Source organism: Micromonospora sp. NPDC002389 (assembly GCF_040296095.1).
GTDB lineage: Bacteria > Actinomycetota > Actinomycetes > Mycobacteriales > Micromonosporaceae > Micromonospora.
In genome coordinates, this window is record NZ_JBEOWP010000006.1 from 56,776 (window position 1) to 172,118 (window position 115,343).

The 115,343-nt window shown below is 73.1% G+C and carries 103 protein-coding genes and 1 pseudogene (2 of these 104 only partly in view); 67 read left to right on the forward strand and 37 right to left on the reverse strand.

The window, feature by feature from the left end:
- The 4 genes from ABT008_RS13290 to ABT008_RS13305 all read right to left on the reverse strand — a co-directional run.
- Positions 1-228 carry the 5' portion of a nucleotidyltransferase family protein gene (locus ABT008_RS13290; RefSeq protein ID WP_350696774.1) on the reverse strand. The gene continues 603 nt to the left of window position 1, outside the view, so 228 of the gene's 831 nt are visible here — the first part of the coding sequence; its start codon is at positions 226-228; its stop codon lies off the left edge, out of view.
- 89 nt (positions 229-317) lie between these two features.
- A complete protein-coding gene (locus tag ABT008_RS13295) occupies positions 318-860 on the reverse strand; it encodes an NUDIX hydrolase (protein ID WP_350696260.1) in 543 nt (180 codons plus the stop codon).
- 53 nt (positions 861-913) lie between these two features.
- Complete coding sequence (locus tag ABT008_RS13300; protein ID WP_350696261.1) at positions 914-2,695, reverse strand: RelA/SpoT family protein; 1,782 nt, start codon at positions 2,693-2,695, stop codon at positions 914-916.
- Between the two features lie 130 nt (positions 2,696-2,825).
- Entirely contained in the window at positions 2,826-4,580 is a 1,755-nt protein-coding gene (locus ABT008_RS13305) for a DEDD exonuclease domain-containing protein (RefSeq protein ID WP_350696263.1), read from the reverse strand.
- Positions 4,581-4,716: 136 nt separating this feature from the next.
- Between ABT008_RS13305 and ABT008_RS13310 the strand changes: the two genes are divergently transcribed.
- From ABT008_RS13310 to ABT008_RS13320, 3 genes are all read left to right on the forward strand, one after another.
- Positions 4,717-6,141 (forward strand): NYN domain-containing protein, encoded by a 1,425-nt coding sequence (locus ABT008_RS13310; protein WP_350696265.1) that lies wholly within the window; start codon positions 4,717-4,719, stop codon positions 6,139-6,141.
- 185 nt (positions 6,142-6,326) lie between these two features.
- Positions 6,327-7,586 carry a M48 family metallopeptidase gene (locus tag ABT008_RS13315; protein ID WP_350696267.1) on the forward strand — a complete coding sequence of 420 codons (1,260 nt, stop codon included), beginning with the start codon at positions 6,327-6,329 and terminating at the stop codon, positions 7,584-7,586.
- On the forward strand, positions 7,583-8,713 hold the full coding sequence (locus ABT008_RS13320; RefSeq protein WP_350696269.1) for a glycosyltransferase family 4 protein: 1,131 nt from the start codon (positions 7,583-7,585) through the stop codon (positions 8,711-8,713). Before ABT008_RS13315 ends, ABT008_RS13320 begins: the two co-directional genes overlap by 4 nt.
- A 78-nt stretch (positions 8,714-8,791) precedes the next feature.
- Here the strand turns inward: ABT008_RS13320 and ABT008_RS13325 are convergent, their stop codons facing one another.
- From ABT008_RS13325 to ABT008_RS13345, 5 genes are all read right to left on the reverse strand, one after another.
- The gene (locus ABT008_RS13325) at positions 8,792-10,447 is read right to left on the reverse strand and encodes a putative bifunctional diguanylate cyclase/phosphodiesterase (protein WP_350696776.1); all 1,656 of its coding nucleotides are present in this window, start codon (positions 10,445-10,447) and stop codon (positions 8,792-8,794) included.
- 79 nt (positions 10,448-10,526) lie between these two features.
- On the reverse strand, positions 10,527-11,336 hold the full coding sequence (locus ABT008_RS13330) for an SAM-dependent methyltransferase (RefSeq protein WP_350696271.1): 810 nt from the start codon (positions 11,334-11,336) through the stop codon (positions 10,527-10,529).
- Positions 11,337-11,525: 189 nt separating this feature from the next.
- Complete coding sequence (locus ABT008_RS13335) at positions 11,526-12,194, reverse strand: response regulator transcription factor (RefSeq protein ID WP_088972416.1); 669 nt, start codon at positions 12,192-12,194, stop codon at positions 11,526-11,528.
- A 7-nt stretch (positions 12,195-12,201) separates the two neighbouring features.
- On the reverse strand, positions 12,202-13,899 hold the full coding sequence (locus ABT008_RS13340; protein ID WP_350696273.1) for a histidine kinase: 1,698 nt from the start codon (positions 13,897-13,899) through the stop codon (positions 12,202-12,204).
- A 14-nt stretch (positions 13,900-13,913) separates the two neighbouring features.
- Complete coding sequence (locus ABT008_RS13345) at positions 13,914-15,713, reverse strand: AMP-dependent synthetase/ligase (RefSeq protein WP_350696275.1); 1,800 nt, start codon at positions 15,711-15,713, stop codon at positions 13,914-13,916.
- A 138-nt stretch (positions 15,714-15,851) separates the two neighbouring features.
- Between ABT008_RS13345 and ABT008_RS13350 the strand changes: the two genes are divergently transcribed.
- From ABT008_RS13350 to ABT008_RS13375, 6 genes are all read left to right on the forward strand, one after another.
- Positions 15,852-16,307, forward strand: a complete 456-nt coding sequence (locus tag ABT008_RS13350) for an SRPBCC family protein (protein WP_350696277.1) — start codon at positions 15,852-15,854, stop codon at positions 16,305-16,307.
- A gap of 40 nt (positions 16,308-16,347) precedes the next feature.
- Positions 16,348-17,121: a hypothetical protein gene (locus tag ABT008_RS13355; RefSeq protein ID WP_350696278.1), complete on the forward strand. Its 774-nt coding sequence runs from the start codon at positions 16,348-16,350 to the stop codon at positions 17,119-17,121.
- 68 nt (positions 17,122-17,189) lie between these two features.
- Entirely contained in the window at positions 17,190-18,137 is a 948-nt protein-coding gene (locus tag ABT008_RS13360; protein ID WP_350696778.1) for an ROK family glucokinase, read from the forward strand.
- A gap of 1 nt (position 18,138) precedes the next feature.
- Complete coding sequence (locus ABT008_RS13365; RefSeq protein ID WP_350696280.1) at positions 18,139-18,843, forward strand: endonuclease/exonuclease/phosphatase family protein; 705 nt, start codon at positions 18,139-18,141, stop codon at positions 18,841-18,843.
- 91 nt (positions 18,844-18,934) lie between these two features.
- Positions 18,935-20,344 (forward strand): flavin-containing monooxygenase, encoded by a 1,410-nt coding sequence (locus ABT008_RS13370; protein WP_350696281.1) that lies wholly within the window; start codon positions 18,935-18,937, stop codon positions 20,342-20,344.
- A gap of 43 nt (positions 20,345-20,387) precedes the next feature.
- Positions 20,388-21,191 (forward strand): alpha/beta hydrolase, encoded by an 804-nt coding sequence (locus ABT008_RS13375; protein ID WP_502890431.1) that lies wholly within the window; start codon positions 20,388-20,390, stop codon positions 21,189-21,191.
- A gap of 78 nt (positions 21,192-21,269) precedes the next feature.
- Here the strand turns inward: ABT008_RS13375 and ABT008_RS13380 are convergent, their stop codons facing one another.
- Together ABT008_RS13380 and ABT008_RS13385 are read right to left on the reverse strand one after the other, a co-directional pair.
- Positions 21,270-22,685, reverse strand: coding sequence for an alpha,alpha-trehalose-phosphate synthase (UDP-forming) (locus ABT008_RS13380; RefSeq protein WP_350696285.1), 1,416 nt, complete (start codon positions 22,683-22,685; stop codon positions 21,270-21,272).
- Positions 22,686-22,880: 195 nt separating this feature from the next.
- Positions 22,881-23,729, reverse strand: coding sequence for a DUF308 domain-containing protein (locus tag ABT008_RS13385; protein WP_350696287.1), 849 nt, complete (start codon positions 23,727-23,729; stop codon positions 22,881-22,883).
- Positions 23,730-24,062: 333 nt separating this feature from the next.
- Here ABT008_RS13385 and ABT008_RS13390 point away from each other — a divergent pair, with 333 nt between their 5' ends.
- The gene (locus ABT008_RS13390; protein WP_350696288.1) at positions 24,063-24,764 is read left to right on the forward strand and encodes a lysophospholipid acyltransferase family protein; all 702 of its coding nucleotides are present in this window, start codon (positions 24,063-24,065) and stop codon (positions 24,762-24,764) included.
- Positions 24,765-24,782: 18 nt separating this feature from the next.
- Here the strand turns inward: ABT008_RS13390 and ABT008_RS13395 are convergent, their stop codons facing one another.
- Positions 24,783-28,352 (reverse strand): ATP-binding protein, encoded by a 3,570-nt coding sequence (locus ABT008_RS13395; protein ID WP_350696290.1) that lies wholly within the window; start codon positions 28,350-28,352, stop codon positions 24,783-24,785.
- 181 nt (positions 28,353-28,533) lie between these two features.
- Between ABT008_RS13395 and ABT008_RS13400 the strand changes: the two genes are divergently transcribed.
- Positions 28,534-28,731 carry a hypothetical protein gene (locus ABT008_RS13400; RefSeq protein ID WP_236146062.1) on the forward strand — a complete coding sequence of 66 codons (198 nt, stop codon included), beginning with the start codon at positions 28,534-28,536 and terminating at the stop codon, positions 28,729-28,731.
- 81 nt (positions 28,732-28,812) lie between these two features.
- Here ABT008_RS13400 and ABT008_RS13405 read toward each other — a convergent pair whose 3' ends face one another.
- Positions 28,813-29,505, reverse strand: coding sequence for a Crp/Fnr family transcriptional regulator (locus ABT008_RS13405; protein WP_013735136.1), 693 nt, complete (start codon positions 29,503-29,505; stop codon positions 28,813-28,815).
- Positions 29,506-29,767: 262 nt separating this feature from the next.
- Here ABT008_RS13405 and ABT008_RS13410 point away from each other — a divergent pair, with 262 nt between their 5' ends.
- From ABT008_RS13410 to ABT008_RS13435, 6 genes are all read left to right on the forward strand, one after another.
- Positions 29,768-30,265, forward strand: a complete 498-nt coding sequence (locus tag ABT008_RS13410; RefSeq protein WP_350696292.1) for a polyadenylate-specific 3'-exoribonuclease AS — start codon at positions 29,768-29,770, stop codon at positions 30,263-30,265.
- A gap of 34 nt (positions 30,266-30,299) precedes the next feature.
- Complete coding sequence (locus ABT008_RS13415; protein WP_350696294.1) at positions 30,300-30,845, forward strand: pyridoxamine 5'-phosphate oxidase family protein; 546 nt, start codon at positions 30,300-30,302, stop codon at positions 30,843-30,845.
- Positions 30,846-31,003: 158 nt separating this feature from the next.
- Positions 31,004-32,032 carry a 6-phosphofructokinase gene (locus ABT008_RS13420; RefSeq protein ID WP_117228420.1) on the forward strand — a complete coding sequence of 343 codons (1,029 nt, stop codon included), beginning with the start codon at positions 31,004-31,006 and terminating at the stop codon, positions 32,030-32,032.
- Positions 32,033-32,101: 69 nt separating this feature from the next.
- Entirely contained in the window at positions 32,102-32,920 is an 819-nt protein-coding gene (gene proC / locus ABT008_RS13425; RefSeq protein WP_350696296.1) for a pyrroline-5-carboxylate reductase, read from the forward strand.
- An 89-nt stretch (positions 32,921-33,009) separates the two neighbouring features.
- The gene (locus tag ABT008_RS13430; RefSeq protein ID WP_350696298.1) at positions 33,010-33,360 is read left to right on the forward strand and encodes a DUF2203 domain-containing protein; all 351 of its coding nucleotides are present in this window, start codon (positions 33,010-33,012) and stop codon (positions 33,358-33,360) included.
- A 42-nt stretch (positions 33,361-33,402) separates the two neighbouring features.
- Positions 33,403-33,975, forward strand: coding sequence for a GNAT family N-acetyltransferase (locus tag ABT008_RS13435; protein WP_350696299.1), 573 nt, complete (start codon positions 33,403-33,405; stop codon positions 33,973-33,975).
- A 51-nt stretch (positions 33,976-34,026) separates the two neighbouring features.
- Here the strand turns inward: ABT008_RS13435 and ABT008_RS13440 are convergent, their stop codons facing one another.
- The 5 genes from ABT008_RS13440 to ABT008_RS13460 all read right to left on the reverse strand — a co-directional run bounded on the left by ABT008_RS13440 (position 34,027) and on the right by ABT008_RS13460 (position 39,220).
- On the reverse strand, positions 34,027-34,698 hold the full coding sequence (locus ABT008_RS13440) for an NADPH-dependent F420 reductase (protein ID WP_350696301.1): 672 nt from the start codon (positions 34,696-34,698) through the stop codon (positions 34,027-34,029).
- A gap of 593 nt (positions 34,699-35,291) precedes the next feature.
- Positions 35,292-35,783 (reverse strand): glutathione peroxidase, encoded by a 492-nt coding sequence (locus ABT008_RS13445; RefSeq protein WP_350696302.1) that lies wholly within the window; start codon positions 35,781-35,783, stop codon positions 35,292-35,294.
- Between the two features lie 180 nt (positions 35,784-35,963).
- Positions 35,964-36,872 carry a glycine betaine ABC transporter substrate-binding protein gene (locus ABT008_RS13450; protein WP_350696304.1) on the reverse strand — a complete coding sequence of 303 codons (909 nt, stop codon included), beginning with the start codon at positions 36,870-36,872 and terminating at the stop codon, positions 35,964-35,966.
- A gap of 99 nt (positions 36,873-36,971) precedes the next feature.
- Entirely contained in the window at positions 36,972-37,859 is an 888-nt protein-coding gene (locus tag ABT008_RS13455) for an ABC transporter permease (RefSeq protein WP_350696305.1), read from the reverse strand.
- Positions 37,856-39,220, reverse strand: coding sequence for a quaternary amine ABC transporter ATP-binding protein (locus tag ABT008_RS13460; protein ID WP_350696307.1), 1,365 nt, complete (start codon positions 39,218-39,220; stop codon positions 37,856-37,858). Before ABT008_RS13460 ends, ABT008_RS13455 begins: the two co-directional genes overlap by 4 nt.
- An 899-nt stretch (positions 39,221-40,119) precedes the next feature.
- Between ABT008_RS13460 and ABT008_RS13465 the strand changes: the two genes are divergently transcribed.
- From ABT008_RS13465 to ABT008_RS13480, 4 genes are all read left to right on the forward strand, one after another.
- Entirely contained in the window at positions 40,120-41,739 is a 1,620-nt protein-coding gene (locus ABT008_RS13465) for a glycosyl hydrolase family 18 protein (protein ID WP_350696309.1), read from the forward strand.
- Positions 41,740-41,971: 232 nt separating this feature from the next.
- A complete protein-coding gene (locus ABT008_RS13470; protein WP_350696311.1) occupies positions 41,972-42,478 on the forward strand; it encodes a hypothetical protein in 507 nt (168 codons plus the stop codon).
- Positions 42,479-42,564: 86 nt separating this feature from the next.
- A complete protein-coding gene (locus ABT008_RS13475) occupies positions 42,565-43,971 on the forward strand; it encodes a class II 3-deoxy-7-phosphoheptulonate synthase (RefSeq protein ID WP_350696313.1) in 1,407 nt (468 codons plus the stop codon).
- Between the two features lie 164 nt (positions 43,972-44,135).
- A complete protein-coding gene (locus ABT008_RS13480) occupies positions 44,136-45,164 on the forward strand; it encodes a threonine aldolase family protein (protein ID WP_350696314.1) in 1,029 nt (342 codons plus the stop codon).
- A gap of 99 nt (positions 45,165-45,263) precedes the next feature.
- On the opposite strand, the gene ABT008_RS13485 is transcribed toward ABT008_RS13480, so the two are convergent.
- Both ABT008_RS13485 and pknB read right to left on the reverse strand, forming a co-directional pair.
- Positions 45,264-46,154, reverse strand: coding sequence for a deoxyribonuclease IV (locus tag ABT008_RS13485; RefSeq protein ID WP_350696316.1), 891 nt, complete (start codon positions 46,152-46,154; stop codon positions 45,264-45,266).
- Positions 46,154-48,151 carry a Stk1 family PASTA domain-containing Ser/Thr kinase gene (pknB, locus tag ABT008_RS13490; protein ID WP_350696318.1) on the reverse strand — a complete coding sequence of 666 codons (1,998 nt, stop codon included), beginning with the start codon at positions 48,149-48,151 and terminating at the stop codon, positions 46,154-46,156. Before pknB ends, ABT008_RS13485 begins: the two co-directional genes overlap by 1 nt.
- Before the next feature lie 196 nt (positions 48,152-48,347).
- Between pknB and ABT008_RS13495 the strand changes: the two genes are divergently transcribed.
- Positions 48,348-48,722: an Rv2175c family DNA-binding protein gene (locus ABT008_RS13495; RefSeq protein WP_350696320.1), complete on the forward strand. Its 375-nt coding sequence runs from the start codon at positions 48,348-48,350 to the stop codon at positions 48,720-48,722.
- Positions 48,723-48,778: 56 nt separating this feature from the next.
- Here ABT008_RS13495 and ABT008_RS13500 read toward each other — a convergent pair whose 3' ends face one another.
- A complete protein-coding gene (locus ABT008_RS13500; RefSeq protein ID WP_350696321.1) occupies positions 48,779-49,861 on the reverse strand; it encodes a polyprenyl synthetase family protein in 1,083 nt (360 codons plus the stop codon).
- 159 nt (positions 49,862-50,020) lie between these two features.
- Between ABT008_RS13500 and metF the strand changes: the two genes are divergently transcribed.
- Positions 50,021-50,938, forward strand: a complete 918-nt coding sequence (metF, locus tag ABT008_RS13505; RefSeq protein WP_350696323.1) for a methylenetetrahydrofolate reductase [NAD(P)H] — start codon at positions 50,021-50,023, stop codon at positions 50,936-50,938.
- Positions 50,939-50,981: 43 nt separating this feature from the next.
- Complete coding sequence (locus tag ABT008_RS13510; protein WP_350696325.1) at positions 50,982-51,671, forward strand: CDP-alcohol phosphatidyltransferase family protein; 690 nt, start codon at positions 50,982-50,984, stop codon at positions 51,669-51,671.
- A gap of 147 nt (positions 51,672-51,818) precedes the next feature.
- On the opposite strand, the gene ABT008_RS13515 is transcribed toward ABT008_RS13510, so the two are convergent.
- From ABT008_RS13515 to ABT008_RS13540, 6 genes are all read right to left on the reverse strand, one after another.
- Positions 51,819-53,306, reverse strand: coding sequence for a phytoene desaturase family protein (locus ABT008_RS13515; RefSeq protein ID WP_350696327.1), 1,488 nt, complete (start codon positions 53,304-53,306; stop codon positions 51,819-51,821).
- Positions 53,307-53,338: 32 nt separating this feature from the next.
- The gene (locus ABT008_RS13520; protein WP_350696328.1) at positions 53,339-54,469 is read right to left on the reverse strand and encodes a glycosyltransferase family 2 protein; all 1,131 of its coding nucleotides are present in this window, start codon (positions 54,467-54,469) and stop codon (positions 53,339-53,341) included.
- A 135-nt stretch (positions 54,470-54,604) separates the two neighbouring features.
- Positions 54,605-55,453 (reverse strand): carotenoid biosynthesis protein, encoded by an 849-nt coding sequence (locus ABT008_RS13525; RefSeq protein WP_350696329.1) that lies wholly within the window; start codon positions 55,451-55,453, stop codon positions 54,605-54,607.
- A complete protein-coding gene (locus tag ABT008_RS13530; RefSeq protein WP_350696330.1) occupies positions 55,450-56,022 on the reverse strand; it encodes a GNAT family N-acetyltransferase in 573 nt (190 codons plus the stop codon). Before ABT008_RS13530 ends, ABT008_RS13525 begins: the two co-directional genes overlap by 4 nt.
- The gene (locus tag ABT008_RS13535) at positions 56,019-56,762 is read right to left on the reverse strand and encodes a monooxygenase (protein WP_350696332.1); all 744 of its coding nucleotides are present in this window, start codon (positions 56,760-56,762) and stop codon (positions 56,019-56,021) included. Before ABT008_RS13535 ends, ABT008_RS13530 begins: the two co-directional genes overlap by 4 nt.
- Complete coding sequence (locus ABT008_RS13540; protein ID WP_350696334.1) at positions 56,759-57,247, reverse strand: YbaK/EbsC family protein; 489 nt, start codon at positions 57,245-57,247, stop codon at positions 56,759-56,761. The genes ABT008_RS13535 and ABT008_RS13540 overlap by 4 nt, the downstream gene beginning before the upstream one ends.
- 509 nt (positions 57,248-57,756) lie before the next feature.
- Between ABT008_RS13540 and ABT008_RS13545 the strand changes: the two genes are divergently transcribed.
- From ABT008_RS13545 to ABT008_RS13580, 8 genes are all read left to right on the forward strand, one after another.
- Positions 57,757-58,206: an SAV_6107 family HEPN domain-containing protein gene (locus ABT008_RS13545; RefSeq protein WP_117228470.1), complete on the forward strand. Its 450-nt coding sequence runs from the start codon at positions 57,757-57,759 to the stop codon at positions 58,204-58,206.
- A gap of 53 nt (positions 58,207-58,259) precedes the next feature.
- Positions 58,260-59,003 carry a DnaE2-dependent mutagenesis accessory factor ImuA' gene (gene imuA' / locus ABT008_RS13550; protein WP_350696335.1) on the forward strand — a complete coding sequence of 248 codons (744 nt, stop codon included), beginning with the start codon at positions 58,260-58,262 and terminating at the stop codon, positions 59,001-59,003.
- Between the two features lie 115 nt (positions 59,004-59,118).
- Complete coding sequence (locus tag ABT008_RS13555; RefSeq protein WP_350696336.1) at positions 59,119-61,128, forward strand: DNA polymerase Y family protein; 2,010 nt, start codon at positions 59,119-59,121, stop codon at positions 61,126-61,128.
- A gap of 78 nt (positions 61,129-61,206) precedes the next feature.
- Positions 61,207-64,581, forward strand: a complete 3,375-nt coding sequence (locus ABT008_RS13560) for an error-prone DNA polymerase (protein ID WP_350696338.1) — start codon at positions 61,207-61,209, stop codon at positions 64,579-64,581.
- A gap of 156 nt (positions 64,582-64,737) precedes the next feature.
- Positions 64,738-65,517 carry a methyltransferase domain-containing protein gene (locus ABT008_RS13565; RefSeq protein ID WP_350696340.1) on the forward strand — a complete coding sequence of 260 codons (780 nt, stop codon included), beginning with the start codon at positions 64,738-64,740 and terminating at the stop codon, positions 65,515-65,517.
- A gap of 5 nt (positions 65,518-65,522) precedes the next feature.
- Positions 65,523-66,749 carry an alkaline phosphatase family protein gene (locus ABT008_RS13570; RefSeq protein ID WP_350696342.1) on the forward strand — a complete coding sequence of 409 codons (1,227 nt, stop codon included), beginning with the start codon at positions 65,523-65,525 and terminating at the stop codon, positions 66,747-66,749.
- 38 nt (positions 66,750-66,787) lie between these two features.
- Positions 66,788-68,047 carry a DNA polymerase IV gene (locus tag ABT008_RS13575; protein ID WP_350696344.1) on the forward strand — a complete coding sequence of 420 codons (1,260 nt, stop codon included), beginning with the start codon at positions 66,788-66,790 and terminating at the stop codon, positions 68,045-68,047.
- A gap of 115 nt (positions 68,048-68,162) precedes the next feature.
- Positions 68,163-68,561, forward strand: a complete 399-nt coding sequence (locus ABT008_RS13580; protein ID WP_131056765.1) for an SCO2097 family morphological protein — start codon at positions 68,163-68,165, stop codon at positions 68,559-68,561.
- Positions 68,562-68,867: 306 nt separating this feature from the next.
- Here ABT008_RS13580 and ABT008_RS13585 read toward each other — a convergent pair whose 3' ends face one another.
- Genes ABT008_RS13585 through ABT008_RS13595 form a run of 3 tightly spaced genes read right to left on the reverse strand, consistent with a single transcriptional unit; the run spans position 68,868 to position 73,723 of the window.
- Entirely contained in the window at positions 68,868-71,342 is a 2,475-nt protein-coding gene (locus tag ABT008_RS13585) for a transglutaminase TgpA family protein (protein WP_350696346.1), read from the reverse strand.
- 16 nt (positions 71,343-71,358) lie between these two features.
- Positions 71,359-72,657, reverse strand: coding sequence for a DUF58 domain-containing protein (locus tag ABT008_RS13590; protein WP_350696347.1), 1,299 nt, complete (start codon positions 72,655-72,657; stop codon positions 71,359-71,361).
- Position 72,658: 1 nt separating this feature from the next.
- The gene (locus tag ABT008_RS13595; RefSeq protein ID WP_350696348.1) at positions 72,659-73,723 is read right to left on the reverse strand and encodes an AAA family ATPase; all 1,065 of its coding nucleotides are present in this window, start codon (positions 73,721-73,723) and stop codon (positions 72,659-72,661) included.
- Positions 73,724-74,208: 485 nt separating this feature from the next.
- On the opposite strand from ABT008_RS13595, the gene leuS reads away from it, so the two are divergent.
- Positions 74,209-77,043, forward strand: a complete 2,835-nt coding sequence (gene leuS / locus ABT008_RS13600) for a leucine--tRNA ligase (RefSeq protein ID WP_350696350.1) — start codon at positions 74,209-74,211, stop codon at positions 77,041-77,043.
- A 98-nt stretch (positions 77,044-77,141) separates the two neighbouring features.
- Complete coding sequence (locus ABT008_RS13605) at positions 77,142-77,285, forward strand: hypothetical protein (protein ID WP_350696352.1); 144 nt, start codon at positions 77,142-77,144, stop codon at positions 77,283-77,285.
- 149 nt (positions 77,286-77,434) lie between these two features.
- Here ABT008_RS13605 and ABT008_RS13610 read toward each other — a convergent pair whose 3' ends face one another.
- From ABT008_RS13610 to ABT008_RS13625, 4 genes are all read right to left on the reverse strand, one after another.
- Positions 77,435-77,899 carry an NUDIX domain-containing protein gene (locus ABT008_RS13610; protein ID WP_502890432.1) on the reverse strand — a complete coding sequence of 155 codons (465 nt, stop codon included), beginning with the start codon at positions 77,897-77,899 and terminating at the stop codon, positions 77,435-77,437.
- A gap of 341 nt (positions 77,900-78,240) precedes the next feature.
- Positions 78,241-79,008: a TVP38/TMEM64 family protein gene (locus ABT008_RS13615; RefSeq protein ID WP_502890433.1), complete on the reverse strand. Its 768-nt coding sequence runs from the start codon at positions 79,006-79,008 to the stop codon at positions 78,241-78,243.
- Positions 78,951-79,670 carry a type 1 glutamine amidotransferase gene (locus ABT008_RS13620; RefSeq protein ID WP_350696358.1) on the reverse strand — a complete coding sequence of 240 codons (720 nt, stop codon included), beginning with the start codon at positions 79,668-79,670 and terminating at the stop codon, positions 78,951-78,953. The genes ABT008_RS13615 and ABT008_RS13620 overlap by 58 nt, the downstream gene beginning before the upstream one ends.
- Complete coding sequence (locus ABT008_RS13625; protein WP_350696780.1) at positions 79,660-80,907, reverse strand: MurT ligase domain-containing protein; 1,248 nt, start codon at positions 80,905-80,907, stop codon at positions 79,660-79,662. Before ABT008_RS13625 ends, ABT008_RS13620 begins: the two co-directional genes overlap by 11 nt.
- Positions 80,908-81,260: 353 nt before the next feature.
- Between ABT008_RS13625 and mraZ the strand changes: the two genes are divergently transcribed.
- The 24 genes and pseudogenes from mraZ to ABT008_RS13745 all read left to right on the forward strand — a co-directional run.
- On the forward strand, positions 81,261-81,692 hold the full coding sequence (gene mraZ / locus ABT008_RS13630; RefSeq protein WP_131053914.1) for a division/cell wall cluster transcriptional repressor MraZ: 432 nt from the start codon (positions 81,261-81,263) through the stop codon (positions 81,690-81,692).
- Between the two features lie 209 nt (positions 81,693-81,901).
- Positions 81,902-83,005, forward strand: coding sequence for a 16S rRNA (cytosine(1402)-N(4))-methyltransferase RsmH (rsmH, locus tag ABT008_RS13635; protein ID WP_350696359.1), 1,104 nt, complete (start codon positions 81,902-81,904; stop codon positions 83,003-83,005).
- Positions 83,002-83,610, forward strand: a complete 609-nt coding sequence (gene ftsL / locus ABT008_RS13640) for a cell division protein FtsL (RefSeq protein ID WP_350696360.1) — start codon at positions 83,002-83,004, stop codon at positions 83,608-83,610. Before rsmH ends, ftsL begins: the two co-directional genes overlap by 4 nt.
- Positions 83,611-83,613: 3 nt before the next feature.
- The gene (locus ABT008_RS13645; protein WP_350696362.1) at positions 83,614-85,809 is read left to right on the forward strand and encodes a penicillin-binding transpeptidase domain-containing protein; all 2,196 of its coding nucleotides are present in this window, start codon (positions 83,614-83,616) and stop codon (positions 85,807-85,809) included.
- Between the two features lie 316 nt (positions 85,810-86,125).
- Positions 86,126-87,685 (forward strand): UDP-N-acetylmuramoyl-L-alanyl-D-glutamate--2,6-diaminopimelate ligase, encoded by a 1,560-nt coding sequence (locus tag ABT008_RS13650; RefSeq protein WP_350696363.1) that lies wholly within the window; start codon positions 86,126-86,128, stop codon positions 87,683-87,685.
- The gene (locus ABT008_RS13655) at positions 87,682-89,088 is read left to right on the forward strand and encodes a UDP-N-acetylmuramoyl-tripeptide--D-alanyl-D-alanine ligase (RefSeq protein WP_350696365.1); all 1,407 of its coding nucleotides are present in this window, start codon (positions 87,682-87,684) and stop codon (positions 89,086-89,088) included. The genes ABT008_RS13650 and ABT008_RS13655 overlap by 4 nt, the downstream gene beginning before the upstream one ends.
- On the forward strand, positions 89,085-90,218 hold the full coding sequence (gene mraY / locus ABT008_RS13660) for a phospho-N-acetylmuramoyl-pentapeptide-transferase (protein ID WP_350696367.1): 1,134 nt from the start codon (positions 89,085-89,087) through the stop codon (positions 90,216-90,218). The genes ABT008_RS13655 and mraY overlap by 4 nt, the downstream gene beginning before the upstream one ends.
- A 570-nt stretch (positions 90,219-90,788) precedes the next feature.
- The gene (locus ABT008_RS13665) at positions 90,789-92,198 is read left to right on the forward strand and encodes an FtsW/RodA/SpoVE family cell cycle protein (protein ID WP_350696782.1); all 1,410 of its coding nucleotides are present in this window, start codon (positions 90,789-90,791) and stop codon (positions 92,196-92,198) included.
- Positions 92,198-93,304: an undecaprenyldiphospho-muramoylpentapeptide beta-N-acetylglucosaminyltransferase gene (gene murG, locus ABT008_RS13670; RefSeq protein ID WP_350696369.1), complete on the forward strand. Its 1,107-nt coding sequence runs from the start codon at positions 92,198-92,200 to the stop codon at positions 93,302-93,304. The genes ABT008_RS13665 and murG overlap by 1 nt, the downstream gene beginning before the upstream one ends.
- 158 nt (positions 93,305-93,462) lie before the next feature.
- Complete coding sequence (gene murC / locus ABT008_RS13675) at positions 93,463-94,938, forward strand: UDP-N-acetylmuramate--L-alanine ligase (protein WP_350696371.1); 1,476 nt, start codon at positions 93,463-93,465, stop codon at positions 94,936-94,938.
- Between the two features lie 32 nt (positions 94,939-94,970).
- Complete coding sequence (locus ABT008_RS13680) at positions 94,971-95,750, forward strand: cell division protein FtsQ/DivIB (RefSeq protein ID WP_350696784.1); 780 nt, start codon at positions 94,971-94,973, stop codon at positions 95,748-95,750.
- A 242-nt stretch (positions 95,751-95,992) separates the two neighbouring features.
- Positions 95,993-97,108, forward strand: coding sequence for a cell division protein FtsZ (gene ftsZ / locus ABT008_RS13685; protein WP_350696373.1), 1,116 nt, complete (start codon positions 95,993-95,995; stop codon positions 97,106-97,108).
- Between the two features lie 9 nt (positions 97,109-97,117).
- Complete coding sequence (locus tag ABT008_RS13690; protein WP_350696374.1) at positions 97,118-97,861, forward strand: YggS family pyridoxal phosphate-dependent enzyme; 744 nt, start codon at positions 97,118-97,120, stop codon at positions 97,859-97,861.
- Positions 97,862-98,054: 193 nt separating this feature from the next.
- Positions 98,055-98,750, forward strand: coding sequence for a cell division protein SepF (locus tag ABT008_RS13695; RefSeq protein WP_350696376.1), 696 nt, complete (start codon positions 98,055-98,057; stop codon positions 98,748-98,750).
- Between the two features lie 29 nt (positions 98,751-98,779).
- Positions 98,780-99,085: a YggT family protein gene (locus ABT008_RS13700; RefSeq protein ID WP_111212523.1), complete on the forward strand. Its 306-nt coding sequence runs from the start codon at positions 98,780-98,782 to the stop codon at positions 99,083-99,085.
- Positions 99,086-99,129: 44 nt separating this feature from the next.
- The gene (locus ABT008_RS13705) at positions 99,130-99,927 is read left to right on the forward strand and encodes a DivIVA domain-containing protein (RefSeq protein ID WP_117227072.1); all 798 of its coding nucleotides are present in this window, start codon (positions 99,130-99,132) and stop codon (positions 99,925-99,927) included.
- Positions 99,928-100,001: 74 nt separating this feature from the next.
- Positions 100,002-100,589: a hypothetical protein gene (locus ABT008_RS13710; RefSeq protein ID WP_350696378.1), complete on the forward strand. Its 588-nt coding sequence runs from the start codon at positions 100,002-100,004 to the stop codon at positions 100,587-100,589.
- A gap of 3 nt (positions 100,590-100,592) precedes the next feature.
- The gene (locus ABT008_RS13715; RefSeq protein ID WP_350696380.1) at positions 100,593-100,898 is read left to right on the forward strand and encodes a DUF167 domain-containing protein; all 306 of its coding nucleotides are present in this window, start codon (positions 100,593-100,595) and stop codon (positions 100,896-100,898) included.
- 332 nt (positions 100,899-101,230) lie between these two features.
- The gene (locus ABT008_RS13720; protein WP_117227075.1) at positions 101,231-101,650 is read left to right on the forward strand and encodes a TraR/DksA family transcriptional regulator; all 420 of its coding nucleotides are present in this window, start codon (positions 101,231-101,233) and stop codon (positions 101,648-101,650) included.
- Between the two features lie 67 nt (positions 101,651-101,717).
- Positions 101,718-102,395 (forward strand): signal peptidase II, encoded by a 678-nt coding sequence (locus tag ABT008_RS13725; protein ID WP_350696382.1) that lies wholly within the window; start codon positions 101,718-101,720, stop codon positions 102,393-102,395.
- The gene (locus ABT008_RS13730; RefSeq protein WP_350696384.1) at positions 102,392-103,336 is read left to right on the forward strand and encodes an RluA family pseudouridine synthase; all 945 of its coding nucleotides are present in this window, start codon (positions 102,392-102,394) and stop codon (positions 103,334-103,336) included. Before ABT008_RS13725 ends, ABT008_RS13730 begins: the two co-directional genes overlap by 4 nt.
- Positions 103,337-103,378: 42 nt before the next feature.
- Entirely contained in the window at positions 103,379-104,392 is a 1,014-nt protein-coding gene (locus ABT008_RS13735) for a hypothetical protein (RefSeq protein ID WP_350696385.1), read from the forward strand.
- A 96-nt stretch (positions 104,393-104,488) separates the two neighbouring features.
- On the forward strand, positions 104,489-106,036 hold the full coding sequence (locus ABT008_RS13740) for a MinD/ParA family ATP-binding protein (protein ID WP_350696387.1): 1,548 nt from the start codon (positions 104,489-104,491) through the stop codon (positions 106,034-106,036).
- An 86-nt stretch (positions 106,037-106,122) separates the two neighbouring features.
- Positions 106,123-106,758: pseudogene (locus ABT008_RS13745) on the forward strand (DUF2567 domain-containing protein); the annotation flags it as partial.
- A gap of 181 nt (positions 106,759-106,939) precedes the next feature.
- Here the strand turns inward: ABT008_RS13745 and ABT008_RS13750 are convergent.
- Complete coding sequence (locus ABT008_RS13750) at positions 106,940-107,641, reverse strand: LON peptidase substrate-binding domain-containing protein (RefSeq protein ID WP_350696390.1); 702 nt, start codon at positions 107,639-107,641, stop codon at positions 106,940-106,942.
- A gap of 107 nt (positions 107,642-107,748) precedes the next feature.
- Between ABT008_RS13750 and hisD the strand changes: the two genes are divergently transcribed.
- From hisD to hisF, 8 genes are all read left to right on the forward strand, one after another.
- Positions 107,749-109,071: a histidinol dehydrogenase gene (gene hisD / locus ABT008_RS13755; RefSeq protein WP_350696392.1), complete on the forward strand. Its 1,323-nt coding sequence runs from the start codon at positions 107,749-107,751 to the stop codon at positions 109,069-109,071.
- The gene (locus ABT008_RS13760; RefSeq protein WP_350696394.1) at positions 109,068-110,186 is read left to right on the forward strand and encodes a histidinol-phosphate transaminase; all 1,119 of its coding nucleotides are present in this window, start codon (positions 109,068-109,070) and stop codon (positions 110,184-110,186) included. The genes hisD and ABT008_RS13760 overlap by 4 nt, the downstream gene beginning before the upstream one ends.
- The gene (gene hisB / locus ABT008_RS13765) at positions 110,183-110,794 is read left to right on the forward strand and encodes an imidazoleglycerol-phosphate dehydratase HisB (RefSeq protein ID WP_350696396.1); all 612 of its coding nucleotides are present in this window, start codon (positions 110,183-110,185) and stop codon (positions 110,792-110,794) included. The genes ABT008_RS13760 and hisB overlap by 4 nt, the downstream gene beginning before the upstream one ends.
- Positions 110,795-110,828: 34 nt before the next feature.
- Positions 110,829-110,999 carry a CG2302 family histidine operon protein gene (locus tag ABT008_RS13770; RefSeq protein WP_350696398.1) on the forward strand — a complete coding sequence of 57 codons (171 nt, stop codon included), beginning with the start codon at positions 110,829-110,831 and terminating at the stop codon, positions 110,997-110,999.
- A gap of 14 nt (positions 111,000-111,013) precedes the next feature.
- On the forward strand, positions 111,014-111,673 hold the full coding sequence (gene hisH / locus ABT008_RS13775; protein ID WP_350696786.1) for an imidazole glycerol phosphate synthase subunit HisH: 660 nt from the start codon (positions 111,014-111,016) through the stop codon (positions 111,671-111,673).
- 51 nt (positions 111,674-111,724) lie between these two features.
- Positions 111,725-112,048, forward strand: a complete 324-nt coding sequence (locus ABT008_RS13780) for a hypothetical protein (protein WP_131052746.1) — start codon at positions 111,725-111,727, stop codon at positions 112,046-112,048.
- Positions 112,049-112,067: 19 nt separating this feature from the next.
- The gene (priA, locus tag ABT008_RS13785) at positions 112,068-112,793 is read left to right on the forward strand and encodes a bifunctional 1-(5-phosphoribosyl)-5-((5-phosphoribosylamino)methylideneamino)imidazole-4-carboxamide isomerase/phosphoribosylanthranilate isomerase PriA (protein WP_350696399.1); all 726 of its coding nucleotides are present in this window, start codon (positions 112,068-112,070) and stop codon (positions 112,791-112,793) included.
- 280 nt (positions 112,794-113,073) lie between these two features.
- A complete protein-coding gene (hisF, locus tag ABT008_RS13790) occupies positions 113,074-113,841 on the forward strand; it encodes an imidazole glycerol phosphate synthase subunit HisF (protein ID WP_350696400.1) in 768 nt (255 codons plus the stop codon).
- 59 nt (positions 113,842-113,900) lie between these two features.
- Here the strand turns inward: hisF and ABT008_RS13795 are convergent, their stop codons facing one another.
- Positions 113,901-114,362 (reverse strand): hypothetical protein, encoded by a 462-nt coding sequence (locus ABT008_RS13795; RefSeq protein WP_350696402.1) that lies wholly within the window; start codon positions 114,360-114,362, stop codon positions 113,901-113,903.
- A 141-nt stretch (positions 114,363-114,503) separates the two neighbouring features.
- Positions 114,504-115,148 carry a membrane protein YczE gene (gene yczE, locus ABT008_RS13800; protein WP_350696404.1) on the reverse strand — a complete coding sequence of 215 codons (645 nt, stop codon included), beginning with the start codon at positions 115,146-115,148 and terminating at the stop codon, positions 114,504-114,506.
- A 58-nt stretch (positions 115,149-115,206) separates the two neighbouring features.
- On the opposite strand from yczE, the gene yczR reads away from it, so the two are divergent.
- Positions 115,207-115,343: the 5' end (the start) of a MocR-like transcription factor YczR gene (gene yczR / locus ABT008_RS13805; RefSeq protein WP_350696405.1), read on the forward strand. It continues 1,321 nt past the right edge of the window; 137 of the gene's 1,458 nt are visible here — the first part of the coding sequence; it begins with the start codon at positions 115,207-115,209; the stop codon falls past the right edge of the window.

The window sequence follows — 115,343 nt, forward strand, 5'->3', positions numbered from 1 at the left end:
TTCGACGGAGAGGTGTGCCCGCGTACCGACCCGCTCGACGACCTGCTCGCCGAGGTAGCTGGCGTTGACGGCGACCGTCTCCGGCCCGGTCAGGCCGAGCCCGGCGAGTCGGGCCAGGGCCCGGTCCAGCAGCGGCACGTTGCCCACCGGGCAGAGCGCCTTGGGCACCTGCTCGGTCAGCGGGCGCAGCCGGGTGCCCTCCCCGGCGGCGAGCACCACCGCGCAGATCCCGCCGGCCGGCGCGTCGGTGCGACCAGCGTCCGGGCCGGCACTCAGGCCGGCGCCCGAGCCGGTGTCTGGGCCGGCGTTCGGGCCGCTCACGGTGCCGTGTCGGGCAGCGGCGGCGGGAACCGGTCGGTCAGCGGACCGATGCCGTAGTAGGCGAGTAGCCGGGCGGTGGGCCAGGTCAGCTTCGGCAGGTCGCCCAGCGGGTGCCAGGCGGCCTCGAAGACCTCCGCCCCGTCCACCGTCAACTCGGTGGTCGACGCCGGCACCTCGGCGGTGAAGACCATGTCGACCCAGCCCTTGGCGTGCACGATCGCGTTCGGGGTGGCCGGGGTCAGCCGGGCCGGGGCGAGCCGGACGCCGGTCTCCTCGTGCAGTTCGCGGGCTGCGCCGACCGCCGGGTTCTCGCCGCGTTGCAGCAGCCCGGCGGGAAGCGTCCACCCGCGACCCGGCGGCTGGCGCAGCAGCAGCAGCCGACCGGCACCCTCGGCCTCGCTGTCGCGCAGCAGTGTGACGGCGCCGACGATGTACTTGGGTACCGCCATCCGGACCAGTTGACGACGTACCGGCAGTGGCAGCCGGTAGAAGACCTGGTACGCGACGGCGCGTGCGGCGCGGCGCGAGCGGGGGATCATGGTTCCAGGCTAGTGGCCGTACGCCGGGCGCGCGCCGCGGGACGGCGGGCCGGTCACTGCCGGTGGTCGACCAGGTCGATGAGCTGGCGCACCACGGTGTCCGGCTCGATCACCCGATCGAAGACCGCGACCAGCAGGGTCTCCAGGTCCGGGTAGCCGAGTTCCTCGGAGAGCCGCAGCAGCGGCAGGTCGCTGGCCAGGCCCCGGTTGTGCTGGCGCAGGGCCAGCCCGATGGTGGCCCGGCCGAGGCGCACCTTGTCGCTGATCGAGATGCCGGGCTCGCTGTGGTCGGCGAACCACCGGTTGATCTGCATCTGCGCGTGCGGCGACTTGACGAAGCCGAGCCACTCCCGGCGGGGGCCACGCGGGGCGACCTCGGCGTCCAGGCCGCTCTCCGAATCGGTCTCGGTGAAGATCTCGACCACGTCGCCCTCCTCCAACTCGGAGGAGAGTGGCACCAGCCGGCCGTTGATCCGGGCGGCCAGGCACCGGTCACCCCGGTCGGTGCCGAGCTCGTACGCCAGGTCGACCGGGGTGGCCCCGGCGGGCAGCACGATCTGCCGGCCGTCGGCGACCACCTGGATCTGCGCCTCGGACAGGTCGCAGCGCAGCGACTGGAGGAACTGCGCCGGGTCGGCGGCGTCCTGCTCCCAGTCGAGCACCCGGCGCAGCCAGTCGAGCTGCTCGGCGCGGGCGGTGCCCGAGCGCGGGAAGCGGAAGTCGGCGACCACGCCGTACTCGGCGGAGCGGTGCATCTCCTCGGTGCGGATCAGCACCTCGACCGTGCGGTTCTTGGGGCCGCAGACGGTGGTGTGCAGCGAGCGGTAGAGGTTGTTCTTCGGCGAGGCGATGAAGTCCTTGAACCGGCCCGGCACCGGCCGCCACAGCCCGTGGATCGCGCCGAGGGCGGCGTAACAGTCGGTGGGCGGGCCTTCCACCACGACGGTGATCCGGGGCAGGTCGTACGGGACGGTGTGCCCGCCGGCGACGGTGTCCTTCCAGATCGAGTAGAGGTGGCGGGGTCGAGGGGCCACCGTGGCGTCCACCCGGCCCCGGCGCAACGCCACCCGGGACTGGGTCACCACCTCGGCGAGGTAGCCGTCCCATCCGGGGCGGTCGTGCACGTGCCGGGCGATGCGGGAGTGCTCGTCCGGCTCCAGGTGCAGCAGCACCACGTCGTCCAGCTCCCGCTTCAGGGTCTGGATGCCGAGCCGGTCGCAGAGGGGCACCAGCACCTCCTGCGTCTTGCGGGCGATCCGCTCCCGTGAGGCCGCCGAGCGCACGCCCAGCGTACGCATGTTGTGCAGGCGGTCGGCGAGCTTGATGACCAGCACCCGGACGTCCTTGCCGGCCGCGATGATCATTTTGCGGATGGTCTCCGCCTCGGCGGCCTTGCCGTAGAACGCCTTGTCGAACTTGGTCACGCCGTCGACCAGGTGCGCCACCTCGTGGCCGAAGTCCTCGGCCAGCGCCTGCAACGTGTAGCGGGTGTCCTCCACCGTGTCGTGCAGCAGCGCCGCGACCAGGGTGGTGGTGTCCATGCCGAGGTCGGCACAGATCTCGGCGACCGCGAGCGGGTGCGTGATGAACGGCTCACCGCTCTTGCGGAACTGCCCCCGGTGCATGTTCTCGGCGATGGTGTACGCCCGGCGTAACACCGCCGGGTCGGTGCCGGTGTGGATGGCCCGGTGGGTGCGGACCAGATGGCCGACCGGTTCGGTCTCGGCGGTGGGCCAGGTCAGCAGGGAGCGGAGCCTGCGGGCCAGGGGCAGCTCGCCCGGCTGTGTCGGGAGCGCACCGCCCAGGGCGCCGCCATGTCCGGCGTCGACGTCCACCTGGGACACCCCCTCACGCCCACCCCGCGGGCGCCGGGAGACCGGCAACCGGGAGCAGACCCTCGAAACGGGCAGGACTGCACTTCCTTAACAGAGTAAGTGAGCCGACGTAGTCCGATCGGACAGTTGCTCATGAGCGTTCGGACCAGAGTTGGTGAGACGCGCCGCTCTCGGCCTTGTCCAGCAGGTCGCGGAACCGGCCCGCGCCGGCCACCGGGGAGGCCCAACCGTCCGACATCTCGACCAGCCGGGTCTCCGGCCGTTCCAACCAGGACAGGATCCGTTCCGACTCCTCCGGGCTGGCCGCCGGGACCGGACCGTGACCGGGCGACACCGTCTCGGCGGTGGCCCGGATCGCGCTCAGGGTCGGTCGAGGGTGGACCCCGGCCGGGGAGACCCCGGCACCGGCCAGCCGGCCGTGCCGCACCAGCGCCAGCTCCCAGCCGCCCCCGCCGGCCGGGTGCGCGGCGGCCAGCTCGGCGATCCCGCTCAGCGCGGCGAGCCGCTGCATGCGGACGGTGGCCCGCAGCACCGCGGCCAGCCGGGACCGCAGCGTCGCGGCCTCCTCGTAGCGCTGGGCGGCGGCGAGCGTCTCGATCCGGGCGAGCAGGGCGTCCACCACCGGTTGCGGGTCACCGGTGGTGGCGGTGGCGAACGGCTGCACCGCGCGGTCGTCGTACTCCTCGGGGGTGATCCGGTGCTCGCAGGGCGCCGGGCAGCGACCCAGCTCGGCCAGCGCGCAGGCGGGGGTGATCGTGCGCAGTGACAGTCGGTGGGTGCACTGGCGCAGCGGCACCGCGTCGTGGAAGCCGGCGGCGGCCAGCTCCGCAGTGCGCCGCGAGGTGAACGGGCCGAGGTAGGCGCGGTCGCCGGGGGAGATCTCCCGGACCACCGACAACCGGGGGTACGGTCCGTCGGTCAGCTTCAGCCAGACCATCCGCTCCGGGAACTTCGACCGTCGGTTGTACGGCGGCGCGTGCGCCCCGATCAGCCGCAGCTCGCGGACCTCGGCCTCCAGCGAGTGCGCGCACTCGACCGCCTCGACGCGTTCGGCGGCGGCCAGCATCTCCGACATCCGGGCGCGTTTCTCTGCTGCGGTGAAGTAGCTGCGGACCCGGGTGGCGATGTCCCGGGACGTCCCCACATAGAGCGGTCGGTCGTCGGCGGCCCGGAAGATGTAGACACCGGGGGACCGGGGCAGGCCCTCGGCGAGGTGCCGCTTGCGGCGCTGGGTCGGGGTGACCGCGCGGGAGAACTCGATGGCGTCGCCGATGGTGTCGACCCGGTGACCGCCGAGCCGGCCGATGAGCCCGTGCAGGACGTCCACGGTGGCCCGGGCGTCGTCCAGCGCGCGGTGGGTCGGCTGGGTGCCGGCCCGGAAGTACGCGGCCAGCGTGGCGAGCTTGCGGTTGGGTACCTCGTCGCGCAGCAGCACCCGACGCGCCAGCGCGGCGGTGTCCAGCACCCGGGGGTTCGGCCAGCGGTAGCCGTGCCGGGCGCAGGCGGCCTTGAGGAAACCGACGTCGTACGGCGCGTTGTGCGCCACCAGCACGGCGTCCGAGACGAACTCCAGGAAGCTGGGCAGCACCTGCTCGATCGGTGGCGCCGGCAGCAGCATCGCCTGGGTGATGCCGGTCAGCACGGTGATGAACGGCGGGATCGGCACCCCGGGATTGACCAGGGTGCCCAGCACGCCCAGCTCCTCGCCACCGCGCACCTTCACCGCGCCGATCTCGGTGATCCCGCCGCCGTCCGGGGCGCCGCCGGTGGTCTCCAGGTCGACCACCACGAACGTCGTCGCGTGCAGGGGCAGCGCCGGGTCGATGCCGTCGACAGTCGGGTCGAGCCCGGCCAGCGCCGGCTGGAGGTACTCCTGTTGTGCCATCGCGGGCACGCTAACCGGCCGGTGCGACACTCCGGTCCCCGCCGTCCCACCGGCCCCGCGCGTCACCACCGGTCTAGGATGAGAGATCGGCTCACTCACCAGGCGGTGGGCCCGGTCGCGGTGGGAGACTTGCCACATGCCCCTCACCGAGCCGTCCGACGACAACCTCCCGCAGGAGGAGCAGGTCGTCGCGGTGCCGGCTGCCGGTGAGGCGGGTTCTGCCGACGGGGCGGCGACCGCTGGAGAGCCGGCGGAGCCGGAGCCGAGCCTGCCGGAGCCGGTCCGCCAACGGATCGTCTCGCTCACCGCTGCCGTGCTGCCCTCCCTGCCCTCCGACGAGGTGCCCGTGCCGCTGCGCCGGGTCGCCAAGTTCGCCCCCAACCGCCGGGCCCGACTCGGCGCGCCCGTGATCGCCGCTCAACTCGCGGCCGATCCGCTGTTCCGGCAGCGGGTCACCGCCCGGGTCCTGGCCGACGCCGGTGACCTCGGCACCGCCGTGGTGGAGGGGACCGCACCCGCCGCCGCCGACCCGGTCGAGGTGGCGGCCCTGGCCTACCTGGCCCGGCCCAGGGGCTGGCGTGAGTTGATCGACGCCAGCGGCGCGGCGGTCCGGGCCGAGGCGGACAGCGCGGTGGTCGCCGAACTGGTCCGCCTGGCCGAGCAACGGGCCACCCGCGCCGAGCACGACCGGGCGGTGGCCCGGGTCGAGGCCGACAAGCTGCGCGACGAGGTGGCCCGGGTCCGCGAGGAGATGGGCCAGCTCCGGGAGGAGGCCCGCCAACTGGCCCGTACGCTCCGGGAGACCCAGGCCCGCGAGCGCCGGGCGGCCGAACTGCTCGCCACCGAGCGGGGTCGGGCCGCCCGCGCGGCGGCCGACGCCGACGCCGAGCTGCGCCGGGCCCGGGCCCGCCTGGCCGAGGCCGAGGCGGCGGCCGGGGTGGCCCGGTCCAGCGCCAAGGAGGCCCGCTCGGTCGACGACGCGCGGCTGTGGCTGTTGCTGGAGACCATCGGGCAGGCCGCCCTCGGGTTGCGCCGCGAGCTGGCCCTGGACCCGGTCGACAAGCTGCCGGCCGACTTCGTCGCGGACGCCTACGCCGACTCGTCGGCGGCCACCCCGGCCGGTGCCGCCGCCCGCGCCCAGGACACCGACGACCCGGGCCGGTTGGACCAACTGCTCGCGCTGCCCCGGGCCCACCTGGTGGTCGACGGTTACAACGTGACCAAGCGCGGCTTCGGCGAGATGTCCCTGGAACAGCAGCGCAAGCGCCTGATCACCGGGCTCGGCGGCATCGCCGCGCAGACCGGTGACGAGGTCACCGTCGTCTTCGACGGGGCCGAACGCATGCACGGCCTGCCGCCCACCCCGCGCGGGGTCCGGGTGCTGTTCTCCCGCAAGGGGGAGACCGCCGACGAACTGATCCGCAGGCTGGTACGCGCCGAGCCGCCCGGCCGGGCGGTGGTAGTGGTCTCCTCGGACCGGGAGGTCGCCGACGGGGTACGCCGCCACGGCGCGTACCCGTTGGGGGCCGACTCGCTGCTGCGGCGGCTGTCCCGCTCCTGACCGGCCGGGGCAATCGCCGCCGGCCCGGCCCGGCGCGGGCCCGGCGGCCTCGGTGTGGTCGGCGGGGGCGCGGCACCGGTCGCGGCGGGCAATAGGATGAGCGCCCATGGCGACAGGAGCGGCGAGATGAGGCGCACGGCGGGCGTCGGACCCGGTGCCGGCCGTGGCGACGGCGGGGTGACGCGGTGAGTCCGCGCGGCTGGGCGCTGCTCACCCTGGTCTTCCTCGGCGTCGCCGTGGTGCTGGCCGCGCTGGTGCTGATCCCGTGGCAGCGCCCGCCGGCACCCCGGGCCGACCAGCTCGCGGCGCTGCGGGACCTGCCCGCCGAACAGGTCGAGCGGGCCCGGGAGTTCCGGTCGGCACTGCGCCCGGGCGGCTGGGCCGCGCTGGGCATCGGCCTGCTGGTGGCGCTGGCGCTCGGGCTGACCCCGCTGGGCAGCCGCCTGGTCGAGCTGGGCGGGCGCCCGTTCGGCGGGCACTGGATCGCCCAGGCGATCGTCGGCGGGCTGGCCGTGGTGCTCGTCGCCGACCTGCTGACGCTGCCCTTCTCCGCCTGGCGGCACAGCGTGCTCACCCGCTACGGGCTGGCCACCAACGGGTGGGGCGGCTGGACCGTGGACCTGCTCAAGTCGTACGCGGTCAGCGCGGTGATCGGCGCGGTGGCCCTGCTCGGCTTCTACACCGTGATCCGGCTGGCGCCCCGCTGGTGGTGGGCGTTCGGCGCGGCCGGTGCGGCGACCCTGGTGGTGCTGCTCTCCTTCGTGCTGCCGGTGCTCGTCGAGCCGGTGTTCAACCGGTTCAGCCCGATGGAACCGGGTCCGTTGCGGACCGAGCTGATGGACATGGCCGCCCGCGACGGCGTACCCGTGCGCGACGTGCTGGTGGCCGACGCGTCCCGGCGCACCCGCGCGGTCAACGCGTACGTCTCGGGGCTCGGCCCGACCCGGCGGGTGGTGGTCTACGACACCCTGCTGCGCGAGGCGACCCCGGCCGAGGTGAAGGCCGTCGTAGCGCACGAGCTGGGCCACGCCCGCGACCGGGACGTACCGATCTTCACGCTCACCGGCGCGTTGGGCGCGGCGGCGGCCGTGGTGGCGCTCTATCTGATCGGCTCCTGGCCGCCGCTGCTGCGCATGGCCGGGGTCGACTCGGTCGCCCAGCCCCGCGCCTTCCCGCTGCTGCTCGCCCTGGTGACGGTGGCCGGGCTGGTGTTCACACCGGTGCAGGCGCTGATGTCACGGCGACTGGAGGCGCGCGCCGACGCGCACGCGCTGGCGCTGACCGGCGACCCGGCCGCGTTCGAGGCGATGCAACGCCGCATCTCCTCGGTCAACCTCGGCGACCCGGACCCGCCCCGCTGGGAGTACCTCTACTCCGCCACGCACCCGTCCACCGTGGAGCGGATCGCCGCCGCCCGCGCCTACGCCCGAGAGGCCGGCCGATGAGCCGCACGTTGTTGATCACGAACGACTTCCCGCCCCGGCCGGGTGGGATCCAGTCCTTCGTGCACAACCTCGCGGTGCACCAGCCCGCCGGCTCGGTGGTGGTCTACGCGTCGAGCTGGCCCGACGCCGAGAAGTTCGACGCCGACCAGCCGTACGAGGTGGTGCGCGAACGCACCAAGGTGCTGCTGCCCACCCCGCTGATCGCCCGACGGGCGGCCCGGCTGGCCCGCACGTACGACTGCGACACGATCTGGTTCGGCGCGGCGGCACCGCTCGGCCTGCTCGCCAACGGGCTGCGCAGGCGGGCCGGGGTACGGCGGGTGGTCGCTCTCACCCACGGGCACGAGGTGGGGTGGGCGGCGCTGCCGGTGGCCCGGACCGCGCTGCGGCGCATCGGCCGGGGTACCGACGTGGTGACGTACCTCGGTGAGTACACCCGTACCCGCTTGGCGCGGGCGCTGGACGGGCTGACCGACCTGCGTCGGCTCGCTCCCGGGGTGGACGTGGACTTCTATCACCCGGCGGTCGACGGCAGCGGGGTGCGGCACCGGTTGGGGCTCTCCGACCGGCCGGTGGTGGTCTGCGTGTCCCGGCTGGTGCCGCGCAAGGGGCAGGACATGCTGATCCGGGCGCTGCCGCTGATCCGCCGTCGGGTGCCCGACGCCGCGCTGCTGGTGGTCGGAGGCGGCCCCTACCGGGCGACGCTGGCCCGGCTGGCCCGGCAGGCCGGGGTGGAGCGGGACGTGGTCTTCACCGGTTCGATCCCCGAGGCCGAGCTGCCGGCGCACTACGCGGCCGGTGACGTCTACGCGATGCCCTGTCGCACCCGCAACCGGGGACTGGACGTCGAGGGGCTCGGCATCGTCTATCTGGAGGCGTCGGCGGCCGGCCTGCCGGTGGTGGCCGGCGACTCCGGCGGCGCGCCCGACGCGGTTCGCGAGGGGGAGACCGGGTACGTGGTGAACGGTCGCGATGTCGCCGAGCTGACCGACCGGCTGGTCACCCTGCTCACCGACCGGGACCTGGCCCGCCAGTTCGGGGCGGCCGGTCGTGCCTGGGTGGAACAGGAGTGGCGTTGGGAGACCCAGGCCCACCGCCTGACCGACCTGCTCACCGGCCCGATGTAAGGAAGGGTCCCCTGCTAACGCCTGGTGTATAGCAGGGGACCCTTCCTAACGTCTCGGCGCCTGCGGCGCGACGACGCCTCAGCGGAGGCGGGCGAGGATGTTCTCGGCGGGGGCGGGACGGCCGAAGTGCCAGCCCTGCCCGGCGTCGCAGCCGATCGCGCGCAGCCGCTCGGCCTGCCCGACGGTCTCCACCCCCTCGGCGGTCACCGTCAGGTCCAGGGCGTGCGCCAACGAGACCAGTGAGGCGAGGATGCGTTCGTTGGCCCGGTCGTCCGGGGAGCGCAGCCCCCGGACGAACTCACCGGCCACCTTCAACTCCGTCACCGGCAGGTCACGCAGGTACGCCAGGTTGCTGTAGCCGGTGCCGAAGTCGTCGATGGCGATGCGTACGCCCAGGTCGGCCAGGGCACGCAGGGCGCGTACCGGCTCCTCGGCGCTGCTCATCATGGTGCTCTCGGTGATCTCCAGTTGCAGCCGGTGCGGCGGCAGGCCGGTCCGCCGCAGCAGGGCGCGTACCTCCTCCAACAGGCCGGGCCGGCGAACCTGGCGGACCGCGAGGTTGACGCTGACGTACGGCGGTTCGCCGGTGGCGGCCGTCCAGCCGACCGCCTCCCGGCACGCCTCGGCGAGGACCCAGGCGCCCAGCGGCACGATCAGCCCGGTCTCCTCGGCCAGCCCGATGAAGCTGTCCGGCCGCAGCACCCCCAGGTCCGGGTGGCGCCAGCGCACCAGCGCCTCCACGCCGAGCACCGAGCCGTCGTGCAGCGACGTCAGCGGCTGGTAGTCGAGGTAGAACTCGCCGCGCTCCAGGCCGGCGGGGATCGCCGCGCTCAACGCCTGACGGGCCTGCTCGCGGCTGTCGCGTTCGGCGTCGTACAGCGCCCAGCCACCACCACCGGCCATCTTGGCCCAGTGCAACGTGCTGCCGGCGGCGCGCAGCAGGTCGTCGGGGGAGGTGTCGGCGGCCCGCCGTTCCACGATCCCGACGCTGGCGGTGACCGTCACGTCGTGCCCGCCGACCACCACCGGCTCGGAGAGCGCGGCGAGGGCCGCCTCGGCCACCGCGACCACGTCACCGGTGCCGGTGGAGCGCTCCACCAGCACCACGAACGCGTCCCCGCCGAGCCGGGCCACCAGGTGCGGCTCCACCGCCCGGGACAGCCGCCGGGCCGCCGCCACCAGCGCCCGGTCGCCGATCGACTGGCCGTACGAGTCGTTGACCCGCTTGAAGCGGTCCAGGTCGAGGAAGCACAGCCCGACCCGTCGTCCGGCGCCGCCCGTACCGTCCAGCGCGGCGACCAGCCGTTCGGCGAACAGCGTGCGGTTGGGCAGACCGGTGAGCGGATCGTGGGTGGCCTGGTGGCGGAACCGGGCCTCGCTGGCCCGCAGCGCCCGTTCCGCGTCGACCCGGGCGGTCAGCGCGGCCCGGCGGATCGACTCCTGCTCGTCCAGCGTCCGGTCGTGCAGGGCGCGGGCGTAGCCGGTGGCGATCGCGGCCAGCAGCCGGGCCATCCGGTCCTCGATGTCGTCGGCGACCAGGTCGAGGTCGCGGACCAGCCGGAGCTGGATCACCTCCACGGTCCGGCCGAGCGCCTCGGCGGAGGCGACGTGCGCGGCGACCAGCGCGTTGGCGACCCGGTGGCCCACCCGCAGGTCGAGCGGCTCCGCCCGCAGCGCCTCGGCGAGTTGGTCGGTGAGCCGCTGCAACAGCATCTCCAGCTGAGCGTGCGGCATCGGCAGGTAGCTGGTCCCGGAGACCGCCTTGGCCCAGGCGCGGGCGAACGTGCCGGCGCAGGACCGGCCGTCCGGTGGCTCAACCACCGAGCCGCCCGACCCCGCCCAGGAAGACTGCCTGCTCGGCGTTCTCGGCGCTCTCCGGAGTCTCCGGACGCCACTGCGGCACCCACACCACCCCGGGCTCGACCAGCTCGAAACCGTCGAAGAACGCGGTCAGCTCGGCCCGGCTGCGCACCCAGAGCGGGCTGTCGGTGCGCTGGTAGACCTCCTCGGCCTCAGCCCGCTGGGCCTCGTCCCGGCCGTCGTCGCTGGCCTGCGAGAGCACCAGGTGGCTGCCGGGCGCCAGCGCCTCGCGCAGTGTCCGCAGCACGTCGGCCGGGCGATTGTCGTCCGGCACGAAGTGCAGCACCGCGACCACCAGCACGGCGACCGGCTCGGAGAAGTCGACCAGGGCGTTGACGTCGGGATGCGCGAGGATCCGCTCGGGATGGCGGAAGTCCTCCTGCACGACGGTGGCCCGCTCGGTGTCGGCCAGGATCTCCCGGCTGTGCGCCACCGCCACCGGGTCGACGTCGACGTAGACCACCCGGGAGTCGGGGGCGTGCCGCTGGGCGATCTCGTGCACGTTGCCGACGGTCGGGATGCCCGACCCGATGTCCAGGAACTGCCGGACTCCGGCGGCGGTGAGGTACTGCACGGCCCGGCGCAGGAACGCGCGGTTGGCCTGGGCCATCAGCGGGGCCTCCGGCACCAGTGCCATCATCGCCCGGGCCGCTGCCCGGTCGGCGGCGAAGTTGTGCGAGCCGCCGAGATAGTAGTCGTACATGCGGGCGACGCTGGGTCGTTCGACGTCGATCGTCTCGGGTGACCAGTCCGGCCGCTGCATGCCACACCCCTTCGCGCCAGCCGGGGCGACACCGCCCCGGCCGGTATTCTGCCCCGCCTGGGCGCGGGAGGCCATAGCGCGATCACCGGGATAGCGATTGACGTGCGGAGATGCGTTTTCCCGTCGAGGGGTACCCCGGCGCCCCGGCGGCGAGGACGTGCCTCGACGCCGGGTGCCGCGACGGGTGGGTCAGAACTTCGGGGCGTCCGGCGCTTCGAGCAGGCCGAGCCGCAGCGCGGTCATCAGCGCCTGGGCCCGGTTGGCCGCGCCCAGCTTCTCGTACAGCTTGGAGATGTGGGTCTTGGCGGTGGACTCGCTGACGAAGAGCTGCTTGGCGATGCCGGCGACGCTCATCCCGTCGGCGAGCAGGCGCAGCACCTGACCCTCGCGGGGGGAGAGCTGCGGGCCGGACGGGGCGAGCCGCCGCTTCATCGCCTCGGCCAGGTCGGCGGCGGTGAAGGCGCTGGGGGAGGAGGCGGCGTGCCGGGCGGCGGCGACCACCTCGTCGGCGGGCGCGGTCTTCGGCACGAACGCGCTGGCCCCGGCCTCCAGGGCACCGAAGAGCTGGTCGTCACCCGCGTACATGGTGAGCACCACGATGCCCATGGTGGCGCTGGACTTGCGCAGCGCGCGGGTGGCCTCCAGGCCACTGCCGTCGGGGAGCCGCAGGTCCATGATCACCACGTCCGGCTGCAGCGCGCCGGCCTGCCGCACACCCTCGGCCGCCGTCGCCGCCTCGCCGACGACCTCGAACTGCCGGTCACGCTCGAAGGCGTGGCGCAGGCCCTTGCGGATCAAGTCGTGATCGTCGACAAGGAGGACCTTGGTACGAGTGGCCGGTGTCGGGCTTGTGGTCATCCTCGGGTTACTCCCCTTCTGCTGCTGCGGCGGCGCTACCGCGAACGTTATCGCGCCGGGGTGACGAACCGACCACCACCGCTACGGTCGTCCCGCTCGGCTGTCGCGGCCTGATCTCCAACCGGCCTCGGATACGTTCCGCTCTCTCGGCCATGATCGCAAGACCATAGTGCCCGTCCGAGCGCTGGTCACCTATGCCGTGACCGTCATCCGACACTTCGATCTGTGCGTACGGCGGATCCACCTCGCAGGTGACCCAGAGATTGGACGCTCCGGCGTGCTTACGCGCGTTGGTGACCGCCTCCTGGGCGATGCGCAACAGCTCCGCCTCGGTGGCGGCGGGCAGCCGCGCGGTGGACTCGTCCAGCGACAGGTGCACCCGCAGCCCGCCGGAGGCGCCCACGGTCCGCGCGTACTCGGCGATCGCGGCGGCCAGGCCGCCGTGCCGGTCCACCTCGCTGCGCAGCTCGAACAGGCTCAGCCGCAGCTCGGTGATCACCCGCGTGACCTCCTGGCGCAGCGTGCGCAGCGAGTCGGCGGTCTCCTCGGCGTCGTCGTGCACGGTGGCCAGCGCGTTGTCGATGCCGTAGCCGACCATCACGAGTTCCTGGGCCACCCCGTCGTGGATCTCCCGGGCCAGCCGCTGCCGTTCCTCGTTGGTGGCCAGCGAACGCACCTCGTCGAAGAGCAGCGCCGCCTCCAGCCGCAGCGCCGCCGGGCCGGTCAGCGCGGTCACCTGGGACACCACCGAGGGCGGGTACGCCTGCCCGGCGTCGGCCTCCAGCACCACCAGCCCGACCGTCCGCAGCCCGGCGACCAGCGGCACGATCAGCGCGGAGACGTCATTGCCCCGGTGCGTGCGGGACTGCGAGCGGGCTGCGGTCTGCGGCTGCTGGCTGGCCCAGGCGTCGGCGATGGCCGAGTCGGCGTCGAGCGTGGTCTCCCAGTCGACCCGGTCGGCCCCGATCTGCGCGAGTACCACCAGCCGCCCGCCGCCACTGGCGGAGAGCACCGCACCCCGGTCGGTGCGGGCCACCGTGCGCAACTCCTCCAGCAGGTGCTCGGAGATGCCGCCCGGGTCGAGGGTCGCCCCGGGCAACTGCCGGGCCACCGTGCGGAGCTGGGTGAGCAGGCGGGTCGCCTCGGCGTACGGCTGCGGTTTGCCCTCCTGCCGGACCTGCATCACCCGGTGCAGGGTGCTGGCCGCGTACAGGCCGAGCGCGGCCAGGATCAGCCACTGGGCACAGACCGCCAGGTAACCGGGCTGGCTGAGCTGGCGTACCCCGCCGACCTCGGTCAGCGCCCCGGCGACCAGCAGGGTCCCGGCGACGACGGCGATCAGCGTGGCGCCCTCGCGGAAGCGCCGCCGCAGCGCGGTCACGGTGACCGGCACCGCGAGGTAGGGCAGCACCGCGGAGGCGCCCAGCCCGCCGACGTGCCCGCCGACGGTGGCGACCGCGGCGACCTGGCTCGCGGCCAGACCGAGCACCATCACCTCGGCCACCCGGCTCAGCGGCCCGACCAGGCGGTGCTGGGGCGCCAGCAGCGCGGGCACCCCGGCGACCGCCAGCAGGGCGATCCACCACAGTTGCGCCACGTCGCGGGTGGCGAGCAGGGTGAGGACGGCGACCAGCGCGAGTACGACCACCCGCGCCGCCGCGGCGAGCGGGTGGGAGCGGGCCAGAGCCGATGTCGAGGCGGGCACGTGACGGATCGTAGTCAGGCGCCGTAGATGTCGGCGATCTCCGCCGCGTACGTCTTGTGGACGACCTGACGCTTGACCTTCATCGACGGGGTCAGCTCACCGGTGGCCTCGGTGAAGTCGCGGGGCAGGATCCGGAACACCTTGATCGCCTCGGCCTTGGAGACCGACTGGTTGGCCTTGTCCACCGCGGCCTGGATCTCCGCCCGCAGCGCCTCGTTCTCGCGCAGCGCCTCGACGTCGGTCCCGGCCGGCAGTCCGGCCGACTCCAGCCAGGCCGGCAGCGCCTCCTCGTCGAGGGTGACCAGCGCGGCGATGAACGGCTGCCGGTCGCCGACCACCAGGCACTGGCTGACCAGACGGTGCGCCCGGACCTGGTCCTCCAGCACGGCCGGGGCGACGTTCTTGCCGCCGGCCGTCACGATGATCTCCTTCTTCCGGCCGGTGATGGTCAGGTAGCCGTCGCCGTCGAGCGAGCCGAGGTCACCGGTGTGGAACCAGCCGTCCGCGGTGATCGCCTCGGCGGTGGCCGTGTCGTTGTGCCAGTACCCCTGGAAGATCAGGTCGCCGGCGATGAGGACCTCGCCGTCGTCGGCGATCCGGATGCTCACGCCGGGCAGCGGGCGACCGACGGTGCCGATCCGGGTGAAGTCCGGCAGGTTCGCCGAGGCGGCGGGGGAGGTCTCGGTCAGGCCGTACCCCTCGCAGACGGTGACGCCGACGCCCCGGAAGAAGTGCCCCAGCCGCGCGCCGAGCGGTGCACCGCCGGAGATCGCGTCCCGGCACCGGCCGCCCAGCGCGGCCCGCAGCTTGGCGTAGACCAGCCGGTCGAAGAGCGCGTGCTGCACGCGCAGGCCCAGGCCCGGACCGGTCGAGGTCTCCAGTGCCTCGCTGTACGCGATGGCGACCGCCTCGGCCCGCGCGAAGATCTTGCCCTTGCCGGCGGCCTCGGCCTTCTGCTTCGCGCCGTTGTAGACCTTCTCGAAGACCCGGGGCACGGAGAGTACGAAGGTCGGCCTGACCTCCTGCAACTCGGCGACCAGGTGCTTCGGGTCGGCGCAGTGCGCCATGGTGACCCGGGCGTGCACCACGCCGATCTGGATGAGCCGGGCGAAGGAGTGCGCCAGCGGCAGGAACAGCAGCGTCGACGCGTTCGGGCGGAACAGGTTCGGCAGCACCGGGACCGCGTTGGCGATGTCGGCGTACATGTTGCGGTGGGTCAGCACGCAGCCCTTGGGCCGGCCGGTGGTGCCGCTGGTGTAGATGATGGTGGCGACGTCCGAGGAGCGCAGGGCGGCGCGGCGCCGGTCGATCTCGGTCGGTTCCACCGCCGCGCCCGCGGTGACGAGCTCGTCCACGCCGCCGAGGTCGATCTGCCAGAGGTGGGCCAGGTCGGGCAGGTCGTCGCGGACGCCGGACACCAGGGTGGCGTGCGCGGTCGTCTCCACCACGACGCCGACGGCACCGGAGTCGGCCAGGATCCAGGCGGCCTGCTCGGCGCTGGAGGTCTCGTAGATCGGCACGGTGACCGCGCCGGCCGCCCAGATGGCGTAGTCGACCAGGGTCCACTCGTACCGCGTGCGGCTCATCAGCGCGACCCGGTCACCGGGGCGGACCCCGGCCGCGACCAGGCCCCGGGCCACCGCCACCACCTCGTCGCGGAACTCCCGGCAGGTCACGTCGACCCATCCGCCGGAGCCGTCGCGCCGGACGAACTGGACCGAGTCGGGGGCGGCTTCGGCGTTGTCCCAGACCGGGTCGGTGAGGTTGGCGGAATCGCCGACCGTGACGATCGGCGGGACGGAGAACTCGCGCACCTGCACTCCCTCGTGCTCGCTGGCCGGATCTGCCGCCCGGGCGGCTGGAGTGAAACCTACCGTCTGACCGGCGTACGAGCACATCGCAGGTGGGGCGGTGCGGCGCGGGGCCCGCCTCGGGGCGGGTAGCCTCCCCCCATGGCGGACTCCTCCACCCAGTCGATCACCATCGGCGCGCCACCGGACCGGGTGGTGGCGGTGATCTGTGACTTTCCGAGCTATCCCGAGTGGGCCGAGGCGGTGCGGCAGGCCGAGGTCGTCGAGGAGTACGAGGACGGCTATGCCAGCCAGGTCCGGTTCGTCCTCGACGCCGGGGTGATGGCCGACGAGTACGTGCTCGAGTACGGCTACTCCGAGGACCTGTCCCACATCGAGTGGCACCTGGTGGCCCCCTCGAAGATGCAGAAGTCCCAGCGTGGCTCGTACGACCTGGTGGCCGACGCCGACGGGGGCACCACCGTGACGTACACGCTGGAGGTGGACCTCGCGGTCGGAATGCTCGGGATGTTCCGCCGCAAGGCCGAGAAGATGATCATGGACGCCGCGTTGAAGCAGCTCAAGCGCCGGGTAGAAGCACTCGGTGCGGCGCAGTGACGCGTCCGGCGACCCGGTCGCCACGGTAGAGGAGCCCAGCATGGGTGCGACAGATCCGGGTACGGCCCGGGAAGAGGCGGAGCGGCTGGTCGCCACTCTGCTGGCCGGCGTCAGGCTGGCCGCCGCGAATCCCGGCGCCGGGCCGTTCGGCCCGCTCGGTGGGATGGTGACCAGTGTCCTCGGTCACAAGGACGCCCCCGGCGACCGGGCTGGTCACGCCGAACCGACCGGCGTCGGTTTCGCCACCGGTGCCGCAGAATGCTGTGTCTGTCCGGTCTGTCGAGGTATCGCCGCGTTGCGTGACCCGAGTCCGGAGTTCGCCGAGCGGCTGGCCACCGGCGCCGGGGACCTCGCCGCCGGTCTGGCCAGCTTCCTGCGGGCCTTCACCCCGACCGAACCGCCCTTCGACCCCAGCGCACCGCCCTCCGCCCCGCGCCAGCCCGCCCCCGGCCACGCCGGGTCCCCGTCCGACCCCCCGGCGCCCACCGCCGGCCCGTCCACGCCCGCCGGGCGCAGCCCGGACAGCGATCACGTGTGGCGCGAGGCCACCCGTACCGGGCATGATTCTCAGCCGGCACCGGAGCGGGACGTCTGGTCCGCCGCCACCCGGGCGGAGGACGACGCCGCGCCGGTCGCCACGCCCGTCGACGCCGCCGGGCCGGTCGGGCCGACCGCACGCCGTACGCCGGGCGACCGCCCGGTGGTGCCCGCCTCGCGGGTGCCCGACGGTGCGCCCGCGCCGGGTGACGAGCCCGCAGCGGAGGCGGAGGCTGTGCCCGGCAGGCCGCAGGGCGAGCCAGGCGACGGGGCCTGACCAGGGAGGACCCGTACCACCGGCGAGGGCAGGTGCGCGGGGTGGCACAGCAGAGGGGAGTGGCGGCGGTGACGCTGACCATCGGAGTCGACGTCGGTGGCACGAAGGTGGCCGGCGGTGTCGTCGACGACACCGGCAGGGTTCTCGTGCAGACCCGACGGGACACCCCCGCCGACGACGTCGGCAAGACGCGGGACGTCATCATCGAACTGGTCACCGAGCTCGCCTCCGGACACGAGATCCAGGCGGTCGGCATCGGCGCGGCGGGCTGGATCGACGCCGGCCGCTCGACCGTCCTGTTCGCCCCCAACCTGGCCTGGCGCGACGAGCCGCTGCGCGCGTACGTCAGCGCGGCCGTCGGGCTGCCGGTGATCGTGGAGAACGACGGGAACGTGGCCGCCTGGGCCGAGTTCCGCTACGGCGCCGCCCGGCAGGCCGACGACTCGATGGTCATGTTCACCATCGGCACCGGTGTCGGCGGCGGCATCGTGCTCGGCGGTGAACTGGTCCGGGGTGCCAACGGCATCGCCGCCGAACTCGGACACATGCTCACCGTGCCCGACGGCCACCAGTGCGGCTGCGGGCGGCTGGGCTGCATCGAGCAGTACGCCAGCGGCAGCGCCCTGGTCCGGTTCGCCCGCGCCGCCGCCCGGCAGGAGCCGCACCGCGCCACCGCGCTGCTGGAGCTCGCCGACGGTGAGGCCGAGGCGATCACCGGCCCGATGGTGACGGCCGCGGCCAAGGGCGGTGACCCGGTGTCCGCCGAGGCGTTCGCCCAGGTCGGCCGCTGGCTCGGCACCAGCCTGGCGGACATGGCGCAGATCCTCGACCCGCAGGTCCTGGTCGTCGGCGGTGGCGTCATCGACGCCGGTGACCTGCTGATGGGCCCGACCCGGCGCTCGTTCACCGATGCGCTGGCGCAGCGCAGCCGGTTGCCGGTGGCCGACATCCGCCCCGCCGAGCTGGGCAACTCCGCCGGCGTCATCGGCGCGGCCGACCTCGCCCGACGGGTCTGAGATGAGCGCTCCCGGCGTGCCGCTGCGCGTCGTGTCCTACAACGTGCACGGCCAGCGTGACGACACCGCCGCGCTGGCCGAGGTGGTCCGCACCACGGCACCGGACGTGGTGGTGGTCCAGGAGGGCCCGCGTCGCTTCCGGTGGCGGGAGAAGTCGGCCGCGTTGGCCGAGTCGTTCGGCCTGGTGGTCGCCGCCGGTGGGCTGCCCGCCCTGGGCAACCTGATCCTGACCGACCTGCGGGTACGGGTGACCGGCGCCCGCTGCCAGCGGTTCCCGCTCACACCGGGGCGGCACCTGCGTGGCGCCGCGTACGCCGACTGCGTGGTGGGCCGGTCCGCCCGCTTCACCGTGGCCGGCTCGCACCTGTCCACCGATCCGACCGAGCGGCCCGGTCAGGCGGAGCTGTTCCGGCGGGACCTGGCCGCCGCGCCGTACCCGGTGATCGCCGCCGCCGACCTGAACGAGGAGCCGGGCGACCCGGCCTGGCGGACCGTGGCGGAGGGGCTGACCGACACGGCGGTGGCCGCGGACCGCGCCGACCGGCTCACCTACTCCTGCGCGAACCCCCGGCGACGCATCGACGCCCTCTTCGTCGACCCCCGGATCACCGTGGTCGACTACGACGTGCTGGACACCCCACTGACCCGCCGTGCCAGCGATCATTTTCCGATCCTGGTCGACCTGCTGATTCCCGCCGTCGACTGACCTTCGGCGCTCCGGCGGACTGGACATCCCGCTCCGTTGTGGAGAGGATTTCGCGCGACCCGGCACCCGTGCCGAGACGAAGGAGACCCCGGTGCCCACCCCCACCGCGCACCACGGTCGGTCCGAACCGGAGACGACCCCCCTCGCCCGCAGCAGTGACGGCCGCCCGGTCTCCGACCGGGGCGACACCGTCTGCGTCATCGGCGCCGGCGCCAGCGGCCTGACCGCCGTCAAGAACCTTGCCGAGCACGGCTTCGGCGTCGACTGTTACGAGCGCGAGACGGGCATCGGCGGCGCCTGGAACTGGCGGCACGACCGCAGCCCGGTGTACGCCAGCACGCACCTGATCTCGTCGCGGCCGTTCACCCAGTTCCCCGACTTCCCGATGCCCGACGACTGGCCCGACTACCCGCACCACAGCCAGTTGCTGTCCTACTTCGAGCGGTACGCCGACCACTTCGACCTGCGCCGGCACATCTGGTTCGGCACCGAGGTGGTGCGGGTCGAGCCGGTCGCCGACGACCGCTGGGACGTCACCACCCGCAGCACCGGCGGGTACGGCCCGGAGCGCACCTCCCGGTACGCGGCCGTGGTGATCGCCAACGGACACAACTGGTCGCCGAAGCTGCCCCGCTACGAGGGACTGGAACAGTTCCGGGGCGAGGTGATGCACGCGTCGTCCTACAAGGACCCGGCCCAGTTGCGGGGCAAGCGGGTGCTGGTGGTGGGCGCCGGCAACACCGGGTGCGACATCGCGGTGGAGGCCGCGCAGCAGGCGGCACGCTGCTGGCACTCCACCCGCCGGGGCTACTGGTACGCCCCGAAGTACGTCTTCGGCCGCCCGGCCGATCAGGTCAACGACACCCTGTTGGCGTTGCGGGTGCCGCTGCGGGTACGGCAGTGGCTCTATCACCGCACGCTGCGGCTGACCGTCGGCGACCTGACCCGTTTCGGCCTGCCCCGGCCCGACCACCGGGTGTACGAGACGCACCCGATCGCCAACAGCCAGCTCGTCTACTACGTCGGCCACGGCGCGATCACGCCGGTGCCGGACGTGACCCGGTTCCACCCGCACTCGGTGGAGCTGACCGACGGCCGGCAGATCGACCCGGAGGTGGTCGTCTGCGCCACCGGCTACCTGCCGCGCTTCGAGTTCCTGGACGCGAAGATCCTCGGCGACGACGAGGGCGTGGGCCGGCCCCGGTTGTGGCTCAACGCCTTCGTGCCGGAGCACCCCACCCTCGCGGTGACCGGGCTGCTCCAACCGGACTCCGGTGTGTTCACCCTGTCGCACTGGCAGGCGGTGCTCTTCGCCCGGCTGCTGCGGCTAAGGACCACCCGGCCGGAGCGGGCGACGGCGTTCGCCGCGCGGGTCCGTGCCGGCGCCGGGGAGCGCTACTCGGGTCAGGTCAAGGACTCGACCCGGCACTGGTTCGAGGTCGGCCACGCCGACTACCTGCGGGTGCTGGAACGCACGCTGCGCGACCTGGAGGCCAAGTGAGCGAGCGAAGCGAGGCGGCGGCGTGAGCGACCGGGTGCGGGTGATGCGGAGCTGGGAGTGGGCGCGGCCGGTTCGTCCGGTGCGCCGCGAGGTGCTCAGCGCCACGCCCGAGCTGGAGGAGGGGCGGCCACCCCTGCTGTTCGTGCCCGGCTTCGGGCACGGCGCCTGGGTGTACGCCGAACACTGGCTCGGGCACGCCGCCGCGCGCGGTTTCCCCGCGTACGCGGTGAGCCTGCGGGGGCACGGCGACAGCGGTCCGGCGCCGGACGCGACGCTGCGCGCGTACGCCCACGACGTGGTGCAGGTGGCGGCGGGCCTGCCGCGCCAGGCGGTGCTGGTGGGGCACGGCGCCGGGGCCCTGGTGGTCGCGCACGCCCTGGCCCGGTATCCGGCCCGGGCGGCGGTGCTGGTGGCGCCGGTCCTCGGCGGGTGGGCGACGTTCGGTGCCGCGGTGCGGCGCAACCCGCTCGGCACCCTCCCGGCGGTCTTCGGCGGCGGGCTTCGACTGCACCGCCGCCAGTTGTTCAGCCGCGAGCTGCCCGAGGCCGACGCCCGGCGCTACACCGGCCGGCTGGGGCGGGCGGCCCGGCGGGCGCAGTGGCGGCTGCTGACCGGGGCCGAGCCGGAGCCGCCGGTGGGTCGTCCGCCGGTGTTGGTGCTGGGCAGTCCGGACGACCGGGTGGTGCCACCGTCGGCGCTGACCGGGGCGGCCCGCCGGCACGACTCGGCACCGCTGCTCTTTCCGGGCATGGGGCACGACCTGATGCTCGACGCGCGGTGGCAGGAGCCGATCGACGCGATCCTGGACTGGCTGGACAAGGGCCCGGCCCGCGACGACCGCCTCTGAGTCCGCGACGACCGGCCCGGAAGGCGCGACTTCCCGGCCCGGTCCGCGTGGTGCGGACCCGGGCCGGGCCCACCCACCTCAGCCGCTGGTGAGGTGGGTGACCAGGTCGCCGCTCTGGTCCAGGGTGGACAGGTAGGACCGGGCCCAGGCCCGGATGTCGTGCTGGTGCAGGTGCTCGCGCATGGCCCGCATCCGGGTATGGACGTCCGCCGGGTCGGCCCGCAGCGCCGCGAGCAGGCCCTGCTTGAGCCCCTCCAGGTCGTGCGGGTTGACCAGGTACGCCTGCGGCAGCTCGGCCGCCGCTCCGGCGAACTCGCTGAGCAGCAGCGCGCCCGCGTCGTCCACCCGGGCGGCGACGTACTCCTTGGCGACCAGGTTCATCCCGTCCCGCAGCGGGGTCACCGCCATCACGTCGGCGACCCGATAGAGCGCGGCCAGCTCGGCCCGGTCGAACGGCTGGGTCAGGTAGTGGATCGCCGGCTCGCCGACCCGGCCGAACTCGCCGTTGATCCGTCCGACCTCGCGTTCGACCCGGTCACGGAGGATTTGGTATTGACCGACCCGCTCCCGGCTGGGCACCGCCACCTGCACCAACACGGTGTCGCGGACCTTGACGTGCCCACCGGCCAGCAACTCGCTGTACGCCTTGAGCCGCTGCTCGATGCCCTTGGTGTAGTCCATCCGGTCGACACTGAGGATCACGTGGTCCGGGCTGCCGAGGTCGTGCCGCAGCCGCCGGGCCCGGTCCGCCACCGCCGGGCGGCCGGCCAGCGCGGCCATCTCGGCGGTGTCGATGGAGACCGGGAACGCGCCGATGCGGACCACCCGGTCCTCGACCGCGATCCGCCGGTCGGTGGCCGGCAGGCCCAGCACCTTGGAGACCAGTTGGGCGAAGTTGTGCGCGGCCTGCGCCCGCTGGAAGCCGACCAGGTCCGCGCCGAGCATGCCGTGCAGCAGTTCGGCGCGGCGGGGGAGCTGCATGAACAGCTCCGGCGGCGGGAACGGCACGTGCAGGAAGAAGCCGATGCGCAGGTCGGGTCGGAGCGTACGGAGCAGCCCCGGCACCAGTTGCAGGTGGTAGTCCTGCACCCAGACCACGGCGCCGGTCTCGGCGACCTCGGCGGTGGCCTCCGCGAACCGCTGGTTGACCCGTTGGTAGGCGTCCCACCAGCGCCGGTGGTGCTCCGGCTGCTCGACCGCGTCGTGATAGATCGGCCAGAGGGTCGCGTTGGCGAACCCCTCGTAGTGGTCGCGCAGTTCCTCGCCGCTCAGCGGCACGGCGTGCATCCGCACCCCGTCGACGTCCGGCAGGCTGGGTGCGGGGCCTGTCCCGCCCGCCCAACCGACCCATGTCGCCGGGGTGTGTCGTAACAGCGGGTGTAGCGCACTCACCAGCCCGCCGGGGCTGCGGCGCCACTCACAGGCGCCGTCGAGCGCCACGTTGTCGTCGATGGGGAGGCGGTTGGCCACCACCACGAGAGAACTCTGTCGCATCTCGGGCATTCCGATCAGCAGGGGGAGTGACCGCCCACGAGGAAAGGAACAACCGGGCAGTCGGCGGGTGACGTGACGTACTGCGGTATTCCTACTGACAGTAAGTTACACCACTGTCACGTCCCTTGGCGTGGGCGGTGCGCGTCCCGGTATCCGGGCGGCTACGGTGCGCGGTGGACGCAGACGCCGGTCGGCTCAGACGACCGCGCCGTCGTCCGGCCCCCGGTCCTCGGCGTCGCCGGGACGCAGCCGCCAGACCAGCGTGACGAATCCGGCCAGGATGCCGGTGAAGCCGAGCAGCGTCACGATGCTCGGGTCGGCGGGGAGCATGTCCGGGAAGAGGAACAACACGAAGCCGAGCACCACGGCGAGGACACCCGCCACGGCGTACTTCGACACCCGGGGCAGGGGCGGGGGCGGCGGCGGGACGTAGCGCTCGTCGTCGTCGGGGTCGTCCGGCAGGTCGGCACCGAAGGTGTCCAGGCCCTCCAGCAGCGACGGACCGTCGCCGTCGCGCGGCCCGCGTCCCACCGACACGCCGGAGACGTCGGCGGCGTAGGGCAGCCGGCGTACGTCGGTGGCGGTCGGGCCGGTCGGCTCCTCGGGCGTCGGCCGAGGGGTGGTGATCGTGCTGCTGCCGCCGTCGGCCTGGTCGTCCACGTTCTCGGCGGCGGGCCACGGGTGGTCCCCGCCGCCCGGCGAGTTGTGGAAACCGGCGACGATCCGTTCCCACTCGGCGTCGATGTCCGGTTCCTCGGCGCGGGCCGTGCCGGACTCGTCGGCGAGCTGGCTGAGGTAGTCCCGGGCGGTGCTCAGATGTGAGCGGTCCACGTAGAGCCGGTCCACCGGCCGTGCCGGGACCGTGGTGGTGCGGGTGACCGGGTTCAGGTCGGCCGAGGGTTGCAGATAGGCGGCGATGCCGCCGGCGGCCAGCACGTCGAGCAGGTGCTCACCGACGCGCGGGTCGACGTCGCCGGCGATGGCGTACTCGCTGGCGTCGAGCCCGTTGTCCCGCCGTCCCCGGCGGGCCCCACCCGCTGACACCGGACCATCCTCCTCATCGCGCCGCCGGCGCGCCCCGCGTCCAGCTCCTCGGCGCACCCCCGCACGCCGTGCTCTGAATCGTGACACGTCCGGGGTCGGTTCGGGGAGTGCCTTGTGGCGTGGGGTACGAAGTCGGTGTCCGTGCCGCTGGTCGCGGCCGTACCCCTATGTCCGTTCTTGCTCGGAGCGTGCCAGGGGACACGGCGGCGACCACGCTCCGCCCGGCGGGTCGGTCGGTCCGCTCGGGCGTTGTGGCGGGCGGTGGAGCTTCGTAGGCTTCCTGCCACGCGGCCGTGCCGTCGCGACGACGACCGCCTCGTTGAAAGGACGCCGGTGCTGTACTGGCTCTTGAAGTACGTGTTCCTCGGCCCGCTGCTGAGAGTGATCTTCCGGCCGCAGGTGGAGGGCCTGCACCACGTACCGGCGACCGGCCCGGTGATCCTGGCCAGCAACCACCTCTCCTTCTCCGACTCGATCTTCACCCCGCTGATCGTGCCGCGGAAGGTCACCTTCGTGGCCAAGGCCGAGTACTTCACCGGCAAGGGCGTCAAGGGCTGGCTGACGAAGATGTTCTTCGTCGGCACCGGCACCATCCCGGTGGACCGCTCCGGCGGTCAGGCCGCCCGCGCCGCGCTGGACACCCAGCTCACCGTGCTGCGCGCCGGTGGCATCGCGGGCATCTACCCGGAGGGCACCCGGTCACCCGACGGGCGGCTCTACCGGGGCAAGACCGGCGTGGCCCGGCTGGCGCTGGAGAGCGGCGCGCCGGTGGTGCCGGCGGTGATGCTCAACCTGGACGAGATCCAGCCGCCGGGCACGATCGTCCCGAAGCTCGCGCGGGTCCGGATCCGCTTCGGCCCGCCGCTGGACTTCTCCCGGTACGCCGGCATGTCCGGTGACCGGTTCGTCGAGCGCGCCGTCACCGACGAGATCATGTACGAGCTGATGGAGCTCTCCGGCCGCGAGTACGTCGACGTGTACGCGCAAAAGCTCAAGATCACGCCCACCCCGGCACCGGCCGCCTCGGTCGCCTGAGTCGACTCCCGGCGACGGTCAGGAGGCCAGCGTCCGGGTACCCGCCTCCGCCGGGTAAGCCAGGCGGAGCAGGCCGGGCGCGCCGTTGCGGTGTGCGAACGCGCGTACCTCGGTCAGCGGCCCGCTGGTCGCCGCCGCGTCGTCCGCCGACGCCAACTCGCGCACCGCGAACGTCAGCGCCAACATCCGGTCGGTCACGTCGGGGATCCCGGCGTAGATCTCGGCGGCGGCCAGGTGTAGCTCGGCCGCGCGTCGGTGGTCGCCGTCGGCACCGGCCAGCGCCCCGGTCACGGTCCGCAGCGCCGCCTCCGACCAGGGCGTACGGTGCCCCACCTGGTCCAGCATGGCGCGGACCCGGGCCGCCGGCTTTCGTCCGGACAGGGTGGCCGCCCAGCCGGCGGCGGCGATCCATTCGCCGCTGGCCAGCGCGGGCACCGTCGTCCACGCCTCGGCCAACTCGTCGACGAGCGCCGCGGCCTCCTCGGTGCGCTCCTGCAACGCGCGGCACAGCGCGCCCATCGCCACCATCGTCCAGTGCAGCCGGTGGAAGCCGCTGCGTCGGGCGGTGTCCAGCGCGGCGGCCACGTCGTCGCCGTGTGCCTCGGTGCCCTCACCCGGCTGCCGGGGCGGTCCGGCGGCGGGCGGTACCGGCTGGCCCCGCAGCACCAGCAGGCACGACCGCAGCCCGCGCACCTGCATGTCCCAACTCCCGGTGGGCGTGTCGACGAACGCCTCGGCGGCGGCGAGCAGGCGCGGGAAGTCCCCCTCGAACCAGGCCCGCATCGCCTCACCGGAGTAGCTGGTGGTCAGCGTCTGCCCGCTTGCGGTGCGGGCCGGTGCCGCCGAGAGCAGTGCGTCGGAGCGCAGCCAGTCGCCCTCCTCGCGGACCGCGTACGCGAGGTTCTGGGTGGCCCGGGGCAGCGCCAGGAGTTGGCCGGCGCGGCTGAACTCGACGAGGGCGTGCAACTCGTCCAGGCCGGCCCGGTCACCGGCCTGGTACCGGGCGGTGGCCGCGGTGATCCGCGCGTTGGTGCGGATCTCGGTCAGCCCGAGGCGCTCGCCGATCTCGGCGGCGGTGGCCGCCGCCGCCACCGCCGGATCGCGCTCGTAGTTGAGCATGTGCAGCCGGCCCAGCTCGGCGAAGGCGTCGGCCTTCTGCGGGCTGTCCGGCAGCGGCTCGAACAGCCGCACCGCCCGGTCCAGGCAGAGCAGTGCGGCCTGCCGGTCCGCCCGCAGCCAGGCCGCCTGGCCGAGCAGCGTCCAGGCCCGTGCCGCGCACGCCTCGTCGCCGCAGGCCAGCAGCCGGTCGGCAAGCGTCTGCACCTGCTCCGGCCCGCCGCCGGAGAGGAACGCGTTGCCGTCCCGGTAGAACGAGATCTCGGTGCTGAGCAGCTCCAGTTGCAGCCGGCCGACCGGGTCGGAGTCGTCGGCGAGACCGAGCGCGCGGGCCGCGTGACTGGCCGCCGCGTCCAACCCGTGCAGCGCGTACGCCCGGCGGGCGGCCCGGTGCAGCGCGGCCCGGGCCGGGCCGGCGTAGCGGCGGGTCTCCAGATCCAGCGACCGGGCGATCTCGTGCGCCGCCCAGCGGTGGTGGGCCAGCACCTCGGCCAGGTCGGTGTCCCGACTCTGCGACAGGGTGTCCAGCCAGTCGGCCGTCCGGTCGTGCCGGGCCACTCGCTCGGTACGCGGCAGCCGCTGGTAGCACACGTCGCGGACCAGGACGTGCCGGAAGCGGTACTCCGGCTGGCCGGCCATGGTGGACGCGGCCTGCTCGTGCACGAAGTCGCGCTGCTCCAACCGACGCAGCGCGCGCTCGACCGCCTCCACCGGCTGCCCGACGGCGGCGGCCACCGCGCCGGGCCAGAACTGCACGCCGACCACGGCCGCGGCCAGCAGCACCGCCCGGTCCTTCGGGTCGAGCAGGTCGACCCGGTTGGCGATGACCGCGTGCACGCTCTCCGGCATCGGCAGGTCCAGGTGCTTCTCCAGCGACCAGCCGCGCCCCGACTGCCGCAACGCGCCCTGTTCGATCAGCATCCGGACGTACTCGTGCGCGTAGAGCGGGTTGCCGCCGGCCACCTCGATCAGCGGGGTCAACAGGTCGGCCGAGAAGGCGGCCTGCCCGAACATGTGCGCGTACAACGCGGCGATGCCGGTGTCCCGCAGCGGCGGCAGGGTGATGGTCACCGAGCCGGTGATCGTCCCCGCCCAGCTCGGATCGCGGTCGACCAGCTCGGGACGGGCGGTGCAGAGCAGCAGCAGCGGCACGTCCCGGGCGGCCGCGCCGAGCAGCTCCACGAAGCGCAGCATGGCGTCGTCGGCCCAGTGCAGGTCCTCGAAGACCAGCACGGTCGGTCGGCGCGCGGCCAGGGCCAGCAGGAAACGCCGCCAGGCCGACTCGGCCTCCTCGGCCGGCAGCGGCGTTCCGGCCAGACCGACCAGCGGACGCAGCGCGTCGGCGACCCGGTCCCGCTCGCCGGGCCCGACCAGCTCGGCGACCGCCCCGGCGAGCCGCTGTGCGGCGCTGGTGGCCGGATCGGTGTCCAGGATGCCCGCCTCGGCCTTGACGATGTCGGCCAGCGCGGCGAACGTGACGTTCTCCCCGAACGGCGGGCAGCGCCCGATCCGCCAGGTCAGCGGCTCGTCCACCAGCCGGCCGGTGTGCCGGTGCAGCTCGCGTACCAGCCGGCTCTTGCCGATGCCGGCCCGGCCGAAGACGGTGACCACCTGCGGGCGGCGGTCGCGCAGGCTGCGGTGCAGCGCGTTGACCAGCATGCCCAGCTCGTGCTCGCGGTCGATCAGCGGCGTGGTGTCCGGCTCCCGGTCGGTGGCCTGCTGACGGACCGCGGACAGCGCCAACCACACCTCCGTCGGCGCGGACCGGCCGCGCAGGGTGACCGGGGGCTGCTCGTCGTAGCGGATGGTGTCCCGGGTGAGCGCGTGCGTGGTCCCGTCCACCAGCACCCCGCCGGGCGGGGCCACCGACTGCAACCGGGAGGCGGTGTTCACCACGTCGCCGGCCACGATCGCCTGCCCGCCGTCGCGGGCGGCGGCCACGTCGACGAGCGCCTCGCCGGTCGCCACACCGACCCGGAAGCGCAGCCCGTCGGTGCCGGTGGGGGCGAACCGGGTCAGCACCCGTTGCAGCTCCAGCCCGGCGCGGACACAGCGCAACGCGTCGGTCTCGGTGGCCACCGGCGCGCCGAACAACGCCATCACCGCGTCGCCGATGTACTTCTCCACCACCCCGCCGTACTGCCCGACCACCCGGCGGGCGGCGGAGAAGAAGCCGGTCTGCATGCCCCGGACCAGCTCCGGGTCGGCCCGCTCGACGTACGGCGTGAAGTCGATCAGGTCGACGAAGAGGACGCTGACCCGGCGCCGGTCCTCCTGGCCGATGGTGGCGGGACGGTCGCTGCCGGCCCGGGGTGTGCCGCAGGAGGTGCAGAAGGCCACGTCGGCGGCGAGTGGGTTCAGGCAGTGCGGGCAGACGGCGCCGAGCTCCGCACCGCAGCCACCGCAGAAGCGGTCGCCGTCGGCGGCGGTGCGTCCACAGCGATCACACTGTGCGGCGATGACACCCTCCACTGGCGAGCCCCGACGCCCGGGGGGCGCAGGTCCGAGTATCGCTGCCCGGTGGACTGTCGGGTACCGGGCTGTTGGCTTGTGGACACTCCTCCGGGCGGTCCGCCGCGTGCCGAACGGCTAGATTCAGGCAGCCGATCTAGTGGACAACGCTGAGCAGGGGGACAGCCTCATGGTGTACGTCATGTTGAAGAGTGACTGGACCGACGGTAACGGAGTGACCCACCCCGCCGGTGACTCGGTGGACGTGGACGCCGCCACCCTCGCGCTCCTGCAGGCGCAGGGAATCGTCGGCGAGGTGCCGGGGTCGGGCAAGGACGGCACCGACTGGGCCGGTCCGGGCGGTACGGACTGGGCCGGTCCGGGCAGCACCAAGCCCTGACCTGGACGGGTGCAACGGGCGGGGCCGGGGACGATCGTCCCCGGCCCCGCCCGTATGTCGTGCCCGCGTCGTCGCGGTGGGTCAGCGGTCGCTCATGCCCGCCCGGCGCCGCAACGCGGGTACGTCGGTGACGACGATCCGCCGCCCCTCGGTACGCAGCCAGCCCCGGTTGGCGAACGACCCGATCGCCTGGTTGACGCTCTGTCGCGAGCCACCGGCCATCTCGGCGAGCTGGCTCTGGTTCAGCTCGATGGTGATCATCGGAGCCTGACTCTCCCCGGCGAGCCGGACCAGCGTCTTGGCGACCCGACCGGGCAGGTCGAGGAAGACGTGGTCGGCGTTCTGCTCGGTGAGCCGGCGGATCAGCGCGCCCAACGAGCGCATCACCGCGTCCAGGATCCGCGGGTTGGAGTGCACCAGCTCCATGAAGGCGCCCCGGGACAGGGCGAGCGCGGTGCAGTCCTCGATCGCCTCCGCCGAGGCGGACCGGGTGGAGGCGTCCAGCAACGACACCTCACCGAGGACGTCCGGCGGTCGGATCACCGACAGCACGGCCCGTTCGCCGGTCGGCGCGGTGCGGAACACGGCCACGGCACCCCGTCGCAGCACGATCAGTGACTCGCCGGGGTCGTTCTCCACGAACAGCAACTGACCCTTGCGGTACGTCCGGGGCACCGCAGCGGCGATGACCCGCTGACGCACCTCCGGCTCCAGCCCGGCGAACATCTCCACACCCGTGAGCGCGTCGCCCGGCTCCGGCAGGCGCATCTCCACGGCCCCACCCCTCCCCGGTAAAGGACCCAACTCGCTCACCGGGTGAGCCTGGCGGCCCCTGACGAGGTGGTCTGACACCCGTGCGGCGTCCGGCAGCGGTACACATCAGATCATGACGGTCCGGTCGCTTGCTGTACACCCCTCAAATCACTTCCGTGACAGCTTCGAGCTGCGATGTCTCCCAATCGGGACGATTGGAAACGCTCCCGGGGTGGGTGACCCGGCCGATCGGGCCCGTCGGGCGTCGGCGAGGATGGCGGGGATGGCCTACCGCTACTTCTACGACTGCGAATTCATCGAGGACGGCCGGACCGTCGAGCTGGTCTCGATCGGCGTCGTCGACGAGTACGACCGCGAGTTCTACGCGGTCTCCACCGAGTTCGACGCCGCCCGCGCCGTGCCCTGGGTACGCCGCAACGTGCTGGACAAACTGCCGTCCCCGGCGGACCGGGCGTGGCGGTCGCGGGAACGCATCCGCGACGAGCTGTACGACTTCCTGGTCGAGCCGATCCGGGACCGGCCCGGCGAGGAGCTGGAGCTGTGGGCCTGGTACGCCGCGTACGACCACGTGGCGCTGGCGCAGCTCTGGGGCGCCATGCCGGCCCTGCCCCGGGAGATCCCCCGCTACACCAAGGAGCTGCGGCAGCTCTGGGAGGAGCGGGGGCGGCCACGGCTGCCGAACGCCGACGCGGCCCGCCACGACGCCCTGGTCGACGCCCGGCACAACCTGGCCCGGTGGCGGGCGATCACCGGTTTGTAGCGCCGGTGTCCCCGCAGTGCGGTCGATTGGTGGTTTGGCCCGTTCTGCCCCGGGCATCGGTGTGGCCAACGGTGCCGAGGCGAGGGAGCGTGACGAGGTGTTGACCGTCCGGGACGCCCGGCACCGGATCACCGAGTTGATCAGGGCAGTCGGTGTCGGCACGCTCACCACGACCTCCCTCGACGGCCGGTTGGTCGGCCGCCCGATGGTCCTGCAACGCGCGGACTTCGACGGCGAGCTGTGGTTCTTCGCGTACGCCGGCTCGTCGACCGTCCGCCAACTGCGGGTCAACGCGGAGGTCGAGGTGGGCCTCCACGACCCGGACGGGCAGGTCTGGGCGTCGATGTCCGGTACCGCCCGGGACGATTACGACCGGGCGCGGGCGCAGCGGCTGTGGCACCCGGGGTTGGCCGGGTGGTTCCCGGACGGAGTGGCGACGAGCGGATTGACGCTGGTCGCGGTGCACGTCACCGAGGCCCGGTGTTGGAACGTTCGGGACGGCCGCTCGGTCGCCCTGCTCGGGCGGGGCGGCTCGGCCCCGGGCGGCGGCCCGACGTCCACCGGCGACGACGGCTACTGACTGGTAACCGGGGCGCGGTGTGAGGTGGGCCGGTGCGGCGACTACAGTTCGGAGGGACGGCCCGCCCCGGGCCGGCAACGGTGCCGAGGTCTGACCTGACACATATCCTGGGGCTTGATCGGGCTTGACCGAATTGCTCCCAGGAGGATGAGCGGATCATGCGTATCGGCGTGCTCACCGGCGGCGGCGACTGCCCGGGTCTCAACGCGGTCATCCGGGCGGTGGTCCGTAAGGGCGTCGCCAGCTACGGCCATGAGTTCGTAGGGTTCCGGGACGGCTGGAAGGGCCCGCTGGAGGGTCTGTCCCGTCCGCTGGGCATCGCGGAGGTCCGGGGGATCCTGCCGCGCGGCGGCACCATCCTCGGCTCCTCGCGGACCAACCCCTTCAAGATCGAGAACGGCGTCGAGCGGATCAAGGAGAACCTTGCCGCGCAGGGTGTCGACGCGCTGATCGCCATCGGCGGCGAGGACACCCTCGGTGTCGCCACCAAGCTGCACGAGCTGGACGTCAAGGTCATCGGCGTGCCGAAGACCATCGACAACGACCTCGGCGCCACCGACTACACCTTCGGCTTCGACACCGCGGTGAACATCGCGATGGAGGCGATCGACCGGCTGCACACCACCGCCGAGAGCCACCACCGCACCCTGGTCGTCGAGGTGATGGGCCGGCACGCCGGCTGGATCGCCCTGCACGCCGGCCTGGCCGGTGGCGCCAACGTGATCCTGCTGCCGGAGCGGCAGTTCGACGTCGAGCAGGTCGCCGGCTACGTCGAGAAGCGCTTCCAGCACCAGTACGCCCCGATCGTCGTGGTCGCCGAGGGCGCCCAGCCGCTGGAGGGCCAGATGGTCCTGCAGAACCAGGAGCTGGACTCGTTCGGTCACGTCCGGCTCGGCGGCATCGGCCAGTGGCTGGCCGAGCAGCTGGAGGCCAAGACCGGCAAGGAGGCCCGCACCGTCGTGCTCGGGCACATCCAGCGCGGCGGCACCCCGACCGCGTTCGACCGGGTGCTCGCCACCCGGCTCGGCCTGCAGGCGATCGACGCCGTGCACGAGGGCGACTGGGGCAAGATGGTCGCGATGCAGAGCACGGACATCGTCCGCGTCCCGCTCGCCGACGCCACCCGCGAGCTGAAGACCGTTCCGTTGGAGCGGTACGCCGAGGCCGAGGTCTTCTTCGGCAGCTGATCGTCGTCCCGACGTCGCGGCGGGCTGTCCGGCCCGCCGCGACGCCGGTACCCGAAGGGGGTACGTCAGGTGTCAGCCGGGGTGCACACCGTCGCGGTGATCGGCGCGGGCAAGATCGGCGAGCTGATGCTCTCCGGCCTGCTGCGGTCCGGCTGGCCGGTGGACCGGCTGCTGGCCACCGCCCGCCGACCGGCACGGGCCGAGGAGATCGCCGCCCGCTACGGCGTCCGGGTGGTGGACAACCTCACCGCCGTCGACGAGGCCGACGTGCTCGCCGTCTCGGTCAAGCCGCAGGACGCCGCCGCCCTGCTGGACGAGATCGGGCCCAAGGTGCCCGCCGACAAGCTGGTCATCTCGCTCTGCGCGGGCCTGCCCAGCAGCTTCTTCAGCCGCCGGCTGCCCGAGGGCACCCCGGTGGTCCGGGTGATGACCAACACCCCGGCCCTGGTCGACCAGGCGATGACCGCCATCTCCGCCGGGGCGCACGCCACCGGCACGCACCTGGCGCTGGCCGAGGAGATGTTCAAGCCCCTCGGCGCGACGATCCGGGTCCCCGAGACCCAGCAGGACGCCGTCACCGCGCTCTCCGGCTCCGGCCCGGCGTACTTCTATCTGCTGGTCGAGGCGATGACCGACGCCGGCATCCTGCTCGGCCTGCCCCGGCAGGTGGCGCACGACCTGATCGTGCAGACCGCGATCGGCTCGGCGGTGATGCTGCGCGACTCCGGCGAGCACCCGGTGAAGCTGCGCGAGGCGGTCACCTCGCCCGCCGGCACCACCATCTCCGCCGTACGCGAGCTGGAAAACCACGGCGTACGCGCGGCGCTGCTGGCCGCTCTGGAGGCGGCCCGTGACCGGGCCCGCGAGCTGGCCGCCCAGGCCGAGTGACCGGCGACGCCGGTACGCGCTGACGCCGACCCGGCGACGCGGGTCCCGGCGGGCTCCTGCCGGTGCCAGGCGTGCCGCATACTGTCGCGGTGTTCACACTCGCCCAGGCCCGGCACCTGGTGGCCACCCTGCACCCCCGCATCGACGAGCTGATCCGGGTCCGGGCCGACCTGGCCGAGTTGCAGACCGACTTGGCCACCCACGGGCTGAGCGCGCTCGGCGGCCGACCCGAGGTGAAGGCGCTGGAGGCCCGCCTGCACGCCATCCTCGACGAGCTGCGCCAACCCGGCATCGAGGTCAAGAGCCTGGCACCGATCCTGCTCGACTTCCCCGGCGAACGGGACGGCCGCCAGGTGCTCTGGTGCTGGCTGGAAGGCGACAGCGACGTGCGCTGGTACCACCGCGCCGACTGCGGCTTCGCCGGCCGCCGCCCGCTCTGAGGAGCCGGTGCAGCCGGAGCGACCGATGACGGGAGTTCGCTGATGTTCGCCATTGACCTGACGGAGGACGCGCAGTTGCGTCCGCTCGATCCGTGGCACGCCGAGGAGTTCCTGGCCAACCTGGACCGGGCCCGGGAGCACATCTCACCCTGGGTGGGGCCGTCCTTCGTGGCGACCGACCTGGACGGGGCGCGGCACGTGTTGCAGCGGTACGCCGACCGGTGGGCCCGTGACGGCGGCGGGATCTGGGGCATCTGGCTCAGCGACCGGCTGGTCGGCGGGGTGCTGCTGGTGTCGTTCGACGCGGCGACCGGGGTCTGTGAGGCGGGCTGCTGGTTGGAACCGGCGGCTGAGGGGCGTGGCCTGGTGACCCGCGCGGTCGGCAGGATCATCGACTGGGCGCTGGTCGAGCGCGGACTGCACCGGGTCGAGTGGCGTACCAATGCCGGCAACGTCCGCAGCATCGCGGTGGCCCGTCGGCTCGGGATGCGGCGCGACGGCGTACTCCGGGAGGTGTTGTCCCGCCCGGGCGGGCGGGTCGACCTGGAGGTCTGGTCGGTGCTGGCGCCGGAGTGGCGCGCCCGCCGCGAGGGCACGGCGGCTGGTGACGGATGAACCTGGAGCCGGGGCCGTCACCCGTGCCGGCGGCCGGCGAGGGCTGACGGGTCAGCCGGCCTCGGCCAGTGCCGCACGCAGCTTGTCGGCGTCGCCGGGGGCCTCCTGCTGCCAGTTGGCCGGGTCGGCGGAATAGATCGTGCCGTAGGCCGGGGTGTCCGGCTGGAACCGCCAGCTCTCGGCGAGGCTGCCGACGTCCACCGCGTCGTAGCCGATGCGATCGAGGAACGCGGTGACGACGGCCTTGGCCTCGGCGTCGTCACCGGCGATCGGCAGCGCGCTGCGGTCGGCCGCGCCCGTCGGTCGGGCCAGGGCGGACAGGTGCTTGAAGAAGATGTTGTTGAACGCCTTCACCACGCGTGCCCCGGGCAGGTGGCGTTGCAGCAGTTCGCTGCTGGTGGCGGTGCCCTCGTCCAGTTCGGGGAACCGGCCGTCCCGCTCCGGGTAGTAGTTGTTGGTGTCGATGACGACCTTGCCGGTCAGCGGCGTGACCGGCACCGACCGGTACGCCTTGAGCGGGATGGTGACCACCACCAGGTCGCCGGCCTCGGCGGCGGCGTCGGCGGTGCCCGCGCTGGCCCCCGGGCCCAGCTCGTCGACCAGGTCGGCGAGCGTCTCCGGCCCGCGCGAGTTGCTCACCACCACCTCGTACCCGGCGGCCACCGCCAGCCGTGCCACGGTGCTCCCGATGTGCCCGCTCCCGATCAGCCCTACGACCGACACGCCAGATCCTCCCGCCCCACGCCGACCCGTCACGTCCGAACCTACCCCCGCCTCCGGCCACCGGCCCCGGGTTCTCGCCGGATCCGGTCCACCCCGCCGATCATGGACTTGTGGTGCGCCCAAAACTGGACTTATGGGTCATAAAACCCGCCACAACTCCATGATCGCCGGGGCTGAGTGTGTGACTGTGCGCGTCGCTGGATGACGGTGCGCGTCGCGGCGGGGGCGGGCGGTGCGGCCCGTGTCCCGGCTGTGCTTGCCGCCTCGCCCAGCTCAGCGCGGGTATCCGCTCAGTCGAGCGTGCGTACCCGCCCAGCCTGCGCCGCTGCCGCCCGGTGTGCCCAGTGTCCGTACACCCTCCGCAGCTCATCATGATCCGCGCAACTTCACGGATACTGCTGCCTCAGGCGTGCTCGGAGACAGCAATATCGCTGAAGTTGCGCGGATCTTGCCCCGTCCAGGCGCAAGCATCCCGCCCAGACGCCGACCCCCGCGTTGATCAAGAAGTTTGGTCACGGAAGGGGCAGGTCTGAGGGTGCAAACTCCTTGGTCAACTCCGGTGACGCACACCGTCGGGGGTGGGGGATGGTGGGTCAGGGGGTGGGGAGGGTCTTCTCGACGGTGGTGCGCAGGGTCGGGTCGTCGGGGGTGACGGTGGGGGCGAACCGGGCGGCGACGGTGCCGTCCGGGGCGACCAGGAACTTCTCGAAGTTCCAGCGGACGTCGCCGGTGTGGCCGTCAGCGTCGGAGGTCTGCACCAGGGCGGCGTAGAGCGGGTGGCGGTCCGGACCGTTGACGTCGACCTTCTCCGTCAGCGGGAAGCTCACCCCGTAGTTGACCTGGCAGAACTCGCTGATCTCGGCGGCGCTGCCCGGTTCCTGGCCGGCGAACTGGTTGCACGGCACGCCGAGCACCACCAGCCCCCGGTCGGCGTACTCGTCCTGGAGTTTCTGCAGCCCGGCGTACTGGGGGGTGAGGCCGCAGCGGGACGCCACGTTGACCACCAGCAGCGCCTGGCCACGGTACTGCGAGAGGTCGGCCGGGCCACCGCTGAGCGCGCCGATCGGGATGTCGAAGACGGTCATGACCGCGAGGCTACCGCCGGCCGGCCTGGTTGCCCGGAGCGCCGCGCGGCGATCTACCGCTGGGTAACCGACCGTCGGCAGACGACGGGGTGCGGTGTGGCTTCCGGGAGACGGATCCGCCGCCGGTGACGGGGCCACGTGGGCCCCACCACCGGCGGCGGATCGTTGGGTGCCGAGTCGTCAGGAGGCGGCGGGTTCGAGCGTGTCGGCGTAGTCCGGGTTGGCCTTCAGCCACTCCTCCACGGCCTTCGGCTCGTCGTCCTGGTGCACGTTGAACATCAGGTCTTCCAGCGAGCCGAGCTGCTGGTTGTCCATCTTGAACTTCTTCAGCATCTCGGCGACCTCGGGGAAGTCCGCGCTGAAGCCCTCCCGGGCCAGGGTGTTGATCTCCTCGGTCCCGCCGAGCGTGCCCTTCGGGTCCGCCAGGTCCTTGAGCTGGTAGTTCGCGTAGGCCCAGTGCGGGTGCCACAGGGTCACCACGATCGGCTTCTGGGCCTTGATCGCGCCGTCCAGCGCGGCCAGCATGGCCGGGGTCGACGAGGTCTTCAGGCTCAGCTTGCCGGTCAGACCGTACTCCGGGATGACCTTGTCCTGGGTGGCGGCGGTCAGGCCGGCGCCAGGCTCGATGCCGATGATCTCGCCGTTGAAGGTGTCGGCTTTGTCGGCCAGGTCCTCCAGCGAGTTGACGTCGCTGACGTACTCGGGCACGGCGATGCTCAAGCGGGCGTTGTCGTACCAGACGCCGAGCTTCTCGAGCTTGTCGCCGTACTCCTTCATGTAGTCGGCGTGCGTCTGCGGCAGCCAACTGTCGAGGAAGAGGTCGATGTCGCCCGTCGACAGGCCCTGGTAGACGATCCCCGCCTCGACGTTCTTGAGCTCGACCTCGTAGCCCTTCTCCTCCAGCAGGTTCTTCCAGAGGTACGAGGCGGCGATGGCTTCGTCCCAGGACATGTAGCCGATGGTGATCTTCTTGTTGTCACCGGAGCCGCCGGCAGAACTGTCGGAGTCGCCGCAGGCCGCGGCACCGGTCAACGCCAGGGCGGCGGTGGCCGCCAGCGCGACCCGGCGCACCAATTTACTGCTCCACATGTGGAGTTTCCTTCCCTCGTTGCTGTGCACCGGCGGAACTCGCGGTAGCGAGGCAGGGCACCGGCAACGGGACTTCCCTGCGTGGGTCAGGACGGGGGATCAGGCTCGTTGCATGGCGCGTTGCGCCTTCGCGGACGCGGTACGCGCGCCGATCGAGTCGGTGAGGCGGTCGAGCACCACCGCCAGGATCACCACGGCGATGCCGCCCTCGAAGCCCGCGCCGACCTGGACCCGGGCGAGTGCCGTCATGATCACCTCACCGAGACCACCGGCGCCGACCATGCCGGCGATGACGACCATCGACAGCGCCAGCATGATGACCTGGTTGACGCCGGTCATGATGGTGGGCAGGGCCAGTGGCAGCTTGGTGCGCAGCAGGATCTTCCACGGCGAGGCGCCGAACGCCTCGCCGGCCTCGATGACCTCACGGTCGACCTGGCGCAGGCCCAACTCGGTCAGCCGTACTCCGGGCGGCATGCTGAACACCACGGTGGCCAGCACGCCGGGCACGGCGCCGACGCCGAAGTAGAAGATGGCCGGGATCAGATAGACGAAGGCGGGCATCGTCTGCATCAGGTCGAGCACCGGTCGGACGATTGCCGAGGCGCGGCGGTTCTCCGCGATGAAGATGCCCGTCGGTACGGCGAGCAGCAGGGCGAGTCCGCTGGCCACCAGGACCAGCGCCAGCGTACTCATGGTCTGGTTCCAGATCGGCATCCCGGCCACCATGCCGAGTCCGAGCAGGGTGCCGAGGCCGAACTTCCAGCTTCGCAGCCACCAGCCGAGGCCGGCGAAGATCAGTACCATGACGATCGCCGGGGGCGCGGTCAGCAGGTCGACCAGCGGCTCCACCAGCGCGTCGACGGTGGCGGCGATGCCGTCGAAGACGGCGGACAGATGCTCTCTCGACCAGTCGACGGCGGTCTTGAACGCGTCGCCGATCCGGATGTACGGCAGCAGGTCGTCGAGACCCTCGGCGCGGTTCATGCGGACCCTCCCGTGAGGCGGACCGACGGCTCGGTGACCACCTGGACCGGTACCTGAGGTGCGGTGCCGCCTCCGGTCGCCGTGTCGGTCGTGTCGCCGGTCTGCACCGCGTCGGCGGTCGGCGTCGTGTCTGCGGGCACCGGCGTGGCGGTGAGCTCGCCGGCGTCAGCGCTGATGCTGCCCAGGGCGCTCAGCAGCGTGACCCGCGGAATCACGCCAGCGAGTCGCCCGGCCGGGTCGACCACGGCGACCGGTGCCGGGCTCTCGGCGCAGGGCGCGAAGATGTCGGCCACCGGCGTCGTGTCGTCGACCATTCGGGCGTGCTCGGTCGAGACGATCTCCTGGAGGTTCGTCAGTCCCTCCCGGACCGCCCGGGCGGCGTCGTCGGCGGTCACGGTGCCCAGGTACCGCTTGTCGCGGCCGGTGATGTAGACGGCTGACGTCTGGGTCTCGCGCAGCACGCGAGCGGCCACCCGCGGGCCGGAGTTCACGTCCACGACGCCGAGCGGCCGTTCCATCACCGCCGCGGCGGTGAGGATCCTGGTCCGGTCGACATCGGCGACGAACTGGGCGACGTAGTCGTTGGACGGGTCGGTGAGGATCTCCTCGGCGGTGCCGATCTGGACGATCCGGCCGGCACGCATGACCGCGATGCGGTCACCGAGGCGCATCGCCTCGTTGAGGTCGTGCGTGATGAACACGATCGTCTTGCCGAGGTCGGCCTGTAGTTCGAGCAGTTGGTCCTGCACCTCGCGGCGGATGAGCGGATCGAGCGCGGAGAAGGCCTCGTCCATGAGCATGATGTCGGTGCCGGCGGCGAGCGCGCGGGCCAGACCGACCCGCTGGCGCATGCCGCCGGACAGTTCCTGCGGCAGCTTGTCCGCGCAGTGGTCCAGGCCGACCATCCGCAGCGCCTGCAGTGCCTTCTCCCGGCGCTCGGCGCGGGGCATGCCCGCGACCTCCAGCGCGTAACCGGCGTTGTCCAACACCGACCGGTGCGGCTGGAGCGCGAAGTGCTGGAAGACCATGCTGATCTTCTCGCGGCGCAGCTTGCGCAGCGCGGCGGGCTTGAGCTTGGTGATGTCGACCCCGTCGACCTCCACCGTGCCGTGCGTGGGGGGCAGCAGTCCGTTGAGCATCCGGATCAGGGTGGACTTCCCCGAGCCGGACAGGCCCATGACCACGAAGATCTCGCCGCGTTTGACCTCGAAGTTCGCGTCGACGACCGCAGCCGTGACCGGTAGCCCCGCCAGCTCCTCGTCCCGGCCTGCGCTGTTCCTGAGGATTGCCATCGCCTTGTCGGCGCGGTTCCCGTAGACCTTGTACAGGGAGTTCACTCTGAGTGCGGACACGGTCTCCATTCCAAGGGCTTATGGTACGACGTCATTCTCGGGCGACGTACGCGCATCTATCGATAATCTGTCGTTCCGTGGGCCGGCCGGAGGCAGGACAGTCCCGGGTGAGCGAGATAAGACCCTACCCGACGGGTTTCCGAGGACGACAACCTCGTTGCCATCCCGTGCCGGAAGCGGAGCGATTGGAATACGTTGCGGCGTCGGCCATTGCGGACAGTATGGGTGGCGGAAGTGCAGTTCTGGGATGGAGGATCGGGTAACTGGCGGGTACCTCCGATGGCGGATACTATCGGGCAAAATGGTTTATATCGAGCGCTGTGGCGCTCACGATGCGTAGCCGTAGTGTCCCGTTGACTTCTGCTTGTCCTCGTGGCGCCACGCGTCCTGCGGGTCCGGCCGTGCCGCATTCTCCGTCGATCGGGTTCGGTACGTCATTGCGCGCGATGAATTCGACCGATGTGGATATTCATGGATTCGACATGGAACCTTCGTGAAACCGAGACAGAATCTCCATGGGATCTATACGGTTCCGGCGGGTCCTGAATTCCTGCGGTTGGCCGCAGGGTCGGGGATCGACAGATGTCGACCGGCATTGATTGAGACTCCGGCGGTGGGGCTCGATGCCGTCGTCGATCTGACCGCCATGCGCGGAGATGCCGTGCGCGGGGCTCGCGTGCGGTGGTGTGCCTGATTGCGCCCCCACGGGTGGGCGGTCCGGCGGGGCGTGCGGGTGTGCTGTCGGGTGGCGGGGTGCTGGTTCCGCTGCTCGGAGGCGGTGTGCTTCGGGGGTGGAGCGGGTCCCGATCGCGCCGGGATCGATACATGGACATCTTGACGAAGTGGTGTCGTGTGAGTAGCGTCTCCTCATCCTTTTGGAAAGTTTCCTAACTGTTTGGAGACGCCACATGAAGAGATCGCTCCGCCGGGCCCTCTGGGTCGGCGCCGTGGTCGCGGTGACCGTCGCCACGGTCCCGATGGCCTCGGCGTTCGGCGCCGGAAGCGTGACCACCTCGTTCAGCCGGGTGTCGGACTGGGGGACCGGTCACGAGACGCGGGTCACCGTCACCAACGGCTCGACCGCCAACGTCAGCACCTGGCGCATCGAGTTCGAGCTGCCCTCGGGCACCAGCATCAGCAGCTCCTGGGACGCCGACGTCACCCGCGACGGCAACCGCTACGTGGCCGTCAAGAAGAGCTGGGCCGGTGGGCTGGCCCCGGGCGCCTCCTTCAGCTGGGGCTACAACGGCACCGGTGCGTACCGGGCGCCGTTGAACTGCACGGTCAACGGCGTGGCCTGCGGTGGCGGCACCCCGCCGCCCACCACGACGCCGCCCACCACCACCCCGCCGACCACCGCTCCGCCCACGACTCCGCCGCCCACCACCCCGCCCCCGACCACGCCGCCGCCGAGCGGCCAGAAGGTGGTCGGCTACTTCACCCAGTGGGGCGTCTACGGCCGCAACTACCACGTCAAGAACATCCACACCAGCGGCTCGGCGTCGAAGCTGACCCACATCCTGTACGCGTTCGCCAACACCACCGGCGGCCGGTGCACCATCGGTGACAGCTACGCCGACTACGAGAAGGCGTACACCGCGGCGGAGAGCGTGGACGGCGTCGCCGACACCTGGGACCAGCCGCTGCGGGGCAACTTCAACCAACTGCGCAAGCTCAAGAAGATGTACCCGCACATCAAGGTGATCTTCTCGGTCGGCGGCTGGACCTGGTCCGGCGGCTTCACCCAGGCCGCGCAGAACCCGACCGCCTTCGCGGAGAGCTGCTACAACATGGTCGAGGACCCGCGCTGGGCGGATGTCTTCGACGGCATCGACATCGACTGGGAGTACCCCAACGCCTGCGGACTGACCTGTGACGCCAGCGGCCCGAACGCGTTCAAGAACGTGGTCAGCGCGCTGCGTACCCGGTTCGGCTCGTCGGCGCTGGTGACCGCCGCGATCACGGCGGACGGCAGCAACGGCGGCAAGATCGACGCGACCGACTACGCCGGTGCCGCGACCCACCTCAACTGGATCATGCCGATGACGTACGACTACTTCGGCGCCTTCAACGCGCAGGGCCCGACGGCGCCGCACTCGCCGCTCTACTCGTACACCGGCATCCCGCAGCAGGGCTTCTGGTCGGACGCGGCCATCCAGAAGCTCAAGAGCAAGGGCATCCCCGCCAACAAGCTGCTGCTCGGCATCGGCTTCTATGGCCGGGGCTGGACCGGCGTGACCCAGACGACGCCCGGCGGCACCGCGACCGGGCCCGCCCCCGGCACCTACGAGCAGGGCATCGAGGACTACAAGGTGCTCAAGAACACCTGCCCGGCCACCGGCACCGTCGGCGGCACCGCGTACGCCAAGTGCGGCAGCAACTGGTGGAGCTACGACACCCCGTCCACCATCGGCGGCAAGATGATGTACGCGAAGAACCAGGGCCTCGGTGGCGCGTTCTTCTGGGAGCTCTCCGGAGACACCAGCAACGGTGAGCTGATCGGCGCCATCAAGGGCGGTCTCGGCTGAGCCGAAGGCCGACGCATCACCCACACGACGGGGAGGGGCCGCACCGGCCCCTCCCCGTCCGCCTGCCCGCCGTGCGGGGGTGCGTCGGGTGCGGCGGGTGCGGGGGGTGCGGGGGGTGCGTGTAAGGAAGGGACCCTGTCCTATACAAAAAGCGATAGGAAGGGTCCCTTCCTTACACCAAGGGCGGGTGTGACAGACTCGCCGATCGAGCGGGCGGGAGGTCACGACAGCGATGCCAACGAGATTCCGGCGATCCGTCGTCACCGCCGTGCTGCTCGCGACCATGCCGTCCGCGCTGGTCGGGTGCGGCCTGCTGGGCGGGGAGGACGAGGCGGAGCAGCCCGGTCGGGCCCCCGCCGAGGAAGCCATGACCAAGGCGCGCGAGCGGGTGCAGGCGTACCTTGACGCGATGGCGGCCAAGGACGTGGCGGCCGGGCGCAGCCAGCTCTGCGCCGCGCTGCACGAGGCGTTCGACGGGGCCGCCACCGGCCCCAACGGTGACTTCGCCGACCACTTCGAGGTGCCCCGCTCCGAGATCGTCGACATCCGGCCCGGAGAGGCCGGACAGGAGGTCAGCGTCTCGGTCACGGTGACCGCCGGTCGCCGCGAGGCCACCCGCGCGCTGCTGTTCACGGTCACCCGGGACGGGCTCGACTGGTGCATCTCCGCCGAACGGCCGGGCGGGAACAGCCCCGCGCCGGTGGCGCCGGACGGCAGCGCCCCGGCGCCGACTCCGTGACCTGCACGCTCGCCTGACGCGTCCATCTGCCGGAACCCGGCCCCTCGCCGGTCGCCCACCCGGCCGGTCGCCGTACGCTGGGATTCATGCGCCATGAGTGGCATCAGTTGAGCCATCCGTCGGTGGGCAGCCCGGTGTTGCAGACCAGCCGTCCGACCGTGGACTCCGCCGAGGACGAGGCCCTCGGCCTGGACCGCTGGCGGGAGCTGCCACGGGCCCAGACCCCACCCTGGCCGGACCCGGCCCAGGTGGCGGAGGTCTGCAAGGTCCTGGACACGGTCCCGTCGGTGGTCGCGCCGTACGAGGTCGACCAGCTCCGCCAGCGCCTCGCGTTGGTCTGCGAGGGCAAGGCGTTCCTGCTCCAGGGCGGTGACTGCGCGGAGACCTTCGCCGACAACACCGAGAGCCACCTGCTGGCCAACGCCCGCACGCTGCTGCAGATGGCGATCGTGCTCACCTACGGCGCCTCGCTGCCGGTGGTCAAGGTGGCCCGGGTGGCCGGGCAGTACACCAAGCCCCGGTCGCTGCCGACCGACGCCCGGGGGCTGCCGGCCTACCGCGGCGACATGATCAATTCGCTGGAGGCCACGCCGGAGGCGCGCGTCGCCGACCCGCAGCGCATGATCCGGGCGTACGCGAACTCGGCCGCCGCGATGAACATGCTCCGCGCGTACCTCGCCGGTGGGCTCGCCGACCTGCACGCCGTGCACGACTGGAACAAGGGCTTCGTGCGCAACTCCCCGGCCGGCGAGCGGTACGAGGCGATCGCCCGGGAGATCGACCGGGCGATGGCCTTCATCCGGGCCTGCGGGATGACCGACGACGAGGCGCTGCGTACGGTCACCCTCTACTGCTCCCACGAGGCCCTGGCGCTGGAGTACGACCGCGCGCTGACCCGGGTCTCCGACAACCGGCCGTACGGGCTGTCCGGGCACTTCCTGTGGATCGGCGAGCGGACCCGGCAGCTCGACGGGGCGCACATCGACTTCATCTCCCGCATCGCCAACCCGATCGGCGTCAAGCTCGGCCCGACCACCACCCCGGACGACGCCATCGAGCTGTGCGAGAAGCTCAACCCGGACAACATCCCCGGCCGGCTCACGCTGATCAGCCGGATGGGCAACCACAAGGTCCGGGACGCGCTGCCGCCGATCGTGGCGAAGGTGACCGCCGCCGGGGCCAAGGTGGTGTGGCAGTGCGACCCGATGCACGGCAACACCCACGAGTCGTCCAACGGCTACAAGACCCGGCACTTCGACCGGATCGTCGACGAGGTGCTGGGCTACTTCGAGGTGCACCGGGGGCTGGACACCCACCCGGGCGGCCTGCACGTCGAGCTGACCGGCGAGGACGTCACCGAGTGCCTGGGCGGCGCGCAGGGCATCGCCGACCTGGACCTGCCCGGCCGGTACGAGACCGCCTGCGACCCCCGCCTGAACACCCAGCAGTCGCTGGAGTTGGCGTTCCTCGTAGCGGAGATGCTCCGTGGCTGACGTGAGGAGTAAGCTTGCGAGCCCCGCAGTCGGTAGCCCAGGAATGACAGTGGCTGACGCGAGGAGTGAGCTTGCGAGCCCCGCAGTCGGTAGCCCAGGTATGACAGTGGCTGACGTGAGGAGTGAGCTTGCGAGCCCCGCAGTCGGCGGCCGAAGGGACAACTGTGGCTGATTTCATCGACCTGCGGTCGGACACGGTGACCCGGCCGACCGCCGGGATGCGGGAGGCGATGGCCACCGCCGAGGTCGGCGACGACGTCTACGGCGAGGACCCGACGGTCAACGCGCTGGAGGCTGAGGTCGCCGCGCTGTTCGGGCACGAGGCGGCGCTGTTCTGCCCGAGCGGGTCGATGGCCAACCAGATCGCCCTGCAACTGGTGGTGCCGCCCGGTGCGGAGCTGCTCTGCGACCCCGACGCGCACGTCATCACGTACGAGATGGGCGCGGCTGCCGCGTACGGCGGGATCACCTCGCGGACCTGGCCGGCGGTGGGCGCGCAGATCGACCCCGACGTGGTCGCCGGCATGCTCCGGCCGGACGGCTACTGGGCGGTGCCGACCCGGGCGATCGCCGTGGAGCAGACCCACAACCGGGGCGGCGGCGGGGTGATCCCGCTGGACACGCTCCGCGCGTTGCGGGAGGTGGCCGACTCCGCGCAGGCGGCGCTGCACTGCGACGGTGCCCGGATCTGGCACGCGCACGTGGCCGACGGGGTGCCGCTGGCCGGGTACGGTGCGCTCTTCGACACGCTGTCGGTCTGCCTCTCCAAGGGGCTGGGCGCACCGGTCGGCTCGCTGGTGATCGGCAGTGCCGAGCGGATCGACCGGGCCCGGTCGATCCGGAAGCGGATGGGGGGCGGGATGCGCCAGGCCGGCATCCTGGCCGCCGCCGGACGGTACGCGCTGGCCCACCACGTCGACCGGCTCGCCGAGGACCACGCGAAGGCGGCCCGGCTGGCCGAGGCGATCGCCCCGTTCGGGGTGCTGGCGAATGCCGCGCGGACGAATCTGGTCCCGTTGGACCTGACCAAGGCGTCCCTGGACGCGCCGGCGCTGGCCGCCGCAGCCCGTGGCGATGGTGTCCTGGTCTCGGTCCTCGGCCCGCGTACCGCCCGGCTGGTGACCCACCTGGACGTCACCGACGACGAGGTGGACCGGGCCGCCACCGTGCTCACCCGCATCCTGCGCCGCTGACCCACCCGCCGCCGCGCCCGCGCGTGGCGGCGGGCCGGCAGGCCAGCGGGCTACGGACGCCGGCGACCCAGGCGAGCCCGGTCCGGCTCGGTCCGGCGGTCAGGCGGGGGCGAGGCGGCGCAGCGTGGCGATGTCGGCGGCGTGGCCTTCGTACCCCTCGGTGGGCGTCTCCACCAGGATCGGCACGCCCGCGGTGGCCGGGTGCCGCATCAGCTCGGCGAAGGCCGGTTCGCCGATCAGGCCCTTGCCGATGGTCTCGTGCCGGTCGCGGGTGGAACCGCACAGGTCCTTCGAGTCGTTCGCGTGCACCAGCCGCAGCCGGTCCGCGCCGACGGTGGCCACCAGGGTGTCCAGCGTCTCGGTCATTCCGCCCTCGGCGGCCAGGTCGTGCCCGGCGGCCCAGGCGTGGCAGGTGTCGAAGCAGACGCCGAGCCAGGGGTGGCGGTCCACCGCGTCGAGGTAGGGCCCGAGATGCTCCACCCGGCTGGCCAGGGACCGGCCGCCACCGGCGCTCGGCTCCACCAGCAGCATCGGCCCGTCACCGGCGGCGGCCGAGTCCAGCAGCGGCAGCAGCGACTCGCGTACCTGCCGCATGGCCGCTTCGGCGTGCCCGGCGTCGACCGCGCTGCCGGCGTGGAACACCACCGCACGCGCGCCGATCGCGGCACCCCGGCGCAGCGCGTGGGCAAGGCTCTGCACCGAACGCTCGACCGTGGCCTCCGTCGGCGACCCCAGGTTGACCAGCAACGACGCGTGGATGTACGCGCTCACGCCGCGTTCGGCGCAGCCGTCGCGGAACAGCGCGTCCTGCACCGGGTCACCGGCCGGCGTCGCCCAGCCCCGGGAGTTGCCGACGTAGACCTGGGCCACCTCGGACCCGGCCCCGTCGACGTACGGCAGTGCCGCCTTGGCCAGCCCGCCGGAGGTGGGCGTGTGCGAGCCGAGCGGCCGGTGGCCGTGCGGCTGGTGGCCGGGGTGCGCCGCCGTCATCAGAAGCACCCGATGGTGATCTGGCTGCCGGGCGGCACCTGGGCGTTCTCGCTCGGGTTCTGGAACCGGGCGACGGCGTTCGGGTTGAACTGCACGGACACCTGGAAGCCCTGGCTCTCCAGCACCTGCTTGGCCTGTTGGCAGGGCAGGTCGACGACGCGGGGCACGGTCACCTGCGGCGGCCCCTCGCTGACCTCCAGCCGGACCTGGGCGCCCTTCTCCACTCCGCTGCCGTCGGCCGGGCTCTGCCCGAGCACCTCGTCGCGGGGCTTGTCGGACTCCTTGTAGGTCGGCTCGACCAGCACCAGGCCGAGCTGGCCGATGATCCCGCGCGCCTCGTTGAGGCTCTTGCCGACCAGGTTCGGCACGGTGATCGGGGCCCGTCCCTTGCTGAGGAAGACGGTGATCTCCTGCCCCGGCTTGACCTCCTCGCCCGCCTCCGGCTTGGTGGCCACCACCATGCCCTCGGGCAGGCCGTCGTCGAACCGGGCCGGGCCCTTGACGACCTCGAGCTGTGCGTTGGCCAGATCCGCTTCGGCCAGGTCGAAGTCCTTGCCGACCACGTCCGGCATCGGGAACCGGTCCGGTCCCAGCGACAGGGTCAGGGTGATGGTGCCGCCCTTGAGGACCCGGGCGGCGGAAGCCGGCTCCTGCGCCAGCACGCCGTCGCGCGGCACCTCGTCGTCGTGCCGGGGCTCGGCGTAGCGGATCGTGAAGCCGCCCTGGGACGCCTGGGACTCCGCCTCGGCCTTGCTCATGCTCACCAGCTCCGGCGCGGTGGTGTACCGGCCGACCCCGAACCACCAGCCGCCGAGTGCGGCGACCAGCCCGAGCACCACCACGACGGCGGCGATGGCCAGGCGCCCGCCGGAGTCCCCGCCGAACAGGCGGGCCCGCAGCGCGGCCAACTGGGCGGGCAGTCCGTCGCCGCCACTCGGGGCGGCCCGGCGTCGGCCCCGGGGCGGGGGGCTGGCGCTGCCCTCGGGCAGCCGGGCCCAGGGCGGCCGCTCGGGCGGGCGAACCGTCGAGACCACCATCGTCGGCTGGGAGACCACCGGCCCGTCGGCGAGCGACGGCAGCATGGCGGTGTGGCTGTTCGCGGTGCCGAGGCCGTCCCGGGCCACCTGTACCTCGGCCAGCAGGGCACCGGCGTCGGCGGGACGGGCCGCCGGGTCACGTCGGGTGGCTCGGGCCACCAGGTCGTCGAGCACCCTGGGCAGGCCGGGGACCAGTGACGACGGTGCCGGTACGTCCCGGTCGACGTGCTGCCAGGCGATGTCGATCGGCCGGTCACCCTCGTACGGCACCCGGCCGGTGAGCATCTCGAACAGCACGATGCCCGCCGAGTAGACGTCGGTGCGGGCGTCCGCGCGGCCGTCGGTGACCAGCTCCGGCGCGACGTACGCCACGGTGGCCATCAGTTGGTTGCCGTTGTCGTGGTCGGTGCTGGCCTCGACCGCCCGGGCCAGCCCGAAGTCGGTGACCTTGACCACCCCGTCGACGAGGTTGGCCGGGCCTCCGCTGGGCGCCTCGGCGACCAGCACGTTCTCCGGCTTGATGTCGCGGTGCACCAGCCCGGTCCGGTGGGCGGCGGCGATGGCCGCCAGCACCTGCTCGGTGATCGCCAGCGCCTCGTCCGGGTTGAGCCGGCGTCGCTCGGCCAGCACCTCGCGCAGCGTGCGACCGCGCACGTACTCCATCACCAGGTAGGGCATACCGTCGTGGGTGCCCTGGTCGTAGACGGCCACCACGTTGGGGTGGGTGAGCCGGGCGATGGTCTTGGCCTCGTCGGTGAAGCGGTCGACGAAGCCGGCCAGCCCGGGGCGTCCCGGGGCGCCGGCGGTGGCGTGAATGGTCTTCAGTGCGACGGTGCGTTCGAGCCGCTCGTCGGTGGCGGTGTACACGGTCGCCATGCCGCCACGAGCCACGCGACCGCGGATGCGGTAGCGCCCGTCGATCAGCGAGCCCAGCAACGTGTCGGCGACCTGTGTGTCCATCGGCAGGGAGTCTATGTGTCCAGGGGTGGTAGGTAGAATTCTTGTTTCCGGTGGAGGTGGAGAGGCAGAACAGGATGCTACCGCCGCAGCCGCCTCCGTGGGGCCACCCTGCGTACTCCGGGTTCCGCCGTCCCTGCTCAGCGCGCTGACGGGAGGTCGTTGACCCGGGGGGAGGGTGGCATGGCAGGGTGGTCCGGTGACCGACTCCGTACCCGCCGAGGGCGCCGCGCCCGAAGCCGGCCCCGCCGACTGGCTGACCCTGCCGGACGTCGCCGAACGGCTCGACCTGACGATCAGCAAGGTCCACCAGCTGATCCGGGATCGTGAGCTGATCGCGGTACGCCGCGACGGCGTCCGGCGGATCCCCGCCGACCTGGTGGCCAACCGCACCGTGCTCAAGCACCTGCCCGGCGTGCTCAACCTGCTGGCCGACGCCGGCTACGACGACGAGGCCGCGCTGCGCTGGCTCTACGAGCCCGACGCCTCCCTGCCCGGCGGCACCCCCGCCGCCGCCCTGGCCGGCGACCAGGCCCGCGAGATCAAGCGTCGCGCGCAGGCCCTCGGCTTCTGACCCGACCGCCCCGACCTGCCGCGACCGGGCCGCCGGCCCGGTCGCGGGCGCGCCGGTCAGTCGGCCCGGCGGGTGGCGGCGATGGCCAGGTCCACCAGGGCCTGCCGGGCCTCGGTGTCCAGGTCCACCGCGGTCAGCGCGGCGAGCGCCGCGTCGGTGAGCGTGACGATGCGCTGCTCGGTGCGGGCCAGCGCCCCGGTCGAGGTGATCAGCTCACGCAGCCGGGCCACGCCCTCGGTGTCCAGGTCGGCGTCGCCGAGCCCGGCCAGCAGCAGCGCGCGTCCGGCCTCGTCGGTGGCCTCCATCGCCGCGGCGACCAGGTACGTCCGCTTGCCCTCGCGCAGGTCGTCACCGGCCGGCTTGCCGGTCTGCGCGGGGTCGCCGAAGACGCCCAGCACGTCGTCGCGCAACTGGAACGCCTCGCCCAGCGGCAGCCCGTACGCCGAGTAGGCGATGCGGACGTCGGCGGGCGCGTCGGCCAGCGCCGCGCCGAGCAGCAGCGGCCGCTCCACCGTGTACTTCGCCGACTTGTACCGGGCGACCTTGCCGGCCCGCTCCAGCGAGGTGTCGCCGGTCGCCTGGGTCACCACGTCCAGGTACTGCCCGACGGTGACCTCGGTGCGCATCTCGTCGAAGTCCGGCCGGGCACGCGCCACCGTCCGCGGGTCGAGCCCGGCGGAGTGCAGCAACTCGTCGGACCAGACCAGGCAGAGGTCACCCAGCAGGATCGCCGCCGCGTCGCCGAACCCGTCGGGGTCGCCGCCCCAGCCGGCCGACCGGTGCCGGGCGGCGAAGCGGCGGTGCACCGCCGGTTCACCCCGTCGGGTGTCCGACCGGTCCATCAGGTCGTCGTGGATGAGGGCGCTGGCCTGGACGAACTCCAGCGCGGCCAGGGCGGTCACCACCGGATCGGTGTCCACCCCACCGGCGCCCCGGTACCCCCAGTAGGCGAAGGCGGGCCGCAGCCGCTTGCCGCCGCCGAGCACGAACGCCTCGATCGCCTCGGCCACCGGCACCAGCGCGTCGTCGACGCCGGTCATCCAGGTCCGGCGGGCGGCGAGGAAGTCGGCCAGTGCCTTGTCGACGCGTTGGCGCAGGCCGGCACGGTCGACGGGGGAGACAGGAGCAGCGTGGGTCACGTCCCGACGCTAATGGGTCGGGGCCGGACACGGCGACCCACCCACCGTCCGGCGCGCCGTGGCCCACCTGGGTCACCGGGCCTTCCGGCGGGCGCCGGCCACGTCCCCACCCCTGGGAAGGTGCTGGGGGTACGCGGGACCGGCCGCTAGAGTCGGTGCGTGGCGCTCGGACTTCCCTCGATCCTCCCGAACTCGCAACCGGCGATCGGGGAGTTGGTCCGCGACTGCCAGCCGACCTTCTCCTTCGAGTTCATGCCGCCCAAGACCGAGCAGGGCGAGCGGCAGCTCTGGCAGGCGATCCGCGAGTTGGAGCCGTTGCGCCCCTCGTTCGTCTCGATCACCTACGGTGCCGGCGGTACGACCCGGGACACCACGGTCGCGGTCACCGAGCGGGTGGCCACCGAGACCACCCTGCTGCCGATGGCCCACCTGACCGCGGTCAACCACTCGGTGGCCGAGCTGCGGCACGTGATCGGTCGGCTGGCCAGTGTCGGGGTGCGCAACGTGCTGGCGGTGCGGGGCGACCCGCCCGGCGACCCCAACGGCGAGTGGGTGCCGCACCCGGACGGCGTGAACTACGCCGAGGACCTGGTCCGGCTGGTCCGCCGCTCCGGCGACTTCAGTGTCGGCGTCGCCGCCTTCCCGTACCGTCACCCGCGCTCGCCGGACGTCGACACCGACACCGACTACTTCGTCCGCAAGTGCCGGGCCGGCGCCGAATTCGCGATCACCCAGATGTTCTTCGACGCCGACGAGTACCTGCGCCTGCGGGACCGGGTGGCCGCCGCCGGGTGCGACACGCCGATCCTGGCCGGCGTGATGCCGGTGACCAAGATCGGCACGATCGAACGCTCCGAGCAGCTTTCCGGGGCGCCGTTCCCGCCGGCCCTGGCCGCGCGGTTCGAGCGGGTCGCCGACGATCCGGAGGCGGTCCGCCGGCTCGGTATCGAGCAGACCAGCGAGATGTGCCGGCGACTGCTCGACGAGGGTGTCCCCGGGATCCACTTCATCACCTTCAACCGTTCCACCGCGACCCGTGAGATCTGGCAGAACCTGCGGGTGGGCGCCGCGACGTGACGCGGCGGGCGCGACACCTCAGCGCCATCGAGTCGGTTGAACCGTGGTGGGCAGACAGCTGAACTGGAACGAGTACGCCACGGCGTGGGCCCGGCTGCACGGCGGGTTCGACCCCCGGGCGGCCACCCCCGTGGTACGCGGCTGGCTCCGTTTCGCCTACCACGTCGGGTTCCTGCTGGGCCGGCTCCGGGTCGGCCCGACCGCGGTCACCGTCTTCGGCGTGTTGCTCTGCCTCTGCGTACCGCTGGTCGCGGGGCGGCCGGGCGACGGGCCGTTCCTGGCCGCGCTGTTCGTGCTGCTCGCCTCGGTGGCGGACAGCGTCGACGGTGCGGTGGCGGTGGCCACCGGCCGCACCACCCGGCTCGGCTATGTCTACGACTCGCTTGCCGACCGGCTCGGCGAGGCCGCCTGGTTGGTGGCGTTCTGGCTGGTCGGCGCGCCGGGCGGACTGGTCGCCGCAGCCGGCGCGCTGTCCTGGCTGCACGAGTACGTCCGGGCCCGGGCGGTCGCCGCCGGGATGCGCGAGATCGGCGCGGTGACCGTGGGGGAGCGGCCCACCCGGGTCTGCGTGGCCGTCGCCGGGTTGTTGCTGGCCGGTCTGACCGGGCTGATCGAGCTGGACCTGGCGGCCGGCACGATCACCATGGCGACGGCGGTGTGGGTGCTGCTGGCCGCCTTCGGCCTGGGTCAACTGCTCTCCGCCGTCCGTCGGGCCCTGATCGACGCCGACTGACCCGCTGCCAGCCCGCCAGCCCGCCGGTGCGTCGGTGCGTCGGTGCGTAAAGGTGCGTCGGTGCGTCGGGGTGCCGGTGTTAACAGGGGGCCCTTTCTCTACCGCAGGCGTTAAGAAGGTGCCCTTCCTTACACCCCACCCCGCCACCTACCAGGCGGGCCCGATCTCGTCGGCGACGATCTGCGCGGACAGCGTCACCATCGGCAGGCCGCCGCCCGGGTGGCTGGAGCCGCCGACCAGCCACAGTCCGTGCGCCGCCCCCCGGTTGGCGGGGCGGAGCAGACCACCGGCTGTGCCGTAGATGGCTCCACCCGGCGCGCCGGTGGAGTCGGCCAGGTCGGCCGGGGTACGGATCTCGCGGAACACCAACCGGTCCCGGACGTCCATGCCCCGCTCGGCCAGCACGTCCAGGATTCGGTCCGCGTACGCCGCCGCCAGCCCCGGCCGCCGCCAGTCCACCGCACCGGGCGCGGTGCCGTGGCGGGCGGCGTTGACCAGCACGAACCACGACTCGTGCCCGGCCGGGCGGACCGCCGGGTCGTCCGCCACCGTGACGAAGACCGTCGGGTCGGTGGCCGGACGGGCGCGTACGCCCCGCCCCGGGGCACCGAAGATCGCGTCGAACTCGGCGTCGTAGTCGTGCGGGAAGAAGACGGTGTGGTGGGCCAGCCCGGAGTCGCCGCGTACACCGAGCAGCAGCACGAAACCGGCCAGGCTGCGGTCGGTGAGCCCGGCCAGCCGGCGCGGGTCGGGCAGCAGGTCCCGATAGACGGTGAGCGCGTCGACGTTGGCCACCACCACGTCGGCCGGCACCGGGGCGGTCTGCCCGTCGACGCGTACGCCGTGCACCCGCCCGCCCGCCGCGTCGATCCGGGTGACCGTGGCGCCGGTGCGGACCACCACGCCGAGGTCCAGGCAGCGCGACAGCAGCGCGTCGGCGAGACTGCCCAGCCCGCCGCGCAGGTACCAGCCGCCGAACGCCAACTCCGCGTAGGGGACCGCGACCAGCGCGGCCGGCGCGCGGCGCGGATCGGCGCCGGTGTAGGTGGCGTACCGGTCCAGCAGCATCCGCAGCCGAGGGTCGGACAGGTGGGCACGACCCAGCCCGCGCAGGCTCTGCCCGGGCCGGATGGCGGCCAGGTCGCCGAGCCGCCAGGCCAGCCGGGTCAGGTCCCGGGGCGAGTCGACGCGACGGCGCAGGATGTCGTGCTCGGAGGCCCGCCACACCCGGGCGGCACGCCGCCACAGCCGCTGCCAGTCGGCCGCCGCCCGGTCGCCGAGGGTGGCGCCGATGCGGGCGGCGAACTCCGCCGGGTCGGCGCAGGAGTCCAGCACCGGCCCACCGTCGGGGAAGACGTGCCGCACGATCGGGTCCAGTTCGACCAGGTCGAGGTACTCGTCCAGCTTGGCCCCGGTCGCCTCGAACAGCTCGTGGAAGATCCCGGGCAGGGTGAGCAGGCTGGGACCGGTGTCGAAGTGGAACGACCCGGAGGCGGTGTCGTGCGTGTACCGCCCGAGTTTGCCGCCGACCGTGTCGGCCCGTTCGAGGACGGTCACCTGGTGCCCGGTGACGGCCAACCGGGCGGCGACCGCCAGTCCACCCACTCCGGCGCCGACGACCACGATCCGCGCCATGCGATGTCCTCCCAGAGTGGGCCTACCAGGGCCTAGCCGACCGGTCGGCCGCGCCAGGACAGGCGCCGCCGCTTGCGCAGATGGTACGACCGTACGGTCAACCAACCGAGGACCGCGACCGACACGGGGTGGCCCAGCGCGTCGGGCCAGGCCCGCCCGCCGGTGGCGCGTGCGCTGACCACCCGCCCGGCCACCCCCAACAGGTACGCCGACAGCGCGAGCCCGGCCACCACGGGCGCGCCGGCCAGCAGCGCGCCGACGGCGACCAGCGGCGGCGCGGTGTAGAGCAGGAGCAGCAGGGACGTCACCACGGCGGCGGCGAGCGGATGCCCGAACGAGGCCCACAGCGACTTGGTGTAGCCGTCGCGCAGTTGCGGCCAGTCGTCGTACATCCGGCAGGTGGCCAGCCGGGAACCGTCGGCGAGGGCGATCCGGCCGCCGGACCGCTTCACCGCCCGGGCCAGCTCGATGTCCTCCAACACCCGGTCGGCCACGGCCGCGTGCCCACCGGCCCGCAGGTAACCGGCCCGGTCCACGACCAGGAACTGACCGCCCGCCGCAGCCAGCGACGGCCGGGACGAACGCTCCATCGCGCGCAGCGGCAGGAAGGTCAACCACAGCCACTGCAACAGCGGCTGCACCAGCCGGTCCGCCGCCGTCCGCACCACGATCCGTGGGTACGGCGACAGCAGCGCCGCCCCGGCGGCCCGCAGCTCGGTCACCGCCGCCGCCACCGCGTACCGGTCGAGCACCACGTCGGCGTCCACGAAGACCAGCGCGGTGGTAGACGGGTCGGCGCGGTCGGCCAGTTGCCAGCAGGCGTGCGGCTTGCCCAGCCAGCCCGGCGGCGGCGCGATCCCGGTGACCAGGGTGACCCGGGGGTCGTCGCCGACCACCGCGCGGACCACGTCGGCGGTGCCGTCGGTGGACCCGTCGTCGAGCACCACGACCCGCAGCCCGGGTACGCCACGCTGGGCGAGCAGGGACCGCAGGCACGGGGTCACCCGGGCGGCCTCGTCGCGCAGCGGCAGCAGCACCGTCACCGCCTCGGTGACCTCGACCGGCCCCGACGCGGGACGGCGCAGCCAGCGGCCGGCGTTGACCAGGGTGTGCCCGGTCAGCACGACGAGCACGCCGAACAACAGGGCCGAGATCGCGTTCATGCCGGCGCTCCGTGCCGCCATGAGTCACTTCGATGATTCGCTCGCCGAGGCTCGCTCATGCCGGCGCTTCGCTTCGCTGCGCGCCGTCATGAGGCACTTCCGCACTGCGTCGATGATTCGCTCGCCGAGGCTCGCTCATGCCGGGACGTCGGCGCGGAGCCGGGGTTCGCTGTCGGTGTGCCCCGTTCGGCGCTGCCGCAGCAGGCTGACCGCCAGCGGCACCGCGACGACCGACATGCCGGCCGCACCCCACAGCGCCGAGGCGGGCAGGTCCAGGAAGACCGCGTGGGCCAGCACGCTGGAGCCGTACGTCCACAGGTAGAGCGCGTACAACGGATGGTCGGTGTGGTCGGTGGTGTCCACGGCCGGTCCGGCGAGCGGACGCAGCGCGGTCATCATGAGCACCGCGAACAGCAGCCAGCCGAGATAGTTGCTGATCGGGATGCCGGGCAGGCCGGGCAGCGCCGGGGTCGGGTCCCGCCACACCCAGTGCCCCTCGGCCACCATCTGCGGGTCGAGGAAGAGGTCCCAGGTGGCCAGGCCGACGGTGGCCAGCGCGATCCGGGTCGGCCACCGCCAGCGGCCCGCCGCCACCGCGATCCGCGCGGTGAGCCGGGTCGCCACCAGCCACGCCGGCCAGGCCATCCAGGTCCAGGCCAGCGGGATGATCAGCGGTACGCCGGCCAGCTTCGGGCCGAGCTGTCCCGAGTAGTCGTAGCTGCCGAACGGGAAGCCGGTGGCGACGCCGAGCGCCTCGATGGCGAACCCGCCCCCGGTCGCGGTGGCGATCAGCGCCGCGGCCGTACGCGGCCCCCGGGACAGCAACGCGTGGCCGACCGAGAGCAGGTAGCCCAGCACGACGGTGGCCACGGTCAGCCGGGCCCGGGTCGTCCCGTCGGTCAACGGATAGCCGATCTGTGCCAGCACCAGCAGGGCGAGCATCGCCCAGGCGTAGACCCGGGCACGGTGGGCGGACGGCGTCATGGCTGTCCGGGACGGGCCGGCGGCGTCGGCCCCGGCAGGGGCAGGTCCCGACCGAGTACGCCGAACGGGCGCTCGTCGCCGGGGAACCGGAAGTCGCGCAGCACGTCGACGAAGCCGAACCGGCGGTACAGCCGCCAGGCGCGCGAGGTGCTCTCGTCGGCCTCCGGGGTGGACAGCAGCGTGGTGGCGCCCTCGGCCATGGTGAGCAGGGCGCGCAGTTGACCGGCGCCCAGGCCGTGCCCCTGCGCCGGTGGCCGGACGTGCAGCTCGACCACCTCGAAGCAGTCGGTCAGCCAGCGCTTGCGGTCGCCCTGCTCCAGCGCCCGCCAGACCTGGTCGTGCCACCACTGTCCGGGTCCGCCGACGTAGCCGTAGCCGAAGCCGGCCAGGTGCCCCTCGCTGGTCAGGCTGGCCACGGCGCGGAAACCGGGCCGGCGTACGTGGGTGGCGATGTAGCCACGGCGGGCCTCCAACAGGTCGGCGCGGTATCCCATCGCCTCGCCGTAGACGGCGACCACGTCGTCCAGCCGCCGGAGGAGATCGTCCGGCGTCCACCGCACCAACCTCATGCCCGCTCACCCTTCGCCGGGTCGTCCGCGTCGCCGACCCACCCCAGTACCGTCCGGTCACCGACCACGTCACGTACCTCGAATCGCGCGAAGAGTTCTTCCGCGTACCACCGCTCGGTCGGGGTGCGGGTGATCGCGGCCCGGTGCTCCGGGTGACGGTACGCGAACGCCACCAGATCCGCCGGATCCCGCCACACGCTCACCGTGCCCTGCCAGCCCAGGGGCGCCTCGCCGACGCCGAAACGGGCCAGCAGGCCGGGCGCGGTGTGCAGGGCGGCGGCGACCGGCGGGACCGCCCGCCAGAAGGTGAGCGCCCGCACGGGCCGCAGCCGGGCCCGGGTCAGCGCCAGCACCGGCCCGTGGACCGGCCCACCGGCCGGCTCGCCGAACGGTCGCCGGCCGGACCACTCGCCCCGGCTGGTCAGTGGGCGCAGGTCGACCCGGACGCCCGACCGGGCGATGCCAGACCAGGCCCGCTCCACCCGCGAGCCGGTGAACCGGGCCGCTGCGGCGGGGGAGTCCCACACCGTCAGCGCCGCCCAGCGGGTGAGGTCGGCGTCGCCCGGCCCGAAGCCGGTGCCGGTCCCGGTGCCGAGCAGCTTGCCGAACCGTACGCCGGGCAGTGCGCGTAGCCGGCGTGGGTCGAGCGCCATCCGGCCCAAGGCCCGGCCCAGGGCGGCCCGGGGAATCCGCCACACGTGCAGGGTGACCAGCTCGGGGACGGTCTCGGTGGTATTCACGCCACGTCGGTCGGGGTCCCGTGGGTGACCCGCAGCAGTTCGGCGTACGTGGTGGGGAAGACCGCCTGCGGCACGCCACCGGCGGCCCAGACCTCGTCGTACTTCTCCAGCGCGGTGTCGACGAGCGTACGCAGCGGGCGCGGGTGACCGACCGGGGCGACCCCGCCGATCACCTGGCCGGTGTGCTCCTTGACGAACTGCGGGGTGGCCCGGCGCAGCCGGGTGACCCCGAGCCGGGCGGCCAGGACGTCGGTGTCCACCCGGTGTGCGCCGGAGGTGAGCACCAGCAGCGGTGCACCGTCGGCGTCGAAGACGAGCGAGTTGGCGATCGCGCCCACGTCGACACCGAGCGCCTCGGCGGCGGCCGCCGCGGTGTGCACCGCGTCGGGCAGCAGCCGGACCAGGGCCCGCTTGCCGGAGCCGTTGCGGGTGTACGGGCCGTCGAGCGCGTCCTGCACCGCCTGGACGTTCGGGTGTGACTGCATCCCGCCATTCTTCCCGGTACGCCGACGGTCGGCGCACCCGGCCACGCCCTGCGGACCGGTCGCCCCGACCAGGTCAGGTCATGCGGCTGACCCGGCGCGTCACACGTTGCGTTTTCGTCGGGGGGAAGGTGTACTGTCAGCAGTAGTTAGAACGAGTGTTCGATAGCTGGCGTTGCCGGCGCACATCGAGCGTTCGTTCCGACCCCTCGGGGGCGGGTGTTTCGCGGCACCGGCTCCCGACAGGTGCGGTGCCGCGGATCGCACCTGGGCTCCGGGCAGTCGCGAGTCCGGACCCGTCAGGCAGGCCGTCGGCCGCCGCCCACGACCCCCGGGCGGCGGCCGACGGACCCGCCGGTAACGCCGGCCGGGTGTGGTGTGGGGAAGCTCCGCACCCGGCCGGCCACCCATCTGGTGCGTCTTCCTCCGCACCGCCCGCCGCGGGCGCGTACCGCGCCGACGGGTCCACCCCGTCGCGCGACCGCCCCGCTCCGGCCCACGTGGAGGAGACCATGCCGACCAGTCCGGCCCAGGCACCGACGGTGCCCGCGCACGTGCTGCCGCACCGCACTCCCGCCCAACTGCTCACCGTGGCCCGGCAGAGCCTCGCCGAGGCCGCCCGGACCGGCCCCGACGGCCTCCGGTACGCCGCCGCCCACCTCGCGGCGCTGCGCGCCGCCGCCGCGGTGCTCGCCGCCCGCGCCCGTCCCGCACCCACCCGACGCAACCGGATCACCAGCGTCTGGGTCCTGCTCGCGGTCGTCGCCCCCGAGCTCGACGAGTGGGCCGCCTACTTCGCCCTCGGTGCCGGCAAGCGCGCCGCCGCCGAGGCCGGCATACCCCGGGTGGTCACCGCCCGGGAGGCCGACGACCTGCTCCGCGCCGCCGAGGAGTTCGTGACGGTGGTGGAGGCCGCGCTCGGCCTGGCACATCAGCCGGCGATCGACGGTCTCGTCGCCTGACCAGCACCACCCACCGGCGGCACCCGGTGGCGACACGACGGGGGGTAGGTCCGATGGCGGGCCGCATGGTGGTCGGTTCCGCCGCGCTGGCCGGGTTGGTGCGTCCGGCCAGCGCACCCGACCCGGCAGGTGGCCACCGGATCCTCCCCGTCCGCCCCGAGCTGACCGGGCTGCTGCCCGGTCGTGGACTGCGACGGGGCAGCACCATCGCGGTCGGCGTCGGGCAGCCCCGGCACAGCGGTACCACCTCGCTGCTGCTCGCCCTGCTCGCCGAGGCGTCCCGGGCCGGTTCCTGGTGCGCCGTGGTCGGGATGCCGACCTTCGGCGCCGGTGCGGCGGCCGAGGCCGGGATCGCCCTGGACCGGCTCGCCCTGGTGCCGCAGCCCGGCCCCGAGTGGCCCACCGTCGTCGCCGCGCTCATCGACGGGGTCGACGTGGTGGTGACCGCGGTACCCGCCACCGTCTCCACCTCGGTCACCGCCCGGTTGGCCGCCCGGGCCCGTCAACGCGGCAGCGTGCTCGTGCCGTACGGCCGGTGGGACGGGGCGGACCTGACACTCCAGGTGGTCCGGGGCGCCTGGGAGGGACTCGGGGCGGGGCGGGGACGGCTGCGCCGCCGGGAGGTGACCATCTCGGCACACGGGCGGGGCGCGGCTGCCCGCGCCAAGGAGCTCACGGTGTGGTTGCCCGGCGACGAGCTGACCCGCGTCATCCCCCGCCCCACCACCGCCGCCCGGTCACACCCCGCCCGGTTCCGCGTGCTGGCCTCCCCCCACACCGCGGAGCGCGCGACATGAGCGAGCGTCACCGGTCCTGTGGTGGCTCGTGGCGGCGCGGAGCGGCGGGCGTGAGTGAGCGTCAGCGAGCGAGCCATAGGTTCCGTGGTGGCTCGTGGCGGCGCGGAGCGCCGACATGAGCACGTCGGCTCGGACCCTGCTGCTCTGGTGCCCGGACTGGCCGGTGCTCGCCGCCGAGATCGTCGACGGGGTGCCTGCCACCGGGCCGGTCGCGGTGCTGCACGCCAACCGGGTGGTCGCCTGCTCCGAGCAGGCCCGTGCCGAGGGGGTGCGTCGGGGGCTGCGCCGACGGGAGGCGCAGGGACGTTGTCCGGGGCTCACCGTCGTCGACCACGATCCCGGTCGGGACGCCCGGGCGTTCGAGCCGGTGGTGGCCGCGGTCGAGGAGGTGGCGGTCGGGGTCGAGGTGGTCCGCCCGGGTGCCTGTGCGCTGGCCGCCCGGGGACCGGTCCGGTACTTCGGCGGTGAGGAGGCGGCGGCCGAGCGGATCGTCGAGCACGTTGCGCAGAGTTGCGCGGTGGAGAGCCAGGTCGGCATCGCCGACGGGGTGTTCGCCGCCGGGCTGGCCGCGCGGGAGGGGCGGATCGTGCCGCCGGGTGGGACGCCGGAGTTCCTGGCCGTCCAGCCGGTCGAGGCACTCGGGCGACCCGCCCTGGCCGACCTGCTGCGCCGGCTCGGGGTGCGTACGCTCGGCGACTTCGCCGCGCTGGCCGCCGGTGACGTGCTGGCCCGGTTCGGGTTCGACGGGGCGCTGGCCCACCGGTTGGCAACCGGCGGCGACGACCGGCCACTGGCGGTCCGACGCCCACCCGTGGACCTGACGGTCACCGCCGACCTGGACGAGCCGATCGAGCGCGTCGACGTGGCGGCGTTCGCGGCCCGGACGCTGGCCGAGCGGCTGCACGAGCGGCTCGCCGGGCACGGGTTGGCCTGCACCCGGCTCGGCATTGAGGCGGTGACCGCGCACGGCCAGGAGTTGCACCGGGTCTGGCGGCACGACGGCCTGCTCAGCGCGGCGGCGATCGCCGACCGGGTCCGCTGGCAACTGGACGGTTGGCTCTCCGGTGGTGGCCGGCGGGGCGGTGACCGGCCGCCCCGGCCCACCGCAGGGATCGTCCGGCTGCGGTTGGTGCCGGACGGGGTGCTGGCCCAGGCCGGTCTGCAAGCGGGGCTGTGGGGCGAGACCGGTGCGGAACGCGAGCGGGCACACCGGGCGCTGAGCCGGGTGCAGGGCCTGCTCGGCCCGGAGTCGGTGGTCACCGCCGTACTCGGTGGGGGCCGGTCGCCGGCTGACCAGACCCGGTTGGTGCCCTGGGGTGACGAACGGTTGCCGGCCCGTCCCGGCGCCGCGCCGTTGCCGGGCGAGCCAGTCGAACGCCACGGCGGCGCGTCGTGGCTGACCGGAACCGGTGGGGTCGTGCCGCCCGTCCCGGTCGGTGCCGACGGCGGCACGCCGCGCGCCCGTCACTCCACCGGGACGAGTGCCGCTGCTTGGTCCGGGGCCGGGTCCGAGGGCAGGCCGGGTCGGGTCGGTGGCCGGGCGAGTTCCGGGCCGGCCGTACCGTCCTGGCCGGGGCGGCTGCCGCCGCCTTCGCCGGCCGTGGTGCTGCCCACCCCGCTCACCGCGAGCGTGCTGGACGCCACCGGCGCACCGGTCGTGGTGAGCGCGCGATTGACGGTGAGCGCCCCACCGGCCCAGTTGATCATCGAGGTGGAGGCCGGTGCCCAGGTCACCCGGCGCAGCGCCCCGGCGGGGACTGCCGGTGCGGGTGGTCCGGCGGATGGAGCCGTCGGCCGGGGTGGCGGGTCAGCCGGGAGTGCCGGCCGGGGTGGTGTGTCGGTCGGGGGTGTCGGCCGGGGTGGTGTGTCGGTCGGGGGTGTCGGCCGGGGTGGTGCAGCGGTGGGGGACGCAGGCCGGGGTGGTGCGTGGGCCGGGATCTCTGGCCGGGCCGGGGTGCCGGTCGAGATCGTCGGTTGGGCCGGCCCGTGGCCGGTCGACGAGCGGTGGTGGGACCCGGTCGAGGCGTGTCGGCGGGCCCGTTTCCAGATCAGCCTGGCCGACGGCAGCGCCCTGCTGCTCGCCGTCGAAGCCGGCCGGTGGCTCCTGGAGGCGGTCTATGACTGAGGCGGAAGTGAATCCTGGTGCGTTCCGTCCCCTGGGAGGGCCGGAACGTACCAAGATCTCGGTGGGTGGGGTGGGACGGTGAGTTTTCACAATCCTCGGCTGCCCTGGTCGGAGTTGGAGCGGGTGCTCTCCGGGCGTACCGGGGAGGGTGAACGGCACCTGCGGGTGGTGGATCCCCTCGCGGTCGACGCCGACGGCGGCGACTCGCCGGCCTGGAGCCGGAGCCGGGAGCAGTACCATCCGCCCGAGCTGGCCCGCCCCGACGGTGTGGTGCCGTACGCCGAACTGCACGCGCACACCAACTTCAGCTTCCTCGACGGGGCCAGCCATCCCGAGGAACTGGCCGAGGAGGCGGTCCGGCTGGGGCTGACCGCGCTCGCCGTCACCGATCACGACGGCTTCTACGGCGTGGTGCGCTTCGCCGAGGCGGCCCGCGCGCTGGACCTGCCGACGATCTTCGGGGCGGAGCTGTCCCTCGGTCTGCCCGGCCCGCAGCAGGGCGTACCCGACCCGCACGGCAACCACCTGCTGGTGTTGGCGCACGGCCACGAGGGGTACGCGCGGCTGGCCACGACCATCGCCCGGGCCCAGTTGCGCGGCGGGGAGAAGGGCCGTCCGGTCTACGGCGAACTGGAGGAGGTGGCCGCCGACCTGCGCGACCACGTGCTGGTGTTGACCGGCTGCCGCAAGGGGCACGTGCCGTCCGCCCTGCTCACCGAGGGGGTGGACGCGGCGGCCCGGGAGCTGGACCGGCTCACCGCGCTGTTCGGCGCGGAGACGGTGGCGGTGGAGCTGACCGACCACGGTCACCCGGTCGACGGCGACCGCAACGACGCGCTGGCCGAGCTGGCCGCCACCGCCGGGCTGCCCACGGTCGCCACGAACAACGTGCACTACGCCACCCCCGGCCGGCGACGGCTGGCCACCACCCTCGCCGCGGTGCGGGCCCGGCGCAGTCTGGACGAGATCGACGGTTGGCTGCCCGCTGCGGGCACCGCCCACCTGCGCAGTGGTGCCGAGATGGCGACGCGGTTCGCCGCGTACCCGGGGGCGGTGGCCCGGGCCGCCGAGTTCGGCGCGGAACTCGCCTTCGACCTCCAGCTCGTCGCGCCCCGGCTGCCGGCGTACCCGGTGCCGCCGGGGCACACCGAGATGAGCTGGCTGCGTCACCTCACCGAGGCCGGCGCGCGGGAACGCTACGGCCCGCGCGAGGCGCACCCGCAGGCGTACGCGCAGCTCGACCACGAGCTGAACATGATCGAGGAGCTGGGCTTCCCCGGCTACTTCCTGGTGGTCTACGACATCGTCGACTTCTGCCGGCGGGCGGACATCTACTGCCAGGGCCGGGGCTCGGCGGCGAACTCGGCGGTCTGCTACGCGTTGCGGATCACCAACGTGGACGCGGTCCGGCACCGGCTGCTGTTCGAGCGCTTCCTGGCCCCGGAACGCGACGGCCCGCCCGACATCGACGTGGACATCGAGTCCGACCGTCGGGAGGAGGTCATCCAGCACGTCTACACCCGGTACGGGCGGGAGCACACCGCCCAGGTGGCCAACGTGATCTCCTACCGGCCCCGGTCGGCGGTGCGGGACGTGGCCAAGGCGTTCGGCTTCTCGCCGGGTCAGCAGGACGCGTGGAGCAAGCAGATCGACCGGTGGGGCGACGTGGCCACGGTGGACGTGCCGGAGATCCCCGAGCAGGTGATCGCGTACGCCAACGAACTGACTGGTGGCTCGGGGAGGTGGGCGGGCTTTCCCCGGCACCTGGGCATCCACTCCGGCGGCATGGTGATCTGCGACCGGCCGGTGATCGAGGTCTGTCCGGTGGAGTGGGGCCGGATGCCCGGCCGCAGCGTGCTCCAGTGGGACAAGGACGACTGCGCCGCCGTCGGCCTGGTCAAGTTCGACCTGCTCGGCCTGGGCATGCTCTCCGCGCTGCACTACGGGTACGACATGATCGGGATGAGCCTGGACCTCGGCGACATGTCGCTGGAGGACCCGGAGGTCTACGACATGCTCTGCCGGGCCGACTCGGTCGGGGTGTTCCAGGTGGAGAGCCGCGCCCAGATGGCCACCCTGCCCCGGCTGCGCCCCCGGACGTTCTACGACCTGGTGGTCGAGGTGGCGCTGATCCGGCCCGGCCCGATCCAGGGCGGCTCGGTGCACCCGTACATCCGGCGCAAGAGCGGGCAGGAGGAGGTGACCTTCCCGCACCCGCTGATGCGCAACGCGTTGGAGAAGACACTCGGCGTACCGCTGTTCCAGGAGCAGTTGATGCAGCTCGCCATCGACCTGGCCGGGTTCGACGCGGCCGGGGCCGACGAGTTGCGCCGGGCGATGGGGGCCAAACGGTCGGTGGAGCGGATGGCGAAGATCGCCGACCGGCTCTATCGGGGCATGGCCGAGCGCGGCATCACCGGGGAGCTGGCCGACGACGTCTACCGCAAGCTCACCGCGTTCGCCAGCTACGGCTTCCCGGAGAGCCACGCGATGAGCTTCGCCTATCTGGTCTACGCCAGTTCCTGGCTCAAGCGCTACCACCCGGGCCCGTTCCTGGCCGCGCTGCTCAGCGCCCAGCCGATGGGCTTCTACTCGCCGCAGACCCTGGTCGACGACGCCCGCCGGCACGGTGTGGAGGTACGCCGCCCGGACGTCAACGCCAGCGGTGCGAAGCCGGTGCTGGAGTCCACCCCGCAGACCCGCTGGGGCAGCCGGCCCGGCGAGCCGCCGCACGCCTGGGGGCTGGGCGGTCCGGCCGTACGGCTGGGGCTGTCCAGTGTGCGTACCCTCGGCGATCCGGTGGCCGAGCGGATCGAGGCGGAGCGGACGGCGAACGGGCCGTACCGCGACATGCCGGATCTGGCCCGGCGGGTGGGTCTGACCGCGGCCCACCTGGAGGCGCTGGCCACCGCGGACGCCTTCGCCTGTTTCGGGCTGAGCCGGCGGCAGGCGCTCTGGGCGGCCGGCGCGGCGGCGCAGGACCGGCCGGATCGCCTGCCCGGCACGGTGACCGGCGCGACGGCACCCACCCTGCCCGGCATGGAGGAGGTGGACCGGCTGGTCGCCGACGTGTGGGCCACCGGATTGTCCCCGGAGCACCACCCGGCCCGGTTCATCCGCCCCCGGCTGGACGCCCTGGGTGCGGTACCGATCGACCGGCTGGGACGGGTGGAGCCGGGCCGACGGATCCGGGTCGGCGGGATCGTCACCCACCGGCAGCGCCCGGCGACGGCGGGCGGGGTCACCTTCCTCAACCTGGAGGACGAGACCGGCATGCTCAACGTCACCTGTTCACCGGGGCTGTGGCAGCGGCACCGGCGGGTGGCCCGGACCAGCGCCGCGCTTGTGGTGCGCGGGTTGTTGCAGCGGCACGAGGGAGTGGTCAACCTGGTCGCCGACCGGCTGGACGCGATCGAGCCGCCGGTCAGCCCCGCGTCCCGCGACTTCCGCTGACCGTCCGCCGCCTCGGCCTGGTCGCTGCCCGGGTCGCCGTCGCCTCGCCCTGGTCGCTGTCCGGTCCGCCGCCTCGGCCCGGTCGTTGGCCGGGTCGCCGCCGGCCGCATGTCCCGTCGTCGGCCCGCGCCGCCCCGACGGCGTGCCTCGCCGCGCATGATCGGCCGGGCAGGCCCTAGGCTCGACCGGGTGGAACAGACCCCGAATCCGGCCGGGCCGCCGCTCACCCCCCGTACCGCCGTGGTCTGGTCGGTGCTCCGCGCCGAGTTGGACCGTCGGCCCGCCGCCGAGCTCACCGTGCTCGACGTCGGCGGCGGCACTGGTGGCTTCGCCGTGCCGCTGGCCCGGGCCGGGCACCGGGTCACCGTGGTCGACGCCAGCCCCGACGCGCTGGCCGCGCTCAGCCGCCGGGCCGCCGAGGCCGGGGTGGCGCAGCGGGTACGCGCGGTGCAGGGCGACGGCGACGCGCTCGCCGGGCTGGTCGAGCCGGCCAGCGTGGACCTGGTGCTCTGCCACGCCGTCCTGGAGGTCGTCGACGACCCGGCGCCGGTGGTGGCCGCGCTGGCCGGTGCGCTGCGGCCGGGCGGTGCGGCCAGCGTGCTGGTCGCCGGGCGGGCGGCGGCGGTGCTCGGCCGGGCGATGAACGGCCACCTGGACGTGGCGACGGCGCTCGCCGCCGACCCCGACGGCAGCGCCGGCCCCCGGGACACGCTGCGTCGACGCTTCGACGCCGACGGCGCCACCGCGCTGCTGGCCGCCGCCGGGCTCGCCGTCGAGGAGATCCACGGCGTACGCGTGCTCGCCGACCTGTTGCCCGCGGCGGTGGCGGACGGCCAGCCGGGCGCCCTGCTGGAGCTGGAACGGGCGTTGGCCGCCCGGCCGCCCTGGCGGGATCTGGCGGCGCAACTGCACCTGTTCGCCCGCCGTCCGGCATGACCGGCATGACCGGCCCGGGCGGGTCGGCGTTGGAGCCCTCGGTGTTAGGAGGGGTCCCCTCCTATGCACCAGGCGTTAACAAGGTGCCCTTCCTTGCACCTGTCGCGCCGGAGTACGGCGGGGGGAGCATCGCTGACGTGCTGCCCAGCGCGCTCGCGGTGCTCGGCGTGCCCGGTGCCGCCGACCTGCTCGGCCTCGGCGTCGACCTGCCCGGCGTACGCCGGATCGCGGTGCTGCTGGTCGACGGGCTCGGTTGGTACCAGATCCCGACCGCCGCGCCGTACGCGCCGACCCTGGCCGGGCTGACCGCGGCGGCCGGTCGGCCACTCACCTGCGGCTTCCCCTCCACCACCCCGGTCAGCCTGGTCACCCTGGGCACCGGGGCGGCGCCCGGCGCGCACGGGGTGCTCGGCTTCACGCTGCGGGTGCCCGGCACCGAGCGGGTGCTCAACCACATCGAGTGGTCCGGCGACCCGTCGCCGCTGCGCTGGCAGCCGGTCGCCACCCAGTTGCAGCGGGCCCGGGCCGCCGGGGTGGCGGTGACCGTGGTCAGCCGGCCGGAGTTCGGCGGCAGCGGGCTGACCCTTGCCGCGAACCGGGGCGGGGACTACCGGGGCGCGGCCGGGGTCGACGCGGTGGCCACCACGATGCTGACCGCGCTGACCGCCGGACGCGGCCCGACCCTGGTCTCCGGCTACCACCCGGACGTGGACCGGGACGGGCACCTCAGCGGCGTCGACTCGGCGCCCTGGCGGGCGTCGGTGGCCGAGGTGGACGGGCTGCTGGCCCGGTTGGTGGACGGGTTGCCGCCGGACGGGGCGTTGCTGGTCACCGCCGACCACGGCCAGCTCAACGTGCCCGCGGAGCACCGGTTCGACCTGGACACCGACCCCCGGCTGACCGCCGGGGTACGGGTGGTCGCGGGTGAGCCCCGGGTGCGGTACCTGCACACCGCGCCGGGTGCCACCGCCGACGTGGTGGCGGCCTGGTCGGCCGTGCTCGGTGACGCCGCCCGGGTGATGGTGCGGGACGAGGCGGTGGCCACCGGCTGGTTCGGGCCGGTGCCCGAGGCGCACCTGGAGCGGGTCGGCGACGTGGTGGTGGTCTGCAACGACACGTACGCCGTGCTGGCCAGCCGGTCGGAGAGCCCGATGGTGTCCCGGCTGGTGGCCTTCCACGGGGCGGACACCGCGGCCGAGATGACGATTCCGCTGCTGGTGCTGCGGGGCTGACCGGCTGGCCTGTCCCACCCCGGGGTTAACCTGCCGGGGTGGGACGCAGCCAGTCGTTGCCCCGGGGCGGCGATCCCCGGTTCGGGCCGGACTCCGACGACGCCGGCTGCTCGATCCTGCACGTCGACATGGACGCCTTCTTCGCCTCGGTGGAGGTGCGGCACCGGCCGGAGTTGCGCGGAAAGGCCGTCGTGGTCGGCGGGGTCGGTCCGCGCGGCGTGGTCAGTTCGGCCAGCTACGAGGCCCGGCGGTACGGCGTCCGCAGCGCGATGCCGACGATGCGGGCCCGGGCGCTCTGCCCGCACGCGGTGTTCCTGCCACCGGACTTCAGTCGCTACTCGGCCGCCTCGCGGGCGGTCATGCAGATCTTCCGGGACGTCACGCCGCTGGTCGAGCCGCTCTCCCTGGACGAGGCGTTCCTGGACGTCGCGGGGGCCCGGCGACTGTTCGGCCCGCCGGCCGCGATCGCCCGCCGGATCCGCGAGCGGGTCGCCGCCGAGCAGGAACTGACCTGTTCGGTGGGGGTGGCGTCGAGCAAGTTCGTGGCCAAGCTCGGGTCGACCCGGGCCAAGCCGGACGGCCTGCTCGTGGTCCCGGCCGCGCAGGTCCTCGACTTCCTCCATCCGCTGCCGGTGGCCGCCCTGTGGGGGGTGGGGGAGCGGGCCGAACAGAGCCTGCTGCGGCTCGGGCTGCGGACGGTGGGCGACCTGGCCCAGGCCCCGCCGGGGATGCTGCGGACCGCGGTCGGCGCGGCGGCGGCCGCGCACCTGCACGAGTTGGCGTGGGGACGCGATCCGCGTCGGGTCAGCCCGGAGCACGCGGAGAAGTCGATCGGCGCGGAGGTCACCTTCGACGTCGATGTCCGAGATCCGACCGAGATCCGGCGTACGCTGCTGGGGCTCGCCGAGAAGGTCGGCGGCCGGCTGCGCGCTGCCGGGCAGGTGGGACGCACCGTGTCACTCAAGGTGCGGATGGCCGATTTCCGCACGGTGAGCCGGTCGCGCACCCTCGACGTGCCCACCGACGTGGCCCGGGAGATGTTCGACACGGTCTGGTCGCTCTACACCGCTCTGGCACCGGGTGAGCGGATTCGCCTCGTCGGCGTACGGGCGGAGGGTCTGACTTCGGCGGACGAGACACCGAGGCAGCTCGCGCTCGGTGCGCCCGAGCGGGGCTGGCGCGAGGCGGAGGTTGCGGCGGACGCCGCGGCTGCCCGATTCGGGCGGTCCGTCATAGGACCGGCCAGTCTTCTCGGTGGGCGTGATCCCCGACGAAATGAAAATCCGACGCGGCCGTAGGTCGTCCCGCTTTCCGACGCGCGAGGGCCCTCGTAGACTTGCGGGTAAGCAGCCGGTTGGCTGCCACGGTCTGTCGGTCCGACCGGACCGACCAACGTGACCGGGGAGGAGTGCCGTGCCGCTCTCGGAGCACGAGCAGCGGCTGTTCGAGCAGATCGAGCGGTCGCTTGCCGAGGACCCCAAGTTCGCCTCGGCCGTGCGCGCCAGCGACCCGCGTTTCCACGCGCGGCGTCGCCTGCTCGTCGCTGCCGGCGTGATCGTCGCTGGCCTGGCGTTGTTGGTCTATGGCGCGGTGATCAAGACTCCGCCGTTGGCAGTGGCGGGATTCGTTGTCATGCTGGCCTCGGCCGCGTTCGCGGTGCAGTCGCACCGTCGGGCGCAGTCACCGGACCTGCACGTCGTCGGAGGCACGGCGAGTCGTCGCCGGTCCCGGGGACGGTCCGGCCGCCGGTCGGGGGGTTTCCTCGACCGGATGGAGGACCGGTGGCGTCAGCGCCCGGAGGGGCACCGCTGACCCGCTGTTCCTGACGGCGGGACATCCGTCCCGGGCCTGACCGGTCCGGGACGTTCCGGCGTGCGACGGACGTGTGTCGTCCGGGTGCCCTTCGGGGTGCCCAGGGCGAAGGCTGCGACGTGGCGCGCTGAGCGCTGCCCAACGGGCGGCGACAGAAGACCACGCGGCGTGCAAAGACCCGCGGCGGGAGACGACCACGCGGCGATGTAAGGCCATGTCCGCGAAGGAAGAACCACGACGGGCCGGGTACCGGTGGATGTCCACCGGTACCCGGCCCGTGTCGTCGTGCCCCGGTCCGGGCGGCGGTCAGCGACTCGCGCGGTTCGCGATCAGCCGACGCGGACTGAACCGCAGCAGCCGGTGGCGTACCTGACCGCCGGAGTTCACCAGCCGCGACGAGGTGTCCGCGACGGTGGTACGCCAGCGTTGCAGCACCGACGGCGGCAACACGGTCGCCATCAGTCGGGTACGCCGGTCGGCCCGCTCGGCCAGCGCACCGCGTACCGTCCGCAGGGCCGTGGGCAGCGGCTCGCCGGTCAGCGGGTCGCGCGCGTACCGGGCCCGCTCCTCGGCGCGGCCGAGCAGACGGGCCGCCGTGCCGGCCCCGGTGTCCGGTGCGAGGGCCTCCCGGACCAGCCGGTCGGCGGTCGCCCGGGGGGTCTCCGTCCGGTCCACCCGGATCCGGTAGTCGACCAGGGTGTCGAGCAGTTCGTCCCAGGCGGCGTGTGCGTCCGCCCGGGCCCGGTCCGGGTCGGCGCCGACCGTCATCGCCGGTCGGTGCTCCCCGGTGGCGGTCGCCTCCGACGCGTCGACCGTCCGGATCACCGGCGCGGGCCGACCTCGCCGGTGGCGCAGCGCGAGTCGGCGCAGCGCCGGCACGGCGAGCAGGGCCAGCAGGGCGAGTACGCCCACGGCGAGCAGCCAGGGCCAGCGCGGTGCCTGCTGGGTGGGCGCGCCCGGGGCGGCGCCGAGGGCCGGGTCGTCGCCCTCCTCGAACTGGTTCGGTCCGGCGTCCGGTCCAGCCGACGGGTCGTCCGCGTCGGGCGCGTCCGTGGGGTCGGTCTGCGGGGTGTTCTCCTCCGGGGCGTCGACGTCCGGCGCCCAGGCGGAGCGGGCCGAGCCCGGCACGCCGTAGGTCGGGGTGGCGTCGAAGGGCACCCACCCGATCTGGTCGAAGTACACCTCGGTCCAGGCGTGCAGGTTCCGGTTGGTCAGGGTGAGCGTGTCAGCGGTACGCCGGCTGCCGTTGGTGAACCCGAAGGCCACCCGGGCGGGGATGCCGGCGTCGCGGACCATCCAGGCCAGCGCCGCCGCGTACTGCTGGCAGTAGCCGGCCTTGTTCTCCAGGAAGTCGAGGATCTCCTGGCCGCTGGTGCCCTGCTCGGTGCTGAGCTGGTAGGTGAAGCCGTTGTCCTCGGAGAAGTAGTCGTAGATCGCGCGCACCTTGTCGTACTCGGTGCGCTGGCCCCGAATCAGGTTTGCCACCAGGGCCCGCACCTCGGGCACGTCGGGGGTGACGGTCTGCTGGACCCGCCGTGGATCGTCGGCGGACAGCGCCCGGGCCGAGCGCAGGGCCTGCGGCGTGTACGTCGAGCGGACGTAGTCGAACGAGTACGACTTCTCCCGGGAGTTCTCCCGGTTCGAGAAGACCACCTGCAGGTCCTGGTCGTAGAACCAGTTCCGGTCCAGGTCGGTGAAGTCGACCGGTTCGGCGTACACCGGCAGCAGCGGCATGGCCAGGGCCCGGGTCACCTCCACGGTGGCCCGGTGCCGGGTCCGCTCGACCCCTCGTACCTGCTGGTCCGACGGGTCGGGCAGCTCACCGGTGACCCGGCCGCCGTTCGGACCGCGTACCCGGAAGCCGTCGCCGCGCAGCTCGTCGGCGACGCCGAAGCGCAGGTAGAACGGATCCTCCTCGGTGGTGGTCACCGTCACCAGGTCGGTGGTCTCGGACTGGTTGAGCGTGCCGCTGAGCGCGGCGAACAGGTCGACCCGGCCGGGGGAGCCGCCGAAACCCTGCCCGCCCAGACCGTTGCCGACACCGGAGTTCAGGTTGCTCATCAGACCGGAGGTCATGCCCGGTATGGCCAACGGCACCAGGACGGCCAGCGCCAGGCCCACCACCGCCAGCCGTCGTCCGGCGGCGGCCAGTGGGGACGCCTCCCAGACGTCGACGTCGCGGCCGTCGCCGGTGAACCGCCGGCCGAACCGCCGGACCCGGTCGACGTTGTCGGTGACCAGCAGCCAGAGGAAGCCGGCGGCTCCGATGGCGAACGGCAGCGGCGGGACGCTGTCCACGTAGACCGCCACCGGCACCGAGTAGATGGCCAGCATCGGCAGACCGGCCAGGGCGGGCCGGCGCAGCCCGACACAGAGCACGTCCACCAGCACCGCGACCCCGCCGACGCCGAGCACCGTGATGAACAGCAGCGGGTCGGTGTCGGGCACCTTCACGCCGTGCGAGCGCATGTCGTCGACCGAGGTGCTGAGCAACTCGGCGAAGTGCCCGAAGGTGGCCGGCGTGGGCAGCACCGCGAGCAGTTCCTCGCCGCTGGGGAACAGCCAGGTCAGGGCCAGGGTGAGGCCGGCGACCATGGCCAGGATCTGGGCCCACAGCGGGGTCCGGCCGAGCCGGGCCAGGGCCGCCGCGGCGGCCACCGCGGCCACCGCGATGACGGCCTGCACCAGCCAGGTCCACCGTTCGAAGATGGCCGACAGGGGCGCGGCGGCGAGCAGGGTCGCGGCGGCGGCCACCAGACCCAGGTTCCGATGGGCGATCATGAGGGGGACCTTCCGTTCATCGCACGCCGCCGGCCACCGTCTCGGCCATCGCGGCCCGCAGGGCGAACCCCTGCGAGCCCCGGCCGGCCTGCGGCCAGAGCGCCGGCAACCGGCCGCCGTGGTCGACGCCGATCACCCGCCAGCCGGACTGCATCAGCGCCAGCGCGGCGGTGTCGTGTGCCTGGTCGGCCTCGGCCCGGGCCGGTGCCGGCAGGTTCAGCCAGGCGGAGCTGTCCAGCAGGAAGCAGACGCAGGTGGCGCCGTTCGCCCGCAGCCCGGACAGCACCTCCGCCTCGGCGGTGCTCAGCGACCCGAAGACGCCGATGATCAGGCCGCCGTCGGAGCGCTGCCGGACGTGTTGCACCAGGGTGGTGATCTCGACGCGTTGGTCCAGCCGGACCTCCGCGAGTTGGTCGAGCAGCAAGCCGTCACCGGCACCCTCGGTCGCGTTCACGTCCGCGCCGGAGCCGGTGACCAGGCGCAGCTTGTAGCCGGCCTGACGCAGGTGGACGGCGATGCTGGCGGCGGCCGAGACGGCCCACTCGAAACTGGCCGTCGGGCCGTCGCCCTGGTGGCCGTACGCGCGGGTGTCCAGCAGGACGGTCGCGCGGCTCTCCCAGGGCTGTTCCTCCCGGCGCACCATCAGCTCCCCGGTGCGCGCGGTCGACTTCCAGTGCACCCGGCGCAGGTCGTCGCCGCGTCGGTACTCGCGGGTCGCCGCGTCGTCCTCGCCGTGCACCGCCACCGAGCGGGCCCGGCTCTCGCCGCTGCCGGCGTACTCACCGGGCAGCCGCACCGCCGGCAGTGGCACCACCTGCGGCACCACGGTCAGCGAGTCGGTGCCCGGGAAGGCCCGGCTCAGTTCGCACAGACCGAACGGGTCGGTCATCCGGACCACCAGCGGCCCCACCTCGTACCGGCCGCGCACGTCGGCCCGCACGGTGTACGCCACCGAGCTGGCCTGGTGCGCGCCGAGCCGTTCCAGCACCACCCGGGGCCGGCTGCCGAGCGCGTACGGCAGTCGGTCCTCCAGCAGCAGGGTGCCGGTGGGCAACCGGGACAGGTTCTGCAACCGCAGCACCATCCGGGCGGTGGCGCCGACCGGCACCCGGTGCGGGTCCAGCGAGCGGTGACAGGCCAGCTTGTAGCGGCTGCGGCCGACGTAGAGCGCGGCGAGCAGCGGGAGGACGGCCAGCAGCACGGCCACCCGCAGCAGGTCCTTCTCGCCGAGGATGCCGGCGGAGACGGCGGCCGCCAGCGCGGCGGCCAGGAAGGATCGACCGCGGGTGGTCAGGCCGCGGAGGCCGTCACGCACGTCACGGCCTCCGGGGTTCGAACGGGGCCCGACCGTTGCCGTTGCCGTTGCCGGCTGGCGGCCGGGTGTCGTACGGCGAGCGCTGGCGGTCGTGCGGCAGCGGCAGCCGGTGCACCAGGTCCGCCACGATCGCGTCGGTGGTACGCCGGGCGAGCTGGGCGTCGGCGGTGGGGATGAGCCGGTGCGCCAGGACCGGTACGGCGAGAACCTGGAGATCGTCGGGGAGGACGTAGTCACGCCCGTCGAGGGCGGCCACCGCGCGGGCGGTGCGCAGCAGTTGCAGGGTGCACCGCGGGGACGCGCCGAGCCGCAGGTCGGGTGCCTCCCGGGTGGCGGTGACCAGGTCGATCGCGTACTGCTTGACCGCGTCGGCGACGTGCACCTGCCGGACGTGACCGATCAGCCGACGCACGGTGTCGGCGTCGGAGACCGGGCGCAGTGCCGGCAGCGGGTCCACCGCGCCGTGGCCGTCGAGCATGGCCAGCTCGGCGTTCGGGTCGGGGTAACCCATCGCGATCCGGGCGGTGAAGCGGTCCCGCTGCGCCTCCGGCAGCGGGTACGTGCCCTCCATCTCGATCGGGTTCTGGGTGGCGATCACCATGAACGGGGTCTGCAACTGGTACGTCACCCCGTCGACGGTGACCTGCCGCTCCTCCATGCACTCCAGCAGCGCGGACTGGGTCTTCGGCGAGGCCCGGTTGATCTCGTCGCCGACGACCAGGTTGGCGAAGACGGCACCCGGCCGGAACTCGAAGTCGTGCGTCTCCTGGTTGTAGACGCTGACGCCGGTCACATCGCTGGGCAGCAGGTCGGGGGTGAACTGGATGCGGCGCACGGAGCAGTCGATGGAGCGGGCGAGGGCCTTGGCCAGCTTGGTCTTGCCGACGCCGGGCACATCCTCGATGAGCAGATGACCCTCGGCGAGCAGGACGGCCAGAGCGAGCCGCACGGTGGCGGTCTTGCCCTCGATGACCTGTTCGATGTTGGCCACGATGGCGTCGCTCGCTGCGCGGAACTCGTCGTGCGGCAGCAGTCCGCCAACTTCGTCCCAGGTCTGTTGTGTCACGGGCCTCCTCCTCGTCGCTGTCACGGCAGCTCTGTATAGAGCACCTGGACCCGCCGTTGGGTTCGCGACGTGCGAGCCTCGTCTGCCGCAGCAATCTCACTGGCCTCTCAGGCTAACCATGTTTCTCGCCAACGCCGACCGGCGCAGGTGTTTGGGTGCTTACAGGGCTATTTGTCGTTCACACAGCGCATGTCGTCGGTTCTGCCGGGTAAGCGGCGGCGGGCGTCCCGATCCCGTGCGGGGGGAGGGACGTACGCGGCCAGACGCGGACCGCCGTGACGGTCGCGGTACACTGCCGGTCATGGCCGGAGTCTTCCTGCTTCTTACCGAGCCGTGCTGACGCGCTGACAGGCGCGACAGCACGGCGGCCCCTCCTGTGCGAGGGGCTTTTTCGTGCCCGCCGGGGCCCGGGGCGGGCCGCCGAGCACGGACACGAGACCAGCCAGCACGGAGAAGACCCCGCCGGTCGACGCGAGGAGAAGGCCATGACCGAGGCAGCTACCAACGACACCCCACCGTTCCGGTACACCGCCGTGCTGGCCGACGAGATCGAACGCCGCTGGCAGGATCACTGGGAACGCGAGGGCAGCTTCCACGCGCCGAACCCGTCCGGCCCGCTGGCCGACCCGGCCCACCCGCGCTCCGGCGCGGAGAAGCTGTACGTGCTGGACATGTTCCCGTACCCGTCCGGCGCGGGGCTGCACGTCGGGCACCCGCTGGGCTACATCGGCACCGACTGTTACGCCCGCTATCAGCGGATGGCCGGGCGCAACGTGCTGCACGCGATGGGCTTCGACGCGTTCGGCCTGCCCGCCGAGCAGTACGCGGTGCAGACCGGCACCCATCCCCGGACGACCACCGAGGCCAACATCGAGCGGTACCGGGAGCAGTTGCGGCGGCTGGGGCTGGCCCACGACCAGCGGCGCTCGGTGGCCACCATCGACACCGACTTCTACCGCTGGACGCAGTGGATCTTCCTGCAGATCTTCAACTCCTGGTACGACCGCGAGGCCGGTCGGGCCCGCCCGATCAGCGAGCTGGTCGCCGAGTTCGCCGGGGGTACCCGGCGTACCCCGGACGGTCGGCCGTGGGCCGAGCTGTCGCCCGCCGAGCGTCGCGCGATCGTCGACGACCACCGCCTGGCGTACGTGTCGCAGGCGCCGGTGAACTGGTGCCCCGGTCTGGGCACGGTGCTGGCCAACGAGGAGGTCACCGCCGACGGCCGCTCCGAGCGCGGCAACTTCCCGGTCTTCAAGCGCAACCTGAAGCAGTGGATGATGCGGATCACCGCGTACGGTGACCGGCTGCTGGACGACCTGGACAAGTTGGACTGGCCCGAGCCGATCAAGCTGATGCAGCGCAACTGGATCGGCCGGTCCACCGGTGCGCACATCGACTTCCCGACTCCGACCGCGCCGATCCGGGTGTTCACGACCCGGCCGGACACCGTCTTCGGGGCCACCTACATGGTGCTGGCGCCGGAGCACGAGCTGGTCGACGCGCTGGTGCCGGCGGCCTGGCCGGAGGGGACCCGGGACGCGTGGACCGGCGGGCACACCGGTCCCCGGGCGGCCGTCGAGGCGTACCGGAAGTCGGCCGCGGCCAAGACCGACGTCGAGCGGCAGGCCGACACCAAGGAGAAGACCGGCGTCTTCATCGGCGCGTACGCCACCAACCCGGTCACCGGTGGGCAGGTCCCGATCTTCATCGCGGACTACGTGCTGGCCGGCTACGGCACCGGCGCGATCATGGCGGTACCCGCACAGGACGAGCGGGACTGGGAGTTCGCCGATCTCTTCGAGCTGCCGATCGTGCGTACCGTGCAGCCGCCGGAGGGCTTCGACGGCACCGCGTACACCGGGGAGGGGCCAGCGATCAACAGCGCCGCGCCCGAGCGCGGCCTGGACCTGGACGGACTGGGGGTGGCCGACGCCAAGGCCCGGATCATCGCCTGGCTGGAGGCCGAGGGCGCCGGTCAGGGCGCGGTGACCTACCGGCTGCGGGACTGGCTGTTCAGCCGGCAGCGGTACTGGGGCGAGCCGTTCCCGATCGTCTACGACGCCGACGGCGCCGTGATCGCGCTGCCGGAGGAGATGCTGCCGGTCGAACTGCCCGAGGTGGACGACTTCTCGCCGCGCACCTTCGACGCGAACGACGCCGCCAGCGACCCGGAGACGCCGCTGTCGCGCCGCCGCGACTGGGTCGAGGTCGAGCTGGACCTGGGTGACGGGCCGAAGCGGTACACCCGGGAGACCAACGTGATGCCGCAGTGGGCCGGCTCCTGCTGGTACGAGCTGCGCTACCTGGACCCGACCAACGACGGGCGGTTCGTCGACGCGGACAACGAGCGGTACTGGATGGGGCCGCGCGGCGAGGGTGACTGCGGGGGCGTCGACCTGTACGTCGGCGGCGCCGAGCACGCGGTGCTGCACCTGCTGTACGCCCGGTTCTGGCACAAGGTGCTGTTCGACCTGGGGCACGTGTCGTCGTTCGAGCCGTTCCGCAAGCTGTTCAACCAGGGCTACATCCAGGCGTACGCGTACACCGACGCCCGGGGCGCGTACGTGCCGGCCGAGGAGGTCGTCGAGCGCGACGGCGGCTGGTTCCTGGGCGACGTCCAGGTCAACCGCGAGTACGGCAAGATGGGCAAGTCCCTGAAGAACATCGTCACCCCGGACGAGATGTGCGCCGCGTACGGCGCCGACACGTTCCGGGTCTACGAGATGTCGATGGGGCCGCTGGAGGTGTCCCGCCCGTGGGAGACCCGGGCGGTGGTCGGCTCGTACCGGTTCCTGCAGCGGGTCTGGCGGGCCATCGTCGACGAGCAGACCGGCGAGTCGCGGGTCACCGACGCACCGGCCGACGAGGAGACCCGGCGGCTGCTGCACCGGGTGATCGACGGTGTCCGGGGCGACATGGAGGGGATCCGGTTCAACACCGCGATCGCCAAGCTGATCGAGCTGACCAACGCGGTGACCAAGCTGGCGAGCACCCCGCGCGAGGTGGCCGAACCGCTGGTGCTGATGGTGGCGCCGGTGGCCCCGCACATCGCCGAGGAGCTGTGGCGGCGGCTGGGCCACCAGACCTCCCTGACGTACGCGGACTTCCCGGTCGCCGACCCGGCGCTGCTGGTCGCCGAGACCGTCACCTATCCGGTGCAGGTCAACGGCAAGGTCCGGGGCCGGGTCGAGGTGCCGGCCGACGCCGCCGAGGACGACGTCCGGTCCGCCGCGCTGGCAGCGGTGGCGGGTGCGTTGGCCGGCAAGGAGCCGCGCAAGGTGATCGTGATCGCCGGCCGGATGGTGTCCGTCGTCGCGTGATGTGAAAGGAAGGGTCCCCTGCTAACGCCTCGTGCATAGCAGGGGACCCTTCCTAACATTCGACGGCCGCGGCCGGTGACCTGGCCGGGGCGGGGCGGATGCTGGTCAGCGCGGACGGCGTGGCACTGGCTGAGGTCCGGGTGCGGCCGTCGGCGCGTACTCTCCTGGCTGAGATCGCCCGGGGACGGCCCGCGCCGGACGGCGTGGCGCGCCTGGCCACCCTGGCCGGCCTCACCCGGTGACCCAGGGTGCCGCGACTCGTCGCAAGGTCGTGCTCGATCCTGGATCGAGTGGTCTCGTCGCGGCACTGAGTCCACTCGATCCTGGATCGAGCGGGATCATGCCGCGCGGCGAGAGGGCGGGCTCCTGTTCGAGGCAGGATCTACGCGGGTCACCCCTGCGTGCCCGGCAGAAACGCGAGCCCACCAGCAAGGTATGCCGGTGTGCGTACGGTGTGAGCCCATGCTGCGGCGTGCACCCGTGGGGACACGTTGGCCGGAAGACGACGTGCCGTCCGCTCCGGCGGTACGAAGGCGGCGTCTTCCAGCTCCTGACCGGCGAGGTGGATCTGGTCTAGCCCCGCGAGGACGCCACAGTCGAAGGTGAAGTGGACGAGGGCACGTGGCCGCGGGCCGGTGGGAGGCGACCAGTCCACCACCAGCAGGTCGCCCACGGTGACGGGGATGCCCAACTCCTCATGCACTTCACGAGCGCACGCCTGCTGCGGGAACTCATCCGTCTCCACATAACCGCCGGGGAAAGCCCAATGGTCGCGGTAGGGGGCTTGACGAGTAGAACGTCTCCCACCGGATCCGTGATGAAGGCAGCAGCGGCGGCGACTCGGCGTACCAGACAGCGGGTTCCGTCCAGGTCACGCACCGGCTGAGGTTCGGGTGCGGCCGTCGGGGCGTACCCTCCTCGGCGAGATCGCCCGGGGGCGGCCCGCACCGGCCGGCGTGGCGCGCCTGGCCACCCTGGTCGGCCTCACCCGATGACCCAGGGCGCGGCGACTCGTCGCAAGGTCGTGCTCGATCCGGGTTCGAGTGGTGTCGTGGCGGCACCGAGGCCACTCGATCGGGGATCGAGCGTGATCATGGGGCGCGATGCGGCGAGGGCGGGGGCGCGGCACGACCGCGCTTGCTGAGTTGTTAGTAGGGGTCCCCTGCTATACACCAGGCGATAGCAGGGGACCCCTCCTTACATCGGGGTGGTGCGGCGTCGGCGTTCGGCGCGCCACCAGCGGGTGAGGAGGACCGCGCTGGCGATGAAGCCGAGCGCGGCGGGCGTTGCGGCGAGCCAGTTGATCTCGTCGGGGCTGGTGACGGCGGCACCGACCGCGGCGTAGCCGAACGCCGACGGGGCGGAGGCGATCACGCTGCCGACGAGGAACGGCAGGATCCGCGCGCCGGTGGTGCCGTAGCCGTAGCTGACCAGGCCGTAGCCGGAGATCGGCAGCAGTCGTACGGTGATTACCCCGAGCACGCTCTGCCGGGCGAACCAGCGGTCCAGTCGGGCCAGCCGGCCCCGGACCCGTTCGGCGACGAACTCCCGCCCGAGGATTCGGCCCACGGTGAAGCCGATCGCCGCCGCCAGCAGGGCGGCGCCCAGCGCGTACGCGGCACCCTCCAGGGCGCCGAAGACCGCGCCCGCCGCGAGCGTGATGAACGTGCGGGGGACCAGGGCCACCAGCAGCAGCGCGCCGCCGAGGACTCCGGCGACCGGCGCGAGGCCGCCCAGCCGGTCGCCGAACTGCGGCAGTGCCGTCGGGTCGGGGTGGGGCACCAGCACCAGGGTCACCCCGAACCCGGCGATCAGGAGCAGCAGCAGGCCGAACCGGACGGCCGACGGTGTGGTGGCGACCGGTCGTACCGATCGCCAGTACCGCGCGAGCCGCCGGTCGGCCGGGATCATGCCCGGGCGGCGGCCACCGCGGCCCGGCGTTCGGCCCGCAGCCGGTCGGCCCAGGTGTCGTCGAGCGGCGGGAGTTGCTGCGCGCCGGTGGCCCAGCGCAGCAGCAGGTCGGCCAGGGCCGGGTTGCGGGCCAAGGCGGGACCGTGCGAGTACGTGCCGAGCAGCTTGCCGCGCCACGCCCCCTCGGTGGCGCCGTCGTTGCCGACCCCGGCGGTGACCCGGGCCAGCGGGGAGACCTCGGCACCGAGACGGGTACGACCGCCGTGGTTCTCGAAGCCGGTCAGCGGGGGCAGGCCCAGCCGGGCGTCGATGTCACCGGCCAGCTCGCCGACGGCGCGGGTCTCGCCCCGGTCGGAGGAGAGGTCGAGCAGTTCGAGGCCGCGGTACTGGGTGCCCTTGGCGAAGAACGAGGTGCCGAGCAGTTGGTATCCGGCGCAGACGCCGAACACCACCGAACCCTGGGCGACGGCCCGGTGCAGGCCGCCGTCGGCGAGCAGTCGCTGGGCGCCGAGCGCCTGCGGACCGTCCTCGCCGCCGCCGATGAGATAGATGTCGGCGGTGGTGGGCATCTGCTGGTCGGAGCGGACCTCCAACACCTCGATCGGGAAGCCGCGCTGCTGCGCCCGCCGGGCCAGGATCAGCATGTTGCCCCGGTCGCCGTAGGTGGACAGCAGGTCGGGGTAGATCCAGACGATGCGCAGGGTCTCAGTTGACACGGTCCAACTCCGCTCGGATGTCCTGGAAGGCGGTGTAGTTCGCGATGACCTCCAGCCGCCCCGGCGGCACCGCCCGGAGGGCGTCGTCGAACGTGCGTACGTGCTGGAACGGCACGCCGTTGACGTCCAGCCGGACCGCCAGGTCGTACGCCCGGTCGCCGGTGATCAGCACCTGACGTCCGCGCAGCGGGGCGAAGTCGACGTCGAAGAGCCAGGAGGTGTCCATCCCGTCGGGGTCGCGGGCGTTGATGGACAGCAGTGTCGGGGCGTGCTCGGCCATGTCGAACGCCTCCAGCCAACTGGCCGGGTTCTTCGCCAGCAGCAGTCGGACCAGCCGACCGTCCCGCTCGACCTGGGCGTACCGCCCGGCGACCGAGGTGACGTCGCCGAGGCGGGGGACCGCGTCGAACGGGCGTACGCCGAACTCGGCGGCCAGGGCCAGGGCGGTGGCCGCGTTGCCGATGTTGACCTTGCCAGGGAGCTGGAGCTTCACCTTGTACCAGGCGCCGGTGGGGTCCAGGACCCCTTCGTCGTCGACCGTCCACTGCGGCTGCGGCCGGCGCAGCGGGCAGCCGCTGCACCACCACTGCTCGCCGGAGCGCTGGATGGTCGAGCCGCACTCGGGGCAGACCCACGAGTCGTCGTGCCAGCGCTGCCCGGCGGAGAACCAGGTGACGTGCGGCGGGGTGATCCGCTGGTCGTGGGCGGCCGGCGGGGTGGCCGCCCAGACCACCATCGGGTCGTCGGCGTTGGCCACGATGCGGATGTCCGGGTGCCGGACCAGGGCCGCGCGCCAGAGCTGCGCCATCATGGCGACCTCCTTGGCCCGGTCGAGCTGGTCTCGGGAGAGGTTGAGCAGCGCCACCACGTGTGGCTCGGTCGCCTCGATCACCTGCGCGAGGTAGTGCTCGTCGACCTCCAGCACCGCGTACGGTGTGCTGCCCGCCTTGGCCAGGGCGGAGGTGTGCCCGGTGGGCATGTTGGCGCCGAAGGAGTTGGTGGCGACCCGGCCGAGCACGCCGACGGCCGCAGCGGCCAGCCGGGTGGTGGTGGTCTTGCCGTTGGTGCCGGAGACCAGCGCGATGGCCCGTCCGGCGGAGAGGTGCGCCAGCAGGTCCGGGTCGATCTTGAGGCCGATCCAGCCACCGATCACCGAGCCGTCGCCACGGCCCGCAGCCCGCGACAGGGCCGCGGCGGTCCGTGACACGGAGCTGGCCACCTTCGCCCGTAGGGGCATCTTCGCGTCCGTCACGCGAGCGAGGTTACCGGACCAGACCACCCCTCAGATCGCCGCCGACGGTGTTCCGTTCTGTCCACTTCGTCGGTGAGTGGGGCCGCAGGCGTCCGGCCCGGCCCGAGTCGATCTATGTCGGATAGCGGACCCCCTCCGGCGCCCCGCCGCCCTCCACTCCGCTCCACCCCGGCTGACGTGCGGTTTTGTGGCGCGCAACGGCGCGCCGCGCGGTCGATTCTGGTTGCGGGTGGAGGGAAGTGGAGTAGAGTGGGGCGCATTGGTGGGGCCGGGAGGGGCCCACCGGCCCGGGGGGTCAACGGCGCGCGAACGCCGTTAAGGGCGAGGGGGTTGGGCCGATGTTTCTCGGCACCCACACTCCGCGCCTGGATGACAAGGGCCGGTTGATCCTTCCGGCGAAGTTCCGGGATGAGCTGGCGGGGGGTGTCGTGATCACCAAAGGGCAGGAGCGCTGCCTCTACGTCTTTCCGACGCCTGAGTTCCAGCACATCGCGGAGCAGTTGCGCGCGCAGCCGATGACGCACAAGGCGGCCCGGGCCTACAGCCGTGTCTTCTTCGCCAGCGCGCACGACGAGATACCCGACAAGCAGGGCCGGGTGACCATCCCGGCACACCTGCGCAGCTACGCGGGGCTCGACCGGGACCTGGTGGTCATCGGTGCGAGCACCCGGGTGGAGATCTGGGACAAGGTCGCCTGGGAGACCTACCTCGCCGAGAGCGAAGACGACTTCGCCGACATCGAGGAGGGGGTGCTGCCAGGCGGTCTGTGAGGGCGTGGCGACGCCCGACGTACTGCGAGATCTCCAGCCGCTTTCGAGCTCCTGGCATCCCTTCCCCGGTGCCAGGCACACGATCCGCACGCAGGACCACGGTCCGGTGGACGGGTCGAGAGCGGATGGGGATCTGGCGGTACGACGGCACGGCGTCGTCCGACGAGCAGGACGCGAGAACGAGACCGGTTCAACCAGTGGGGGTCGACATGGGGGAGCTACGCGGCACGCATGTGCCGGTGCTGCTCGAGCGGTGTCTCGAGCTGCTCGCCCCCGCGCTGGGTCGAGGCGGCCGTACGGTCCACGTCGACGCGACGCTCGGTCTGGCCGGGCACGCCGAGGCGGTGTTGCAGGCACATCCGGAGACGATCCTGGTGGGTCTGGACCGCGACACCGAGGCACTCGCACACGCACGGGTGCGGCTGGCCCGGTTCGCCGACCGCGTCCATCTGGAACACGCGGTCTACGACGAGCTGCCCGACGTGCTGGACCGGTTGGGGTACCCGTCCGTGGACGGTGTGCTGTTCGACCTCGGTGTCTCCTCGCTGCAACTCGACGCGCCCGACCGCGGGTTCGCGTACGCACAGGACGCGCCGCTGGACATGCGGATGGACCAGACCCGGGGGGTGACCGCCGAGGAGGTGGTCAACACCTACCCGCATCCGGATCTGGCCCGGGTGCTGCGGGTGTACGGCGAGGAGAAGTTCGCCGGACGGATCGCCTCGGCGATCATCCGGGAACGGGACCGGGGCCGGATCACCTCGTCGGCGCGACTGGCCGAGCTGGTGCGGGAGTCGATCCCGGCACCGGCCCGGCGAACCGGGGGACACCCGGCAAAGAGAACGTTTCAGGCTTTACGGATCGAGGTAAACAGAGAACTGGCAGTGCTGGAGACGGCGCTGCCGGCCGCTCTGGACAAGCTTTCCGTCGGCGGTCGCATGGTGGTCCTGTCCTACCACTCGTTGGAGGACAGGCTCACCAAGCAGGCGCTCGCCGGCCGGGTCCGCAGTACGGGCCCGGTCGACCTCCCGGTCGAACTGCCCGGGTCGGAGCCGACGTTCCGGCTGCTCAGCCGGGGCGCGGAGCTGCCCGGGGAGAGGGAGGTCGCCGCCAACCCGCGAGCCGCATCGGTGCGGCTACGGGCGGCGGAACGGATCGACCCGCAGGCCCGGCACCAGGGGCGTACCGACCGCGAACGGTACCGGCGCCGGGTTAAGGCGATGCACCAACCGGGGACGGGGTCGACCGCGGAAACCGGAGGGGGACCGCGGCGGACGCCGGGGGACACGGACGAAGAGGGGGAGGGAATATGAATGTGAGCAAGCGCCGGGACGTCGCCGGCGTCGGGCAGCGCACACCGCGGTCGGGGGGCCGGATCGCGGCGGAGCGGACCCGAGCGGCCGGGACCGACACCCGGCGGCAGGACCGGGTGAGCCGGCTGGACGACACTCGCGCCCGGGGGGCGCGCGAGTTTCCCGTCCAGGGCAGCGCTGCACTGCGACCGGTGGAGCGGGCCACTGCCGGCAAGCCGGAGCGGGCCGAGTCGCCACGGCTGCGGGTCGCCCCGCCGCCGCCGGTGCGGGTGCCCCGGGCGCCGTTCGCGGCGCTCGTGGTGGTGCTCGTCGTCGGCGGGGTGCTCGGCATCCTGGCCGTCAACACGAAGATCAACGAGAACGCGTTCCGGCTCGACGAACTCCAGCAGCAGCAGGCCAAGCTCGACGTGGAGCAGCAGCAGCTGAAGAAGCAGATCGCCGAGTCGGAGTCGCCGGGCAACCTGGCCGCCCAGGCCCGCCGCCTGGGACTGGTCGAGTCGGGTGAGCTGGCGTACATCCGGCTGCCGGACGGCAAGATGATCGGCGTGCCGCAGCCGGCCGGCGGGCAGGTGTCGATCACCAGCCAGCAGGGCTCGGAGGGGTAGGCCGTGCCCTCGAGATCAGACGAACCGCGCCGGGACGCCACAGGCTCCCGGCGCGGTTCTTCCCGTAACGGGGGCGTGTCGGGCGAGCGCGGTGGTGAGCCGGGTGTCGGCGGCATCTCCGACGCCCGCGCGTACACCCCCCGGGGTCGTACCGTCCGGGACGGCGGCGGTCGGGCCGAGCAGCGGCGCAACCCGCGTACCAGCCGGACCCAGGACCCGTTCCGGCCGGCGTTGCAGGTGCTCGACGGTGGACGGTCCGCCGCGACCCGTGGCGGTGCCCGGGCGGGTGCCGCACCCCGGCGGGAGTCCACCGCCGGCCGGACCACCGTGGTTCGTACGGTCACCGACCGCACCCCACGGGGTGAGGCGCCCGTCGGCACGCCCCGGCGTCGCGTCGGCGGCCGGGAGCCGCGCCGGGGCGACCGCCCGGCCGGGCGCCGACCGGCCCGCAAAGCGCCGCGTCCGCCCCGGCTCGCCGACCCCGGCCGCCGGCTGCGGCTGGGCACCGCGCTGGCGCTGGCCCTCTTCGTCGCCATCGGCGTGCGGCTCGTCGTGCTCCAGGCCGTCGACACTCCGGCGTACGCCGACGGCGGCATGGCCGAGCGGCTGCGGACCGTGCCGTTGCCCGCGCCGCGCGGGGCGATCCTGGACCGGGACGGTGCCGCCCTGGCGCACAGCGTCGAGGCCCGGTACGTCTACGCCGACCCGACCAAGATCGAGGACATCGCCGCGACCGCGCAGACGCTCTCCCCGCTGCTCGGCATGCCCGCCTCGGAGCTGGCCGAGAAGATGAAGCCGCGCAAGCGGATCAGCGGCGTCGACTCGCAGTTCGAGTACCTGGCCCGAGGTGTGGACGTCGGCCGGGCCCGGGAGATCATGGCGCTGAAACTGCCGGGAATCGCCGCCCATCGGGACGAGCGGCGTGAGGTCCCCGGCGGCGACCTGGCCGCCAACCTGATCGGTTTCACCAGCCTGGACATGGTCGGGCTGGAGGGTCTGGAGGCGCGCTACGACGACCTGCTGCACGGCGAGGACGGTCAGCGTGTCTTCGAGATCGGCCTGGGTGCGTTGGCCGCGCCCATCCCCGGTGGTTACAGCCGCACCACCAAGGCCAAGCCGGGCAGCTCGATCGTGCTCACCATCGACCGGGACCTGCAGTACACGGTGCAGCGGATCCTCAGCGATCGGATGGCGGCGGTGCAGGGCAGCACGGGCGCCGCGGTGGTGCTCGACGCGCGGACCGGTGAGGTGCTGGCCCAGGCCAGCCATCCCACCTACAACGCGGCGAAACCGCAGGCGAGTGACCCCACCGACCGGGAGGACGCAGCCACCAGCTTCGTCGTCGACCCGGGTTCGGTGCACAAGGCGATCACGTTCGGGGCGGCGTTGCAGGAAGGTGTGATCACCCCGGACACCGTCTTCCCGGTCGCCAACGGAATCCGCAAGGGCGACACCTGGTTCCCCGACACCCATCGTGCCGACGGGCGTCGGATGAGCGTGGCCGGAATGATGGCCCACTCCTCCAACGTAGGCACCATCCAGATCGCCGACCAGCTCGGCCCGGAGCGGCTGCTCGACTACCAGCAGCGGTTCGGGCTCGGCAAGCCGACCGGTGTCGGGATGCCCGGCGAGGCGAGCGGTCGACTGCTGCCGGTGCAGGAGTGGAGCGAGTCGTCGCACGGCTCGGTGCCGATCGGGCACAGCGTGGACGCCACCCCGTTGCAGATGGCCGCCGTGTACGCCGCCATCGCCAACGACGGCACGTACGTGCAGCCGAGGCTGGTCAAGGAGACGATCGCGCCGGACGGCACGCGTACCCCGAACAAGGAGCCGGTGACCCGCCAGGTGCTCAGCCCGGACAACGCCGCAGCGCTGCGGACGATGATGGAGGCGGTCACCACGGTGGACAACGCCACCGGACTCGCGGCGGCGGTGCCCGGCTACCGGGTGGCGGGCAAGACCGGCACCGGGTGGCGGCTGGTCGAGGGGAAGAAACAGCCCGGCGACGTCGCCTCGTTCATCGGGATGGCGCCGGCGGACGACCCGAAGTACGTGATCGCGGTGTTCGTGCACAGCCCGAGTGGCGGCGGTGGCCGGGTCTCGGCGCCGGCGTTCAAGGAAATGATGACCTTCGCGCTGCGGCATTTCCGGGTGCCGCCGTCGGGCGACCCGGCTCCGAAGTTCACCGTATTCCCGTAACTGTCGTCATCGTCAATTCCTCGGGTCACCGGGCGCCACCACCGGTGACCCGAGGAATTGACGTACGCACATTCGTCGGTGTGTTTTCGGTCTTTTCGCGGTGACCGTGCCCGGGTGCGTCGTCTTTCCGTATCCGTCCCCGGCGTGAATGGTCGTCGGTGGCGGGAGTCACCCGGAATCACCTCCCCTGCGGAGGCGGGCGGTCGCCGAGGCACCCGGCCGTCGGGTGCCCCGCCGTGCCGCCGGGCGTACGCCTGCCGCGTGCACCGGCCGCGACCTGCGGTTCGACTTCGTGCGGCGGAGATTCAGGCGCGCCGTGCGGCCGGACCCGGGCGACCGGGTAGGGTCTGACGCCGTGCGCGGCAATCCTCGTCCCCGTACCGTGACCGGAATCCGGCTCGGTGACCTAGCCGCCCTGCTCACCGTGGCGCCCTCTACCAGCGCCGATCCGGTGGTGACCGGGGTGACCCACGCCAGTCAGGAGGTCCGACCCGGCGACCTGTACGCGGCCCTGCCCGGCGCGCGCCGACACGGCGCGGAGTTCGCCGTCGGTGCGGCGCAGGCCGGCGCGGTCGCCGTGCTGACCGACCCGGCCGGTGCCGAGTCGGCCGCCAGCACCGGGCTGCCGGTGCTGGTGGTCGACGACCCGCGTGCGGCGTTGGGCCCGGTCGCCTCGACGATCTACGGCGACCCGACCGCGCACCTGCTGACGATCGGGGTGACCGGCACCGCCGGGAAGACCTCCACCGCCTATCTCGTGGAGTCCGGGCTGCGTGCCGCCGGCCACACCACCGGTCTGATCGGCACCGTGGAGACGCGCCTGGGTGACCTGGTGGTGGAGAGCGTGCGGACCACGCCCGAGGCCACCGACCTGCACGCGATGCTCGCCGCCGCCCGCGAGCGCGGCGTCACCGCGGTGGTCATGGAGGTCTCCAGCCACGCCCTGGCGATGGGGCGGGTCGGCGGGGTGCGGTTCAGCGTGGGTGGCTGGACCAACTTCGGCTCCGACCACCTGGACTTCCACGCCGACGCCGAGGACTACTTCGCGGCCAAGGCGCGCCTGTTCGACGGCCGCTGCGCGGTGGAGGTGCTCAACCGCGACGACCCGGCGCTGGAACCCCTCTTCCGGCCGGCCACGGTCAGCTACTCGGCGGCCGGCGACCCGGCTGCCACCTGGTGGGCCGACACGATCGACGGCGACGGGTACGCCCAGCGCTTCACCGCGCACGGCCCGGACGGGCTGACGCTGCCCGCCGGGGTGGCGCTGCCCGGCCGACACAACGTGGCGAACGCCCTGCTGGCCATCGCCGCCCTGGTCGCCGCCGGAGTCGACCCGGTGACGGCCGCCGAGGGGGTGGCCGCCTGCGGTGGCGTACCCGGGCGTCTGGAGTCGGTGGGCGTGGCCGGCGGGGTACGCGGGGTGGTCGACTACGCGCACAAGACCGACGCCGTGGTGGCCGCGCTGGCCGCACTGCGCGAACTCAGCGCCGGCCGGCTGATCTGTGTGATCGGTGCGGGCGGCGACCGGGATCGGGGCAAGCGCCCCCTGATGGGTGCCGCTGCCGCGGAGGGAGCCGACGTGGTCGTGGTGACCGACGACAACCCGCGTACCGAGGAGCCGTCGGCGATCCGCGCCGAGGTGCTCGCCGGTGCCTACCAGGCCGGTACGGCGGCCCGGATCATCGAGGTGGCCGGGCGGCGCGCGGCGATCGACGAGGCGGTCCGGATGGCCGAACCGCAGGACGTGGTGGCGCTGTTGGGCAAGGGCCACGAACGCGGCCAGGAGATCGCCGGCGAGACGTATCCGTTCGACGACCGGACGGAGCTCGCCGACGCGCTGCGGGCCCGCTTCGGGGACCTGGCGGGTCAGCCGTGATCGCGCTCAGCCTGGCCGAGGTCGCCTCGGCCGTCGACGGGCGGCTGGTCGACGCCGACCCCGCCGCGCAGGTGACCGGCAGCGTCGAGTTCGACTCACGCAAGGTCAGCGCCGGTGGGCTCTTCGTCGCGTTCGACGGGGAGAAGGTCGACGGGCACGACTACGCGGCGGCGGCCGTGGCCGACGGTGCGGTGGCGGTGCTGGGCACCCGCGAGGTGCCCGGAGTCCCGATGATCGTGGTCACCGACGCGCTGACCGCGATGGGCCGGCTGGCCCGGGCGGTGGTGGACCGGCTGCCCGAGCTGACCGTGATCGGGCTGACCGGTTCCTCCGGCAAGACCACCACCAAGGACCTGATCGCCCAGCTCACCGCCCGCCTCGGCGAGACGGTGGCACCACCGGGCTCGTTCAACAACGAGCTGGGCCACCCGTACACGGCGTTGCAGGCCGGGCCGACGACGCGCTACCTGGTGATGGAGAAGGGCGCGCGGGGCATCGGGCACGTGCGCTACCTCTGCGAGGTGGCGCCGCCGGGCATCTCCGTGGTGCTCAACGTCGGGGTGTCGCACATCGGGGAGTTCGGCTCCCAGGAGAACATCGCCGTCGCCAAGGGCGAGCTGGTGGAGGCGCTGCCGGCCGACGGCTTGGCGGTGCTCAACGCCGACGACCCGCTGGTCGACGCGATGGCGACCCGTACGGTGGCCCGCGTGGTCCGCTACGGCGAGGCGGCGCACGCCGACATCCGGGCCGAGGACGTGACGCTGGACGAGCGCGGCCGGCCGGCGTACACCCTGGTGACGCCGGAGGGCACCGCGCCGGTGCGGCTCGGGCTCACCGGGCGGCACCAGGTCTCCAACAGCCTGGCCGCCGCGGCGGTGGCCCGGGAACTGGGCATGCCGCTGACCGAGCTGGCCGTCGCGTTGGGCGCGCTCGGACTGGTCTCCACCCGTCGGATGGACGTCTTCGAACGCACCGACGGGGTGACCGTGATCGACGACTCGTACAACGCCAACCCGGCGTCGATGGCGGTGGCGCTGCGTGCGCTGGCCGGCATCGGCAGCGGGAGGCGTACCGTCGCGGTGCTCGGCTACATGGCCGAGCTGGGTGACTTCGAGACGCAGGGGCACGCCGACATGGGCCGTCTCGCGGCCGAGCTGGGCGTCGCCCGGCTGCTGGTGGTCGGTGAGGCCGCGGCGCCGATTCACCACGGGGCGACATCGGTAGGTGACTGGGGAGGAGAGTCGGTGTTGCTCACCGATCAGGCGGCGGCCGTCGAGGTGCTGCGTAGCGAGCTACGACCGGGCGATGTCGTCCTGGTGAAGGGCTCCCGGTACCGGACCTGGGAGGTGGCCGACGCGCTGCGCGTCGACGCGGCCGCAGACGGCGAGGGTGACGCTTCGTGAGAGCGGTCATCGTGGCCATCGGGGTGGCCTTCCTCGTCTCGCTGTTCTGCACCCCGATCGCGATCAAGGTGTTCACCCGGCTGAAGGCGGGCCAGCCGATCCGGGCCGAGGGCCCGCAGATGCACCAGGGCAAGAAGGGCACCCCGACCATGGGCGGGGTGGTGTTCATCCTGGCCACCGTGATCGCGTACGTGGCCGGTCACCTGGCCCTGACCACCCTGCCGGACGCGCAGATCGCCCAGGTCGAGCCGACCATCACCGCGCTGGTGCTGCTGGGCCTGATGGTCTTCTCCGGCGCGGTCGGCTTCGTCGACGACTTCCTCAAGGTGCGCAAGCGGCACAGCGGCGGGTTGAGCGCCCGGGGCAAGCTGCTCGGCCAGATCCTGGTCGGTGCGGCGTTCGGGGTCGTCGCGCTCTACTTCCCGTCCACCATGACCGACTCCAGCGGCGAGCTGACCAACACCGAGACCGTCGGCAGCACCACGCTCAGCTTCATCCGGGACATCCCGGCGCTGGACGTTACCAAGATCGGCGCGGTGGTCATCTTCATCTTCGTGGTGATGGCGGCGACCAACGGCGTCAACCTCACCGACGGCCTCGACGGCCTGGCCACCGGTGCCTCGGTGATGGTGCTCGGCGCGTACGCGGTGATCGCGTTCTGGCAGTACCGGCACTGGTGCGCCGACCCGTCGTACACCGCCAACCCGAACAACTACTGCTATGCGGTCCGGGACCCGCTGGAGATCGCGTTGATCGCCGGCGCCGCCGCCGGTGCCTGTGTCGGCTTCCTCTGGTGGAACACCTCACCGGCCCGGATCTTCATGGGCGACACCGGCGCACTCGGTCTGGGCGGCCTGATCGCCGGCATGGCGATGTCCACCCGGACGGTGCTGCTGCTCCCGATCATCGGTGGCCTGTTCGTGATCATCACGATGTCCGTGGTGATCCAGATCATCTCCTTCAAGACCACCGGCAAGCGGGTGTTCCGGATGTCGCCGCTCCAGCACCACTTCGAGCTCGCCGGCTGGAGCGAGGTCAACATCGTGGTCCGGTTCTGGATCATCGCCGGCATCGGTGTCGCCATCGCCCTGGGCCTGTTCTACAGCGACTTCCTGGCCAACATGGGCTGACCCCCACCCGCCCCTCACCACCCCCGCCCCCGCCCCCGCTCACGCTCACGCCCGCGATCATGGAGTTGTGGCATGGATAAATGCGGACATGTCAGACAAAAAGTCGACCACAGCTCCATGATCGCGGGCGCGAGCGGGGGCGGGGGCGTGGGTGCGGGGTGGGCGGGGGCGGTCGGGGCGGGGGTTGGGTGGGTGAGGTGGGTGGTGGTGAGGGTGTCGGAGAGTGGTCGTCCTGTGGCGGAATGTGGCTGAACGCAAGTTCGACACGCCGACCGGCCGGTACCGCCGGTGTCAGGTCCCCGGAGCAGCGATGATGGCGCTGTGGGGGAGGTGCGAGAAGACGACGGCGCGCGGTCGTCCCGGCGGTCGTCCCGGGTAGGGCCCGCCGAGGGATCGTCCGTGGCGGTCGGGACCGAGGACACGGCGCGACCCGGCAGCACGCGCGGGGCCGGGGCCGCAAAAGCCGGGGCCGCGACAACCGGAGCGGGTACGGGTCGTACCGGCGGGTCGGGTGCGGCCGGCGCGGCGCCGGGTGGTGGGCCGTGGCGGGGCCTGGACGCGGTGGGCGGGTTGGCCGCGCTGCGTGGTCTGCTGTCCCGGCCGCTGGCCTCCTACCACCTGCTGCTCGCCAGCGCCGGACTGCTGCTGCTGATCGGCCTGACCATGGTCTTCTCGGCCACCAGCGTGCGCGACTACGCGCAGGGCGGGAGCGCCTCGACGTCGCTGACCAGGCAGGCGATCTTCGCGGTGATCGGCATCGTGGTGTTCTGGGCCTGCCAGCGGCTGCCCGCCAGCACCTACCGGTCGCTGGGTCGCCCGGCGCTGGCCGTCTCGGTGGGACTGCTGGTGGTGCTGAACCTGCTGGAGGCGTACGGGCGGCTGACCGACGGCGAGCCCCGGATCGGCCCGCTGGAGGCCGACCTGCTCTGGCTGTACGTGTTCGGGTTCGGCCTGCAACCCTCCGAGCTGGCGAAGTTCGCCCTGGTGCTGTGGGGGGCGTACGTGCTGGCCCGCAAGGGCGCGGCGCTGGGCTGGTGGCGGGAGCTGGCCACCCCGCTGTTCCCGGTGGTGGCCCTGATGTTCGTTCTGGTCGGCTACAACGACCTGGGCAGCATGCTGTGTCTGCTGGCCCTGGTGGTCGGCCTGCTCTGGGCTGCCGGGGTGCGATTGCGGATCTTCGCCGCGCTCAGCGCGATCGGTCTGGCCGGCATCGGCCTGCTGGTCGCGGTGGCCTCGCTCGGCGCCGGGTCCGGCGTCCGTGGTGAGGAGAACTACCGGCTGGCCCGGCTCACCGTCTTCTTCAACCCGCCGCCGCTGGACGACTGCCGCAACGAGCTCTGCTACCAGATGGTCCAGGCCCGCTACGCCATCGTCAACGGCGGCTGGTTCGGCACCGGGTTGGGCCAGGGGCGTACCAAGTGGGCCTGGCTGCCGGCGGCCGAGAACGACTTCATCTTCGCGGTCATCGCCGAGGAACTCGGCGTGGTCGGCTGCGCGGTGGTGGTGGTGCTGTTCGCCGTGCTCGCCTACACCGGCCTGCGGATCGCCCGCCGCGTGGACGACCCGTTCCGCCGCCTGGCCGCCGCCGGGGCCACCGCGTGGCTGGTCGGTCAGGCGTTCATCAACATGGGCGGCGTGATCGGCCTGCTGCCGCTGACCGGCGTGCCGCTGCCGTTCATCTCCGACGGGGGCAGCGCCCTGGTCGTCACGCTCGCGGCGGTCGGCATGCTGGCCTCTTTCGCCCGGGCAGAACCCGATGCGGCCCGGGCACTGCATGCCCGTCCGCCGGCCCGGTGGGTCCGACTAGTGTGGGCTCCGTTGCCGCCGCTTCCCGGCCGGCGCCGCCGCGCGGCGCCGCCGACGGCTGCCCGTGGGTCCGTACCCCAGGCACGCAAGCGGCGCAGGGACGACCAGGCCGCACCGCGTGGCACCCGGGAGAGCCGGGGCCGTGGCGGGTCGGCGGACGAGAGGAGACGTTGATGGGTCCGCTGCGTTCGGTGGTGCTCGCAGGAGGTGGCACCGGGGGGCACATCTACCCGCTGCTCGCCTTCGCCGACTGCCTTCGCCGACACGACCCCGGCGTCCGGATCACCTGCCTCGGCACACCCAAGGGCCTGGAGAACGAGCTGATCCCGCCGGCCGGCTACGACCTGCGCAACATCCCGGCCTACCAGTTGCCCCGGTCGGTCAACCTGAACCTGGTCCGCACCCCGGGCCGGATGTGGACCGCGGCCCGCGCCGCCGGCAAGGTGATCGACGAGGTGCGCGCCGACGCGGTGGTCGGCTTCGGCGGGTACGTGTCGGTGCCGGCCTACCTGGCCGCGTGGCGGCGGGAACTGCCCATCGTGATCCACGAGGTGAACGTGCCGCCGGGGGTGGCCAACCGGCTGGGCATGAAGTTCACCAAGCACGTGGCGGTCGGCTTCCCGCACCAGCCGGCCCAGGCCGAGTCGCTGCGCGACGCGCGGGTGGTCGGGGTGCCGCTGCGCCGGGCCATCGCCGGGCTGGACCGGGCGGCCGTGCGCAACGCCGCCCGCGCCCACTTCGGGCTCCGCCCCGACCTGCCGGTGCTCTTCGTCGCCGGTGGTTCCCAGGGCGCCCGGTCGATCAACCTCGCGGTGGCCGGGGCGGCCAAGGAGTTGGCCCGCAACGGCATCCAGGTGCTGCACGTGATGGGGGCCCGCAACGAGCCGGTGCCGATCCCGACCGACCTGCCGGTGCCGTACGTGACCCTGCCGTACCTGTCCGACATGGACGCCGGGTACGCCGCCGCGGACCTGATGCTGGGCCGGGGCGGGGCGATGACCTGTGCCGAGGTGGCCGCGATCGGCCTGCCGACCATCTACGTGCCCTACCCGCACAGCAACCAGGAGCAGAAGCGCAACGCGCTGCCGGTGGTGGAGGCCGGTGGCGGGCTGCTGGTCGACGACGCCGAGCTGACCCCGGACTGGCTGGAGCGGACGGTGATCCCGCTGGTCCGCGACCCGCAGCGGCTGCACGCCATGGGTACCGCCGCCGCCGCGTACGGCCGGCGCGACGGCGACGAGGCGCTGCTGAACTTCGTCTACGAGGCGGTGAACCGGTGACCGGACCGGACTCTCGAACGAAAGGTTGGTCCCGGTGAGCGCGAGGAGTGAGCCGGGGTTGCGAGCCCCGCAGTCGCGAACGAAAGGTTGGTCCCGGTGAGCGCGAGGAGTGAGCCGGGGTTGCGAGCCCCGCAGTCGCGAACGAAAGGTTGGTCCCGATGACCACGTTCAGCCCGGCCGGCACGCTGACCGCCGAGGATCTGGGCCACATTCACCTGATCGGGGTGGGTGGCGTCGGGATGAGCGGTCTGGCCCGGCTCTTCCTCACCCGGGGGTTGCCGGTCTCCGGCAGCGAGTTGCGGGAGTGGCCGTCCCTGGCCGGTCTGCGGGCGCTCGGCGGGACGATCCACATGACCCACGAGGCGACCAACCTGGACGGTGTGGACACCGTCGTCTACTCCTCGGCCATTCCCGCCGACCACCTGGAGATGGTCGAGGCGCGGGAGCGCGGCCTGCGGGTGCTGCACCGGTCGGAGGCGCTCGCGGCGGCGATGACCGGCCGGCGCACGGTGGCGGTGGCCGGTACGCACGGCAAGACCACCACCACCTCCATGGTGACCATGGTGCTCCAGCGGGCCGGCACCGATCCGTCCTTCGTGATCGGCGGGGAGATCTCCGAGGGCGGCTCCGGCGCGCACCACGGCACCGGCGAGCACTTCGTGGTCGAGGCGGACGAGAGCGACCGCTCGTTCCTCATCTACCGGCCGTTCGTCTCGATCATCACGAACGTCGAGGCCGACCACCTGAACACCTACGGCGACCTGGCCACCCTGGAGGCGGCCTTCGCCGAGTTCGCCCGGCTCACCGACCCGGCGGGTTACGTCATCACCTGCGCCGACGACCCGGGCGGTCGGCGGCTGGCGGCCACGCTGCGCGCCGAGGGGCGTCGGGTCTACACCTACGGCGAGGCCGACGACGCCGACCTGCGGTTGAGCGACATCGTGTCGTCGGCCCAGGGGGTCCGCTACCGGGCCCACATCGACGGCCGGTCGCTGGGTGAGTTCCGGCTGCCGGTGCCGGGCCGGCACATGGGGCTGAACAGCGCCTCGGCGGTGCTGGCGACGTACCTGCTGGAGCTGCCGCTGACGGCGGCCGAGGCCGCGCTGGCGGCCTTCCCCGGCGTCCGCCGACGGTTCGAGCGCAAGGGCGTGGTGGACGGGGTGCTCGTCTACGACGAGTACGCCTACCACCCCACCTCGATGACGCTGGCCCTGCGGACGCTGCGGGAGGTGGCCGGGGAGGGGCGGGTGATCGTCGTCTTCCAGCCCTACCGGCTCTACCGCACCCGCGATCTGCAGGCGGAGATCGCCGAGGCGCTCGCGATCGCCGACGAGTTGGTGCTGCTGGAGGTCTTCGGCCCGGGTGAGCTGCGCGGCCCGGGCGAGGGGTCGGCGGCGCTGATCGCGGCGGTGGAGCTGCCGTCGGAGCAGAAGGTCTTCGTCGACTCGTGGGAGGACGCGCCGGTGGAGGTGGCCCGTCGGGCCCGCCCCGGTGACGTGGTGGTGACCATGGGCGCCCCGCCGATCTCGCTCATGGGTGACGAGCTGCTGGTCGCGCTGACCGCGCGGGCCGCCGGCGCGCAGGTGGCGGCCGGCGGTGGCACGGCGCTCGGCGTGGACCGTACGGCGGAATGAGTCCCGGCCCGGCGCGCGGGCGCGGCACCGGTGTGGACGGCGGCGGAGGTCGCCGTCCCACCCGGCGGTGGCAACTGGTCCGGGCCGGACGGGACGCGGTGCCCGCCTCCACCCGGCGGTTCATGGCCCGGGCCCGGCGTCGGCGGATGCGCGCTGCGCTGCCCTGGGCGGTGGCCGGTGGCGTGCTCGTCCTCGCGGGTCTGGTCGCGTGGACGCTGCTCGGCACCGGCCTGTTCGGGGTACGCGAGATGCGGGTGGAGGGCGCCGAGCTGGTCACGGCCGTGCAGGTGCGGGAGGCGGCCGGGGTGCCCGACGGCGCGCCGCTGGCCCGGGTCGACCTGGCCGAGCTGGCCGCCCGGATCGGCACCCTGCCGCCGGTGGAGCGGGCCACCGTGCACCGGGACTGGCCGGACGGGCTGGTGGTGCGGCTGACGGAGCGGACCGGCGTGGCGGTGGTGCCGCGCGGGCAGCAGTTCGACGTGATCGACGCGGCCGGGGTGGCGTTCCGGACGGTGCCGCAGCGGCCGGACGGCCTGCCGCTGCTGCGCCTGGCCGCCGCCGGCCCGGACGATCCGGACACCCGGGCGGGGCTGACGGTGCTCGGCGAGCTCACTCCGCAGTTGCGCGGTGAGCTGGCGGAGGTACGGGTCGAGGGGCTGGCCCGGATCAGCGTGCTGCTGCGCGACGACCGCACGGTCTTCTGGGGTGACGCGACACGCGGGGCGGACAAGGCCCGGGTCGCCACCGCGTTGCTCGGCGAGGAGGCCGACCGGATCGACGTCAGCGCGCCGGACGTGGTCACCTTCCGGTGAGTGGCCGATCAGGCTGTGAAGCGTCCCGCTCCACCGGCGACACGCCGGAAAGGTCCTTGGCACATCGCTCGGCTGCGCTTACGTTGCCCGGAAGAGGATCAGTGGTTGACATAACTCTAACCCTCTAGTAGAGGGTGAGGGTTTGCCTCGCGCCCTCGCTGGGTGACAGCCGAGTCGACCGCAGGTCTGGCCACGCCGAAGCCGGTCGGGGAGCAGCCAATCTCGAAGGGAAAGGACCGGAGATGACACCTCCGCACAACTACCTGGCGGTCATCAAGGTCGTCGGCATCGGGGGCGGCGGCGTCAACGCCGTCAACCGGATGATCGAGGTTGGGCTCAAGGGCGTCGAGTTCATCGCGATCAACACGGACGCGCAGGCGTTGCTGATGAGCGACGCCGACGTGAAGCTCGACGTCGGTCGCGAACTGACCCGGGGCCTCGGCGCCGGGGCCAACCCGGACGTCGGCAAGAACGCCGCCGAGGACCACCGCGACGAGATCGAGGAGGTACTCAAGGGCGCCGACATGGTCTTCGTGACCTGCGGCGAGGGCGGTGGCACCGGCACCGGTGGCGCTCCGGTGGTGGCGAACATCGCCCGCAAGCTGGGCGCGCTGACCATCGGTGTGGTGACCCGTCCGTTCTCCTTCGAGGGCAAGCGTCGTCAGGTGCAGGCCGAGGCCGGCATCGACGAGCTGCGCAACCAGTGCGACACCCTGATCGTCATCCCCAACGACCGGCTGCTGGCCCTCGGCGACCGCAACATCAGCATGATGGATGCGTTCCGCACCGCCGACCAGGTGCTGCTCTCCGGTGTCCAGGGCATCACCGACCTGATCACCACGCCGGGTCTGATCAACCTGGACTTCGCGGACGTCAAGAGCGTGATGAGCGGCGCCGGCAGCGCGCTGATGGGCATCGGCAGCGCGCGCGGTGAGAACCGCGCCGTGGAGGCCGCCGAGGCGGCCATCTCCAGCCCGTTGCTGGAGCAGAGCATGGACGGCGCGCGCGGTGTGCTGCTCTCCATCGCGGGCGGCTCCGACCTGGGGCTGTTCGAGATCAACGACGCCGCTCAGCTGGTCACCGACGCGGCGCACCCGGACGCCAACATCATCTTCGGTGCGGTGATCGACGACGCCCTCGGTGACGAGGTGCGGGTGACCGTGATCGCCGCCGGCTTCGACGGTGGCACTCCGGCGTACAAGGCGGCCGAGCCGACGCGCAAGACCAACCAGAACCAGCCGACGCAGCCGAGCACCCCGGTCGTGTCGTCGCCCGCCGTGCCGGCGCCGCCGCAGTCGCCGCGTCGGGTGCTGTTCGACGACGTCGACGTGCCCGACTTCCTCAAGAACGGGTCCTGAGCGGCGCCGATGACCGACAGCCCCGCACTGGTGCGACCCGACCGGCGTGCCGAACTGGCCGCCGGGCTGGCCCGGGTGCGCGCCCGCATCGCCGACGCCTGTGCCGCCGCGGGCCGGGACCGCGCCGACGTGACGATGATCGCGGTGACCAAGACCTACCCGGCCGCGGACGTGGTCGCGCTGGCCGGGCTCGGCGTGACCGACGTGGGGGAGAACCGCGACCAGGAGGCGGCTCCGAAGGCCGCCGAGGTCGCTGCGGCCGGGGTGGCGCCCCGCTGGCACTTCGTCGGTCGGCTGCAACGTAACAAGGTGAAATCGGTGCTCCGGTACGCCGACATGGTCCAGTCCGTCGACAGCGTCCGGCTGGCGTCCACGGTGGCCGCCGCGGCCGGCGGACGGGACCGCCCGTTGGAGGTGTTGGTGCAGGTCAGCATCGACGGCGACCCGTCCCGGGGCGGGGCGGTGCCCTCCTCGGCCGACCCGGACCTGGGGCTCGGTCCGGTCACCGAGGCGGTGGCCGCCGCCCAGGGCCTGCGGCTGGCCGGTCTGATGGCGGTGGCGCCGCTCGGCTGGGAGCCGGAGCGGGCGTTCGCCCGACTGGCCGACCTCGCCGCGCAGGTGCGCGCCGCGCATCCGGGTGCCACGGTGCTCTCGGCGGGCATGAGCGGCGACCTGGAGGCGGCGATCGCCCACGGCGCGACACATGTCCGCGTCGGTAGCGCGTTGCTCGGAATGCGTCCCACGCTGCGGTAGCCTGGCCGCGAGAGAAGCAAATTACATCAGTGTTGTTTGCGGGAACGGTCTTCCTCGCCACGGGGGGCGTGACGTGCAACGCGAATTGCGCGTCGGAGGATTGCCGTTCCGGTCCAGTGGGCAGGAACGGCCCACTCGCGACAGGCGACACGGCGGGGGCGTGTGCCGCACGGCGGACGGGAAGGGCGCGGGGATGGGTGCACTGCGCAAGGCGGGGGTCTGGCTCGGACTGGTCGAAGAGGACGAGGAGCGGGCCTACGACGACGGTGGCTACGACAAGGGTGGCTACCGCGAGTCGCGTTACCGGCAGAGCCGGTACGCCGAGGAGTTCGCCGACGATGACGACGACGAGGTGGACGAGGCGCCCGCGCCCCGGCCGCGGCTCGGGGACCGGGGGCGGTTGAGCGAGCGCGCCGGAGGCCGCCTCGGTGACTCCGAGCGGCTGGAGTCGGAGCGGCCGGAGCGGTCCGAGCGGTCCGAGCGGTCCAGCGTGCGGTCGATCACCCGGGCGTCCGCCGAGTCGTCCAATGCGAACAGCTACCACACCCGGGACAACCTGGCCCTGGCGCCGCAGGTGCAGCCGCGTGAGCGGGTGATGGAGGAGGAGCAGCGCTACCAGATCACCACGCTGCACCCGACCACCTACCGGGAGGCGCGGACCATCGGCGAGCACTTCCGGGACGGCGTACCCGTGATCATCAACCTCACCGAGATGGACGAGGCGGATGCCCGCCGTCTGGTGGACTTCGCCGCCGGGTTGGCGTTCGGACTGCGCGGTACGATCGAGCGCGTGACCAACCGGGTGTTCCTACTCTCGCCGGCCAACGTCCAGGTCACCGCGGAGGACAAGGCCAAGATCGCTGAGGGTGGGTTCTTCAGCCTGAGTTGACCCGCCCGACCCGAGGGACGCCACAAGCCGTGTTGTCGATCTTGCTGCAGGTTCTCTACCTGATCACGTATGTCTTTCTGATCGTTCTTTTGGCCCGTTTCGTGTTGAGCGCCGTCCTGCAGTACGGGCGGCGTTGGCAACCTGGTCGCGGAGCATCGGCCGGACTGGAATCCGTGTGGAGCGTCACTGATCCCCCGCTCTGGGCGTTGAGGCGTGTGATCCCTCCGCTGCGAATTGGTACCGTGAGCATCGACCTGGCCTCCCTTGTGCTCCTGGTTATCCTGTTCGTGCTGATGAGGTTTGTGTTAGAGCCGGCGATCATCAGGACCGCCTGATGACCGACGCGCTATCGCGGCCGCAACTGACCCGAGGAGTTTCGATGCCGCTGACCCCGGCCGACGTCCATAACGTCGCCTTCAAGAAGCCGCCGATCGGCAAGCGGGGCTACGACGAGGAGGAGGTCGACGCCTTCCTGGACGAGGTCGAGCGCGAACTCGCCCGTCTGATCGAGGAGAACAACGAGCTGCGCGCCCAGGTGGAGCGCGGCGGTCGGGGCGGCGCCCCGGCCGGTCCCGGTGGCGACGCCCGCCTCGCCGCCGAGCTCAACGACGTCAAGGCGCAGCTCGACCGCGTGCAGCGGGACAAGGCCGCCGCCGAGCAGGCCGCGCGCGCGATGCAGGCCGAGCTGGAGCAGACCCGCTCCGCCGGTGGTGCGGTGCCGGGCGGTGACGGCGAGCAGCAGGCGCTGCGGGTGCTGATGATGGCCCAGCGCACGGCGGACGACCACGTCTCCGACGCGCGCCGCGAGGCCGACCAGCTGCTCTCCGAGGCCCGTTCCAAGGCCGAGGAGGTCACCCGTGAGGCGCGGGCCAAGGCCGACGCGCTGGAGCGGGACGCCCGCCAGCGGCACCAGGAGGCCATGGGCGGCCTGGACGCCAAGCGCACGGCGCTGCAGAAGCACATCGAGGAGCTCAAGCAGTTCGAGCGCGAGTACCGCACCCGGCTCAAGGCGTACCTGGAGAGCCAGCTGCGGGACCTCGACGGTCGCGGTCAGGGCCTGGAGGCCGAGATGACCCGCGGGGACGGCACCCGGGCCGCCGGCAACGGCCTGGCCGCCGCCGGGCTCGCCGGTTCCTACGGCGGCGGTCGCTCCGGCGCTCTCGAGGCCGGTCGCTGATTCGGGCCGGTGGCCGTCGTCGACACGGCGGTCGCCCGCCCTGCCTCATCGGTACGACGCGGCGGGGGTGAGCGGTGATAATCGTCAGTCTCGCGCTCATCCTCGTCGCCGTGGTGCTGCTGGTGCTCGGTCTGGCCGGCGGCTCCAGCCCGCTGCTGGTCGTCTCGATCGGTGCCAGCCTGCTGGCCGCCGTCGCCCTGGTCACCGGCGCCCGCCAGGCCGCCACCGGTCGCGCGGCGGCCCGTGGTGACCGGGCACCGGACGACGCCACCGGACCGGCCGTCCAGGAGAGTCCGTCGGGCATCCCGACGCAGCACGTCCCGCCGACCGTCGACACCGGCGACTCCGGGTGGCGGCAACCACCCGGTTCGCCGGTGACGGTCGAGGCGGAGGCCCCGGTCGAGGGCGCGGTGGTCGACGGGTACGACGACGAGCCGGCCGCCCAGCAGATCACGCCGGAGCAGGCCGCACGGCTGGCCCGGCTGCCGGACGAGGTCCGGGTGGTCGACGGGCGACCCCGCTATCACCTGGTCGAGTGCGGGCATCTGGTCGGGCGCGACCACGAGCCACTGCCCGCCGCCGAGGCGGCGGAACTCGGCTTCACGCCGTGCGGGCTCTGCACCCCCGGCACCGTCCTGCTCTCCGAGTCCGGCCGCCGCTGAGCCGTGGCCGAGGTGCTCACCGTCGCCGTACGGGTGAAGCCCGGGGCGTCCCGTGCCCGGGTGGGCGGCCGGTTCGACGGTCCGCACGGTCCCGCCCTGGTGATCGCCGTCAACGCCCGGGCGGTGGACGGACGCGCCACCGAGGCGGCGCGCCGGGCGTTGGCCGAGGCGCTCGGTGTGCGGCCGGCGGCCGTGTCGCTGCGGGCCGGCGCGGCCAGCCGCGACAAACTCTTCCTGGTCACCGACGCCGGGCCGGATCCGGTGTCGCGGTTGTCCCGGTTGCGCGACGGGGCGGACCCGCCCGGCTGACCGGCACCGCCACCCGAGCCGCGAACCACGACCTCCCGCTGACCACGCCTCCATCGTCGACGGTGGACCGGGGGACGAGGGCGGCGAACCGGCCGGCGACGTGGTCGCGATCTGCTAGCGTTCCCCCTGCCCCGGTAATGGCATGAATCGGGGCGGATAGGGCGTTTCGGTGCGGCAGATTGTCGGACGCCTGTACGTTCCGTATCCTTGCCAACCTCCGGAGTGCGCGGCCAGTTCGCCGCGCGCCCGTTTTGTACCTGGGGCAGCCGATGTCGGCGGCCCCTGTCCAGGCGCCGCGGATTCCCCGTGGCTCCGTGGCCGAGGGAGCGACTATGGCCAAGCCAGCCGACACCAGGACCGCAGGCCGCAAGCCAGCGCCGAAGTCCACCCGCAGTGCCGCGGAGACCGAGAAGATCCGTGCCGCGCTGGCGGCCCGCCATGACGAGTTGCGCGCCGAGTACGATCAGACGCTGAGCGAGATCACCGAGCTGCAGCGCGACCGCCTGACCGACTCGGCCGGGGACGACCAGGCCGACACCGGGACCAAGACGCTCGAGCGGGAGCAGGAGATCTCCCTCGCCAACAGCATCCTGGAACGGATCACGCAGGTCGAGCGCGCGCTGGAGCGGCTCGACGAAGGTGGTTACGGCTGGTGCGCGCGGTGCGGCAACCCCATCCCGGTGGAGCGCCTGGCCGCGTTCCCGTCGGCCACTCTCTGCGTGACGTGCAAGCAGCTGGAGGAGCGGCGCTGACGGCTGTCTCCCCGGCACTGGTGCGCGGCGGTGCGACAGCACCGCCGCGATCGTCGATGGGGAGCGAATGAGCGCAGCACCGCCCGCGGGGCCCGGCACCGCCGAGCCGGGCGCCGCCACGAAGTCGCGGCGCCGGCCGGTCACGATCCTGCTCAGCCTCGCGTTGTTCGCGGTGGCGGTCGACCTGTTCACCAAGCACCTGGCCTTGCAGGAGCTGAGCGACCGGGAGCCGGTACGCCTGCTCGGTGGCGCGCTGTACTTCTCGCTGACCCGCAACAGCGGGGCCGCGTGGAGCATGGGTTCGGACTACACCTTCATCTTCCCGGTGATCGGGCTCGGCGTCCTGGGCTGGATCGCCTGGATGGCGCGGACGCTGCGCTCGGTGCCGTGGGCGATCTCGCTCGGCCTGGTGGTCGGCGGTGTGACCGGCAACCTGATCGACCGGATCTTCCGGGCACCGGGCTGGTTCGTCGGGCACGTGGTCGACATGATCAGCGTCTTCGACCCGTACGGCCGGGTCTTCCCGATCTTCAACATCGCGGACAGTGCCCTGGTCTGCGGTGTCGTACTCGCCGTCGGCCTGGAGTTCACCGGGCGGCAGCGCGACGGCACCCGCGCCGTCGGCGAGGAGCCGCCCGCACCGGCGGCCGGGACCGACGACGCGACGCCGCCCGGCGACGACGCCGGTCCGGGTCCCCGAGCCGAGCGACCGACGACCGACGACGGACGGCGGGAGCGGGCATGACGGCCACCTTCGCCGCCGGCGGCGACCACCGCAGCCTGCCCGTCCCCGACGGCCTCGACGGGATGCGGCTGGACCAGGCCGTGGCCCGACTCTTCGGCCTCTCCCGTACCGCCGCCGCCGCGCTCGTCGACGACGGCGCGGCGCTGGTCGACGGCGCGGTACGGCCCAACTCGCACAAGGTGCGCGCGGGCTCCTGGCTGGAGGTGACGCTGCCGCCGCCGGCCACCGCGCCGGTGGTGGTGCCGCAGGCGGTGCCGGGACTGCGGGTGGTCCACGCCGACGACGACATCGTGGTGGTGGACAAGCCGGTCGGCGTGGCGGCGCACCCGAGCCCGGGTTGGACCGGCCCGACGGTGATCGGCGGGCTGGCCGCGATCGGGCACACCATCGCCACCAGCGGCGCGGCCGAGCGCCAGGGCGTGGTGCACCGGCTCGACGTCGGCACCACCGGCGTGATGGTGGTGGCCAAGAGCGAGCAGGCGTACAGCGTGCTGAAGCGGGCCTTCAAGTACCGCGAGGTGGAGAAGCGGTACCACGCGGTGGTGCAGGGCCACCTGGACCCGCTGCGCGGCACCGTGGACGCCCCGATCGACCGGCACCCGCACCACGACTACCGCTGGGCGGTGGTCTCCGGCGGCAAGCCCAGCATCACCCACTACGACACCATCGAGGCGTTCCCGTCGGCCAGCCTGGTCGACGTCCGGTTGGAGACCGGTCGCACCCACCAGATCCGGGTGCACTTCTCCACCCTGCGGCACCCCTGCGTCGGTGACCTGACGTACGGCGCGGACCCGACGCTCGCCGCCCGGCTCAAACTGGATCGGCAGTGGTTGCACGCCAGAGAGTTGAGCTTCGAGCACCCCCGTACGGGGGACGAGGTCCGCTTCGTCAGCGACTACCCTGACGACCTGGGACGTGCGCTGGAACTCCTCCGCGACTGACGCGCCCCACCCGTGGAGACCGACCCGACGAGGGGGCTGCCCGTGCGTGCCGGCGACCTGCTGCGGCAGTTGGACCAGCGGCTGCTGCCCCGTCTCGCCGCCGCGTTGACCCGGCTCGGCCACGGGCCGACCCGGGTCCCGTTGCTCGGCTGGGTGGCGGTGCTGTCCTGCGCCGCCGTGCTGACCACCGCCGTGCTCGCCACCAACGGCCCGCCGGTGCCAGACCGCACCGTCGGTGAGGTGACCCGGGTGGGGGTCTCCGACGGTGACTCCATCCCCGGCTACGAGCGCACCGCCGCGGCGGACCTGGCCGCGCTGGGCGGCGCGTCCCGCACCGACGGCACGTACGCGCTGGTCTCGTTGACCGAGTACCGCACGCCGCAGTCGCTCGCGGCGGTCGTCGGCGACGTCGGCGTGGCGGTGGTCTTCGGCCGGGTGCCGCTGCCGGACCGACAGACCGAGATCGTCCGGATCCCCGCCCAGCGGCTGCCGGAGGACGTGACCGCCGGGATGACCCGGCTGGCCGAGCGCAAGGAGCAGGAGGCGACCGACTACCGGGCCCGGGCCGCCGCCCTCGGCGGCGGTGGACCGCAGCAGCGCGAGCTGCGCGAGCTCTACGAGAGCGGCGCGCAGGTGGCGGCGGCGGAGGCCACCGCGTACCGGTCCGGTTGTGCCTGCCTCTATGCGCTGGTGGTCCGGGCCGCACCGGCGCAGTTGCGCGGCGTGGCCGCCCGGCCGGGGGTGCGGGTGGTCGACCCCGCCCCGGAGGTACGGCGGTTGGAGCGCACCGTCTTCACCCCGCCGCTGCCCGAGCAGCAGGACGTCGTCCGGCCGCCGATCGACCACGGTCACACCGCGTCGCCGATGCCGACCGCCGCGACGGGTTCGCCGGCGCCGACGTCGACTCCGGAGCGCGACGCGTCGGCTTCGCCGGAGGTGACGGATTCGTCACCATCACCGGCGGTTCCCTCGTCGGCACCCCCCGTCATCCCGCGCGAGACGCCCCCCACCTCGGTGGACAGCGCCGAGGAGAGCGAAGCGAGCCCGACACCGTGACGGTTGCGGACACATCGGTACGTCGCCCGGTGTGGCCTGAATAGGGTTTCGTTCGTAGCCTGTCAGACGGAAACCAAAGCGCTGGGAGGGCGAGCCGTGGACGGCAGCGAGACCGGTTGGGGACGGCCCGCCGAACCGGCACCGCGTTGGCGGGCGCTGCTGGATCGAGCCCGCCTGGGCGGTCGCGGCGGCGACCAGCCCGCCGAGCGGCAGGCCGACGAGGAGCAGCAGCCACCGTCGCCCGATCCGCTGCCGCGCCGAGGGCCGGGTTCCGGCTACTCCGGGCGGGTGGCGCCGGTCGGACCGCCACCGGTCGGGCAGGCACCGATGGGACCCCCACCGATGGGACCCCCACCGGTCGGACCTCCGCCGATGGGACCTCCGCCGCCCAACCGACAGCCGTACGGTGTGGAGCCCGGTTACCGGGCCGAGGCGAGCTACCGGGTCGAGCCGCCGCGTCCCGCCCCGACGTACCCCGGCCCGCCCGGGAGCCACCCGCCGGAGCCCGGCTATCCGGGCGATCCGGGATATCCGCCGGTGCCCGAGCAACGTCGTCCCGAGCGCCGCCCTGAGCCGCGCCGCCCCGACCAGCGGGGTGCCGACCCGAGCGAGTCGCGGTACACGTTGCTGGACAACGGCTACCGGCACGCCGCCCCGCCGGTGGAGTCGCGGTACGCGTTGCTGGACAACGGTGGTTACCAGCCGCCCGCCCCGCCGGCACCCGCGCCGCCGACGGCACCGCCCGGGCCGCCGACCCAGGCGCCCCCGGCGGCGCCCCCGGGGGCGGTCGGCGGTCGCCCGGGACGCTTCGAGTGGCGGGCGCAGAACTCCGGTGGCGACCTGGAACGGGCCGCCGCCGTGCTGCGGCGGGACCTGGGCACCCCTCGGGTGGTCGCCTTCGCCAACCCCAAGGGCGGCGTGCACAAGACCACCGCGACCGTGCTGGCCGCGGCGACCGTCGGCAGCGTACGCGGGCGGGGCGTGCTGGCCTGGGACGACAACGAGTTGCGGGGCACCCTCGGGCTGCGCGCCGGCAGTGCCCGGCACGCCCGGACGATCCGGCACCTGGTCGCCGACCTGGCGCAGATCGAGATCCGCGAGGGTCCGGAGCTGCTGGAGATCCTCGACGACTACCTGCGGCACGCCTCCGACGGCTCGTACGACGTGCTGGCCGGTGAGGAGAGCCCCCGGTTCGCCCAACGGCTGGACCAGTTCACCGTCAAGCGGGTGCTCGAACTGCTGCGCCGCACCCACGACGTGATCTGCGTGGACACCGGCAACAACGTGGAGAGCCCGAACTGGCGTACCGTCATGCAGGCCGCCGACCAGCTCGTGGTCACCACCGTGCCGCGCGAGGACGCCGCGTTCAGCGCCGACTGGATGCTCGACCTGCTGCACGAGGAGGGGATGGGGGAGCTGGCCGACAACGCGGTCACGCTGATCTCCTGCCCGACGCCGGGCCGGCTGCCGTTGCAGGGTGACCTGGAGCGACACTTCGCGACCCGGACCCGGGCGGTGACCGTGGTGCCGTACGACCCGGCGCTGGAGACCGGTTCCTCGATCGAGTACCACCAACTCCAGGGCGAGACCCGGCAGGCGTGGCTGCGGGCGGCGGCGGCGATGCTGGAGCCCTTCGGCCGTTGACGCGTCCGGGCCAGCTCACCACCGACGGTGGTGGCGGAGTGGCGACACCGTGCACGGCGTCCGACGGCAACTGCGAGGATCAACGGGTGAGCCCGGAGACCCCCGCCGCCGAACCGCCCGCACCGGTACCGCCGGCCGTCCCGCAGCCGCCGACCGGACCGCCGCGCCGTCCCGCCCGTACGCTGCGGGTCGGTGCCCTGACGGCGCTCGTGATGGGCCTGCTGGGTGTCCCGCTGGGGCTGCTCTGGGCAGTGCTCGCCCCGGCCACCCCGGTGATCAAGAGCGGTCCCGGCCGAGCCGTCTACGGTCAGGCGCAGCCGGAGCAGCCGATCGCCGCCGACGGCTGGTTCAGCCTGCTGGGTCTCGGTTTCGGGGTGCTCGCCGCGCTCGTCGTCTGGCTGGTGCTGCGGCGCTACCGGGGGCCGGTCGGCCTGGTCGTCGTGGTGACCGGCGGTCTCGCCGCTGCCCTGGTTGCCTGGCAGGTGGGGCGGCGCATCGGGCTGGGCGGCTACGAGCGGCTGCTGGAGAGCGCTCCGGACGGCGCCCGGCTGGCCAAACCCGCCGACCTGCGGGCCGGCGGCATCGAGATGGTGCTCGGCGTGCTGCCGGTGCCGCACGGCAACCTGCTGCTGCCGGCGTTCGGGGCCGCGGTGGCGTACACCCTGCTGGCGGGCTGGTCCCGGTGGCCGTCGCTGCGTCCCGAGCCGGAGCCCGACCCGGCCTGGTTCGTCCCGCCGGCCGGTTACCCGGACGGAGCCGCACGGCCGCCGCTCGGCTACCCGGACGGGACCGTGCCACCGCCGCTCGATTACCCGGACGGCGCCCAGCGGCCGCCGGTCGGCTACCCCGGCGGGACCGTGCCACCGCCGGTCGGCTACCCGGACGGGCCGATGCAGCCGCCGGTCAGTTCGGAGTCGGCGGCGCCGTGGCCAGCTCCGCCAGCGGCACCGGCACCGCCCGCACCTGGCGCAGCAGAGCCGCCTCGCGGTTGAGCAGCTTCAGTTCGGCGCGCAGCCGGGCGGCGGTGTCGTCGATCGCCAGCAGCCGCTGCCGGTCGGCCACGGTCAACGCGGCGGTCGCGGCCACCAGATGGGAGAGCACCGTCGGGTCCTCGGGCAACTGCTCGCTGAGCTGCTCGGGCTCGGCCCGCATCAGCCCGAGGTACTGCCGGAACACGGCGGTGACCCGGGCCGCGAGCAATGCGGCGGCCTCGTCCGGGCCACTCGGCTCGGGCAGCCACTGCACCTCGGCCGTCAGGTACGGCGCGGAGGCGGAGTCGATCTCGCTGACCCGGAACCGTCGCTTGCCCACGGTGACGATGTCGAACCCGCCGTCGGGCAACTCGGCGACCTCCCGCAGCTCGGCGGTGCAGCCCACCTCGTGCAGCGTCACCTCGCCGGTGCCCGGGGTGACCCGGCCGGGGCCGGGGGCCACCTCCCAGCCGCTGCGGATGGCCACCACACCGAACTCGCGGGGCGTACCCGGTGGCAGGTCGACCAGGTGGCGGACCAGCGCGCGGTAGCGCTCCTCGAAGATGTGCAGCGGCAGCACCAAACCGGGGAAGAGCACCGTGGTGAGCGGGAACACCGGCAGCCGTGCGGTCACGTGATCGAGCGTAGCCCCACTCGGCGCCACCGGCGTGTCCCGGCTCACCGTCCCGGACAGCGGGCGGCGTCGGTCGGCCCGTCGGCGGGCCGCCTAGACTCGCAGGGGTGTTGAACCGGATCGACCTGCGCGGTGGCGAGCCCGACCCACGCCACCTGCTGCCCCGTGCCCAACTCGACGTGTCGGTGGCTGTCGAGCGCATCCGCCCGATCGTGACGGCGGTCCGTGAGCATGGCTACCAGGCGGTCCGCGAGGCCAGTGAGCGGTTCGACGGGATCTCCCCGGACGTGCTGCGGGTGCCGGTCGAGGCGATCGCCGCGGCGGAGGACACCCTCGACCCGCAGGTCCGCGCCGCGCTGCTGGAGTCGATCAGCCGGGCCCGCAAGGTGCACGACGACCAGCGGCGCACCGATCACACCACCCAGGTCGTGCCGGGCGGCACGGTCACCGAGCGCTGGGTGCCGGTCGACCGGGTCGGTCTCTACGTTCCCGGCGGCCTGGCGATGTACCCGTCGACCGTGGTGATGAACGTGGTGCCCGCCCAGGCGGCCGGAGTCCGGTCGCTGGTGGTGGCCTCGCCGCCGCAGAAGGAGAACGGCGGGCTGCCGGACGCCCGGGTGCTGGCGGCCTGCGCGTTGCTCGGCGTCGACGAGGTCTACGCCGTCGGCGGGGCGCAGGCGGTGGCCATGTTGGCGTACGGCTGCGCGGTGGACGCCGCCGGCAGCGCGCACTGCGCTCCGGTCGACATGATCACCGGGCCGGGCAACATCTGGGTCACCGCCGCCAAGCGGCTGCTGCGGGGCGTGGTGGGCATCGACGCCGAGGCCGGTCCGACCGAGATCGCCATCCTCGCCGACGACACCGCCGACCCGGCGCACGTCGCCGCCGACCTGATCAGCCAGGCCGAGCACGACCCGCTGGCGGCGAGCGTGCTGGTCACCCCCTCGGTGGCGCTGGCCGACGCGGTGGACCGCGAACTCACCCGGCAGGTGCCGGCCACCAAGCACGCCGACCGGGTCGGCACCGCGCTGGGCGGGGAGCAGAGCGGCGTCGTGCTCGTCGACGACCTGGCCGCCGGGCTGCGGGTGGTCGACGCGTATGCGGCGGAGCACCTGGAGATCCAGACCGTCGACGCCCGGGAGTGGGCGATGCGGGTACGCAACGCCGGGGCGATCTTCGTGGGCGCGTACTCGCCGGTGTCGCTGGGCGACTACTGCGCCGGTTCCAACCACGTGCTGCCCACCGGCGGCTGCGCCCGGCACTCCTCCGGGCTCTCGGTGCAGTCCTTCCTGCGCGGCGTCCACCTGGTGGAGTACACCGAGGAGGCGCTGCGGGAGGTGGCCCCGCACGTGGTGGCGTTGGCCACCGCGGAGGACCTGCCCGCGCACGGCCAGGCGGTGTCGGCCCGATTCCCTCAGGACCCCTCATGACCGAGCTGTCCGACCTGCCGATCCGGGACGATCTGCGTGGGCTGTCGCCGTACGGCGCGCCGCAGCTCGACGTGCCGGTGCGGCTGAACACCAACGAGAACTCCTACCCGGTGCCGGAGCCGGTGGTGGAGGCGATCGGCAAGGCCGTCGCCGCCGAGCTGCGGGACCTCAACCGGTACCCGGACCGTGACGCGGTGGCACTCCGCGCCGACCTGGCCGAGTACGTCGGCCACGGGCTCACCGCCGACGGGGTGTGGGCGGCCAACGGCTCCAACGAGATCCAGCAGCAGCTCCTGCAGGCGTTCGGGGGGCCGGGGCGGACCGCGCTCGGCTTCACCCCGTCGTACTCGATGCATCCGCTGCTGGCGTTGGGCACCGGCACCCGATGGGTGCCGGCCCGGCGCGGCGTCGACTTCGGGTTGACCGCCGACGAGGCGGTGGCCCAGATCCGCGAGCACCGGCCCGACGTGGTCTTCCTCTGCTCGCCGAACAACCCCACCGGCACCGCGCTCGACCCGGCGGTGGTCACTGCCGTGCTGGACGCGGCGCCGGGCATGGTGGTGGTCGACGAGGCGTACGCGGAGTTCGCCCGGCCGGGGACGGTCAGCGCCCTGGCGGTGCTGCCCGGGCACCCTCGCCTGGTGGTGACCCGCACGATGAGCAAGGCGTTCGGGTTCGCCGGCGGGCGGCTGGGCTACCTGGCGGCCGACCCGGCCGTGGTGGCGGCGGTGCAGCTCGTACGCCTGCCGTATCACCTCTCGGCGCTCACCCAGGCCGCCGCGCGGGCGGCGCTGGCGCACCGCGAGGCCCTGCTCGGCACCGTGGCGGAGATCATGCGGCAGCGCGACCGGATCGTCGCCGCGCTGCGGGAGCGTGGCCTGCGGGTGGCCGACAGCGACGCCAACTTCGTGCTCTACGAGGTGGGCGGCGACCAGGGCGTGGCGTGGCGCGCGATGCTGGCGCAGGGGGTGCTGGTACGCGACGTCGGCCTGCCGGGCTGGCTGCGGGTCACCGCCGGCACCCCGGCCGAGACCGACGCCTTCCTTGCCGCCGTGGACGAGACCCAGCGCGAGGGCCAGGCCGCCCCGCCGCGACCGAAAGGCACCCCATCATGAGCCGGACCGCCCGGGTGGAGCGGATCACCAAGGAGACCAAGGTCCTGGTGGAGATCGACCTCGACGGCACCGGAGCGGTCGAGATCAGCACCGGGGTCGGCTTCTACGACCACATGCTGCACCAGATCGCCCGGCACGGAGGTTTCGACCTGACCGTGCAGACCGTGGGTGACCTGGAGATCGACGCGCACCACACGATGGAGGACACCGCGTTGGCGCTGGGCGCCGCGTTCGACCAGGCGCTGGGCGACAAGGCCGGCATCCGGCGCTACGGCTCGGCCGTCGTCCCGATGGACGAGGTGCTGGTCCGGGCCGCCGTCGACCTGTCCGGTCGGCCGTACGTGGTGCACGACGAGCCGGTGCTGGCGCCGTACATCGGGCCGGTCTACCCGACCAGCATGACCCGGCACATCTGGGAGTCGTTCGGTCAGGCGGCCCGGATCACGCTGCACGTGGACGTGCTGCGGGCGGCCCGCCCCGGCGGGCACCCGGACGCCCACCACGTGGTGGAGGCGCAGTTCAAGGCGGTCTCCCGGGCGTTGCGCGAGGCGACCGCGCTGGACCCGCGCTCCGCCGGCGCGATCCCGAGCACCAAGGGCGCGCTGTGACCGGCCGGGGCGTGACCGGGCGGGGGTGCCGCTGATGGGCGGGGTGCTGCCGACGCTGTTGCTGATCTTCGCCGGGGTGCTGGTGGGCGGGACGCTCTCGCTGCACCGGCAGGGCGCGCCCCGGGGCGCGGTGGTGGTGTGCGGGCTGCTGGCCGTGCTGGCCAGCGTCGCCGGTGTGCTGTGGCTGCTGCCGGGGGAGGGATAGTGGCCGATGTGAGCATTCGTCCGGTCGCTGACGAGGGTGCGCCGCGCCGGGTCGTGGTGCTCGACTACGGGTCGGGCAACCTGCGCTCGGCGGAACGGGCGCTGGCCGCCGCCGGTGCCGACGTGGTGGTCACCGGAGACCTGGCCGCCGCCGCCGGGTCCGACGGTCTGGTGGTGCCCGGGGTGGGTGCCTTCGCCGCGTGCATGGCCGGCATCGAGGAGATCGGCGCGGGGCCGGTGATCGCCGAGCGGGTCGCCGCCGGTCGGCCGGTGCTGGGCATCTGCGTGGGCATGCAGATCCTCTTCGAGTCCGGTGACGAGCACGGGGTGGTCACCAAGGGGCTGGGTCTGCTGCCGGGTGGCGTCAGCCGGCTCCCCGCCGCCCGGTTGCCGCACATGGGCTGGAACACCGTGCAGGCGCCGGTGGGTTCGGTGCTCTTCGCCGGCCTGCCCGCCGACAGCCGCTTCTACTTCGTGCACTCGTACGCGGCCGGTGACGTGGCGGCGCTGACCGAGGCCGGGGCCAAGGTGACCACCGCCCACCACGACCGTGACTTCGTCGCGGCGGTGGAACGGGGTGCGCTGTCGGCCGCCCAGTTCCACCCGGAGAAGTCCGCCGACACCGGTGCCGCCCTGCTGCGCAACTGGCTGGCCACGGTGCCCGTCGGTGGCTGACCGGGGCAGGGCCCGGCGGCCGGGGACGACCGGGCGTACGCGGGGGCGCCGGTGAGCAAGGAACGGGCCCGCCGTCGCGCGGTCCGCGAGGCGGAGGCCGCCCGACGTCAGGTGGTCCGGGAACGGGCGATGGCCCGCCGGGCCCGGCGTCGTGCGCTGGTCCGCCGGTTCGTGCCCACCGTCCGCCGGGGCCGGACCGGTCGGTTGCTCCGGTACTCCCGGGGTGAACGTGCCGCGATCGTGGCGCTGACCCTGGCGGCGGTGGTCCTGATCTGGCTGCTCGTCCCCGACCTGGGGCTGCGGCTGTTGTTGATCGTGTTGTTGTTGCTCGTTCTGCCGGTGATCGTGGTGATCGCCCTGAACCGCCGTTCCTGATCTGAGAGGACCAAGATTCGTGAGCCTCACCCTGTTGCCCGCCGTGGACGTCGCCGACGGCGAGGCCGTCCGACTCGTGCAGGGCGCCGCGGGTAGCGAGACCACCTACGGCGATCCGCTGGAGGCCGCGTTGGCCTGGCAGCAGGACGGCGCCGAGTGGATCCACCTGGTCGACCTCGACGCGGCGTTCGGCCGGGGCTCCAACGCGGCGCTGCTCGCCGAGGTGGTGCGTCGGCTCGACGTACGGGTCGAACTGTCCGGCGGCATCCGGGACGACGCGTCCCTGCGGGCCGCCCTGGCCACCGGCGCCGAGCGGGTGAACATCGGCACCGCGGCGCTGGAGGACCCGGAGTGGTGCGACCGGATCTGCGGCGAGTACGGCGACCGGGTCGCGATCGGGCTGGACGTGCGGGGTCGGACCCTGGCGGCGCGCGGGTGGACCCGCGACGGCGGTGACCTGTACGAGGTGCTGGAGCGGCTGGACAAGGCCGGCGCCTCCCGGTACGTGGTCACCGACATCACCAAGGACGGCACCATGCGCGGGCCGAACCTGGACCTGCTGCGGGCGGTGTGCGGCCGCACCGACGCCCCGGTGATCGCCTCCGGGGGCGTCTCGACCCTGGACGACCTACGGGCGCTGGCGACGCTGGAGCCGATCGGGGTGGAGGGCGTGATCGCCGGCAAGGCGCTCTACGCGGGCGCGTTCACCGTCGCCCAGGCCCTGGAAACCCTCGCCGAGCGGTAAGGAAGGGCACCGTAGAGCGACCGGCAGTAGGGCGGTGGAGGCGAGGCGGGTCCTGGCCGAGGATGGCAAGGCGGAGGAGGAGGCCATGCTGGTGTTGCATGGCCGACGACGACAACGCCGCCAGCCGACGTGCCAGGGCCCGCCGCAGCCCCGCCAGTCCTATTGCCGGTCGCTCTAGATACGCCTGCGGTAGAGGAAGGGTCCCCTGCTAACACTCCAGCCGGCCGGGGGCCCGGGTACGGCCGGTCAGCGCACCGGCACCGAGCGATAGGCTTCCGGCATGACGGTGGCGGTGCGCGTGATCCCCTGTCTCGACGTGGACGCCGGTCGGGTGGTCAAGGGGGTCAACTTCCTCGACCTGCGGGACGCCGGTGACCCGGTCGAGCTGGCGGCGGCGTACGACCGGGCGGGCGCGGACGAGCTGACCTTCCTGGACGTGACCGCCTCCTCCAGCGACCGGGGCACCATGCTCGACGTGGTGCGGCGTACCGCTGAGTCGGTTTTCATCCCGCTGACCGTGGGCGGTGGTGTGCGTGCGGTGGCGGACGTGGACACGCTGCTGCGCGCCGGTGCCGACAAGGTCGGGGTGAACACCGCGGCCATCGCCCGGCCGGAGCTGATCGCCGAGATCGCGGACCGGTTCGGCCGTCAGGTGCTGGTGCTCTCGCTGGACGTGCGGCGGGCACCGGCCGGCACCACCGACAGCGGTTTCGAGGTCACCACGCACGGCGGCCGGCGGGGGACCGGGCTGGACGCGGTGTGGTGGGCCGCACGCGGCGCGGAGCTGGGTGCCGGGGAGATCCTGCTGAACTCGATGGACGCCGACGGCACCAAGGCCGGGTTCGACCTCGAACTCATCGCCGCGGTACGCCGGGTGGTCGACGTGCCGGTGGTGGCCAGCGGTGGCGCGGGCGAGGTGGCGCACTTCCCCCCGGCGATCGGCGCGGGTGCCGACGCGGTCCTCGCGGCGAGCGTCTTCCACTTCGGGGAGCTGACGGTCACCGAGGTCAAGGACGCGTTGCGCGGCGCGGGTCACCCCGTCCGCTGACCCGGGCGGCCAGCCCCGATTGCCGTCCGGGCTTTCAGCCTCGGACGCTGTCCGGACGCTCAGCCCCGGCCGGAATGGCCCTCGGGCGAGCGGCGGGGCATCGGCACGGAACGGACCAGGTATTCCTGGACGGCGGCGGTGTGCTCGGCCTCGTCGAGGTGCCAGTCCGCGTTGCCGGGCGGGTGCCGTCGGCTGAGCACGCCCTGCACGGTGTCGACGGTGGTGGCCAGCCCGGCGCTGGGTCGGGTACGCCAGAGCCGCTCCCCGTCGGCGGTGATCCGGAACCAGCCGTCGGCGACGTCCACCAGGCCGGCGCCGAGTAGTCGGCGGATCGCGCCCTCGATGTCGTGTCGTTCGGGGAGGGTCCGGTCGAGGTGGTCGGCCGTGGAGATCACGTCGGCCAGGCGTACGCCCTCGGGCCTGCGTGTTGTCGGGGAACGCCGGTGCCTCCCCGCGCCGCTGGCGATCACCAGCGAGACGAAGATCCACGCATCGGTCCGACGCCAGGCGTTCTCCCCCATGTGGAGATTCTGCCGTCAGTGCGGCGGGAAGGAAACACCACCCGACCCACTGCGACTCTGCGTCACGGTGTCATCGCTGAGGGTCAATGTCGCGTGCCGGTCGGCGGTGCCGCCGCTCCGTGGGGTGGCGCGGTGACGCCGTCAGGTGGCGGGTGCGGTCTCGACCGGTGCGGGTCCCGGCTCGGGGGTGTCGAAGACCGGCAGGAAGAACTGGGCGAGCGGGCCGATGGTCAGCGCGTACGCGACGGTGCCGAGGCCGACCGTCCCGCCGAGCAGCCAGCCGACAGCCAGCACGCCGATCTCGATGGCGGTGCGGACCAGGCGCAGCGACCAGCCGGGCCGGCGGGCGACGAGGCCGGTCATCAGCCCGTCGCGGGGCCCCGGCCCGAGTCGGGCGCCGAGGTAGAGGGCGGTGGCGATGCCGTTGCCGACGATGCCGGCCACCAGCAGCGCGATCCGCACCGGCAGCGGCCCGCCGGTGGGCAGCAGGGCCAGCGTCGCGTCGACGGCCAGGCCGATCACCACCACGTTGGCCACGGTGCCGATGCCGGGACGTTGCCGCAGCGGGATCCAGGCCAACAGCACCAGGGCGCCCACCAGGATGACCGTGGTGCCCATGGTCAGCCCGGTCAGTCGGGAGAGCCCCTGGTGGAACACGTCCCAGGGGTTCAGGCCCAGCTCGGAACGGATCATCAGCGCCATGCTGAAGCCGTAGAGGACGAGGCCGACGTGGAGTTGGGTCAGTCGCCGTACCGGCCGGTGGCGGAGGTTGCCAATCAGGGTCACGCGTGCCACTCTAGGGGCCAATCTGGGCACGCATAGAGCCAATTTTCGGGGAGTGGCCATGGCGAGTCAGGTGCGTGGAGCGCAATTGGCCCGACTGCTCGGCCAGTGGCATGCCCTGCCCGGGCGACGGCGCAGTCCCGACTACGCCGCGCTGGCCGGCGCGGTACGCGGCCTGCTCGCCGACGGACGCCTGCC

Excerpts from the sequence above, each read along its gene's own strand:
- ABT008_RS13295 (WP_350696260.1), bottom strand. The coding sequence starts at position 860 with ATGATCCCCCGCTCGCGCCGCGCCGCACGCGCCGTCGCGTACCAGGTC.
- ABT008_RS13305 (WP_350696263.1), bottom strand. The coding sequence starts at position 4,580 with ATGGCACAACAGGAGTACCTCCAGCCGGCGCTGGCCGGGCTCGACCCG.
- ABT008_RS13310 (WP_350696265.1), top strand. The coding sequence starts at position 4,717 with ATGCCCCTCACCGAGCCGTCCGACGACAACCTCCCGCAGGAGGAGCAG.
- ABT008_RS13320 (WP_350696269.1), top strand. The coding sequence starts at position 7,583 with ATGAGCCGCACGTTGTTGATCACGAACGACTTCCCGCCCCGGCCGGGT.
- ABT008_RS13325 (WP_350696776.1), bottom strand. The coding sequence starts at position 10,447 with ATGCCGCACGCTCAGCTGGAGATGCTGTTGCAGCGGCTCACCGACCAA.
- ABT008_RS13330 (WP_350696271.1), bottom strand. The coding sequence starts at position 11,336 with ATGCAGCGGCCGGACTGGTCACCCGAGACGATCGACGTCGAACGACCC.
- ABT008_RS13335 (WP_088972416.1), bottom strand. The coding sequence starts at position 12,194 with ATGACCACAAGCCCGACACCGGCCACTCGTACCAAGGTCCTCCTTGTC.
- ABT008_RS13350 (WP_350696277.1), top strand. The coding sequence starts at position 15,852 with ATGGCGGACTCCTCCACCCAGTCGATCACCATCGGCGCGCCACCGGAC.
- ABT008_RS13355 (WP_350696278.1), top strand. The coding sequence starts at position 16,348 with ATGGGTGCGACAGATCCGGGTACGGCCCGGGAAGAGGCGGAGCGGCTG.
- ABT008_RS13365 (WP_350696280.1), top strand. The coding sequence starts at position 18,139 with ATGAGCGCTCCCGGCGTGCCGCTGCGCGTCGTGTCCTACAACGTGCAC.
- ABT008_RS13375 (WP_502890431.1), top strand. The coding sequence starts at position 20,388 with ATGCGGAGCTGGGAGTGGGCGCGGCCGGTTCGTCCGGTGCGCCGCGAG.
- ABT008_RS13380 (WP_350696285.1), bottom strand. The coding sequence starts at position 22,685 with ATGCGACAGAGTTCTCTCGTGGTGGTGGCCAACCGCCTCCCCATCGAC.
- ABT008_RS13400 (WP_236146062.1), top strand. The coding sequence starts at position 28,534 with ATGTTGAAGAGTGACTGGACCGACGGTAACGGAGTGACCCACCCCGCC.
- ABT008_RS13410 (WP_350696292.1), top strand. The coding sequence starts at position 29,768 with ATGGCCTACCGCTACTTCTACGACTGCGAATTCATCGAGGACGGCCGG.
- ABT008_RS13420 (WP_117228420.1), top strand. The coding sequence starts at position 31,004 with ATGCGTATCGGCGTGCTCACCGGCGGCGGCGACTGCCCGGGTCTCAAC.
- ABT008_RS13435 (WP_350696299.1), top strand. The coding sequence starts at position 33,403 with ATGTTCGCCATTGACCTGACGGAGGACGCGCAGTTGCGTCCGCTCGAT.
- ABT008_RS13445 (WP_350696302.1), bottom strand. The coding sequence starts at position 35,783 with ATGACCGTCTTCGACATCCCGATCGGCGCGCTCAGCGGTGGCCCGGCC.
- ABT008_RS13450 (WP_350696304.1), bottom strand. The coding sequence starts at position 36,872 with ATGTGGAGCAGTAAATTGGTGCGCCGGGTCGCGCTGGCGGCCACCGCC.
- ABT008_RS13455 (WP_350696305.1), bottom strand. The coding sequence starts at position 37,859 with ATGAACCGCGCCGAGGGTCTCGACGACCTGCTGCCGTACATCCGGATC.
- ABT008_RS13460 (WP_350696307.1), bottom strand. The coding sequence starts at position 39,220 with ATGGAGACCGTGTCCGCACTCAGAGTGAACTCCCTGTACAAGGTCTAC.
- ABT008_RS13465 (WP_350696309.1), top strand. The coding sequence starts at position 40,120 with ATGAAGAGATCGCTCCGCCGGGCCCTCTGGGTCGGCGCCGTGGTCGCG.
- ABT008_RS13470 (WP_350696311.1), top strand. The coding sequence starts at position 41,972 with ATGCCAACGAGATTCCGGCGATCCGTCGTCACCGCCGTGCTGCTCGCG.
- ABT008_RS13475 (WP_350696313.1), top strand. The coding sequence starts at position 42,565 with ATGCGCCATGAGTGGCATCAGTTGAGCCATCCGTCGGTGGGCAGCCCG.
- ABT008_RS13485 (WP_350696316.1), bottom strand. The coding sequence starts at position 46,154 with ATGACGGCGGCGCACCCCGGCCACCAGCCGCACGGCCACCGGCCGCTC.
- pknB (WP_350696318.1), bottom strand. The coding sequence starts at position 48,151 with ATGGACACACAGGTCGCCGACACGTTGCTGGGCTCGCTGATCGACGGG.
- ABT008_RS13515 (WP_350696327.1), bottom strand. The coding sequence starts at position 53,306 with ATGGCGCGGATCGTGGTCGTCGGCGCCGGAGTGGGTGGACTGGCGGTC.
- ABT008_RS13520 (WP_350696328.1), bottom strand. The coding sequence starts at position 54,469 with ATGAACGCGATCTCGGCCCTGTTGTTCGGCGTGCTCGTCGTGCTGACC.
- ABT008_RS13525 (WP_350696329.1), bottom strand. The coding sequence starts at position 55,453 with ATGACGCCGTCCGCCCACCGTGCCCGGGTCTACGCCTGGGCGATGCTC.
- ABT008_RS13530 (WP_350696330.1), bottom strand. The coding sequence starts at position 56,022 with ATGAGGTTGGTGCGGTGGACGCCGGACGATCTCCTCCGGCGGCTGGAC.
- ABT008_RS13540 (WP_350696334.1), bottom strand. The coding sequence starts at position 57,247 with ATGCAGTCACACCCGAACGTCCAGGCGGTGCAGGACGCGCTCGACGGC.
- ABT008_RS13545 (WP_117228470.1), top strand. The coding sequence starts at position 57,757 with ATGCCGACCAGTCCGGCCCAGGCACCGACGGTGCCCGCGCACGTGCTG.
- imuA' (WP_350696335.1), top strand. The coding sequence starts at position 58,260 with ATGGCGGGCCGCATGGTGGTCGGTTCCGCCGCGCTGGCCGGGTTGGTG.
- ABT008_RS13555 (WP_350696336.1), top strand. The coding sequence starts at position 59,119 with ATGAGCACGTCGGCTCGGACCCTGCTGCTCTGGTGCCCGGACTGGCCG.
- ABT008_RS13565 (WP_350696340.1), top strand. The coding sequence starts at position 64,738 with ATGATCGGCCGGGCAGGCCCTAGGCTCGACCGGGTGGAACAGACCCCG.
- ABT008_RS13570 (WP_350696342.1), top strand. The coding sequence starts at position 65,523 with ATGACCGGCCCGGGCGGGTCGGCGTTGGAGCCCTCGGTGTTAGGAGGG.
- ABT008_RS13585 (WP_350696346.1), bottom strand. The coding sequence starts at position 71,342 with ATGATCGCCCATCGGAACCTGGGTCTGGTGGCCGCCGCCGCGACCCTG.
- leuS (WP_350696350.1), top strand. The coding sequence starts at position 74,209 with ATGACCGAGGCAGCTACCAACGACACCCCACCGTTCCGGTACACCGCC.
- ABT008_RS13605 (WP_350696352.1), top strand. The coding sequence starts at position 77,142 with ATGCTGGTCAGCGCGGACGGCGTGGCACTGGCTGAGGTCCGGGTGCGG.
- ABT008_RS13625 (WP_350696780.1), bottom strand. The coding sequence starts at position 80,907 with ATGCCCCTACGGGCGAAGGTGGCCAGCTCCGTGTCACGGACCGCCGCG.
- mraZ (WP_131053914.1), top strand. The coding sequence starts at position 81,261 with ATGTTTCTCGGCACCCACACTCCGCGCCTGGATGACAAGGGCCGGTTG.
- rsmH (WP_350696359.1), top strand. The coding sequence starts at position 81,902 with ATGGGGGAGCTACGCGGCACGCATGTGCCGGTGCTGCTCGAGCGGTGT.
- ftsL (WP_350696360.1), top strand. The coding sequence starts at position 83,002 with ATGAATGTGAGCAAGCGCCGGGACGTCGCCGGCGTCGGGCAGCGCACA.
- murG (WP_350696369.1), top strand. The coding sequence starts at position 92,198 with ATGGGTCCGCTGCGTTCGGTGGTGCTCGCAGGAGGTGGCACCGGGGGG.
- murC (WP_350696371.1), top strand. The coding sequence starts at position 93,463 with ATGACCACGTTCAGCCCGGCCGGCACGCTGACCGCCGAGGATCTGGGC.
- ftsZ (WP_350696373.1), top strand. The coding sequence starts at position 95,993 with ATGACACCTCCGCACAACTACCTGGCGGTCATCAAGGTCGTCGGCATC.
- ABT008_RS13690 (WP_350696374.1), top strand. The coding sequence starts at position 97,118 with ATGACCGACAGCCCCGCACTGGTGCGACCCGACCGGCGTGCCGAACTG.
- ABT008_RS13695 (WP_350696376.1), top strand. The coding sequence starts at position 98,055 with ATGGGTGCACTGCGCAAGGCGGGGGTCTGGCTCGGACTGGTCGAAGAG.
- ABT008_RS13705 (WP_117227072.1), top strand. The coding sequence starts at position 99,130 with ATGCCGCTGACCCCGGCCGACGTCCATAACGTCGCCTTCAAGAAGCCG.
- ABT008_RS13720 (WP_117227075.1), top strand. The coding sequence starts at position 101,231 with ATGGCCAAGCCAGCCGACACCAGGACCGCAGGCCGCAAGCCAGCGCCG.
- ABT008_RS13725 (WP_350696382.1), top strand. The coding sequence starts at position 101,718 with ATGAGCGCAGCACCGCCCGCGGGGCCCGGCACCGCCGAGCCGGGCGCC.
- ABT008_RS13730 (WP_350696384.1), top strand. The coding sequence starts at position 102,392 with ATGACGGCCACCTTCGCCGCCGGCGGCGACCACCGCAGCCTGCCCGTC.
- ABT008_RS13760 (WP_350696394.1), top strand. The coding sequence starts at position 109,068 with ATGACCGAGCTGTCCGACCTGCCGATCCGGGACGATCTGCGTGGGCTG.
- hisB (WP_350696396.1), top strand. The coding sequence starts at position 110,183 with ATGAGCCGGACCGCCCGGGTGGAGCGGATCACCAAGGAGACCAAGGTC.
- ABT008_RS13770 (WP_350696398.1), top strand. The coding sequence starts at position 110,829 with ATGGGCGGGGTGCTGCCGACGCTGTTGCTGATCTTCGCCGGGGTGCTG.
- hisF (WP_350696400.1), top strand. The coding sequence starts at position 113,074 with ATGACGGTGGCGGTGCGCGTGATCCCCTGTCTCGACGTGGACGCCGGT.
- ABT008_RS13795 (WP_350696402.1), bottom strand. The coding sequence starts at position 114,362 with ATGGGGGAGAACGCCTGGCGTCGGACCGATGCGTGGATCTTCGTCTCG.